96 protein-coding genes, 9 tRNA genes and 2 pseudogenes (2 of these 107 cut by a window edge) are annotated in these 115,343 nt (G+C 60.0%); 32 read left to right on the top strand and 75 right to left on the bottom strand.

What is annotated here, in order from left to right; all coding sequences use genetic code 11:
* A protein-coding gene (locus JQF37_RS14325) for a zinc-binding dehydrogenase (protein ID WP_130203695.1) crosses the window boundary here: on the bottom strand, window positions 1–374 show its 5' portion. Its footprint begins 589 nt before the window's first position; 374 of the gene's 963 nt are visible here — the first part of the coding sequence; its start codon is at window positions 372–374; its stop codon lies beyond the left edge, outside the window.
* A 138-nt stretch (window positions 375–512) separates the two neighbouring features.
* Between JQF37_RS14325 and JQF37_RS14320 the strand changes: the two genes are divergently transcribed.
* Window positions 513–2,594, top strand: a complete 2,082-nt coding sequence (locus JQF37_RS14320; RefSeq protein ID WP_189340166.1) for a carboxy terminal-processing peptidase — start codon at window positions 513–515, stop codon at window positions 2,592–2,594.
* 132 nt (window positions 2,595–2,726) lie between these two features.
* Window positions 2,727–4,517, top strand: coding sequence for a bifunctional diguanylate cyclase/phosphodiesterase (locus tag JQF37_RS14315; protein ID WP_130203697.1), 1,791 nt, complete (start codon window positions 2,727–2,729; stop codon window positions 4,515–4,517).
* A gap of 117 nt (window positions 4,518–4,634) precedes the next feature.
* Here the strand turns inward: JQF37_RS14315 and JQF37_RS14310 are convergent, their stop codons facing one another.
* The 5 genes from JQF37_RS14310 to JQF37_RS14290 form a co-directional block, all read right to left on the bottom strand.
* A complete protein-coding gene (locus tag JQF37_RS14310; protein ID WP_130203698.1) occupies window positions 4,635–5,042 on the bottom strand; it encodes a sel1 repeat family protein in 408 nt (135 codons plus the stop codon).
* A complete protein-coding gene (locus JQF37_RS14305; protein WP_003223109.1) occupies window positions 5,043–5,414 on the bottom strand; it encodes a hypothetical protein in 372 nt (123 codons plus the stop codon).
* Window positions 5,411–5,752 (bottom strand): helix-turn-helix transcriptional regulator, encoded by a 342-nt coding sequence (locus tag JQF37_RS14300; protein WP_047531735.1) that lies wholly within the window; start codon window positions 5,750–5,752, stop codon window positions 5,411–5,413. Before JQF37_RS14300 ends, JQF37_RS14305 begins: the two co-directional genes overlap by 4 nt.
* Before the next feature lie 114 nt (window positions 5,753–5,866).
* A complete protein-coding gene (locus JQF37_RS14295) occupies window positions 5,867–6,322 on the bottom strand; it encodes a YkvA family protein (protein WP_130203699.1) in 456 nt (151 codons plus the stop codon).
* A gap of 292 nt (window positions 6,323–6,614) precedes the next feature.
* Window positions 6,615–7,328, bottom strand: coding sequence for an FKBP-type peptidyl-prolyl cis-trans isomerase (locus JQF37_RS14290; RefSeq protein ID WP_047531749.1), 714 nt, complete (start codon window positions 7,326–7,328; stop codon window positions 6,615–6,617).
* A 268-nt stretch (window positions 7,329–7,596) separates the two neighbouring features.
* Here JQF37_RS14290 and JQF37_RS14285 point away from each other — a divergent pair, with 268 nt between their 5' ends.
* Window positions 7,597–9,399 carry a cytochrome c gene (locus tag JQF37_RS14285; RefSeq protein WP_130203700.1) on the top strand — a complete coding sequence of 601 codons (1,803 nt, stop codon included), beginning with the start codon at window positions 7,597–7,599 and terminating at the stop codon, window positions 9,397–9,399.
* Window positions 9,400–9,427: 28 nt separating this feature from the next.
* Window positions 9,428–10,564, top strand: coding sequence for a catalase family protein (locus JQF37_RS14280; protein WP_130203701.1), 1,137 nt, complete (start codon window positions 9,428–9,430; stop codon window positions 10,562–10,564).
* 227 nt (window positions 10,565–10,791) lie between these two features.
* On the opposite strand, the gene JQF37_RS14275 is transcribed toward JQF37_RS14280, so the two are convergent.
* From JQF37_RS14275 to leuC, 18 genes are all read right to left on the bottom strand, one after another.
* Window positions 10,792–10,864: transfer RNA gene (locus JQF37_RS14275), tRNA-Val, on the bottom strand.
* 204 nt (window positions 10,865–11,068) lie between these two features.
* Window positions 11,069–11,142 (bottom strand) — tRNA-Val (locus JQF37_RS14270).
* Window positions 11,143–11,327: 185 nt separating this feature from the next.
* Window positions 11,328–12,089, bottom strand: a complete 762-nt coding sequence (locus JQF37_RS14265) for an SDR family oxidoreductase (RefSeq protein ID WP_189340397.1) — start codon at window positions 12,087–12,089, stop codon at window positions 11,328–11,330.
* A gap of 5 nt (window positions 12,090–12,094) precedes the next feature.
* Entirely contained in the window at window positions 12,095–13,306 is a 1,212-nt protein-coding gene (locus tag JQF37_RS14260; protein WP_090463659.1) for an O-succinylhomoserine sulfhydrylase, read from the bottom strand.
* An 80-nt stretch (window positions 13,307–13,386) separates the two neighbouring features.
* Window positions 13,387–14,892: an amidophosphoribosyltransferase gene (gene purF, locus JQF37_RS14255; RefSeq protein WP_047531226.1), complete on the bottom strand. Its 1,506-nt coding sequence runs from the start codon at window positions 14,890–14,892 to the stop codon at window positions 13,387–13,389.
* Window positions 14,893–14,933: 41 nt separating this feature from the next.
* Window positions 14,934–15,494, bottom strand: coding sequence for a CvpA family protein (locus tag JQF37_RS14250; RefSeq protein ID WP_130206973.1), 561 nt, complete (start codon window positions 15,492–15,494; stop codon window positions 14,934–14,936).
* Window positions 15,495–15,592: 98 nt separating this feature from the next.
* On the bottom strand, window positions 15,593–16,252 hold the full coding sequence (locus tag JQF37_RS14245; protein ID WP_130206975.1) for an SPOR domain-containing protein: 660 nt from the start codon (window positions 16,250–16,252) through the stop codon (window positions 15,593–15,595).
* On the bottom strand, window positions 16,236–17,543 hold the full coding sequence (gene folC / locus JQF37_RS14240) for a bifunctional tetrahydrofolate synthase/dihydrofolate synthase (RefSeq protein ID WP_130206977.1): 1,308 nt from the start codon (window positions 17,541–17,543) through the stop codon (window positions 16,236–16,238). Before folC ends, JQF37_RS14245 begins: the two co-directional genes overlap by 17 nt.
* Window positions 17,540–18,460: an acetyl-CoA carboxylase, carboxyltransferase subunit beta gene (accD, locus tag JQF37_RS14235; RefSeq protein WP_047531234.1), complete on the bottom strand. Its 921-nt coding sequence runs from the start codon at window positions 18,458–18,460 to the stop codon at window positions 17,540–17,542. The genes folC and accD overlap by 4 nt, the downstream gene beginning before the upstream one ends.
* A 191-nt stretch (window positions 18,461–18,651) precedes the next feature.
* Window positions 18,652–19,266: a phosphoribosylanthranilate isomerase gene (locus JQF37_RS14230; protein WP_130206979.1), complete on the bottom strand. Its 615-nt coding sequence runs from the start codon at window positions 19,264–19,266 to the stop codon at window positions 18,652–18,654.
* A 63-nt stretch (window positions 19,267–19,329) separates the two neighbouring features.
* Window positions 19,330–20,154: a tRNA pseudouridine(38-40) synthase TruA gene (truA, locus tag JQF37_RS14225; protein WP_130207052.1), complete on the bottom strand. Its 825-nt coding sequence runs from the start codon at window positions 20,152–20,154 to the stop codon at window positions 19,330–19,332.
* A 172-nt stretch (window positions 20,155–20,326) separates the two neighbouring features.
* Window positions 20,327–22,960 carry a FimV/HubP family polar landmark protein gene (locus tag JQF37_RS14220; RefSeq protein WP_130206981.1) on the bottom strand — a complete coding sequence of 878 codons (2,634 nt, stop codon included), beginning with the start codon at window positions 22,958–22,960 and terminating at the stop codon, window positions 20,327–20,329.
* 205 nt (window positions 22,961–23,165) lie between these two features.
* Window positions 23,166–24,176, bottom strand: a complete 1,011-nt coding sequence (locus tag JQF37_RS14215) for an aspartate-semialdehyde dehydrogenase (RefSeq protein ID WP_130206983.1) — start codon at window positions 24,174–24,176, stop codon at window positions 23,166–23,168.
* Between the two features lie 244 nt (window positions 24,177–24,420).
* Window positions 24,421–25,533 carry an aspartate-semialdehyde dehydrogenase gene (gene asd, locus JQF37_RS14210; RefSeq protein WP_130206985.1) on the bottom strand — a complete coding sequence of 371 codons (1,113 nt, stop codon included), beginning with the start codon at window positions 25,531–25,533 and terminating at the stop codon, window positions 24,421–24,423.
* A gap of 68 nt (window positions 25,534–25,601) precedes the next feature.
* Entirely contained in the window at window positions 25,602–26,684 is a 1,083-nt protein-coding gene (leuB, locus tag JQF37_RS14205) for a 3-isopropylmalate dehydrogenase (protein WP_130206987.1), read from the bottom strand.
* A 65-nt stretch (window positions 26,685–26,749) separates the two neighbouring features.
* Window positions 26,750–27,517 carry a class I SAM-dependent methyltransferase gene (locus JQF37_RS14200; RefSeq protein ID WP_130206989.1) on the bottom strand — a complete coding sequence of 256 codons (768 nt, stop codon included), beginning with the start codon at window positions 27,515–27,517 and terminating at the stop codon, window positions 26,750–26,752.
* A gap of 146 nt (window positions 27,518–27,663) precedes the next feature.
* On the bottom strand, window positions 27,664–28,308 hold the full coding sequence (gene leuD, locus JQF37_RS14195) for a 3-isopropylmalate dehydratase small subunit (protein WP_047531250.1): 645 nt from the start codon (window positions 28,306–28,308) through the stop codon (window positions 27,664–27,666).
* 10 nt (window positions 28,309–28,318) lie between these two features.
* Window positions 28,319–29,737: a 3-isopropylmalate dehydratase large subunit gene (gene leuC / locus JQF37_RS14190; RefSeq protein WP_090318719.1), complete on the bottom strand. Its 1,419-nt coding sequence runs from the start codon at window positions 29,735–29,737 to the stop codon at window positions 28,319–28,321.
* Between the two features lie 147 nt (window positions 29,738–29,884).
* Between leuC and JQF37_RS14185 the strand changes: the two genes are divergently transcribed.
* Both JQF37_RS14185 and JQF37_RS14180 read left to right on the top strand, forming a co-directional pair.
* Entirely contained in the window at window positions 29,885–30,775 is an 891-nt protein-coding gene (locus JQF37_RS14185) for a LysR family transcriptional regulator (RefSeq protein ID WP_130206991.1), read from the top strand.
* A 66-nt stretch (window positions 30,776–30,841) separates the two neighbouring features.
* Complete coding sequence (locus tag JQF37_RS14180) at window positions 30,842–34,120, top strand: EAL domain-containing protein (protein WP_130206993.1); 3,279 nt, start codon at window positions 30,842–30,844, stop codon at window positions 34,118–34,120.
* A 66-nt stretch (window positions 34,121–34,186) separates the two neighbouring features.
* Here JQF37_RS14180 and JQF37_RS14175 read toward each other — a convergent pair whose 3' ends face one another.
* The 12 genes from JQF37_RS14175 to gltX all read right to left on the bottom strand — a co-directional run bounded on the left by JQF37_RS14175 (window position 34,187) and on the right by gltX (window position 40,380).
* Window positions 34,187–34,633, bottom strand: coding sequence for an Hsp20 family protein (locus JQF37_RS14175; protein ID WP_130206995.1), 447 nt, complete (start codon window positions 34,631–34,633; stop codon window positions 34,187–34,189).
* 129 nt (window positions 34,634–34,762) lie between these two features.
* Window positions 34,763–35,722 carry a tRNA-dihydrouridine synthase gene (locus JQF37_RS14170; protein ID WP_130206997.1) on the bottom strand — a complete coding sequence of 320 codons (960 nt, stop codon included), beginning with the start codon at window positions 35,720–35,722 and terminating at the stop codon, window positions 34,763–34,765.
* A 95-nt stretch (window positions 35,723–35,817) separates the two neighbouring features.
* Window positions 35,818–36,261, bottom strand: a complete 444-nt coding sequence (locus JQF37_RS14165) for a thioesterase family protein (RefSeq protein WP_130206999.1) — start codon at window positions 36,259–36,261, stop codon at window positions 35,818–35,820.
* Between the two features lie 48 nt (window positions 36,262–36,309).
* On the bottom strand, window positions 36,310–37,143 hold the full coding sequence (locus tag JQF37_RS14160) for an alpha/beta fold hydrolase (protein ID WP_130207001.1): 834 nt from the start codon (window positions 37,141–37,143) through the stop codon (window positions 36,310–36,312).
* 29 nt (window positions 37,144–37,172) lie between these two features.
* A complete protein-coding gene (locus tag JQF37_RS14155) occupies window positions 37,173–37,712 on the bottom strand; it encodes a TetR/AcrR family transcriptional regulator (protein WP_047531265.1) in 540 nt (179 codons plus the stop codon).
* Window positions 37,713–37,896: 184 nt separating this feature from the next.
* A tRNA-Glu gene (locus tag JQF37_RS14150) sits at window positions 37,897–37,972 on the bottom strand.
* Window positions 37,973–38,052: 80 nt separating this feature from the next.
* Window positions 38,053–38,128 (bottom strand) — tRNA-Ala (locus JQF37_RS14145).
* A gap of 53 nt (window positions 38,129–38,181) precedes the next feature.
* Window positions 38,182–38,257 (bottom strand) — tRNA-Glu (locus JQF37_RS14140).
* 79 nt (window positions 38,258–38,336) lie between these two features.
* A tRNA-Ala gene (locus JQF37_RS14135) sits at window positions 38,337–38,412 on the bottom strand.
* Between the two features lie 53 nt (window positions 38,413–38,465).
* Window positions 38,466–38,541 (bottom strand) — tRNA-Glu (locus JQF37_RS14130).
* A gap of 79 nt (window positions 38,542–38,620) precedes the next feature.
* Window positions 38,621–38,696, bottom strand: a tRNA-Ala gene (locus JQF37_RS14125).
* 202 nt (window positions 38,697–38,898) lie between these two features.
* On the bottom strand, window positions 38,899–40,380 hold the full coding sequence (gltX, locus tag JQF37_RS14120) for a glutamate--tRNA ligase (RefSeq protein WP_130207003.1): 1,482 nt from the start codon (window positions 40,378–40,380) through the stop codon (window positions 38,899–38,901).
* A gap of 233 nt (window positions 40,381–40,613) precedes the next feature.
* On the opposite strand from gltX, the gene JQF37_RS14115 reads away from it, so the two are divergent.
* Window positions 40,614–41,663 (top strand): HlyD family secretion protein, encoded by a 1,050-nt coding sequence (locus JQF37_RS14115; RefSeq protein ID WP_130207005.1) that lies wholly within the window; start codon window positions 40,614–40,616, stop codon window positions 41,661–41,663.
* Window positions 41,653–43,203, top strand: coding sequence for an MDR family MFS transporter (locus JQF37_RS14110; protein ID WP_130207007.1), 1,551 nt, complete (start codon window positions 41,653–41,655; stop codon window positions 43,201–43,203). The genes JQF37_RS14115 and JQF37_RS14110 overlap by 11 nt, the downstream gene beginning before the upstream one ends.
* A 54-nt stretch (window positions 43,204–43,257) precedes the next feature.
* Here the strand turns inward: JQF37_RS14110 and uvrB are convergent, their stop codons facing one another.
* Window positions 43,258–45,273: an excinuclease ABC subunit UvrB gene (uvrB, locus tag JQF37_RS14105; protein WP_130207009.1), complete on the bottom strand. Its 2,016-nt coding sequence runs from the start codon at window positions 45,271–45,273 to the stop codon at window positions 43,258–43,260.
* A gap of 352 nt (window positions 45,274–45,625) precedes the next feature.
* On the opposite strand from uvrB, the gene JQF37_RS14100 reads away from it, so the two are divergent.
* Both JQF37_RS14100 and JQF37_RS14095 read left to right on the top strand, forming a co-directional pair.
* Window positions 45,626–46,822, top strand: a complete 1,197-nt coding sequence (locus JQF37_RS14100) for an amino acid aminotransferase (RefSeq protein ID WP_130207011.1) — start codon at window positions 45,626–45,628, stop codon at window positions 46,820–46,822.
* 151 nt (window positions 46,823–46,973) lie between these two features.
* Entirely contained in the window at window positions 46,974–47,174 is a 201-nt protein-coding gene (locus JQF37_RS14095; RefSeq protein WP_130207013.1) for a hypothetical protein, read from the top strand.
* On the opposite strand, the gene JQF37_RS14090 is transcribed toward JQF37_RS14095, so the two are convergent.
* Window positions 47,171–47,401 (bottom strand): hypothetical protein, encoded by a 231-nt coding sequence (locus tag JQF37_RS14090; protein WP_130207015.1) that lies wholly within the window; start codon window positions 47,399–47,401, stop codon window positions 47,171–47,173. The genes JQF37_RS14095 and JQF37_RS14090 overlap by 4 nt on opposite strands.
* 227 nt (window positions 47,402–47,628) lie before the next feature.
* On the opposite strand from JQF37_RS14090, the gene JQF37_RS14085 reads away from it, so the two are divergent.
* Window positions 47,629–47,704 (top strand) — tRNA-Asn (locus JQF37_RS14085).
* A gap of 129 nt (window positions 47,705–47,833) precedes the next feature.
* Here the strand turns inward: JQF37_RS14085 and JQF37_RS14080 are convergent.
* From JQF37_RS14080 to JQF37_RS14065, 4 genes are all read right to left on the bottom strand, one after another.
* On the bottom strand, window positions 47,834–49,351 hold the full coding sequence (locus JQF37_RS14080; protein ID WP_130207017.1) for a nucleobase:cation symporter-2 family protein: 1,518 nt from the start codon (window positions 49,349–49,351) through the stop codon (window positions 47,834–47,836).
* 393 nt (window positions 49,352–49,744) lie between these two features.
* On the bottom strand, window positions 49,745–50,572 hold the full coding sequence (locus JQF37_RS14075) for an arylamine N-acetyltransferase (RefSeq protein WP_130207019.1): 828 nt from the start codon (window positions 50,570–50,572) through the stop codon (window positions 49,745–49,747).
* Between the two features lie 113 nt (window positions 50,573–50,685).
* Window positions 50,686–51,480, bottom strand: coding sequence for an exodeoxyribonuclease III (gene xth, locus JQF37_RS14070; protein ID WP_130207021.1), 795 nt, complete (start codon window positions 51,478–51,480; stop codon window positions 50,686–50,688).
* A gap of 413 nt (window positions 51,481–51,893) precedes the next feature.
* Window positions 51,894–53,474: a GGDEF domain-containing protein gene (locus JQF37_RS14065; protein ID WP_130207025.1), complete on the bottom strand. Its 1,581-nt coding sequence runs from the start codon at window positions 53,472–53,474 to the stop codon at window positions 51,894–51,896.
* A gap of 182 nt (window positions 53,475–53,656) precedes the next feature.
* On the opposite strand from JQF37_RS14065, the gene JQF37_RS14060 reads away from it, so the two are divergent.
* Entirely contained in the window at window positions 53,657–54,124 is a 468-nt protein-coding gene (locus tag JQF37_RS14060) for a hypothetical protein (RefSeq protein WP_130207027.1), read from the top strand.
* 97 nt (window positions 54,125–54,221) lie between these two features.
* Here the strand turns inward: JQF37_RS14060 and JQF37_RS14055 are convergent, their stop codons facing one another.
* Window positions 54,222–55,973, bottom strand: a complete 1,752-nt coding sequence (locus tag JQF37_RS14055) for a L,D-transpeptidase family protein (protein ID WP_204149689.1) — start codon at window positions 55,971–55,973, stop codon at window positions 54,222–54,224.
* Window positions 55,974–56,056: 83 nt separating this feature from the next.
* On the opposite strand from JQF37_RS14055, the gene JQF37_RS14050 reads away from it, so the two are divergent.
* The 3 genes from JQF37_RS14050 to JQF37_RS14040 all read left to right on the top strand — a co-directional run bounded on the left by JQF37_RS14050 (window position 56,057) and on the right by JQF37_RS14040 (window position 58,220).
* Window positions 56,057–56,761, top strand: a complete 705-nt coding sequence (locus tag JQF37_RS14050) for a murein L,D-transpeptidase catalytic domain family protein (protein WP_130207031.1) — start codon at window positions 56,057–56,059, stop codon at window positions 56,759–56,761.
* An 87-nt stretch (window positions 56,762–56,848) separates the two neighbouring features.
* Entirely contained in the window at window positions 56,849–57,253 is a 405-nt protein-coding gene (locus tag JQF37_RS14045; RefSeq protein ID WP_130207033.1) for a hypothetical protein, read from the top strand.
* Between the two features lie 178 nt (window positions 57,254–57,431).
* Window positions 57,432–58,220 (top strand): transporter substrate-binding domain-containing protein, encoded by a 789-nt coding sequence (locus tag JQF37_RS14040; protein ID WP_130207035.1) that lies wholly within the window; start codon window positions 57,432–57,434, stop codon window positions 58,218–58,220.
* Between the two features lie 83 nt (window positions 58,221–58,303).
* On the opposite strand, the gene JQF37_RS14035 is transcribed toward JQF37_RS14040, so the two are convergent.
* The 3 genes and pseudogenes from JQF37_RS14035 to JQF37_RS31385 form a co-directional block, all read right to left on the bottom strand.
* The gene (locus JQF37_RS14035) at window positions 58,304–58,525 is read right to left on the bottom strand and encodes a hypothetical protein (RefSeq protein ID WP_130207037.1); all 222 of its coding nucleotides are present in this window, start codon (window positions 58,523–58,525) and stop codon (window positions 58,304–58,306) included.
* Window positions 58,526–59,292: 767 nt separating this feature from the next.
* Entirely contained in the window at window positions 59,293–59,829 is a 537-nt protein-coding gene (locus JQF37_RS14030; protein WP_130207039.1) for a dihydrofolate reductase family protein, read from the bottom strand.
* Window positions 59,830–59,843: 14 nt separating this feature from the next.
* Window positions 59,844–60,070, bottom strand: a pseudogene (locus JQF37_RS31385) (hypothetical protein).
* A 339-nt stretch (window positions 60,071–60,409) separates the two neighbouring features.
* On the opposite strand from JQF37_RS31385, the gene JQF37_RS14025 reads away from it, so the two are divergent.
* On the top strand, window positions 60,410–60,679 hold the full coding sequence (locus JQF37_RS14025) for a short-chain dehydrogenase (protein ID WP_130207041.1): 270 nt from the start codon (window positions 60,410–60,412) through the stop codon (window positions 60,677–60,679).
* 126 nt (window positions 60,680–60,805) lie between these two features.
* Window positions 60,806–61,058: pseudogene (locus JQF37_RS14020) on the top strand (CopG family transcriptional regulator).
* Here the strand turns inward: JQF37_RS14020 and JQF37_RS14015 are convergent.
* The 6 genes from JQF37_RS14015 to JQF37_RS13990 all read right to left on the bottom strand — a co-directional run bounded on the left by JQF37_RS14015 (window position 61,012) and on the right by JQF37_RS13990 (window position 72,868).
* The gene (locus JQF37_RS14015; protein ID WP_204149688.1) at window positions 61,012–63,114 is read right to left on the bottom strand and encodes an HlyD family efflux transporter periplasmic adaptor subunit; all 2,103 of its coding nucleotides are present in this window, start codon (window positions 63,112–63,114) and stop codon (window positions 61,012–61,014) included. The pseudogene JQF37_RS14020 and the gene JQF37_RS14015 overlap by 47 nt on opposite strands.
* 12 nt (window positions 63,115–63,126) lie before the next feature.
* Window positions 63,127–64,503: an HlyD family efflux transporter periplasmic adaptor subunit gene (locus tag JQF37_RS14010; RefSeq protein ID WP_204149687.1), complete on the bottom strand. Its 1,377-nt coding sequence runs from the start codon at window positions 64,501–64,503 to the stop codon at window positions 63,127–63,129.
* Window positions 64,500–70,505: an Ig-like domain-containing protein gene (locus tag JQF37_RS14005; protein ID WP_130206050.1), complete on the bottom strand. Its 6,006-nt coding sequence runs from the start codon at window positions 70,503–70,505 to the stop codon at window positions 64,500–64,502. Before JQF37_RS14005 ends, JQF37_RS14010 begins: the two co-directional genes overlap by 4 nt.
* A 67-nt stretch (window positions 70,506–70,572) precedes the next feature.
* Complete coding sequence (locus JQF37_RS14000) at window positions 70,573–71,325, bottom strand: efflux RND transporter periplasmic adaptor subunit (protein WP_130206048.1); 753 nt, start codon at window positions 71,323–71,325, stop codon at window positions 70,573–70,575.
* A complete protein-coding gene (locus JQF37_RS13995; protein ID WP_204149686.1) occupies window positions 71,322–72,470 on the bottom strand; it encodes a TolC family protein in 1,149 nt (382 codons plus the stop codon). Before JQF37_RS13995 ends, JQF37_RS14000 begins: the two co-directional genes overlap by 4 nt.
* 38 nt (window positions 72,471–72,508) lie before the next feature.
* Entirely contained in the window at window positions 72,509–72,868 is a 360-nt protein-coding gene (locus JQF37_RS13990; RefSeq protein ID WP_204149685.1) for a hypothetical protein, read from the bottom strand.
* Between the two features lie 601 nt (window positions 72,869–73,469).
* On the opposite strand from JQF37_RS13990, the gene dusA reads away from it, so the two are divergent.
* Complete coding sequence (dusA, locus tag JQF37_RS13985; protein ID WP_204149684.1) at window positions 73,470–74,465, top strand: tRNA dihydrouridine(20/20a) synthase DusA; 996 nt, start codon at window positions 73,470–73,472, stop codon at window positions 74,463–74,465.
* Between the two features lie 178 nt (window positions 74,466–74,643).
* Complete coding sequence (tal, locus tag JQF37_RS13980; protein ID WP_198131993.1) at window positions 74,644–75,570, top strand: transaldolase; 927 nt, start codon at window positions 74,644–74,646, stop codon at window positions 75,568–75,570.
* Between the two features lie 97 nt (window positions 75,571–75,667).
* Here tal and rssC read toward each other — a convergent pair whose 3' ends face one another.
* Both rssC and rssB read right to left on the bottom strand, forming a co-directional pair.
* The gene (rssC, locus tag JQF37_RS13975) at window positions 75,668–76,150 is read right to left on the bottom strand and encodes an anti-sigma factor antagonist RssC (protein ID WP_047531307.1); all 483 of its coding nucleotides are present in this window, start codon (window positions 76,148–76,150) and stop codon (window positions 75,668–75,670) included.
* A complete protein-coding gene (rssB, locus tag JQF37_RS13970) occupies window positions 76,150–77,331 on the bottom strand; it encodes a two-component system response regulator RssB (protein ID WP_047531309.1) in 1,182 nt (393 codons plus the stop codon). The genes rssC and rssB overlap by 1 nt, the downstream gene beginning before the upstream one ends.
* A 275-nt stretch (window positions 77,332–77,606) precedes the next feature.
* Between rssB and JQF37_RS13965 the strand changes: the two genes are divergently transcribed.
* Complete coding sequence (locus tag JQF37_RS13965; RefSeq protein WP_130205952.1) at window positions 77,607–77,906, top strand: PilZ domain-containing protein; 300 nt, start codon at window positions 77,607–77,609, stop codon at window positions 77,904–77,906.
* A 64-nt stretch (window positions 77,907–77,970) separates the two neighbouring features.
* On the opposite strand, the gene JQF37_RS13960 is transcribed toward JQF37_RS13965, so the two are convergent.
* A complete protein-coding gene (locus tag JQF37_RS13960; RefSeq protein WP_130205950.1) occupies window positions 77,971–78,660 on the bottom strand; it encodes a VacJ family lipoprotein in 690 nt (229 codons plus the stop codon).
* Between the two features lie 200 nt (window positions 78,661–78,860).
* On the opposite strand from JQF37_RS13960, the gene JQF37_RS13955 reads away from it, so the two are divergent.
* Window positions 78,861–79,481, top strand: coding sequence for an HAD family phosphatase (locus JQF37_RS13955; protein WP_130205948.1), 621 nt, complete (start codon window positions 78,861–78,863; stop codon window positions 79,479–79,481).
* 109 nt (window positions 79,482–79,590) lie between these two features.
* A complete protein-coding gene (locus JQF37_RS13950) occupies window positions 79,591–79,854 on the top strand; it encodes a DUF4404 family protein (RefSeq protein ID WP_130205946.1) in 264 nt (87 codons plus the stop codon).
* Between the two features lie 45 nt (window positions 79,855–79,899).
* Here the strand turns inward: JQF37_RS13950 and queF are convergent, their stop codons facing one another.
* Together queF and JQF37_RS13940 are read right to left on the bottom strand one after the other, a co-directional pair.
* Window positions 79,900–80,730, bottom strand: coding sequence for an NADPH-dependent 7-cyano-7-deazaguanine reductase QueF (queF, locus tag JQF37_RS13945; protein WP_130205944.1), 831 nt, complete (start codon window positions 80,728–80,730; stop codon window positions 79,900–79,902).
* 61 nt (window positions 80,731–80,791) lie between these two features.
* Window positions 80,792–81,328, bottom strand: coding sequence for a cupredoxin family protein (locus tag JQF37_RS13940; protein WP_130205942.1), 537 nt, complete (start codon window positions 81,326–81,328; stop codon window positions 80,792–80,794).
* A gap of 155 nt (window positions 81,329–81,483) precedes the next feature.
* On the opposite strand from JQF37_RS13940, the gene JQF37_RS13935 reads away from it, so the two are divergent.
* Both JQF37_RS13935 and JQF37_RS13930 read left to right on the top strand, forming a co-directional pair.
* Window positions 81,484–82,164, top strand: a complete 681-nt coding sequence (locus tag JQF37_RS13935; protein WP_047531323.1) for a heavy metal response regulator transcription factor — start codon at window positions 81,484–81,486, stop codon at window positions 82,162–82,164.
* Entirely contained in the window at window positions 82,164–83,513 is a 1,350-nt protein-coding gene (locus JQF37_RS13930; protein WP_130205940.1) for a heavy metal sensor histidine kinase, read from the top strand. The genes JQF37_RS13935 and JQF37_RS13930 overlap by 1 nt, the downstream gene beginning before the upstream one ends.
* Window positions 83,514–83,617: 104 nt before the next feature.
* Here the strand turns inward: JQF37_RS13930 and JQF37_RS13925 are convergent, their stop codons facing one another.
* The 3 genes from JQF37_RS13925 to JQF37_RS13915 form a co-directional block, all read right to left on the bottom strand.
* The gene (locus JQF37_RS13925; protein WP_130205938.1) at window positions 83,618–84,862 is read right to left on the bottom strand and encodes a lipoprotein-releasing ABC transporter permease subunit; all 1,245 of its coding nucleotides are present in this window, start codon (window positions 84,860–84,862) and stop codon (window positions 83,618–83,620) included.
* Between the two features lie 66 nt (window positions 84,863–84,928).
* The gene (gene lolD / locus JQF37_RS13920; protein ID WP_167361784.1) at window positions 84,929–85,612 is read right to left on the bottom strand and encodes a lipoprotein-releasing ABC transporter ATP-binding protein LolD; all 684 of its coding nucleotides are present in this window, start codon (window positions 85,610–85,612) and stop codon (window positions 84,929–84,931) included.
* Window positions 85,613–85,619: 7 nt separating this feature from the next.
* Window positions 85,620–86,870 (bottom strand): lipoprotein-releasing ABC transporter permease subunit, encoded by a 1,251-nt coding sequence (locus tag JQF37_RS13915; protein ID WP_130205936.1) that lies wholly within the window; start codon window positions 86,868–86,870, stop codon window positions 85,620–85,622.
* A gap of 94 nt (window positions 86,871–86,964) precedes the next feature.
* On the opposite strand from JQF37_RS13915, the gene JQF37_RS13910 reads away from it, so the two are divergent.
* Window positions 86,965–87,546, top strand: a complete 582-nt coding sequence (locus JQF37_RS13910; protein ID WP_130205934.1) for a PilZ domain-containing protein — start codon at window positions 86,965–86,967, stop codon at window positions 87,544–87,546.
* A gap of 14 nt (window positions 87,547–87,560) precedes the next feature.
* A complete protein-coding gene (locus tag JQF37_RS13905; RefSeq protein ID WP_130205932.1) occupies window positions 87,561–88,283 on the top strand; it encodes a glycerophosphodiester phosphodiesterase family protein in 723 nt (240 codons plus the stop codon).
* A gap of 42 nt (window positions 88,284–88,325) precedes the next feature.
* Here JQF37_RS13905 and sthA read toward each other — a convergent pair whose 3' ends face one another.
* Together sthA and JQF37_RS13895 are read right to left on the bottom strand one after the other, a co-directional pair.
* Entirely contained in the window at window positions 88,326–89,720 is a 1,395-nt protein-coding gene (gene sthA / locus JQF37_RS13900; protein ID WP_047531336.1) for a Si-specific NAD(P)(+) transhydrogenase, read from the bottom strand.
* A gap of 207 nt (window positions 89,721–89,927) precedes the next feature.
* Entirely contained in the window at window positions 89,928–90,953 is a 1,026-nt protein-coding gene (locus tag JQF37_RS13895) for an FAD:protein FMN transferase (protein WP_189340351.1), read from the bottom strand.
* 276 nt (window positions 90,954–91,229) lie between these two features.
* On the opposite strand from JQF37_RS13895, the gene JQF37_RS13890 reads away from it, so the two are divergent.
* On the top strand, window positions 91,230–92,528 hold the full coding sequence (locus tag JQF37_RS13890) for an MFS transporter (RefSeq protein ID WP_130205930.1): 1,299 nt from the start codon (window positions 91,230–91,232) through the stop codon (window positions 92,526–92,528).
* 103 nt (window positions 92,529–92,631) lie between these two features.
* On the opposite strand, the gene JQF37_RS13885 is transcribed toward JQF37_RS13890, so the two are convergent.
* The 7 genes from JQF37_RS13885 to JQF37_RS13850 form a co-directional block, all read right to left on the bottom strand.
* On the bottom strand, window positions 92,632–94,071 hold the full coding sequence (locus JQF37_RS13885) for an efflux transporter outer membrane subunit (protein ID WP_130205928.1): 1,440 nt from the start codon (window positions 94,069–94,071) through the stop codon (window positions 92,632–92,634).
* Between the two features lie 9 nt (window positions 94,072–94,080).
* A complete protein-coding gene (locus tag JQF37_RS13880) occupies window positions 94,081–96,231 on the bottom strand; it encodes a glycosyltransferase family 2 protein (RefSeq protein ID WP_130205926.1) in 2,151 nt (716 codons plus the stop codon).
* Between the two features lies 1 nt (window position 96,232).
* Window positions 96,233–97,477, bottom strand: coding sequence for a hypothetical protein (locus JQF37_RS13875; RefSeq protein WP_130205924.1), 1,245 nt, complete (start codon window positions 97,475–97,477; stop codon window positions 96,233–96,235).
* Entirely contained in the window at window positions 97,474–98,679 is a 1,206-nt protein-coding gene (locus JQF37_RS13870) for an HlyD family efflux transporter periplasmic adaptor subunit (protein ID WP_130205922.1), read from the bottom strand. Before JQF37_RS13870 ends, JQF37_RS13875 begins: the two co-directional genes overlap by 4 nt.
* Before the next feature lie 1,015 nt (window positions 98,680–99,694).
* A complete protein-coding gene (locus JQF37_RS31380) occupies window positions 99,695–100,786 on the bottom strand; it encodes a polymorphic toxin type 44 domain-containing protein (protein WP_223272658.1) in 1,092 nt (363 codons plus the stop codon).
* Window positions 100,786–101,280, bottom strand: a complete 495-nt coding sequence (locus JQF37_RS13855; RefSeq protein WP_130205920.1) for a hypothetical protein — start codon at window positions 101,278–101,280, stop codon at window positions 100,786–100,788. Before JQF37_RS13855 ends, JQF37_RS31380 begins: the two co-directional genes overlap by 1 nt.
* 228 nt (window positions 101,281–101,508) lie before the next feature.
* A complete protein-coding gene (locus tag JQF37_RS13850) occupies window positions 101,509–102,972 on the bottom strand; it encodes a glyceraldehyde-3-phosphate dehydrogenase (RefSeq protein WP_130205918.1) in 1,464 nt (487 codons plus the stop codon).
* Window positions 102,973–103,336: 364 nt separating this feature from the next.
* On the opposite strand from JQF37_RS13850, the gene mfd reads away from it, so the two are divergent.
* Genes mfd through JQF37_RS13835 form a run of 3 tightly spaced genes read left to right on the top strand, consistent with a single transcriptional unit; the run spans window position 103,337 to window position 110,067 of the window.
* Window positions 103,337–106,786, top strand: a complete 3,450-nt coding sequence (gene mfd, locus JQF37_RS13845) for a transcription-repair coupling factor (RefSeq protein WP_130205916.1) — start codon at window positions 103,337–103,339, stop codon at window positions 106,784–106,786.
* A 10-nt stretch (window positions 106,787–106,796) separates the two neighbouring features.
* Window positions 106,797–107,363, top strand: coding sequence for a CsiV family protein (locus JQF37_RS13840; protein ID WP_130205914.1), 567 nt, complete (start codon window positions 106,797–106,799; stop codon window positions 107,361–107,363).
* Window positions 107,364–107,373: 10 nt separating this feature from the next.
* Window positions 107,374–110,067 carry a DEAD/DEAH box helicase gene (locus tag JQF37_RS13835; protein WP_130205912.1) on the top strand — a complete coding sequence of 898 codons (2,694 nt, stop codon included), beginning with the start codon at window positions 107,374–107,376 and terminating at the stop codon, window positions 110,065–110,067.
* Window positions 110,068–110,183: 116 nt separating this feature from the next.
* Here the strand turns inward: JQF37_RS13835 and JQF37_RS13830 are convergent, their stop codons facing one another.
* The 3 genes from JQF37_RS13830 to JQF37_RS13820 form a co-directional block, all read right to left on the bottom strand.
* Window positions 110,184–110,921 (bottom strand): S-methyl-5'-thioinosine phosphorylase, encoded by a 738-nt coding sequence (locus tag JQF37_RS13830; protein WP_130205910.1) that lies wholly within the window; start codon window positions 110,919–110,921, stop codon window positions 110,184–110,186.
* A 12-nt stretch (window positions 110,922–110,933) separates the two neighbouring features.
* Entirely contained in the window at window positions 110,934–111,944 is a 1,011-nt protein-coding gene (nagZ, locus tag JQF37_RS13825) for a beta-N-acetylhexosaminidase (protein WP_130205908.1), read from the bottom strand.
* Window positions 111,945–112,105: 161 nt separating this feature from the next.
* Window positions 112,106–112,813, bottom strand: a complete 708-nt coding sequence (locus JQF37_RS13820; RefSeq protein ID WP_090463765.1) for a TetR/AcrR family transcriptional regulator — start codon at window positions 112,811–112,813, stop codon at window positions 112,106–112,108.
* 229 nt (window positions 112,814–113,042) lie between these two features.
* On the opposite strand from JQF37_RS13820, the gene lexA reads away from it, so the two are divergent.
* Window positions 113,043–113,651, top strand: coding sequence for a transcriptional repressor LexA (gene lexA, locus JQF37_RS13815; protein WP_047531364.1), 609 nt, complete (start codon window positions 113,043–113,045; stop codon window positions 113,649–113,651).
* A 10-nt stretch (window positions 113,652–113,661) separates the two neighbouring features.
* A complete protein-coding gene (gene sulA, locus JQF37_RS13810) occupies window positions 113,662–114,135 on the top strand; it encodes an SOS-induced cell division inhibitor SulA (protein WP_204149683.1) in 474 nt (157 codons plus the stop codon).
* A gap of 93 nt (window positions 114,136–114,228) precedes the next feature.
* Here sulA and JQF37_RS13805 read toward each other — a convergent pair whose 3' ends face one another.
* The 3 genes from JQF37_RS13805 to topA all read right to left on the bottom strand — a co-directional run.
* Entirely contained in the window at window positions 114,229–114,462 is a 234-nt protein-coding gene (locus JQF37_RS13805) for a hypothetical protein (protein ID WP_047538925.1), read from the bottom strand.
* A 94-nt stretch (window positions 114,463–114,556) separates the two neighbouring features.
* Window positions 114,557–115,081 carry a DUF6586 family protein gene (locus JQF37_RS13800; protein ID WP_130205906.1) on the bottom strand — a complete coding sequence of 175 codons (525 nt, stop codon included), beginning with the start codon at window positions 115,079–115,081 and terminating at the stop codon, window positions 114,557–114,559.
* A gap of 151 nt (window positions 115,082–115,232) precedes the next feature.
* A protein-coding gene (gene topA / locus JQF37_RS13795) for a type I DNA topoisomerase (RefSeq protein ID WP_130205904.1) crosses the window boundary here: on the bottom strand, window positions 115,233–115,343 show its end. The gene runs 2,517 nt beyond the window's last position; the window shows 111 of its 2,628 coding nt (coding positions 2,518–2,628); its start codon lies off the right edge, out of view; its stop codon occupies window positions 115,233–115,235.

Genomic DNA, 115,343 nt, shown 5'->3' with positions numbered 1-115,343 from the left:
TTCAACCAAACGGTCGCATACACCTCCGGCAACGCGGCGGCTTCAGCCAACGACACTCCGTCGGGAACCGGCAACACATGCCGTCCGTCGACAACCACCTCTTCGGCCATGCCGCCCCCGGCCAGCAAGGCGCAGACCCTGTCCCCCAGTTGCCAGGACGAACCCGGCCCGACCTCGCTGATCACCCCCGAACACTCTAGACCGAGCACCTGACTGGCCCCCGGCGGCGGCGGATACAAGCCCGCTTTCTGCAACAAATCGGCGCGATTGAGACCTGCCGCAGCGACTCGAATGCGAACTTGTCCCACATCACATGCCGGACTCGGCTCTTCTACCCACTCCACTTGACCTTCAACGCCTTGCAATGCTTTCACAGTGCCTCCATAGTGAGTCTGGACTGAGCCCGTAGCTGTAGCACCGGGCTTTTTGCATTATGCGACCGGCCCTTGTGGAACCGGCGACTTCAAAGACGGCCTAATATGCGTTATCAATTGTCCCCGCGTCGAATCAACATGAAGCGTTTGTTCCCCAGCACCGCCCTCGCCCTATTCATCGGTATCGGCCTGTTGCCGATGTCGAGCAGTTCTTTCGCAGCCAACAGCTGGGACAAGCTTCAACCTGATCGTGACGAAGTCATCGCCAGTCTGAACGTCGTGGAGTTGCTCAAGCGTCACCACTACAGCAAACCGCCGCTCGACGACGCGCGCTCGGCGATCATCTACGACAGCTACCTCAAACTGCTGGATCCGTCGCGCAGCTACTTCATGGCCAGCGACATCGCCGAATTCGACAAGTGGAAGAACCAGTTCGACGACTTCCTCAAAAGCGGCGACCTCAACGCCGGGTTCACCATCTACAAGCGTTATCTGGACCGCGTCAAATCGCGTCTGGATTTTGCCCTGGCAGAGCTGGACAAGGGCGTCGACAAGATCGACTTCACCACCAAGGAAACCTTGCTGATCGATCGCAAGGACGCCCCTTGGCTCAAATCCACCGCAGAGCTCGACGACCTGTGGCGCAAGCGCGTCAAGGACGAAGTGCTGCGGCAGAAGATCGCCGGCAAGGATCCCAAACAGATCCAGGAAACCCTGACCAAGCGCTACAAGAACCAATTGGCGCGTCTGGACCAGACCCGTGCGGAAGATATCTTCCAGGCGTACATCAACACCTTTGCCATGTCCTACGACCCGCACACCAACTACCTGTCGCCGGATAACGCGGAAAACTTCGACATCAACATGAGCCTGTCCCTGGAGGGCATCGGCGCCGTGCTGCAGAGCGATAACGATCAAGTGAAGATCGTGCGCCTGGTGCCGGCGGGGCCGGCGGACAAGACCAAACAGGTTGCACCGGCAGACAAGATCATCGGCGTTGCACAGGGCAACAAAGAGATGGTCGACGTGGTCGGCTGGCGCCTGGACGAAGTGGTCAAGCTGATCCGCGGCCCGAAAGGCACCGTGGTGCGCCTTGAAGTGATTCCGGCCAACAATGCGCCGAACGACCAGACCAGCAAGATCGTGCCAATCACTCGCGAAGCGGTGAAGCTGGAAGATCAGGCGGTGAAAAAATCGGTCCTCAACCTGAAACAGGATGGCAAGGACTACAAGCTCGGCGTTATCGAGATCCCGGCGTTCTACCTGGACTTCAAGGCATTCCGCGCCGGTGATCCGGATTACAAGAGCACCACCCGGGACGTCAAGAAACTGCTGACCGAGTTGCAGAAAGACAAGGTCGACGGTGTGGTCATCGACCTGCGCAACAACGGCGGCGGCTCCCTGCAGGAAGCCACCGAACTGACCAGCCTGTTCATCGACAAAGGTCCGACCGTGCTGGTGCGCAACGCCGATGGCCGCGTCGACGTCCTGGAAGATGAAAACCCGGGTGCGTTCTACAAAGGCCCGATGGCGTTGCTGGTCAACCGTCTGTCCGCTTCGGCCTCGGAGATTTTCGCCGGAGCCATGCAGGACTACCACCGCGCCCTGATCATCGGCGGCCAGACCTTCGGCAAAGGCACCGTACAGACCATCCAGCCGCTGAACCATGGCGAACTGAAGCTGACCCTGGCCAAGTTCTACCGGGTTTCCGGCCAGAGCACCCAGCATCAGGGTGTACTGCCGGACATCGATTACCCGTCGATCATCGACACCAAGGAAATCGGCGAGAGCGCCCTGCCGGAAGCCATGCCGTGGGACACCATCAAAGCGGCGATCAGGCCTGCGGTCGACCCGTTCAAACCGTATATCAGCCAGCTCAAATCCGAGCATGACGTGCGCACGACCAAGGACGCGGAGTTCGTGTTCATTCGCGACAAGCTGGCCCTGGCGCAGAAACTGATGGCAGAAAAAACCGTCAGCCTCAATGAAGCCGACCGTCGTGCCCAGCACACCGATATCGAAGCCAAGCAACTGGCCATGGAGAATATCCGTCGCAAGGCCAAGGGCGAAGAGCCGCTCAAAGAGCTGAAGAAAGAAGACGAAGACGCCATCGCGGCCGAGCCGGACAAGACCAAGCCGGAAGACGACGCCTACCTGAGCGAGACCGGGCGCATTCTGCTGGACTACCTCAAGCTCAACACCGCGGTAGCCAAGCACTAAGATGATGGCGATTTAATGCTGACGCTCTGCGGAGCGTCATCAAACAGTCATCATTCTGTCGTGAAATAGAGGACTGGGCGTGCTCTCTTACCAAGAGCACGCCCGGTCCTTTTTTTATCGCCAGAGATCGCCATGACCACAACAGAACAGCTGAGTGCGTTGAGTTCAATCCTGACTCAAAGCGGTTTGCACAGTCTGTTCCAGCCGATCATTTGCCTTTCTGAACGACGGATTCTGGGTTACGAAGCCCTCAGTCGCGGCCCCTCCAACAGCCCGCTGCACTCCCCTATCGCGTTGTTTGCCGTCGCCCGCCAGGCCGGACGCTTGAGCGAACTGGAAATTGCTTGCCGTGAAAGCGCCTGTCGACGCTTCAATGAACAGCAACTGCCCGGCAAGCTGTTCCTCAACGTCTCCCCGGAATCCCTGCTCGAAGCCGCGCACCAACCCGGCCGCACCCTGCAACTGCTGGACGATTTCGGCATCCCGCCGAGCCAGGTGGTGATCGAACTCACCGAACAGACTCCCACCGACGATTTCGAGTTGCTGCAAACCGCCCTGCATCACTATCGGGCGATGGGTTTTTCCATTGCCCTGGATGACTTGGGTGCCGGCTATTCGAGTTTGCGCCTGTGGTCCGAGCTACGGCCGGACTATGTGAAGATCGACCGGCACTTCATCGATGGCATACACCAGGATGCCCTCAAGCGCGAATTCGTCGGCTCGATCCTGCAAATCGCCAAGGCCTCACGCGCACAGGTGATCGCCGAAGGCATCGAGTTGCCGGAAGAGCTCGCGGTACTGACGGAAATGGGGGTCGACCTGGTCCAGGGCTATTTGCTCTGTCGACCGCAAGAGCATCCGCCCCGGGATGCCCGCCCCATGATGCCGCGGCAGGACAACACCGCCGTGGTGTTGAGCGACGACGGCAGCGACCTCAGCGCCCTGCTCAACGACCAACCGGCGGTGACGCGCGACACGCCGACGGCCACGGTACTGGAAGCCTTCCGCCGCCAGGCCAATCTGAATTCGCTGGCGGTACTGGATGAGCACGGCCAACCGTGTGGCATCGTCCACCGCCATTCACTCTCCGACGCCCTGCTCAAGCCGTTTGCCACCGATCTGTTCGCCCGCAAACCCATCAGCCGCCTGATGAACGATGACTTCCTCGCCGTCGAGGTGAGCCAGTCACTGCAACAGGTCAGCCGCCTGATCACCAGCCGCGCCCGCCAACGCATCGAAGAAGATTTCATCATCACCCTCAACGGCGGCTACCTGGGCCTGGGCCGGGTGATCGACGTGCTAAAACTGATTACCGAACTGAAAATCCAGCAAGCGCGCTACGCCAATCCCCTGACCCTGCTGCCCGGCAATGTGCCAATCCAGCAATGCCTGACGCGGCTGCTGCAACAGCAACGGGAATCGGTGATCTGCTACGTCGACATCGACAGCTTCAAGCCCTTCAACGATATCTATGGTTACGGCCGTGGTGATGAAGTCCTGTTATGCCTGGCGCAATGCCTGAACGACCGCGTCGATCCGTCCCGCGACTTCGTTGGCCATATCGGCGGCGACGACTTCCTGCTGGTGCTCGGCCCGGAAGACTGGCGCAAGCGTTTGAACCAGTTACTGGAGGACTTCCAGGGCCAGTGCCGACGCTTCTATCGCAGCGAACACCTGGAAGCCGGATGCTTTATCGCGCCCAATCGCCAAGGCCTGCGCCAGGAGTTCCCCTTGCTGTCCCTGTCCATCGGCGTGGTGCATTTGCATCCACAGGCCTGCGATCAACTCGATGCCAGCCAATTGGCCGAGATGGCGTCACAGGCCAAACACCACGCGAAGAATGTGCAGGGATACAGCGTGCATGTGATCGATAGCCTGGCGGCGCCGGAGAAAGAGGATGTGCTGCTTGCCGGGCATCGATGAAGGGCCTGACGCCATCGCGAGCAGGCTCGCTCCCACATGAAAGGCGGGCCCTCAACAGATCCACTGCGGGACCGAGCTTGCTCGCGATGCCGCCCGCCGGAACAACACAATTCTGGGCTATAGCCCGTCACCTCGAGCCGCCAGCTCTTTGAGCTTGAGTTCGGCCAACGGATGCCCGGCCTTCGCTGCAATGCTCCAGAAACGCGCCGCCTCGGTCGGGTCCGGCGCCTTGCTCGGCGTTCCGGCGAGGCTGATCACCCCGACCTGATACGCCGCTTTGCCATCGCCAGCCAACGCCGCCAGGCGCAGCAAGCGAAGGCCCTCCTCGCGAGCGCCCAGACCGACGCCGCGAAAGGTCAGGATGTGGCCATAGAAGCTCTGAGCATCGACATCACCCAGGTTAGCCATACGGGCGAACTGGCCTTCCAGCCAGCTCCAGCCACGCGGCCGTCGCACGAACCATTGCCAGTGAAAAAGCCGGCGTGCCAGCCAGTAATTGACCTGCGCCTTGAGTCGGAAAAGCACTCAGGCCTCCGCCGACTCGGGGTACTCGTACTCAAACACGCGCACCACTTCCGAGGCATGCCAGGACGCTGCCGCGACGCCATCGGACGGCCCGGAAAATCGCCCGAGGCGCTCGACGCATTCAAAGAAACCGGTACGTGGCAGGCGGCTGGCGCCCTGGCTGATCACCAGCGAACTGCGCAGCGGTTGTTCGGCTTTGGCATCCAGTGCCGCCAGATGCTCGAGCGCGGCAGTCAGGGTTTGCATGGCAGGCGTTGGAAGCTGCAAACGCTCCAGCAATGCCCGATAGGTCAATAGATGACGCTGACGGCGCGCCTGATCCAGCTCGCCCAGCAATCCGTCCCAGTGTTGACGACTGATGCGTACGCTCACGATTCATCCCTCCACCCTGGCACCGTCAGTTCCCAGGCCAGGCTTCGGCGGATGGCCGCGTCGGGCAGACGCTCGCCACTTTCGATCATGGCCAGATAAGACGGGCTGATGCCTACCGTGCGGGCCAGCGCCTCGATGGCGATGCCCTTCCCTTCGCGCAAACTGCGTAGTTGATCAAGACCTGGAAGAATCGGGTCCTGGGTTGTCGCAAGCGGCGCTGCGGCCGGACGCGACGGTGCTTCGTTAATGCCTGCTGCTTTCAGTAGAGCCTGATACTGAGCCCACGGCAGAACCGCATATTCGGGCTCGCCTTCGCGTGTAATTATCTGAATATCCATGACTACCCCGTAGGACAACAACACTTAGCGAGTCGGCACTTTTCCCTAGAAGTGTAATCCTAACAGCGGCCAAGGTCGCGGGGGGTATCTATCTGTGGATGAGATTGAATCAGTTCAGTTCTTTTTCGGCCCCTGAAGCTGAAGTTGTTCAGGGGTATCGGGCAGGCGTTCGACCACGGCGAGCTTCTCTGGCATTTGACGTTTACGCCATTCGCGGAAAGCATTGAGTTCGTCATCGAGGACTTTCATCAACCAGGCCAGTACAGCGATGTCATCCAGCATGCCGAATACCGGAATGAAATCCGGAATCGCGTCCACCGGGCTGAGAAAATACATCAGGCCCGCCACGACCGACACCAGCGCTTTGGGGCTGATGGCCCGATATTCACCGCGCCAATAAGCCAGGCAGAGTGCCTGCAACAGGCGCAGATCATCCTTGAGTTTGCCCAGCCGATTGCCTTGACTGGCACCTTTGCTGGCCACCGCGAACAGCAAGGTCGGCAAGCGTCCACGAGCAAGCAGTCGTCCGGCCAATGGCAGGAAACGAGCAAAATTCCAGGGTGCTTTCATCACGCCTCCCATGTAAATGTTATCCACACAAATTGTGGATAACCTTGTGAACAGAGCAGCTTTTCGCGGCTGAAAGCCCCGTTGCATAAGGGCCGAACTCAGATCGGGCGTTTTTTACCCATCTAAAAAAACCCAAGATTTCATTGACTTGGCGATCTGACGAGGTTAACGCCGCTCCGACAATGTCTATGACTCCAGCCTGCTGCATCTGTTCGCTTTGTTTACCCGCGCCACACACCAGATGCAACAACGCCCCGCATTAGCGAGGCGTTGTTTTTAGAGCGGACGCTGATTACTTGGCAGCGTCTTCTTTTGCTGGATCCTTGATCCCCAGCAGTTCCAGGTCGAACACCAGCACCGAGTTGGCTGGAATCGCCGGGCTTGGGCTTTGCGCGCCGTAAGCCAGTTCGCTAGGAATGTACAGCTTGTACTTCTCGCCGACGTGCATCAGTTGCAGGCCTTCAACCCAACCCGGAATCACGCCGCTAACCGGCAGATCGATCGGGCTGCCGCGCTCGACGGAGCTGTCGAAAACGGTGCCATTGGTCAGCTTGCCGGTGTAGTGGACAGTCACTACATCAGTCGGCTTGGGCTGAGCGCCATCGGCTTTCTTGACCACTTCGTACTGCAAGCCCGAAGCGGTGGTGACGACGCCGGCTTTCTTGGCGTTTTCTTCAAGGAATTTCTTGCCGGCGGCTGCCGACTCTTCGCTCATCTTGGCCATACGCTCTTCGGCACGCTTTTGCAGCGCAGCGAAGGCTTCAACCAGCTCTTCATCTTTCAGTTTCTGTTCTTTCTTGCCAACGGCATCTTCGATGCCCTGGGCTACGGCCTTGGAGTCCAGGTCATCCATGCCTTCCTGAGCCAGGCTTTTGCCCATGTTCAGGCCAATGCCGTAGGAAGCCTTTTGCGCCGGGGTTTTCAGCTCTACGCTGGTCTGCGAGTCGCAACCCGCAAGTACCAGGCTAACCAGGGCCACCGCCGCCGCCAACCGATGCTGTTTCATGCTATTTCCTTGTTCATGCGCCTAAAGGGCAATCGAGTAAAGCCGCGAGCTTATCAGGCGGCCACGACCAATGGCTACCGGCATGAGAGCCGGAAATTTCGGATAAGTTCAGGTGTTTAAACGCTTTTCGGAGTGTAGATGATGAAACTTCCGTCATCAGACTCTCATAGACGTCGTTCTGGTACCCCACAATGTCTGGCGTAATGGCCACTTGCCGTTGATCTGGCACTGAGGCATAAAAGAAAAATAATCTACAAGGATGTTCATCTTGCGCCTCTTCTTCCGTTTGCTGATGCTGATCGTAATCCTGGTCGGGCTGTGTCTGGCCGTGGTCCTGTACTACGTCGCCAACCCGAAACTGCCGGCCTGGTCACCTGCGCAACAGGTGCATTATCTCGACCAATGGAGCGATACCGACCGTCAGACCTACTACTTCACACCTCAGGGCACGCAGGTCAAAGGCCTGCACTACGATTGGTTCACGGCGCTTGAGCTGCCTTTCTCGCAACAACGATTCGCCTCTCCTGAATACCTCGCACGCTTCGGCTTTTTAATCGATCCCAATCAGAAACCCACGCCGAACAACCCCGGAAATCTTCCGGTGGGCTTTGCCCGGCACCAAAATCCCGGGAGCGCAGATACGTTTCTGGATATTACCTGTGCCGCCTGCCATACCGGGGAACTGCGTTTCAAAGGCCAAGCCGTGCGCATCGATGGCGGTTCGGCGCAGCATGTCCTGCCCTCCAGCGTGCCTACGCTACGAGGCGGCAGTTTCGGACAAGCCTTGGTGGCGAGCCTGGCAGCGACTTACTACAACCCCTGGAAATTCGAACGTTTCGCACGTCAGGTGCTGGGGCAGGATTACGACGCCCGGCGCCAGAAACTGCGCAACGAATTCAAGGGTTCGCTCGATACTTTCCTGAAAGTGGCCTGGAACGACACCCATCGCGGGCTCTACCCGACTGAAGAAGGGCCGGGGCGTACGGATGCTTTCGGGCGCATCGCCAATGCCAGTTTCGGCGATGCCATTACCCCTGAAAATTACCGCGTAGCCGACGCCCCGGTGGACTATCCACAGCTATGGGATATGTGGACATTCGACTGGGTGCAATGGAACGGCTCGGCGCAGCAGCCCATGGCTCGCAACATCGGCGAAGCCTTGGGTGTAGGCGCCACGCTGAATTTCTTTGACCGTAATCGGCAACCGCTCAAGGGCGATGATCGTTACCCTTCCAGCGTCCGGGTGCGTGATTTGCATCTGATCGAAGAAACCCTGCAACGGCTCGCACCGCCCGCCTGGCCCGAAGAACTGTTGGGGCCCATCGACAAACCCTTGGCGGCAAAAGGTCGCGCACTGTTCAGCGAAAACTGCGCCGGCTGCCACGTACCGCGGGTGACTCAAGGCCAAGGGCGATACGTGCAACACTTGAAAATGCTCCCGGTGGAATACATCGGCACCGACCCTGGCGCTGCCAACAACATTGCCAATCATCGCTTCGACCTGACGGCGCTGCAGTGGAGTCAAACCGAGCTTGATCAACTGGATGTCGAACCCAAACCCGAAGCCCCCCTTGATCTGAGCCAGATGTCGGTGGCCAAAGGGCTGGCCTATGTCACAGCGTTTGTGGAAAACCGGGCCTATCGCGAGGCCGGCATCACACCCGCCGAGCGACCTGAAATGGATGGATTCGGCTTGCCGATCGGTGTTCGTGAGTTACGCGCCTACAAGGCCCGGCCATTGGCGGGCGTATGGGCGACAGCGCCGTTCCTGCACAACGGGTCGGTGCCAAGCCTTTATCAATTGCTCTCGCCTCAGGATGAACGCTCAACCACCTTTTACAAAGGCACGTTCGAGTACGACCCGAAGCACCTGGGCTATCGCACCGAAGCCTTTACCAATGGCTTTGTGTTCGACACGCGCATCACCGGCAACCACAACAGCGGTCACGAGTTCCGCGCCGGCAAGCCTGGCAATGGCGTGATCGGCCGCCTGTTGCAACCACAGGAGCGCTGGGCACTGCTGGAGTATCTGAAGGTGCTGGGCGGTCCTCTTGAGTCGCAATTGCCATGACCCTCGCCCTTTGCAAAAGGATTTCTGCATGCTCATGACCCTCTGGCTGCGCCTGGGCGCATTTCTCGGCAAGACGCTGCTCTGGCTGCTGGGTCTTGGGCTGCTTGGCTGGGCGCTGCTCACCGCGTGGTTTGCCTGGCAACACCGCGGCCCCGTATCGGCGCAAGAGCTGATTCCGGACGGTGAAGCGGCAATGACTCAGGACATCATCCAGACCGCCGTGCGCATCGTCGACCAGCACCGCGATAACACCCGCTATCTGCGTGACGCTCATGCCAAGGCCCACGGCTGCGTGCAAGCCGAGGTGCAGGTTCTGCCGGACCTGCCGAACGATTTACGTCAGGGTGTGTTCAGCGAACCGGGCAAAACCTGGCAAGCGACGATGCGCCTGTCCAACGGCAATGCCTATCCGCAGTTCGACAGCATCCGCGATGCGCGGGGCATGGCGATCAAGCTGCTCGATGTGCCAGGCAAACAACTGCTGAGCGATCAAACACATCGAAGCGAACAGGACTTCGTGATGTTCAACCACCCGAACTTTTTCGTCAGCGATGTCGCCGAGTATCGTCAAAACGTCGCCGCTCAGGCAGACGGCAAAAAAGTCATGGCCTTTTTTCCGGGTTGGGACCCGCGCACCTGGCAGGTCCGTCACCTGTTCATTGCGCTGAAGACCCTGTCACCCGCGCCGCCGAGCCCGACCCAGGCCACCTACTTTTCAGTTTCGCCCTACAAATTCGGTGAAGCCAACGCCAAGTTTCGTGTAATGCCCGACCCGCAAAGCTGCCCGCCCTATAGCTTGCCTGCGCAAAACCAGAAATTGCCGAACTTCCTGCGCAATGCGCTGAACCAACAGCTGTCGACAGATCGGGTACCTGCGTGCTTTGTCTTGCAGATCCAGCGCCAGGACGCAAACAAGTACATGCCGATCGAAGACACCAGCATTGAGTGGAGCGAGAACGATGCGCCCTTCCAGACCGTGGCACGAATCAACGTGCCTGCACAGGACTTCGACACGCCTGCGCTGAACCTGCAATGCGATAACCAGTCGTTCAACCCATGGTTTGGGCTCGAGGCTCATCGCCCTATCGGCGGCATCAATCGGTTGCGCAAAGCCGTTTACGAAGCCGTCAGCGATTACCGACACGCCCGCAACGCCGAACAGTAGGAGCGAGCCTGCTCGCGAGAAACCTGAGAACACAACGGGGCGGCAGATTCTCAGCGCTATCGTTGTCGACCATCGCCACAATGCCATCTGGAGCAAGCTCGCCCCCCACAATGGGAGAGGCGACTCTGCAGGAAAAGCCAAATTCCAGACAGCAAAAAGCCCGCATTGAGCGGGCTTTCTGTGGTGACCTGGCGTTCAGTGTTCCAGGTTACCGAATATGGCGCAGCGGACGGGACGGGATCGAACCGCCGACATTCTGCTTGTAAGGCAGACGCTCTCCCAGCTGAGCTAATCACCCTTTACCTTCGTTGCGGGACACATTATGCCACAGGTTTTTATAAAGTATTGATTTAATTGATGTTTTTTCAAAAAAATCTAAAAACCGGTGAAACGATGCAACCCACAGGAACAACATACAAACTTGGAGCAGAAAAAAGCCCGCATCAGCGGGCTTTTCCGTGGTGACCTGGCGTTCAGTGTTCCAGGTTACCGAATATGGCGCAGCGGACGGATGACGGGATCGAACCGCCGACATTCTGCTTGTAAGGCAGACGCTCTCCCAGCTGAGCTAATCACCCGTTTGCATCTCCGAGGCCGCGAAATTTACGCAGGTAGCGAACCTAAGTCAATAGCAGGATTGAAGTTTTTTTCAAAAACAGCTTTTAGCGACGAGCTTCAAGCTGCAAGAGAAGAGCGGAGCTGCGTAAGCAGGACTGACTCGGGCGGCCTTAACTGGCAGCTTGAAGCGTGAGACCTGCAGCGGCTACTCGTAAACCATCTTCTTGGTCATGCCGCCGTCGACCACGAACTCCTGGCCTGTCACGAAACCGGCGTTCTTCGACAACAGCCACGCGACCATCGCCGCCACGTCCTCGACCGTCCCTACCCGGCCTGCCGGATGCTGTGCATGATCGGCATCGGTCAGTGGCTCGGCGCGTCGCACCGAAGGGTCTCGCGCATCGATCCAGCCGGGGCTGACCGCATTGACGCGAATCTCCGGGCCAAGACTGATCGCCAATGCATGAGTCAAGGCCAGCAAACCGCCCTTGCTCGCTGCGTAAGCCTCAGTATCGGGTTCCGATTGCCCGGCGCGGGTCGAGGCCAGATTGACGATCGCCCCGCTGTGAGCACGCAAGTAAGGCGCGCAGTGCTTGGCCAACAACATCGGCCCACTGAGATTCACCGCCAGTACCCGATTCCAGTACGCCAGGTCGAGACTTTCCAAGGTGATGTTATGCGGATCGGCTACCGCCGCATTGCACACCAACGCATCCAGACGCCCAAACTGCCCCAACACCTCGGCGACACCCAGCGCCACCTGCCCTTCGTTCGACACGTCCATGGCGATGAACCAGGCGTTTTCGCCAAGGACCTTCGCCACTTTCGAACCGCGCACCCGATCCACGTCCGTCAGCACGACCTGCCAGCCTTCGCTGATCAGCCAGGCGGCAATACCCAGGCCGATGCCCCGCGCGGCACCGGTAACCAGTGCAACGCGGCCATTGGAGCCGGCTGGCGCGGACATTTCGATCACAAGGCAGCCAACCCGCGCGCCAAGTCGGCTTGCAGGTCAGCCACGTCTTCCAGCCCCACCGCGACGCGGATCAGGCTGTCACGAATGCCCGCGGCTTCACGCTCTTGCGGCGCCAGACGCCCGTGAGAGGTGGTGCTCGGGTGGGTGATGGTGGTTTTGCTGTCGCCCAGGTTGGCGGTGATCGAGATCAGGCGGGTCGCGTCGATAAAGCGCCAGGCGCCCTCTTTGCCACCCTTGACCTCGAAACTCACCACTGCACCGAAGCCCTTCTGCTGACGCTGGGCCAACTCGTGCTGCGGATGACTCTTGAGCCCGGCGTAATGGACTTTTTCGACGCCGTCCTGCTGCTCCAGCCACTCGGCCAGTTGCTGGGCGTTGGCGCAATGCGCCTTCATCCGCAGATTCAGGGTTTCCAGGCCCTTGAGGAAGATCCAGGCGTTGAACGGGCTGAGGGTCGGCCCGGCGGTACGCAGGAAACCGACCACTTCTTTCATCTGCTCGCTGCGACCGGCCACGACACCGCCCATGCAACGACCCTGGCCGTCGATGAACTTGGTTGCCGAGTGCACGACGACGTCCGCCCCCAATTTCAACGGCTGTTGCAATGCCGGGGTGCAGAAGCAGTTGTCGACCACCAGCATCGCGCCTTTGGCGTGAGCGATTTTCGCCAGCTCGGCAATATCCACCAGCTCGGCCAACGGGTTGGACGGCGACTCGACGAACAGCAATTTGGTATTGGCCTTGATCGCCGCATCCCAACCGGACAGATCCGCCAGGGGGACGTAATCGACTTCGACGCCGAAGCGCTTGAAGTATTTTTCGAACAGACTGATGGTCGAGCCAAACACGCTGCGCGATACCAGCACGTGATCGCCAGCACTGCACAGGCTCATCACCACCGCCATGATCGCGGCCATGCCGGTCGCGGTAGCCACGGCCTGCTCGGCACCTTCCAGCGCGGCAATGCGCTCTTCGAAAGCGCGAACGGTCGGGTTGGTGTAGCGCGAATAAACGTTGCCCGGCACCTCCCCGGCAAAACGTGCGGCCGCGTCGGCGGCAGTGCGGAATACGTAGCTGGAAGTGAAGAACATCGGATCACCGTGTTCGCCTTCCGGCGTACGGTGCTGACCGGCACGTACGGCCAGGGTATCGAACGCTACGCCTTCGAGGTCGCTGTCCAACCGACCGGCATCCCAATCCTGACTCATGCTGTCACTCCTTGCCCCGTTCTTGAAAAATAAGAATTCGTTGGTAGATACAAAACCGGCCCCTAGGGGCCGGTAATGACTCAGTTGTTATACAGATCGATGATCGCACTGACCGCCTGCGTCTTGACCTTGGAGGCATCGTTACGTGCCTGCTCGATCTTGTTCAGGTAGGCCTCGTCGACGTCGCCGGTCACGTACTGGCCGTCGAACACTGCACAATCGAACTTCTCGATCTTGATCTTGCCGCCACCAACCGCTTCGATCAAATCAGGCAGGTCCTGATAGATCAGCCAATCGGCACCGATCAGGTCAGCTACGTCCTGGGTCGAACGGTTGTGGGCGATCAGTTCGTGGGCGCTCGGCATGTCGATGCCGTAGACGTTCGGGAAACGCACGGCCGGCGCTGCGGAGCAGAAATAGACATTCTTGGCGCCCGCTTCACGCGCCATCTGGATGATCTGCTTGCAAGTGGTGCCGCGCACGATGGAGTCATCCACCAGCATCACGTTCTTGCCGCGGAATTCCAGCTCGATGGCGTTGAGCTTCTGGCGTACGGATTTTTTCCGCGCGGCCTGGCCCGGCATGATGAAGGTGCGGCCGATATAACGGTTCTTCACGAAGCCTTCGCGGAACTTCACGCCCAGGTGGTTCGCCAGCTCCAGAGCAGCCGTGCGACTGGTGTCCGGGATCGGGATGACCACGTCGATGTCGTGCTCGGGACGCTCACGAAGAATCTTCTCGGCGAGCTTCTCGCCCATGCGCAGACGGGCCTTGTAGACCGACACGCCGTCGATGATCGAGTCCGGACGGGCCAGGTAGACGTGTTCGAAGATGCACGGGGTCAGGGACGGGTTGGTCGCGCACTGACGGGTGTGCAGCTTGCCGTCTTCAGTGATGTAGACCGCTTCGCCCGGTGCCAGGTCGCGAATCAGGGTGAAACCGAGTACGTCCAGGGAAACGCTTTCGGAGGCGATCATGTATTCGACGCCCTCGTCAGTGTGACGCTGGCCGAACACGATCGGACGGATGCCGTGCGGGTCGCGGAAACCGACGATGCCGTAGCCGGTCACCATCGCCACGACGGCGTAACCACCGACGCAACGGTTGTGCACGTCAGTCACGGCGGCGAATACGTCTTCTTCGGTTGGCTGCAACTTGCCGCGCTGGGCCAGTTCGTGCGCGAACACGTTGAGCAGCACTTCCGAATCGGAACTGGTGTTGACGTGGCGCAGGTCAGATTCGTAAATCTCCTTGGCCAGTTGTTCAACGTTGGTCAGGTTGCCGTTGTGCGCCAAGGTGATGCCGTAAGGCGAGTTGACGTAAAACGGCTGAGCTTCGGCCGAGGTCGAGCTGCCCGCAGTCGGGTAGCGCACATGGCCAATGCCCATGTGACCGACCAGACGCTGCATGTGACGCTGATGAAACACGTCACGCACCAGACCGTTGTCCTTGCGCAGGAATAACCGGCCTTCATGGCTGGTCACGATACCGGCAGCGTCCTGGCCGCGGTGCTGGAGGACGGTTAGCGCGTCATACAGCGCCTGATTGACGTTCGACTTACCGACGATACCGACGATGCCACACATGCGACGCAACCCCTACTTAATGGATCTGAACTGAACACAACTCACTGAGGCGTTTTCGCCGTCGGCAAGAGGTGCTCCCTGAACGGTATTTCAGCGGGTACGCTGATACCGCTGGCAAGCCACTGACTGCTCCACCCGAGAATCAGGTTTTTGGACCAGTCTGCGACCAATAAAAACTTTGGCACGAGTTGGGACTCTTTCCACCACCCGTCCTGCTGTACCGGCCCCAGGCTCAACAGCCCGACCGCCACGACCACCAGCAACACGCCACGCGCGGCACCGAAGGCCATGCCGAGGAATCGATCGGTCCCGGAAAGCCCGGTGACGCGTACCAACTCGCCGATAAGATAATTGATCATTGCGCCTACGATTAACGTGGCGACAAACATGATGGCACAGCCCGTGATCACACGGGCCGACGGCGTTTCGATGTATCCGGCGAGGTACTCGGACAATGCGCCACCGAACATCCAGGCAACGACTCCTGCGATGATCCAGGTCACCAGCGATAGCGCTTCCTTGACGAAGCCGCGGCTCAGACTGATCAATGCGGAGATGGCGATGATTGCAACGATCGCCCAGTCAACCCAGGTAAATGGCACAGTGCAGCCTACAGACGGATGAGGCGGCGCATTTTAGCAGAGCCCATGCTTATCGGTAAGCTGCGATTGTCAGTGCATTTCAAATCGGGGCGATAGATTTAGCCGCGCTCAGGCTGAAAACGCACCACAAAACCCTTGAGGTTTTGCTGACGGTTCAACAAGTCGCGCAGGCGATCGGCCTCGGCACGCTCGATCAGCGGACCGACAAACACCCGATTTTTGCCATCGGCGGAACGGATATAGGCGTTGTAGCCTTGGCTGCGCAGGGTTTTCTGCAGCTTTTCCGCACTTTCGCGATTAGCCAGGCTGGCCAGTTGAACCGACCAACTGACCGACAGGCCATTGGCGTCGACACGGCTTTGCGTGGTGTCCGGCTTGCCCGGAGCAGCCGCGATTGGCTGGGCAGGTGCGGTCGCAGGCTTGGCGGCCAGCGCCGGAGCAGGAGCGACCGGCTTTACGGCCGGAACCGGCAACGCTGGTACTTTCGGCGCGACAGGTGGCGTCGGCTTGGCTTCCTGGGCAATCTCATCGTCGCTGGGCACCGGCTCCTGCGGCAACGCCTGAGGCTCAGGCACGACCACCGGTTCAACCTGCACTTGCGCCATCGCCGGTGCTTGCGGCGCAGTCGGCGCCTCGACAGTCACCTGGCGCTGCTCATCCTGACGGGAAAACAGCATCGGCAGGAAAATCACGGCCAGCGCGACCAGAACCAGGGCGCCGACCATGCGCTGTTTGTAAGCCTTATCCAGCAATGCCATTTGCCGCTTCCTCCGTGGAGCGCCGAGCCAACCACTCAAGGGCCTCGGCGACACAATAAAATGATCCGAACAACAGAATTTCATCGTCGCTCGTCGCCAGCGCACACTGCCCTTCCAGGGCGGCGGCCACGCTGTCATAGGACGTTACCGAAGCGCCGCGCTTATGCAGCGCTTCGCGCAAATCGGCCACTGGCCGCGCCCGAGGCGAATCCAGTGGCGCGACAGCCCAGTGCTCGACACTAGCACTCAACGCGGCAACTACACCATCCAGATCCTTGTCCGCCAGCAACCCGAACACCGCCAGACGCTTGCCGGCCAGTGGCCGACTGGCCAGACGCCGGGCCAAATACTCCGCTGCATGGGGGTTATGCCCCACATCCAGCAACAGGTTAAGACGCTTGCCCTGCCAATCGAACGACCGACGATCGAGACGACCGACCACCCGCGTCGCCTGCAGCGCCTGGATAATCTGCGCATCCGCCCACGGCAACCCGAGCAACAGATAGGCCTGTAGCGCCAGCGCGGCGTTTTCCATCGGCAGATCAAGCAACGGCAGATCATGCAGCTCGACCACGTGCCCCTGAGCGTCCAGACCGCGCCATTGCCAGTCGTGATCAGTGATACCGAGATCGAAATCGCGCCCGCGCAGGAAAAACGGGCATTTAAGCTCTCGCGCTTTATCCAGCAGGGGCTGTGGAGGATTCAGGTCGCCACAGAGCGCGGGCGCGCCCTGGCGAAAGATGCCGGCCTTCTCGAAGGCCACGGACTCACGAGTATCACCGAGGTGATCGGCGTGATCGACCCCGATACTGGTGACCAGTGCCATGTCGGCGTCCACCACGTTGACCGTGTCCAGACGCCCGCCCAGCCCCACCTCCAGCACCACGGCATCAAGCCCGGAACGCTGGAACAGCCAGAAAGCCGCCAGGGTGCCCATCTCGAAATAGGTCAGGGAAGTGTCGCCGCGCCCCGCCTCGACCGCCGCGAAGGCTTCGCACAGCTCGGCGTCAGTGGCTTCAACGCCATTGACCTGCACCCGCTCGTTGTAACGAAGCAGGTGCGGAGAGTTGTAGACACCGACTTTCAGGCCCTGGGCCCGCAGCAACGAAGCCACGAACGCACAGGTAGAACCCTTGCCATTGGTGCCGGTGACCGTGATCACCCGAGGCGCCGGCTTGCCCAGCCCCATGCGGGACGCTACCTGTTGCGAGCGCTCAAGGCCCATGTCGATGGCCGAGGGATGCAACTGCTCGAGGTAGGCGAGCCATTCGCCAAGGGTACGTTGGGTCATACGTTGGCTGGCACCGGTGGAACCACGATCGGCTCGATGGGGGTGGCGACGAACTTAGGCGTCGGCAGGCCCATCATCTGTGCCAACAGGTTGCCCAGGCGCGGACGCAGCTCCTGACGGTGAATGATCATGTCGATGGCGCCGTGCTCCAGCAGGAACTCGCTGCGCTGGAAGCCTTCCGGCAGTTTTTCGCGAACGGTCTGCTCGATCACGCGTGGCCCGGCAAAGCCGATCAGCGCTTTCGGCTCACCGACGATGACGTCGCCGAGCATCGCCAGACTGGCCGAAACACCACCGTAGACCGGGTCGGTCAGCACGGAGATGAACGGAATGCCTTCTTCGCGCAGACGCGCCAGCACCGCGGAGGTCTTGGCCATTTGCATCAAGGAGATCAGCGCTTCCTGCATCCGCGCACCACCGGAGGCGGAGAAGCAGATCATCGGGCAGCGGTTTTCCAGCGCGTAGTTGGCGGCGCGAACAAAGCGCTCGCCGACGATGGCGCCCATCGACCCACCCATGAAGGAGAATTCGAACGCCGAAACCACCACAGGCATACCCAGCAAGGTGCCGCTCATGGAGATCAGCGCATCTTTTTCGCCAGTCTGCTTTTGCGCAGCAGTCAGGCGATCCTTGTACTTCTTGCCATCACGGAACTTCAGGCGGTCAACCGGTTCCAGGTCCGCCCCCAGCTCGGCACGGCCTTCGGCGTCGAGGAAAATGTCGATACGGGCGCGTGCGCCAATACGCATGTGGTGATTGCACTTGGGGCAAACGTCCAGGGTCTTTTCCAGCTCCGGACGATACAACACAGCCTCGCAAGACGGGCATTTGTGCCAAAGACCTTCAGGCACCGAGCTCTTCTTGACCTCGGAACGCATGATCGAAGGGATCAGTTTGTCTACTAACCAGTTGCTCATGCTTTCTTTCTCCAGTACCGGTGGCCCGAACGCTCTGGTTCGCAGCCCCGTGTATGCCCTTGAGCTAAATTCATGTGTGCGGCGATGATCAGTCGATGGCCGGGTCAACGAGACGTGACCTGCGCACCACCCAACAACCCTCAGCCTTTTTGTACAGAGCAGTGGACGGCGGCAGTCTGCCAGCCGTCACATCAACGTAGCGCGTTGATGAATGCCCGAATCTTCGCATGATCCTTGATGCCTTTGCTCTCCTCTACCCCACCGCTGACATCCACCGCATACGGGCGGACCCGGTCAACTGCCTCGGCGACGTTATCCGGGGTCAGGCCTCCCGCCAGAATGATGGGCTTGCTCAAACCTTGCGGTATCAGTGACCAGTCGAACGCTTCGCCGGTTCCACCGGGAACACCTTCGACATAGGCATCGAGCAAAATGCCGCTGGCACCCGGATAGGCGTCGCAGGCTGCCGCAATGTCATCACCGGCCTTGACCCGCAGCGCCTTGATGTACGGGCGATGCCAGCTTTCACATTCTGCCGAGCCTTCGTCGCCATGGAACTGCAACAGATCCAGCGGCACGGTATCGAGGATTTCTGCCAACTCTTCGCGACCGGCGTTGACGAACAGGCCTACGGTGGTGACGAACGGCGGCAATGCCTTGATGATCGCGCGCGCCTGCTGGCGGCTCACCGCCCGCGGGCTCTTGGCGTAAAACACAAACCCGATGGCATCGGCCCCGGCCTCAACCGCCGCCAACGCATCTTCTATGCGGGTAATCCCACAAATCTTGCTGCGAACGGCTGACATGTCGATAAAACCCCACGGCAAATCCGAGAAAGTCCCGGATGGTAACAAAAGCGTTCGAGGGCGTCAGCCGTCAAGTTCGGTGAAACCGGTCAGGAAATGCGGGCCGATGTAACGCTCGGGCAATTGGAACTCGTCGCGGTACTCGACCTGCACCAGATACAGGCCAAACGGGTGAGCCGTCACCCCGCCTGAGCGGCGGATTCGGCTCTCCAGCACTTCCTTCATCCACTCCACCGGGCGTTCGCCGGCCCCAATGGTCATCAGCACACCAGCGATGTTGCGCACCATGTGATGCAGGAAAGCGTTGGCGCGGATATCCAATATGATCATTTTGCCATGACGGGTGACGCGCAGATGATGCAGCTCCTTGATCGGCGACTTGGCCTGGCACTGACCAGCGCGAAAGGCACTGAAGTCATGAATACCCACCAGGTATTGCGCCGCCTCGGCCATGCGCTCGACGTCCAGCGGACGGTGGTTCCAGGTGATTTCTTCGTTCAGGTGCGCCGGGCGGATCTGATCGTTATAGATCACGTAGCGATAGCGCCGGGCAATGGCCTTGAACCGTGCATGGAAATGCGCCGGCATGACTTTGGCCCAACTGACACTGACGTCGTGCGGCAAATTGATATTGGCGCCCATGACCCAGGCCTTCATCGAGCGCTCGACCGGCGTATCGAAATGCACCACCTGTCCGCAGGCATGTACACCGGCATCGGTGCGCCCTGCGCACAGCAGCGACACAGGCGAGTCGGCGACTTTCGACAAGGCGTTTTCGAGGGTTTCCTGCACCGTGAGCACGCCGGAGGCCTGGCGCTGCCAGCCGCGATAGCGCGAGCCTTTGTATTCAACGCCCAACGCGATCCGGAAAAAGCCGTCGGCCGCCATTTCGGCGGCCGGGTTATCTATATTTGCCAAGGAGTGACAGCCTGCTGATGTACGCGAAGGCGGGCATTATAAAGCCGTGGGACGTGGATACCAGTACAACAGCATCGCCCCGCGCTAAAACAAAAACGGCAGCCTCACCGGGCTGCCGCATTGTTTACAAAGAGCCGATCACTCAGGCCAGACGCGCCAGCATCTCCTTGGCTTCGCTCTTCTGGCCGTCATCACCCTCTACCACCACCTCATTGAGGATATCCCGGGCGCCGTCGTTGTCACCCATATCGATGTAGGCCTGGGCCAGATCAAGCTTGGTGGCGACTTCGTCGGTGCCGGAAAGGAAATCGAACTCCGGCTCGTCTTCGGCAGAAGCCAAAGCGTCGTGCTCCGTGAATGTCGGCTCACCGATGCTGCCAGACAAGCTTTCCAACTCGGCGTTGACGTCATCCAGCTCCGCGGCGAAAGCATCCGGCGCATCCATTTCTTCAGCCAGCGACAGATCGAAATCGGCAGGCAGCTCCAGATCATCCAATGCCAACTCAGGGGCTGCCGGTGTTTCGACGACCGGCAAATCCTTCACGCCCTCGTCCAGATCGAGCAGGAAGTCATCTTCGGCCAGCGTCGCTGCCGACGGCTCCGCACCAAGATCCATGTCCAGATCGAACTCCGACAGGTCGTCGAGGTTTTCCTTGATCTCAGCCTGCTGCTGCAACACCGACCCGAAACTCAGGTCATCGTCCAGAGGGAAATCTTCCAGATCGGTCAAAGTCGACGCTTCAGGCTCCGGCGCAGGCGTAATGACTGCTGGAGTAATGTCTTCCAGGTCATCCAGGCTCAGATCGAAAGCGCTGTCGAAATCGTCTTCGACCGGAGCCGGCATTGGTTCTGGTTCTGGTGCTGGCTCTGGTACTGGCGGCTCGTCCTGCAACAGGTCCTTGACGTACTGCGCATCCAGTTCGGCCGCGACTGCGGCGGCGGCGATGCCTCCGGCGGCAATCAACGCCATGGCCGGGAAGCGGCTCTTCAGTTTTTCGACCTGGGCGAAATTGTCGCCGTTGGCCACCAGTTGGCGTTCCTGGGCAACGAACGCATCGCGATCGCCTTGCTGGCCGTAGACTTCCATCAGTTTCAGGCGCAGATCACTGCGCTGAGGCTCTTGCTTGATGCCCTCTTCCAGCAGGGCTGCAGCCTGATTCAGACGGCCGGCGGCGATGTGAGACTGGGCTTTGTCCAGCACGTCGTCGGAGCGGTCGGCGGCTGGCGCCACCAGTGGCGCGGCGATGGGTGGCGTGACCACAACCGGGGCCGGAGCCGGAGCGGGCGCAGGTGCAGGTGCAGGAGTCGGCGCGGTGGCCAGTTTTACGCTCGGAGGGGGAACTTCCAGGCCTTCGAAACTGCTTTCCGGCAGGTCCAGATCGGCAGAAAACGGTTGCTCCTCGGCCAGGGCGCGGGCCATGCGCAAGTGTTTCTCGGCTTCTTGCTGGGCTTTGCGACGACGGGCCAGCAACAGCAACAACAGCATCACAACCACGGCCCCACCACCGGCCAGGCCCAACAACCAAGGATTAGTCAGCAGCTCGTTGAATTGCTTGTCGTCGGAAGCTGCCGGGGTCGGCTCGACAGGTGTCTCGGCCGGAACGGGCGCCGGAACCGCTGCCGGCGTCATTTCGGCTGGCGCTGGCGCCGCACCAGGCGTCAGTTCAGCCGTCATCGCCGGTGCCGGCGCAGCAGCAGGCGCCGGGGCTCCCGCCGCCCCTTCAGCCTGCAACTTGGCCAGTTGATTGTTCTTCAGTTCGATCAGACGTTGCAGCTTGTCCATCTGACTTTGCAGATCAGATATGCGGCTTTTCAGCTCTGCATTGTCACGGCGGGTGGTGTCGAGGCTTTCCTGAGTCACCGCCAGCTTGTTGTTCAAGGCTTTCGCATCGCCTGCGGCGCCTTTGCCACGGGCCTTGCCCGACTCGGCCGAGACCAGGCTCAGGTTGTCCCGAGCAGGCTGTGACGACGTCGCTTCACCACGACCACGCTTGGTGGCATCGAGTTGCTGCTGCCCCGCGGCCGGCTTAGCGACATAGCGACGCCCCTGACGCCACGCAGTGTTCTGCGCAGCGACTTCGGCAATCGCCTTGGATTGCCGCATGCTGGTGCTTTGCGCCTGATCCGGCATACGCAGCACCTGCCCGGTTTTCAGCCGGTTGATGTTGCCGTCGATAAAGGCATCCGGGTTCAGCGCCTGGATGGCCAGCATGGTTTGTTGAATCGAACCGCCGTTACGCGCCTTCGCCGCGATTTCCCAGAGGGTATCGCGCGGCGTAGTGGTGTATTGGGACGGTTTGGTCGCACCGGTGACGGGCGCGGTCACACCCTGAGTCGGCGTGGGCTGCGCGGCTGCTTCAGCGGTTTGCGGCGAGAATTTGGACGGGTCGAGCAAAACGCTGTAATCACGCAGCAGTCGACCGTTGGGCCACATCACCTGAACCAGGAATTTCACCATCGGTTCGGAAAGCGGCTTGCTGGAAGTGACACGCAGGATGCTTTTACCACCGGCATTCAGCACCGGGGTGAAGGTCAAGTCGTTGAGAAACGCCTGGCGGTCGACACCTGCCTTGGCGAAATCTTCAGGTGAAGCCAGGCTCGGCACCACTTCGGCAGCGGTGAGTTCCTTGACGTCGAGCAATTCGATTTCTGCCACCAACGGCTGGTTCAGCGTCGATTTCAGGGTCAGCTCCCCAAGCCCGAGGGCATGCGCCATACCGGAGGACAGCGCCGAGGCGGCCGCTATTGCTAACACCAGTTTGCGAACTTGAACCATAGCTCATCCTTAGTTTGAACATTCCTCGGCCAGCGAGAAGGTGTTGATAGCCGCTGCCGTAAGGCATTGCGCGGCGGCGAGAGGTCGCCGCGCGCGATCGTTTCATGCATGCCCCGGAAAGCCCCACAGGGTGGCTCGCCTTCAGCATTCCTGCCAAGCATAGCGCTGGGTCGGAACCATTCGAAAAATTGTTGCCAAGTATCTTTTACAGCAGGTCTTTTATCAACAACTCAGCCAGCTGCACAGCGTTGAGCGCGGCGCCTTTGCGTACGTTATCTGACGTCAGCCACAAATTAAGTTCCGACAGGTCGTCGATACCCTGGCGTACCCGACCAACGTAGATCACATCCTGCCCTACCGCGTCACCTACCGGCGTCGGGTAATCACCGGCTTCAACCAGCTCGATGCCGGGGGCGTCTTCCAAAGCGGCGTTGACTTTAGCCAGGTCGATCTCACTCGCCGATTGCAGCGTCACACTAAAGCTATCGCCAAAAAATACCGGGGCTTGAATGCAAGTCACGGAAATCTTCAATGAAGGCAGGGCCATGACCTGGCGCAACTCACGCACCAGGCGCTTTTCCAGCAGCGTATGACCCCGCTCGTCCGGCTTGCCGACCTGGGCCAACAAATTGAACGCCATCTGCCGATCGAAAAAGGTCGGCTCCAGTGGGCGCACGTTAAGCAACTCGGCGGTCTGCCGGGCCAGCTCGGTCACGGCCTCGCGGCCCTGGGCGGAAACCGCCAGGCACGCGGTCAGGTTGACGCGCTGCAAATCGATCAAACCCAGCAACGGCGCCAGCACCACCGCCAGCGCCGTAGCCGAAGGGCTCGGGCTGCTGATCCGGAATGGTTTTTTCAGGCCGGCCAACACCTGCGCGTTGGCTTCCGGCACCACCTGTGGCGCCTGGTCGGTCGGCAACGCGCCGGACAGGTCGATTACCGAGCAACCGGCAGCCGTGGCGCGCGCGGCAAAACTCAGGGTCACGGCCGGGCCGGCGGCGAAGAACACCAACTGGACTTTGCCGAAGTCGAACTCATCGACTTCCCGCACCCGCACATTCTTGCCCCGAAACGGCACCGAATGCCCGGCGGATTCGCTACTGGCCAGCAAGTGCAGGTTGCCGACCGGAAAGTCGCGCTCTTCAAGAATCTGCACGAGCGTCTCGCCGACAGTACCGGTGGCGCCGATCACGGCAATATCGAAGGACTGGCTCATGGTTCTACCTCAGGCGAAACGGGGGAGCGGCACTTTACCGGGTGGTGGGGATGCAGGCAATTATGTGGCGTCTGTTCTGGCCTCATCGCGGGCAAGCCCGCTCCCACGGGGATCAGCACAATCCTTGTGGGAGTGGGCTTGCCCGCGATGACGGAACATCAGGCAACCCATCAGCATCTGACGGCCTGGAATAAAAAAACCCGCGCCTCTTTCAAGGCACGGGTTCTTTCACAGCTTCAATCGATCAACGCTCAAGCAGGATCCGCAGCATGCGACGCAGCGGTTCGGCCGCGCCCCAGAGCAGTTGGTCGCCGACGGTAAACGCACCGACGAATTGCGACCCCATGTTCAGCTTGCGCAGACGGCCGACCGGCACGTTCAGGGTGCCGGTGACCTTGGTAGGGCTCAGCTCCTGCATGCTGATCTCGCGGTTGTTCGGTACCAGCTTGACCCAAGGGTTGTGCTGGCTGATCAGCCCTTCGATATCGGCGATCGGCACGTCTTTGTTCAATTTGATGGTCAGCGCCTGGCTATGGCAACGCATGGCACCAATGCGCACGCAGATGCCGTCGACCGGGATCGGGCTCTTGAAGCGACCGAGGATCTTGTTGGTCTCGGCCTGGGCCTTCCACTCTTCACGGCTCTGACCGTTCGGCAGCTCCTTGTCGATCCACGGGATCAGGCTGCCGGCCAGCGGTACGCCGAAGTTTTCGGTCGGGTACGCGTCGCTGCGCATGGCTTCGGCGACACGACGGTCGATGTCGAGGATCGCGCTGGCCGGGTCGGCCAGTTGATCGGCGACCGCTGCGTGGGTCGCACCCATTTGCTTGATCAGCTCACGCATGTTCTGCGCGCCGGCACCGGAGGCCGCCTGATAGGTCATGGCGCTCATCCACTCCACCAGACCGGCTTCGAACAGACCGCCCAGGCCCATCAGCATCAGGCTGACGGTGCAGTTGCCGCCGATGTAGTTCTTGGTGCCCGCGTCCAGCTGCTGGTCGATGACCTTGCGGTTGACCGGGTCCAGGACGATGACCGCGTCATCCTGCATGCGCAGGCTGGAAGCGGCGTCGATCCAGTAGCCCTGCCAGCCGGCTTCGCGCAGCTTCGGGAAGACTTCACTGGTGTAGTCGCCACCCTGGCAGGTCAGAATCACGTCGAGGGTTTTCAGCTCTTCAATGCTGTAAGCGTCCTTGAGCGGAGCAATCTCCTTGCCCACGGACGGGCCTTGGCCACCGACATTGGAAGTGGTGAAAAACACCGGCTCGATAAGATCGAAATCCTGCTCTTCCAGCATCCGCTGCATGAGCACGGAACCGACCATACCGCGCCAACCGATCAGACCTACACGTTTCATCGCAACTACACCTTCTTGAAAAGTGGGCCGCTGCTTTCGGGGATGAAAGTGGCAGCGGGCCCGAGAGATTACAGATTCCGCAGCGCGGCGACTACTGCGTCACCCATTTCCTGCGTACCGACTTTAGTGCAACCGGCCGACCAGATGTCGCCCGTACGCAAGCCCTGATCCAGCACCAGGCTGACGGCTTTTTCGATGGCATCGGCCGCTGCCTGCTGGTTGAAGCTATAACGCAGCATCATCGATACCGACAAAATGGTCGCCAACGGGTTGGCAATGCCTTTGCCCGCGATGTCCGGCGCCGAACCGTGGCACGGCTCGTACATGCCTTTGTTGTTGGTGTCCAGGGACGCCGACGGCAGCATGCCGATGGAGCCGGTGAGCATCGAGGCCTGGTCGGACAGGATGTCGCCAAACATGTTGTCGGTGACGATCACGTCGAACTGCTTCGGCGCACGCACCAGCTGCATCGCGGCGTTATCGACGTACATGTGGCTCAGTTCGACCTCAGGATAATCCTTGGCCACTTCCTCGACAATTTCACGCCACAGCTGGCTGGACGCCAGCACGTTGGCCTTGTCGACCGAGCACAGTTTCTTGCCGCGGACCATGGCCATGTCGAAACCGACACGGGCGATGCGGCGGATTTCGCTTTCGCTGTACGGCAGGGTGTCGTAGGACTGACGCTCGCCGTTCTCCAGGGTACGGGTGCCGCGCGGCGCGCCAAAATAAATACCGCCGGTCAGCTCGCGAACGATCAGGATGTCCAGACCGGAGACGATTTCCGGCTTCAAGCTCGAAGCTTCGGCCAGTTGCGGGTACAGGATCGCCGGACGCAGGTTGCCGAACAGGCCCAGTTGCGCACGGATTTTCAGCAGACCACGCTCAGGGCGGATGTCACGCTCGATGGTGTCCCATTTCGGGCCGCCAACGGCGCCCAGCAGCACGGCATCGGCTGCGCGGGCACGTTCCAGGGTTTCATCGGCCAACGGCACGCCGTGCTTGTCGATGGCGGCACCACCGATCACGTCGTGACTCAGCTCGAAGCCCAGGGCGTACTTGTCGTTGGCCAGTTCCAGCACCTTGACCGCTTCGGCCATGATTTCCGGGCCAATACCGTCACCTGGGAGAATCAGAATCTGCTTGCTCATGCTTTCCTCATGTCATCAGTCGGTGCACCCTGGGGCGCGCCCGGAAAAAATCTATCGATCGGTACCTATCTTTCTACAAACAGCACCAGCACATCCGTACTGAACGAACCATCGGCCTCAATTTCGAAATATTCGCGTACTTCGTTGCCCATCGACTGCTGCAGTTCGCGGATCGCCGCGCGCATCACCTGTGGCGTGCGCATGCGCTCGACCCAGGAGTTGTACTCCAGACGCAGCCGCTGCCGCGTGGTGCTACGGGTGTGCAACCCGGCTTCGCTGATCTGGCGCAACCATTCGCCGGCGGAATAATCACGCACATGGCTGGTGTCGCGCAGCACTTCGACGCTTTGCAGGTAAGTGTCGAACAACGGGCTGCCCGGTGACAACACATCGATGAACGCCGCTACGCCGCCCGGCTTCAACACCCGACGCACTTCCCGCAGGGCCACGCCGAGATCGCTCCAATGGTGCGCCGAATAGCGACTGAAGACGAAATCGAATTCACCGTCGGCAAACGGCAAGCGTTCGGCGACGCCATTGACCGTGGACACGTTGCTCAACCCACGATCAGCGGCGGCTGCGGCGACCACGTCGAGCATCTGCTGCGACAGGTCGTAAGCCACCACTTCCTTTACCAGCCCAGCCACGTGAAAACTCACATGACCGGCACCGCAACCCAGGTCCAGCACGCGAGCATCGCCCTGCCCCGCCAGTTCGGCCTGTAGCAGTGCGAATTCAGTGCCTTGAGCGTGTACGGCGCTGCTCAGGTAGGCCGAAGCCTGTTCACCGAATTGCTTTTGAACTACCTGGCTGTGCTGGGCGGAGCTGGTCATGGGGACTTCCTTTTAGTCTTGTGGCGCCTGTTCCGGCCTCATCGCGGGCAAGCCCGCTCCCACAGGTTTCTTGAACACCGTAAATCCCTGTGGGAGCGGGCTTGCCCGCGATGGGGCCAGCCCTGACTACAAAAATCTCGAATCAATCAAGCGTCGCGAAACAACCAAGGCTGGCTCGCACGGTGCTTGGTTTCAAACGCCGCAATCGCATCGCCGTCCTGCAAGGTCAGCCCGATGTCGTCCAGGCCATTGAGCAGGCAGTGTTTGCGGAATGCGTCGATTTCGAAGCTCAGGACCTTGCCGTCCGGGCGGGTCACGGTCTGGGCTTGCAGGTCGATTTGCAGCTGGTAGCCCGGATTGGCTTCTACCTGCTGGAACAGCTCATCGACTTCAGCGTCGCTCAAGATGATCGGCAACAAGCCGTTCTTGAAGCTGTTGTTGAAGAAGATGTCGGCATAGCTCGGCGCGATGATGCTGCGGAAACCGTATTCTTCCAGGGCCCACGGCGCGTGTTCACGGCTCGAACCGCAACCGAAGTTCTCACGGGCCAGCAACACGCTGGCGCCTTGATAACGCTCGGCGTTGAGGACGAAGTCCTTGTTCAGCGGGCGCTTGGAGTTGTCCTGATACGGCTGCCCCACATCCAGGTAGCGCCATTCATCGAACAGGTTCGGGCCGAAACCCGTGCGCTTGATCGATTTCAAAAATTGCTTCGGAATGATCTGGTCGGTGTCGACGTTGGCACGATCCAGAGGCGCGACAAGTCCAGTGTGCTGGGTAAAAGCTTTCATGCTGCGCTCCTTAGATCAATTCACGGACGTCGACGAAACGACCGTTCACGGCGGCGGCCGCGGCCATGGCCGGGCTCACGAGATGGGTTCGGCCACCCGCGCCCTGACGGCCTTCGAAGTTACGGTTGGACGTCGAGGCGCAGTGTTCGCCGGACTCCAAACGGTCCGGGTTCATCGCCAGGCACATCGAGCAACCCGGCTCACGCCATTCGAAACCGGCTTCGAGGAAAATCTTGTCCAGGCCTTCCGATTCGGCCTGCGCTTTCACCAGACCCGAGCCCGGCACCACGATGGCCTGCTTGATGGTCGAGGCCACTTTGCGGCCCTTGGCAATGACGGCAGCCGCGCGTAAATCTTCGATCCGCGAGTTGGTGCAGGAGCCGATGAACACGCGATCCAGTTGAATGTCGGTGATCGCCTGATTGGCGGTCAAACCCATGTATTTCAGGGCACGTTCGATGGAGCCGCGCTTGACCAGATCCATTTCCCTGGCTGGATCCGGCACGTTCTGATCAACGGCCAAGACCATTTCAGGCGAAGTGCCCCAACTGACTTGCGGCTTGATCTGGCTCGCGTCGAGCTCGACCACGGTATCGAACACGGCATCGGCATCGGACACCAGGTCTTTCCAGGCTTCGACCGCCAGGTCCCATTCCGCGCCTTTCGGGGCGAATGGACGACCCTTCACGTAGGCCACGGTTTTTTCATCAGCCGCCACCAGGCCTACGCGGGCGCCGGCCTCGATGGACATGTTGCAGATGGTCATGCGGCCTTCGACGGATAGGTCACGAATCGCGCTACCGGCGAATTCGATGGCATGGCCGTTACCGCCGGCGGTACCGATCTTGCCGATCACCGCGAGCACGATGTCCTTGGCGGTCACGCCGAACGGCAATTGGCCTTCGACGCGCACCAGCATATTTTTCATTTTCTTGGCGACCAGGCACTGGGTCGCGAGCACGTGCTCGACCTCGGAGGTGCCGATACCGTGAGCCAGGGCACCGAAGGCGCCGTGGGTCGAGGTATGGGAGTCGCCGCAGACCACGGTCATGCCCGGCAAGGTTGCACCCTGCTCCGGGCCGATGACGTGAACGATGCCTTGGCGCACGTCGTTCATCTTGAATTCGACGATGCCGTATTCATCGCAGTTATCGTCGAGGGTCTGGACCTGCAGGCGCGAGACCTGGTCCACGATGGCGTCGATGCCGCCCTTGCGCTCCGGCGTGGTCGGTACGTTGTGGTCCGGGGTCGCGATGTTGGCATCGATGCGCCAAGGCTTGCGCCCGGCCAGACGCAGGCCTTCGAAGGCTTGCGGCGAGGTCACTTCGTGAATGATGTGACGGTCGATGTAGATCAGCGCAGAACCATCGTCGCGCTGCTTGACCAAATGCGAATCCCAGAGCTTGTCGTAGAGCGTTTTGCCGGCCATCAGACGTTTTCCTCATCAGCTTGTTTCTATGCCCCGGGCTTTGATATCTCAATAACCCCTTGGCTTGTGAGGCTGATCCTATGGGGTTACATTAAATAACTCAAATTCATATTTTTTATGCTTTGGATAACCAACTGGAATGCAACCATGGACCTGGCCAACCTCAATGCCTTTATTGCCATCGCCGAGACAGGAAGCTTCTCCGGCGCCGGCGAGCGCCTGCACCTGACACAACCGGCAATCAGCAAACGCATCGCCGGGCTGGAGCAGCAATTGAAGGTGCGCCTGTTCGATCGACTGGGTCGTGAAGTCGGCCTGACCGAGGCAGGCCGCGCGCTGCTGCCGCGCGCCTATCAGATTCTGAACGTACTGGATGATACTCGCCGCGCCCTGACCAACCTCACCGGCGAAGTGACCGGCCGTCTGACCCTGGCCACCAGTCACCACATCGGCCTGCACCGTTTGCCTCCGTTACTCAGGGAGCTCACTCGACGCTACCCCGACGTCGCGCTGGATATTCAATTCCTCGATTCGGAAGTGGCCTACGAAGAAATCCTCCATGGCCGCGCCGAACTGGCCGTCATCACCCTGGCGCCGGAGCCCCATGCGCTGGTCAAGGCCATGCCGGTGTGGAACGACCCGCTGGATTTCGTGGTCGCCCCGGAGCATTCGCTGCTCAACAATGGACCGGTCAGCCTGGCGGACATTGCCCGGCATCCGGCCGTGTTCCCCGGCGGCAACACGTTCACCCACCACATCGTCCAGCGCCTGTTCGAAGCCCAGGGGCTGACGCCGAACATCGCCATGAGCACCAATTATCTGGAAACGATCAAGATGATGGTGTCGATCGGCCTGGCCTGGAGCGTGTTGCCGCGCACCATGCTCGACGATCAAGTTGCACGAATACCCCTGCCGGGCATACAACTGTCTCGCCAGCTAGGCTATATCCTGCACACAGAACGGACGCTATCGAATGCAGCACGGGCCTTCATGGCCTTGCTGGATGCTCAAATCGATCTGCCAGGGATTCAGGGTTAACTTGTGCTACTGCTATAGAGCCGCAAATTCCTGTGCAAAATGCCCAAATCAGCCTAAGGCTTGCCAATGCCGAAATCTGTTGACCGTATTCCGCCGATGCCGCGTATTCAGGCACTTGATCCACAACGCTCCGAGCAGAGCTGGGAAAGTGCCCCCCAATTATTGGCCGCGCTGAACGGCGCCCGGCTGGGTGCCTGGTATTGGGACATCGAACGCGGGCAGATCAGTTGGTCACGGGGTACTCAGGCGCTGTTCGGCTTTGATCCGCGGCAACCGTTGCCCGCCGATCTGGAATACCTCGATTTGCTGCCGCCGGAAGACCGGGCGAAAACCATTCGTGCCTTCCATGCCGTGATCGCCGGCGCACCGCTGGAGCAAGCGATGCACCACCGCATTCGCTGGCCCGACGGCAGCCTGCATTGGCTGGAGATCAACGGCAGCCTGCTGCCGGACAAAAACGGCCGACCACGCATGATCGGCGTGATCCGCGAGATCACTCACCAGCGCCAGCGCGAGCAGGCGCTCAGCAGCTCGGAAAAGCGGTTCGCCACCCTGTTTCATCTGTGCCCGAACATGGTGTTGCTGACACGCCAGGAAGACGGCCTGATCACCGAAGCCAATCAGTATTTCGAAAGCCTGTTCGGCTGGCCGGTGCAAGACGCGATCGGCCGCACCACCCTGGAGCTGGGCCTTTGGGTGAACCCCGAACAACGCACGACACTGGTCAAAGCCACCAAGGCCAAGGGCGAACTGATCAATATGGAGGTGCAGTTTCGCGCCAGCAATGGCCAGATCCACGACGGCATCCTCAGCGCACAAAAGGTCGAGCTCGAAGGCCAGCCGTACCTGTTGAGCACCTTCCTCGACACCACCGAACGCAAAGCCGCCGAGCACGCCTTGAAAGACAGCCAGGAGCGCCTCGACCTGGCACTGGATTCGGCACAACTGGGCACCTGGGACTGGCACATTCCCAGCGGCATGCTTTACGGTTCGGCCCGCGCCGCCCAATTGCACGGGATGGATGCGAAGCCTTTTCATGAATCTTTCGACGAATTTTTCGAAGGGGTTCCCGGCGAAGAACGCGACAACATGCGCGACGCTTACCGCAGCTTGCGCGAAGGTCCGGCGGGCAACTATCAACTGACTTACCGCGTACAACTGGAAGACGGCACTTCGCGCTACCTGGAAAGTCGCGCCCGGCTCTACCGCGATGAAAATGGCGCGCCGTTGCGCATGGCCGGGACCCTGCTGGACATCACCGATCAAGTCGAACGCGAACAACAGCTGGTGGCCTCCGAAGAAAAATTCGCCACCCTGTTCCAGGTCAGCCCGGACCCGATCTGCGTCACCCGCCAGGACACCGGGCAGTTCATCGAAATCAATTCCAGTTTCACCCAGACCTTTGGCTGGGGCACCGCCGATGTGATTGGCCGCAGCGCTGACGAAATCGGCCTGTGGGACGCCTCGGCCAAAAGCCTGCAGCGCATCGAACAGGTGATCCGCGAGCAAGGCCTGAATAACGTGGCCATCCTCGTCCAGCACAAGGAAGGACAGTCTCTGACCTGCGTGATTTCCAGCCGCCAGATCAACGTCGGCGACCAGCCATGCATCGTCACTACGTTACGCGACATCACCCAGCAGCAACGTTCGGAAGCAGCGCTCAAGGCCAGCGAAGAGAAGTTCGCCAAGGCGTTCCACTCAAGCCCCGACGCCATCACCATCACCGAACGCGACACCGGCCGCTACCTGGAGGTCAACGACGGGTTCTGCCGCCTGACCGGCTACCGTGCCGATGAAGTGATCGGACGCACGGTGTATCAGCTCGGGATCTGGGCCGAAGAGAAACAACGCTCGGCGTTGCTGGCCGAACTGCAGATCAAGGGCCGGGTTCACCATCAGGAAATGCTCGGGCGCAACAAGCGCGGCGAGTTGTTGACCGTGGAAGTGTCGGTGGAACCGATCACCCTCAACGAAACCGCGTGCCTGCTGCTGACCGCCCGAGACGTCAGCCTGCTGAAAAACGCCGAAGCGCAGATCCGCCACCTGGCGTACCACGACCCACTGACCAACCTTCCCAACCGTGCGCTGCTGATGGACCGCTTGAGCCAGCAGATCGCCCTGCTCAAACGCCACAACCTGCGCGGCGCATTGATGTTTCTCGACCTTGATCACTTCAAGCACATCAACGATTCCCTCGGCCATCCGGTGGGCGATACCGTGCTGAAGATCATCACCGCACGCCTGGAAGCCAGTGTGCGCATGGAAGATACCGTCGCGCGCCTGGGCGGCGACGAATTCGTCGTCCTGCTCAGCGGTCTCGAAGGCTCGCGCAGTGAAGTCAGTGAGCAGGTGCGCGATCTGGCTGACACCTTGCGCGAACTGCTGTCAGAACCGATGTTCCTCGATGGCCAGCGCCTGCAAGTGACGCCGAGCATTGGTATTGCACTGATTCCCGACCATGGCTCCACGCCGACGGATTTGCTCAAACGCGCTGACATTGCCCTCTATCGTGCCAAGGATTCGGGACGCAACATCGCGCAGATGTATCACAACACCATGCAGAAGGCCGCGAGCGAGCGCCTGCGCATGGAGACCGATCTGCGCCTGGCGCTGTCCCGGGGTGAGTTTCGCGTGCACTACCAACCCCAGCTCGACGCCCGGAATAACCGTATCGTCGGTGCCGAGGCCCTGGTGCGCTGGACCCACCCCGAACTCGGCGCGCAATCGCCAACCGAATTCATCAAGGTGCTGGAGGACAGCGGGCTGATCCTGGAGGTCGGCACCTGGATTCTCGACGAAGCCTGTCAGGCCTTCCGGCAATTGATCGCCAATCGCCTGATAGACCCGCTGAACTTCAGCCTGTGCGTCAACATCAGCCCAAGGCAGTTCCGCCAGAACGACTTTGTCGAACGCATCGAAAACAGCCTCGCCAGCCACGGCCTGCCCTGCTCGCTGCTGAAACTGGAAATCACCGAAGGCATCGTCATCCAGAACCTGGAAGACACCATCAATAAGATGCGTCGCCTGAAAAAGCTCGGCGTGAGCTTTGCCATGGATGATTTCGGGACCGGTTATTCCTCGCTGACCTACCTCAAGCGCCTGCCGGTCGACACCCTGAAAGTCGACCAGTCGTTCATCCGCGACGCCACCACCGACCCCAACGATGCCGAAATCATCCGCGCCATCGTCGCCATGGCTCGCAGCCTGGAATTGAAGGTGATCGCCGAAGGGGTGGAAACGCCGGAGCAACTGGCGTTCTTGCAGGGGCTGGACTGCCATTTCTACCAGGGTTACCTGCACAGCCGGCCGTTGCCGGTGGAGGAGTTTCAGAAACTACTGAGATAACCAGATCGTGGCGGGAATGGGATACAAAAAAGGGGCGCCCATGGCGCCCCTTCTTGTTGCTCTGACTCAGTGTTGCAGAGCCGGTTTTTCCGTCCCGTTGATCGGGATGTGTTTGGCTTTCGCCTCTTCCGGAATCACCCGCAGCAGCTCGATGCTCAACAGACCGTTGCTCAGGCCGGCAGCCTTGATTTCGATATGGTCCGCCAGTCGGAACGACAGCTTGAACGCGCGCTGGGCGATGCCCTGGTGCAGGAAGGTCACACCTTCGTTGCTGTCACGTTTGCCGCCGCTGATGGTCAGCACACCCTTCTCGACTTGCAGCTCCAGGTCTTCTTCCTGGAAACCGGCCGCCGCCACGACGATGCGGTATTGATCGTCACCGTGTTTTTCGACGTTGTACGGTGGGTAGGTGCTGCCTGGCTCGTTGCGCAGGGCGGTTTCGAACAGGTCGTTGAAACGATCGAAGCCTACCGAGGAACGGAACAGAGGCGCCAGGGAAAATGCAGTACTCATGGTTCAAATCTCCTGAAAACAATCAGCAAGTTGTTTGTCTCCGCGACCCGAATTCGGCATCGCGTACCCCTTAGATAGGGACCGCCAATTACTTTTCAAGAGATTTTTTTCAAATTTTTTTTGCTGTTTTCAGGCGGCTTCAGCGACCTGCAGCCCCAACAAACGCGAGACCTGATCCAGCTCGGTCTCACGACGCAGGACACTGAACAGCTCCACCGCTTCGGGATAATTGCGGGTCAGCATCGCCAGCCATTGCTTCAAACGGCCCGGTGATTGACGAGGCGTCATCTGCGCCTTGGCTTGCAGCCAGAAATCCTGGATCAGAGGCAGCAGCTCGGCCCAGGTCATCTCGACGACTTCTTCTGCGGCCCGTGCCGCAGCAATTTGCCGAGCCAAGTCGGGGCGTGAAACCAGGCCGCGACCGAGCATGATGTCTTCCACACCGCTGATTTCACGGCAACGGCGCCAGTCTTCGACACTCCAGATATCGCCATTGGCAAACACCGGTACCTTGACCACGTCCTGAACCCGAGGAATCCACTCCCAATGCGCCGGCGGCTTATAGCCGTCGGTTTTGGTTCGTGCATGGACCACGATGTGCGCAGCGCCACCTTCGGCCAGGGCCGTGGCGCACACCAGTGAGCCATCCGGGCTGTCGAAGCCCAGGCGCATCTTGGCGGTCACGGGAATGTGCGCCGGAACGGCGCGACGGACATGCTCGACGATCTGGTTGAGCAGCTCCGGCTCCTTGAGCAGCACCGCACCACCACGAGACTTGTTCACGGTTTTGGCCGGGCAGCCGAAGTTCAGATCAATCACTTCGGAACCCAGCTCACAGGCCAGCGCGGCGTTTTCTGCCAGGCAAACCGGATCGGAACCCAACAACTGCACACGCAGCGGCACCCCGGCAGCGGTGCGAGCACCGTTGAGCAATTCCGGGCCGAACTTGTGGAAATAGGCGGGCGTGAGTAACTGATCGTTGACACGAATGAACTCGGTTACGCACCAATCAATGCCACCTACGCGGGTCAGCACGTCGCGCAGGATGTCGTCGACCAACCCCTCCATGGGCGCCAAGGCAATTTGCATGAAAAACACACTCAACGAAAAACGTGCGGCAGTTTACTGGATTACGCAACAAATCTGCAGAACATCGCAGATCCTTTGCAGGAGCGAGCTCGCTCCTAGAAGGGTTGGAGCGACAGCAACGCCGGACCATAGCCCTCGATGAACTCCGCCGGCATGCGCTTGGGCCGACCGGTGGACAGTTCGATGCAAACAAAGGTGGTTTGCGCCCGCAGCAGCGTGGCGTTGTCGCTGGGACGCTTCAACTGGAAGTGTCGGGTCATTTTCAGGCGCTGATCCCAATCGACGATCCAGGTCGCCAATTGCAGCTCGTCGCCCTCATAAGCGGCCGCCAGGTAATCGATCTCATGCCGCACCACCGCCATCGCCCGGTCCAGCCGCCGGTATTCGACCAGATCCAGGCCCAGGCGCTGGGAGTGGCGCCACGCACAGCGCTCGAGCCAGGTGACGTACACCGCATTATTGGCGTGCCCCAGCCCGTCGATGTCCTCGGCGCCCACTTGCAGATCAATGATAAATGGCGTTGCCCGATCCCAGCCCATGCCCCACTCCCGGTCAGATGATGTCGACCGGGGCAGTGTAACGGATGCTCAGGCCGATTGGCGCGATTGCAGACTGCGTCCGGCCAGCAGTGACAGCACCCCGTCGATCACCTGGGGGTCGGCCAGCACCCGCTGATGACCGCCTTCCTGCAGGCGCAGCAGGCGGCTATCGAACCAGGCTTCGTGGATCGCCTGCGATTCCTTCACCGAAACAAGCTTGTCGTCTTCGGCATGCACGATCAGGCCGGGCATATCGAGTTGGTAGTGCGCCACATCCAGCGTGGCAGCGCGCATGCCGACGTCTTTCTCAACCTGACGGATGAATGCCGAGCGAGCTTTCGGCGGCAACCCCACATAGCGCGCAAAGCCACGTAGTACACCGAGGATTCGCGCCGGAGCTGCGATTGTCACCAGAGTTTCGGTACGCAAGCCCAGTTGCACTGCGAGCATGGCGCTGGCGCCGCCCATGGAGTGACCGATGACGGCTTGAAGCGGTGGCAGTTCGGCGGCGGCTTCGAGCATGGCGCGAGCGAACAGTGCGACATTCGCTTCGGTTCCCGGCGAGCGACCGTGCGCCGGGCCGTCGAGGGCGACCACCGTGTACCCGGCATCGACCAGAGCAGTGATGAGACTGGCAAACTGCGTCGGCCGGCCTTCCCAACCGTGCATCAGCAGCACTGCCGGGCCCTGCCCCCAGCGCAATGCCGAGAGACCGAAACGCAAAGTGATCCGTTCGGATTTGGCCAGCAGCGGCAATTCCCAATCACGCGGCGGCAAATCTCGCGGCGTCATGAACGCCAGTCGCATTTTTCTTGCAACCAGTTTTGGAGCAAACCAACCCAAGGTGCCATTGACGCCACGAACCCACTTTAACGCGCTCATCGCTCTCTCCTCAGGCTGCAGCCTTCAGGTCAACGCACAGCCGACTTGGCAGCGCGAAGCAATCGGTCGGATAAATCACCGGGGCCCAGCGCCCGTGCCAGCGCCAGACCGCCCACCATCAAGGCCATGTCGGCCAGGGCTTTATCGGTGTCTTCGGGACTGGCCGCCAACTGCGCGACCATCAGTTCCATGTGTTCATTCAGTGCGATCCGGAAGGCATCGGGCAGACGCCCGAGCTCACCGATCGAGGCCGGAATCGGGCACGCAGACTCGCTGGAATCACGGTGTTTGCGCGACAGATAGAACGCAGCGACCAGCGCACGACGCTCTTCACCGGTCAGTTCGGCATCCATGTCAGCAATCAGGTCACGGCGGCGACCCAGCAATTGCTTGAACGCCTCCAGCATCATTGCGTCCTTGCTTTCGAAGTGCGCATAAAAGCCGCCGACGGTCAGGCCGGCTGCGCCCATTACTTCGCCCACGCTAGGCTCGGCCGGGCCGCGCTGAATCAGCGCTGCGCTGGCAGCCTTGAGGATGCGTTCACGGGTTTGAGCTTTTTTATCGTTCATCGTTGCCTCCGAATATTACGACTAGAATATTATTCTCATAATAATTTTCTGCAAGTCGTGGATGTGACCGCTGGTCTGAAGAACAGTTTGAAAGAAATGAGGGAATTTGGCCAAACGCCAGACAAACAAAAGGGCCATTCAATAATTGAATGACCCTTATAAAATCCCGCAGAGCGGGTAATCGTGGCGTCCCCTAGGGGACTCGAACCCCTGTTACCGCCGTGAAAGGGCGGTGTCCTAGGCCACTAGACGAAGGGGACACAAACCCTTCTTTACAACTGACCAGTGCTGAGAGCTGATCGATTCAAGGCCGGTGTGGCCAGACCTTGAACTGTAAAATTGGTGGAGCTAGACGGGATCGAACCGTCGACCTCTTGCATGCCATGCAAGCGCTCTCCCAGCTGAGCTATAGCCCCGGATTTTTCGCCTCGCGGCGGAGCGACATTTTGCAACATCGCTTCTGTAAAACTGGCGTCCCCTAGGGGACTCGAACCCCTGTTACCGCCGTGAAAGGGCGGTGTCCTAGGCCACTAGACGAAGGGGACGCAAACCCTTCTATACAATTGATCAACGCTGAGTGTTGATCGCTTCAAGGTCGGTGTGGCCAGACCTTGAAGTGTAAATTGGTGGAGCTAGACGGGATCGAACCGTCGACCTCTTGCATGCCATGCAAGCGCTCTCCCAGCTGAGCTATAGCCCCGGATTTTTCGCCTCGCGGCGGAGCGACATTTTGCAACATCGCTTCTGTAAAACTGGCGTCCCCTAGGGGACTCGAACCCCTGTTACCGCCGTGAAAGGGCGGTGTCCTAGGCCACTAGACGAAGGGGACGCAAACCCTTCTATACAATTGATCAACGCTGAGTGTTGATCGCTTCAAGGTCGGTGTGGCCAGACCTTGAAGTGTAAATTGGTGGAGCTAGACGGGATCGAACCGTCGACCTCTTGCATGCCATGCAAGCGCTCTCCCAGCTGAGCTATAGCCCCTCATCGTTGATGTCATCGCTGAGGACGGGGCGAATCTTAAGGGTGTATCGAAAGCCTGTCAAACTTATTTTTGAAAAATTTCAAAATTTTTTGTCGGCATAACAACCACTTACCGCCCTTCCCCCGTAAATTCAGGAGAAAACGCCGGAGGACGGGAGCAAAAGATCCCGGCCTCCGACGGCTACCGCAGAGTCAGACGTGCTCAGGCGATAGCGCCCAGGAGCTTTTCCCACTCTTTGTTTTCTTTCTTCGACACGCCGCCCAGCAGGTCAATCGCCTGGCGCAGACGGAAACGCGTCAGGTCCGGACCGAGGATTTCCATCGCATCGAGCACGGACACCGAACTCGCCTGACCCGTGATCGCGGCAAACATCAGCGGCATGGCATCACGCAGCTTCAGCTCCAGGGACTCGACCACGGCCTGAATGGTCGCGGTGATGTTGTCCTTCTCCCACTGACGCAGGCTTTCCAGCTTCCACAGGATCAACTGCATCAACTGACGCACCTGATCGCCGGACAGCTTCTTCGACTCGAACAGCTTGGCGTCCGGATTCACGCCACCGGCAAAGAAGAACCCGGCCAGCGGTGCAACCTGGCTGAAGGTCTCGACGCGGCCCTGCACGTGCGGCGCGATCTTCATCATGTATTCGGAATTGAAGGCCCACTTCTGCACGCGCGCGGCAAACTCTTCCACTGGCAGGTCGCGTAGCCACTGACCGTTGAGCCACGACAATTTCTCGATGTCGAAAATCGGCCCGCCCAGGGACACACGCTTGAGGTCGAAATGTTCGACCATCTCCTGCAGGGAGAACTTCTCGCGCTCGTCCGGCATCGACCAGCCCATGCGCCCCAGGTAGTTGAGCATTGCTTCGGGCATGAAACCCATGCGCTCGTAGAACGTCACCGAGGTCGGGTTCTTGCGCTTGGACAGCTTGCTCTTGTCCGGGTTACGCAGCAGCGGCATGTAGCACAGCTCCGGCTGTTCCCAACCGAAGTATTCGTACAAGAGGATCAGTTTCGGCGCCGATGGCAACCACTCTTCACCGCGCAACACGTGGGTGATGCCCATCAGGTGGTCATCGACCACGTTGGCCAGAAAGTAAGTCGGCAGGCCGTCGGTCTTCATCAGGACTTGCATGTCCATGCGGTCCCACGGGATTTCGACATCGCCACGCAGCATGTCCGGAACCACGCAGACGCCTTCGCTCGGCACCTTCATGCGGATCACGTGCGGTTCGCCAGCGGCCAGGCGGCGTGCGACTTCTTCCTTGGACAGCAACAGCGCACGGCCGTCGTAACGCGGCGTCTCGCCGCGAGCCATCTGCTCGGCGCGCATCTGATCCAGCTCTTCGGCAGTGCAGAAGCACGGGAAGGCATGGCCCATATCGACCAGTTGCTGGCAATACTTCTGATAAATGTCGCCACGCTCGCTCTGACGGTAAGGACCGTGCGGGCCACCCACGTCCGGGCCCTCGCTCCAGTCGATGCCCAACCAGCGCAAGGCGTCGAAAATCTGCTGTTCGGACTCACGGGTCGAACGCAGCTGGTCGGTGTCTTCGATCCGCAGGATGAACTCGCCGCCATGCTGCTTGGCAAAGCAGTAGTTGAACAATGCGATGTAAGCGGTACCTACGTGGGGGTCCCCGGTAGGCGATGGCGCGATGCGCGTGCGGACGGTGGTCATGGCAAGTCTCAACAAAAGAATAGAAAGCGAGGATCAGACAAGGGGCGAATGGTAACAGGCGACACCCGCCCGGCTCCAGTCAGCAGGGCATTTAAGCCAAGGTTGCGTCTACAACGCCCGTTTGCCGCGGTGAATGACTGAATATCAGCCAATGGCATTTACCGTTTATCCGCTGTATGCAAGATTCGCCTGCTGATAACTTTCCTGACAATTTCTCGACTACAGTTTGCCCCATGCCTGCCCAACTCAAGCGTCGCCTGTCCATTTTCCTGGCAATTGTCCTGCTGATCGCCGGGGGCTTTTTTGCCCATTGGTTTTTCAAGGGGCGTTTTTACGAAAGCACTGACAACGCGTACGTGCAGGGCGAGATCACCCGCGTGTCGAGCCAGTTGGGGGCACGCATCGACAAGGTGCTGGTCCAGGACAACCAGCATGTCGAGAAAGGTCAGTTACTGATCAAGCTCGAAGGCGATGATTTCCACCTCGCCGTCGACCGCGCCAACGCGGCCCTCGCCACCCGTGAAGCCGAACGCTTGCAAGCCCAGAGCAAACTGACGCAGCAAAGCAGCCTGATTGCCGCCAGCGATGCGCAAGTCGCGTCCACGCAAGCGAGCCTGGGTCGCTCACAGATCGACCTGAACCGCGCCGAGACTCTGCGCAAGCCCGGTTATGTCTCGGAGGAACGGGTCACCACCCTCTCCGCCGACACCCACATTGCCCGCTCGCAACTGGCCAAGGCCCAGGCAGACGCCCAGGCCCAGCGCCAGCAAGTCAACGCACTGACCGCCGAGATCAAACGCCTCGACGCGCAAATTGCCAACGCCAAAACCGATCTGGCCCAGGCTGAACTGAACCTCACCCGCAGCGAAATCCACGCCCCCATCAGCGGCCTGATCGGTCAGCGCGCCGCCCGCGAAGGCCAGTACGTACAGGCCGGCGCGTATTTGCTGTCGATCGTGCCGGATGAAGACATCTGGATTCAGGCCAACTTCAAGGAAACCCAGATCGGCCACATGCAACCCGGCCAGAAAGCCGAGCTGATTTTCGACGCCTACAGCGATACCCCGATCGAAGCGCGGGTCGACAGCCTGTTCGCCGCGTCGGGCGCGCAGTTCAGCCTGTTGCCGCCGGACAATGCCACGGGCAACTTCACCAAAGTCGTACAACGGATTCCGGTAAAACTGACCTTCGCCGCGGACAATCCCCTGCGCGGCAAAATCCGTCCGGGCATGTCGGTCACGGTCAAAGTGAATATCAAAGACGCCCCTGACAATGGCCGGTGATCAACTGATCCGTCCGGCCGGGGAACCGACCCGGCGGGACTGGATCGCGGTCATGAGCGCGATGCTCGGCGCCTTCATGGCGGTGCTCGACATCCAGATCACCAACTCATCGCTCAAGGATATTCAGGGTGCGCTGTCGGCGACCCTGGAAGAAGGCTCATGGATTTCCACCTCGTACCTGGTGGCGGAAATCATCATGATCCCGCTGACCGCGTGGCTGGTGCAGTTATTGTCGGCGCGACGCCTGGCGGTGTGGGTGTCCCTTGGATTTCTCGCCGCCTCCCTCCTTTGCTCCATGGCCTGGAGCCTGGAGAGCATGATCGTCTTCCGCGCCTTGCAAGGCTTCACCGGTGGCGCGCTGATCCCGCTGGCGTTCACCCTCACCCTGATCAAACTTCCCGAACACCACCGCGCCAAGGGCATGGCCATGTTCGCCATGACCGCCACCTTCGCACCGTCGATCGGCCCGACACTGGGCGGCTGGCTGACGGAAAACTGGGGCTGGGAATACATCTTCTACATCAACATCCCCCCCGGCCTGCTCATGATCGCGGGCCTGATGTACGGCCTGGAGAAGAAGGAATCACACTGGGAACTGCTCAAAAGCACCGATTACGCCGGGATCGTCACCCTCGGCATGGGCCTTGGCTGTTTGCAGGTATTTCTGGAAGAAGGCCATCGCAAGGACTGGCTCGAGTCGAACCTGATCGTCAGCCTCGGCAGCATCGCGCTGCTCAGTCTGATTACGTTTGTGATCGTGCAGTTTTCCAGGCCCAATCCGCTGATCAACCTGCGCATCCTCGGCAATCGCAACTTCGGTCTATCGAGCATTTCCAGTGTCGGGATGGGGGTGGGGTTGTACGGTTCGATCTATCTGTTGCCGCTGTATCTGGCGCAGATCCAGAACTACAACGCCCTGCAGATCGGCGAAGTGATCATGTGGATGGGCGTGCCGCAGTTGTTTCTGATTCCGCTGGTGCCCAAGCTGATGAAGTACGTCTCGCCAAAATGGCTGTGCGCACTGGGTTTCGGCCTGTTCGGCTTCGCGAGCTTCTCATCGGGCGTGTTGAACCCGGACTTCGCCGGACCGCAGTTCAATCAGATTCAGATCGTGCGTGCGTTGGGCCAGCCGCTGATCATGGTCACCATCTCGCTGATCGCCACTGCCTACATCCTGCCCCAGGATGCGGGGTCGGCGTCGAGCCTGTTCAACATCCTGCGCAACCTCGGCGGCGCCATCGGCATCGCCCTGCTCGCCACCCTGCTGGATGCGCGAACCAAGACGTATTTTGATTACCTGCGTGAATCCATCGTGCCCGGCAATCCACAAGTGGCCGAACGCATGGCCTCGTTGACCGATCGCCTGGGCAGCGAAACGGCGGCGCTGGGCAAGCTCAGCGAGATTGCCCATCAGCAAGCCTCGATCATGGCGTACAACGATGCGTTTCATCTTGTGGGGATTGCGCTGGGAATCAGCATGCTGGCGGTGTTGTTGACCAGGAAGTTGCCAGCGGGGCTCAAGGCCGGCGAAGCACATTGATACCGATCATGCGCACAACACGATGGCGAGGGGCTACCCCCTCGCCACACGCCATCAGACCGTAATCAACCGCTCGCGCAACTTGGCAATCTCGTCACGCATCTGCGCCGCGGCTTCGAATTCCAGATCACGCGCCAGCTGGTACATCTTCTCTTCCAGCGCCTTGATACGCTTGGCAATCTCACCCGGCGACCGCAACTCGGCTTCGTACCGGGCATTTTCCTCGGCGGCCTTGGCCATGCCTTTGCGTTTCTTGCTGCGCGAGCCCGGCACGGTGGCGCCTTCCATGATGTCGGCCACATCCTTGAACACGCCCTTGGGCGTAATGCCGTTGGCCAGGTTGAAGGCAATCTGCTTGTCGCGACGGCGCTCGGTTTCGCCGATGGCACGTTCCATGGAACCAGTAATGCGATCCGCATAAAGGATCGCCCGGCCATTGAGGTTACGCGCCGCCCGGCCGATGGTCTGGATCAGCGAGCGCTCGGAACGCAGGAAACCTTCCTTGTCGGCATCGAGAATCGCCACCAACGACACTTCCGGCATGTCCAGGCCTTCGCGCAACAGGTTGATCCCCACTAGTACGTCAAAAGTGCCAAGGCGCAAATCGCGGATGATCTCGACCCGCTCCACGGTGTCGATGTCCGAGTGCAAATAGCGCACGCGCACGCCGTGGTCGGCCAGGTAGTCAGTCAAGTCTTCGGCCATGCGCTTGGTCAGCGTGGTGACCAGCACTCGCTCCTCGACGGCGACTCGCTTGCCGATTTCCGACAACAAGTCGTCGACCTGGGTCAGCGCCGGGCGGATTTCCACTTGCGGGTCGACCAGGCCGGTCGGTCGCACCACCTGCTCGACCACTCGCCCGGCGTGCTCCGCTTCGTAGTTGCCGGGGGTCGCCGAGACAAAAATCGTCTGCGGGCTGATGCTTTCCCATTCGTCGAAACGCATCGGCCGGTTATCCAGCGCCGATGGCAGGCGGAAGCCGTACTCGACCAGGGTTTCCTTGCGCGAGCGGTCACCTTTGTACATCGCGCCGACCTGCGGCACGCTGACGTGGGACTCGTCGATCACCAGCAAGGCGTCGGCCGGCAGGTAGTCGTAAAGGGTCGGCGGCGGCGCGCCGGCTTCACGGCCGGACAGGTAGCGCGAGTAGTTTTCGATGCCGTTGCAGTAACCCAGTTCGAGGATCATCTCCAGATCGAAACGGGTGCGCTGCTCCAGACGCTGGGCTTCCACCAATTTGTTGTTGGAACGCAGGTATTCCAGGCGCTCCTTCAATTCGACCTTGATCCCTTCCACGGCGCCCATCAGGGTTTCCCGTGGCGTCACGTAGTGGCTTTTGGGGTAGAAGGTGAAGCGCGGCAGCTTGCGGATGACTTCGCCCGTCAGCGGGTCGAAGGCCGACAGGCTTTCCACTTCATCATCGAACAGCTCGATGCGGATCGCTTCGAAGTCGGATTCGGCCGGGTGGATATCAATCACATCGCCCCGTACACGGAAGGTCGCACGGGCGAACTCCATGTCGTTGCGGGTGTATTGCAGGTCGGCCAGGCGCCGCAGCAATTCCCGTTGATCGAGCTTGTCGCCACGATCCACGTGCAACACCATCTTCAAATAGGTTTCCGGACTGCCCAAACCATAGATACACGACACCGTGGTGACGATGATCGCGTCCTTGCGCTCCAGCAACGCCTTGGTTGCCGACAGCCGCATCTGCTCGATGTGGTCGTTGATCGAGGCATCTTTCTCGATGAAGGTGTCGGACGACGGCACATAGGCTTCGGGCTGGTAGTAGTCGTAGTAGGAAACGAAATATTCCACGGCGTTGTTCGGGAAGAACGCCTTGAACTCTCCATACAACTGCGCGGCCAGGGTCTTGTTCGGCGCCAGCACCAGGGTCGGACGCTGCACCTGAGCAATCACGTTGGCGATACTGAAAGTCTTGCCCGAGCCGGTCACACCGAGCAACGTCTGGTGGGCCAACCCGGCTTCGATGCCCTCGACCATCAGGCGGATGGCTTCCGGCTGATCGCCGGCGGGCTGAAAACGGGTGACTAGCTGAAATTCAGACATGTAGTACCTCTCGGTTCTCGGTGCAGGAATTCGTGCCTGCCCAGTCAAACTGGCAGCAACGAAAAAGGCCGCAAACGACGCACGTCGCCCGAGGAAAAAACTGGATTGTGCTCAATGTGGAGCCGATTGCACTCGCTTTCAAGGCAAACGTCCTACATCCCTCGAAGTCTTTGACGATGCCAATCGACTAACGGTCGGAAAATAATCGGAAAAACTTACCGTAAAAGCTGAATCGTCTGTCGCCATCAATCGCAGATGGCCTCTATACTAGCTCCCCGTTTGTGCACCGCTCTAGTGCATTCGGCTGGAGCGCGACACGTCCCTCCACTCTCCATTCAGAGCCGCCGCAAAAATGAGCCTGTTCTCCGCTGTCGAAATGGCACCACGCGATCCAATCCTGGGCCTCAACGAAGCATTCAACGCCGATACCCGTACCAACAAGGTCAACCTGGGAGTCGGTGTTTACTGCAACGAGGAGGGGAAAATTCCACTCCTGCGCGCCGTTGTCGAAGCCGAAACCATTCGCGTCGCTCAACACGCTTCCCGTGGCTACCTGCCAATCGACGGCATCGCCGCCTACGACCAGGCCGTGCAAAAACTGCTGTTCGGTAACGATTCGCCACTGATCGCCGCTGGCCGCGTCATCACCACCCAGGCCGTTGGCGGCACTGGCGCACTGAAAATCGGTGCCGACTTCCTCAAGCAACTGCTGCCGAACGCCGTCGTGGCCATCAGCGACCCGAGCTGGGAAAACCACCGCGCGCTGTTCGAAACCGCCGGTTTCCCGGTGCAGAACTACCGCTACTACGACGCCGCGACCCATGACGTGAACCGCGTCGGCCTGCTGGAAGACCTGAACGCGCTGCCAAACGGCTCGATCATTGTGCTGCACGCCTGCTGCCACAACCCGACCGGCGTCGACCTGAGCCCGGCGGACTGGAAAAACGTGCTGGACGTGGTGAAAGCCAAGGGTCACGTGCCGTTCCTCGACATGGCTTACCAGGGCTTTGGCGATGGCATCGACGAAGATGCCGCCGCTGTACGCTTGTTCGCTGAATCGGGCCTGACCTTCTTCGTCTCCAGCTCGTTCTCCAAATCCTTCTCGCTGTACGGCGAGCGCGTTGGCGCCCTGTCGATCGTCAGCGAATCGAAAGAAGAAAGCGCGCGCGTACTGTCGCAAGTCAAACGCGTCATCCGCACCAACTACTCCAACCCGCCGACCCACGGTGCAAGCATCGTCGCTGCCGTGCTGAACAGCCCGGAACTGCGCGCCCAATGGGAAGCCGAACTGGCCGAAATGCGCCTGCGCATTCGCGGCATGCGCACTCAGATGGTCGAACTGCTGGCGAAAAACGCACCGCAGCGCGATTTCAGCTTCGTTGGTCGTCAGCGCGGCATGTTCTCGTACTCCGGCCTGAGCGTTGAGCAGGTTCATCGTCTGCGCAACGAGTTCGGTATCTATGCCCTGGACACCGGCCGCATCTGCGTGGCTGCGCTGAACCAGAGCAACATCAATGTCGTGACGGACGCCATTGTTCAGGTGATCTGAATCGCGCGCTGATACGAAAAACGGGAAGCCTTTTGGCTTCCCGTTTTTTATTTGTCGCAGATAATTCTCAAAGCAGAGGCCCAGCCCTCTAAACTTCACCCGGCTCGCCCCTACAGGTTCGATGCCCACCCGAGATTCGACGAGAGCCCACATGAAAAACGATGACCTACGCGCTGACCGCGATGACCTGGATGAATTCGTCCCCCGCGCCCCGGCCAAACGCGGCAACAACCTGGTGATACAAGTCGCCACCGGCGTGTTCCTCGGCGGCCTGGCACTGTGGCTGGTGCAACTCGGCGCCACAGCGCTTTACGCCAAACTGATGATGGGTACGATTACCTTCGGCGGTTAGGCCAGCTCGGTCGCCCGCTGGCTGGCGGCGTTATCGTAGGCGACGTACAGCGATTCAGCGACCTGACTCTTGATCGCCCTGGTGCTTTCCAGGCCGAGGACAAAACCTTCGGCCTTGCCGCCGGCGCGATTCAATTCGTCGGCACTGCTGGCCTGGGTGATCGCATCGAACAGTTTTTCGGCGTGCGGGCCGACGCCCTTGGGCAGGCTGATTTGAGCAATGCTCATGCAAGCACCCCGTTTTGGCGAGGTGAGGTGGCAGGGTGATTCATGGCGCGTACCTTTTCGGCGAATGGCCGGTAGCGCGTGAAACCACTTCCGGGCGGCCATGGTAGTCCTCTGCTGTGGTTCTGGTAACCGCCAATCACCGATAAACCACCGTCCGTCCTGACGAATCCATCAACTTGCTATCAGACGCTTGACTTCTCTTTTTGAATCAGTAACATAGGCGCCATTCCGCGATAGCTCAGTTGGTAGAGCAAGTGACTGTTAATCACTGGGTCCCTGGTTCGAGTCCAGGTCGTGGAGCCAGACAGCAACATCAAGAAGCCCCTGAATCGAAAGATCAGGGGCTTTTTTGTGGCTGCGATTTTTGACATCCGCAAAGAAAAAGCCGATCTGTCTATTCAACAGATCGGCTCTTTTCATTCGCGGAGCGTGTCAGACATGCTCGCTACTTTTCGCATGCATCGCCCGCGGCTCTCCATGCCCATGGTCGGGCTCCACCACCGGAATCTCCTTGCCATCGCAGTCATGCAGCTTGCCGTCGCTGAAGTAATCCCCTTCGCGCAACGCCGCCAGATCCTGATAGCGCAGCACCCGCTCGGTCCCCGCGGCAAACACCGACTGCTGGTCGGAGTTGCCGGCGGTCAGGTGATTGAACGTCAGGTTCAGCACGATGGCCATGATCGCCGAGGAGCTGATGCCGGAGTGGAAAATGGTGGCGAACCAGCTTGGGAAGTGATCGTAGAAGTTCGGCGCAGCGATGGGGATCATGCCGAAGCCGATGGAGGTGGCGACGATGATCAGGTTGACGTTGTTGCGGTAGTCGACCTTGGACAGCGTACGGATACCGCTGGCGGCCACTGTGCCGAACAACACGATACCGGCACCACCGAGAACGGAGGTTGGTACGGCGGCGATGACTCGCCCCATGAACGGCAGCAAGCCGAGGATGACCAGGAACAGCCCCCCCGTGGCCACGACAAAGCGGCTCTTGATCCCGGTCACTGCCACCAGCCCGACGTTCTGGGCAAAGGCGCTTTGGGTGAATGAGCCAAAAATCGGCGCGATCATGCTCGACAGCATGTCGGCACGCAGGCCGTTCCCCAGGCGCTTGGAATCAACCTTGGTACCGATGATTTCACCGACGGCCAGGATATCGGCCGAGGTTTCCACCAGGGTCACCATCACCACAATGCACATCGACAGGATCGCGGCGAAGTGAAAAGTCGGCATGCCGAAATGGAACGGCGCAGGAAAACCGAACATCGGACCCTGGGTCACGGACGAGAAATCCGCCATGCCGAGCACCACCGCGACGACCGTACCGATGACCATGGCCAGCAGGATCGACAAACGGGAGATGGTCGCGCTTCCGATCTTGCTCAGAAACAGCACCAGCACCAGCGTCACCGCAGCCAGGCCGATGTTGGCCATGCTGCCAAATTCGGGCGAATGACTGTTGCCGCCCATGGCCCAGCGCGCCGCCACAGGCATCAGCGTCAGGCCGATAGTGGTAATCACGATGCCCGTGACCAGCGGCGGGAAGAACTTGGTGATTCGAGAGAACACCGGGGTAATCAGCAAACCTATCAAGGACGCCGCAATCACCGCCCCCAGAATCGACTGGAACCCGCCCTCGCCGCCACTGCTGACAATCGCCACCATGGTCGCGACACCCGAGAACGAAACGCCCTGCACCAGCGGCAACTGACAGCCGAAAAACGGTAGACCCAGGGTTTGCAGCAACGTGGCCAGCCCCCCCGCAAACAATGAAGCAGCAATCAACAAACCAATGTCCGCCGGCGAAAGCCCGGCTGCCTGACCGATGATCAAAGGCACCGCGACGATGCCGCCATACATGGTCAGAACATGTTGCAGGCCGTAAGCCATATTCGCGCCGACCCCGAGATTCTCATCTTCAGGCCGTTGGTGTGAAACATGGGGCGTTTTCATGTTAGGGGGTTCCCTGGTTTTTGTTATGCGCACACTGTATTCAAGACTCAGGACAACTGTCTATAGAATTGTATACAACTGGCAAGTCAAATTATGAACGGTTACCCATGCAGCCTGTGTGCCACTGTGTGCAATATCCAAAAAAACCACGGAACATATCCGTCGCGGCCCATCCCTCCTGCGTCCGTTTTCATCGGCCCATCAGTGCTCCGGGCGCGCTGACCGGGCCTGAAAAAGCAGAGACCAACAGGGTCTGGAAAGCCTGAATACCGGATTTCGCAAGCCCTCAGTGAAATTCACGAGGTGATGGCGCCTGAAGCTCAATCCTGAAAAAGCGCGAAAAAGGGGCAGAATGATCCAGTTCGCCCATTTTTTGTGTGCACGATTACCCGCCTATTGCGTCACTATCAATCGCTCAAGTGTGCGCACCAATGTCGCATGAGGTGGCACCCGAATACCGAACTCGCTTTCCAGCAAGTCGATCAACGCCTGCACATCGGCCACTTGCCGGCGTTCGCTGTCACGCCCCATGCGATGAATCGCAAAACTGCCGTTGTTGAGCGTGCGTCGCCACCCCTCCCCGGTCCGCGCCACCATCAATTGCCTGGCGAACGGTGATTCGGGGTGAGTCGAGACATACCAGTTGCCGACGGCGTAATCGATGTCTTCCTGGCGCTGCAGGTCGAAGATGTACATCGCTCGCCATTCGTCCGCGACCCTGGCGCGCAAGGTGTAGCCATCGGCGTGCTGCTCAATGCGATACGACTCATGCGGCGTGGGTTGCTCATCGGCAGTATCGAGCAACAGCGGTGCGGTGGGCACCATGCCGCCGAAGCCGACGTCGCTGATGTAACGCACGCCGTCCAGGGTGACCAGGCTCAGGCGGTGGGTACGGGCTGTCCACGCGCCTTCGGGCTGGCCCATGACCACGCGGCCGCTGATCCCACGCGCCTCGAAACCGAGCGATTGCAGCAAGGCCAGGTACAGATTGTTGAGTTCGTAGCAGTACCCGCCTCGCCCCTCGTGCAGGACTTTCCTCTCTACCGAGGGCAAGTCGATCAGCACGGGTTCGCCGGATAACGTGGTCAGGTTTTCAAACGGGAACACGCCGGTGTGGCGCAATTGCAGTTGACGCAGGGTTTCCAGGGTCGGCGCCGGGGGCGCGTCGAAACCCAGGCGTCGCAGGTATAACGCGAGGTCGGTCAGGCGTGGCTCGCTCATTGTTCAGTCCTTATGCACGCAGGCTGCGGATCGTTCCGCCGATGGGCGCTATGTATAAGGGAAAAACCGCCGTGGCCGACAATTGAATTAACCAATCGCCCCCACTCCTGACGTCAACGGCGTTTGCGCGAATCCAGTTGAATCCAGGTCGGTGCGTGATCGCTGGCGTGGGGTTCGTTGCGCACCCAGGCGTCAACGCCAGCCGCCTGCAGGTAAGGACTCAAGGCCGGATTGAGTAGCAGGTGGTCGATGCGCAAACCCGAATTCTTCTGCCAGTGCTGGCGAAAATAATCCCAGAAGGTGTAGAGCCGATCCTGCGGATACAGGTATCGCAAGGCATCCGTCCAGCCCTGATCCAGAAGGCGCTGATAACACTCGCGGCTCTCGGGTTGCAGCAGCGCATCCTTGAGCCACGAGCGCGGGTTGTAGATGTCCAGGTCAGTGGGCACCACGTTGTAGTCACCGGCGAGCACCACCGGATGCTCGCTGCGCTGAAGGTCCCTGGCATAGGTGATCAGGCGCTCGAACCACGCCAGCTTGTAGTCGAACTTCGGCCCCGGCTGCGGGTTGCCATTGGGCAAGTACAGGCAGCCCACCAGCACGCCGTGAACGGCGGCTTCCAGGTACCGGCTCTGGCTATCGCCGTCATCGCCCGGCAAGCCTCGCCGGCTCTCCAGTGGCTGCGCATCCCGCGCCAGAATCGCCACGCCGTTCCACGCGGCCTGCCCCTGCCAGACGGCACCGTAACCGATGGCCTCCAGCTCAGCAGCAGGGAACGCGGTATCGACTGACTTGAGCTCCTGCAAACAGACGATGTCCGGTTGCTCACGTTCGAGCCAGGCCAGCAGGTTCGGCAGCCGGGCGCGCATGCCGTTGACGTTGAACGTCGCGATTCGCAACTTTTTCATGGCCATCAGTCCTGTTGCCAAGGGTGTCCAGATTGTGACCCCGATGGCTCGCGGTGGTTGCGTTGGCTGACGCGTATACGGCGTAACAGATGCGTAGCCCTATTCCGGGCTCGACCAAGACCAACCTAGGAGCGAGCCTGCTCGCGATGGACCCAAGGGCACCGCGTTTAACCTGCAAGCACGCGCCATCGTTGACGATCATCGTCGGAACGCCGCCCGGAGCAAGCTCGCACAGGGTTCCTGGTTGGCCTGCAGGTCGGCGATCGACCCTGTTAGCGATCGTCAGAGGCATAGGGAGGTCTGCCGGGCTCGGCAAAGCCAATCGAACTCTAGGCGATCAAATGAAGGGGATCTGATAGGCAGACAATCGGTTGCTCAATGTGTTGCAGGGTAGAAACAGCCACGGGCGGTCTTCAACGATCCGAACGCGCCAACACCTCGACACCACCCTCCATCGACAGCACCGCCGAGCGATTGCGCCCCGAATGCTTGGCCTGATAGAGCGCCGCATCGGCCCGCTGAATGAACACTTCCATGCTGTCGTGCCCCGTCGGCACAAACGAGTAACAACCGAGGCTGACCGTCACGTAACCGGTGGGCGACCCGCTGTGCTTGATGTTTTTGTCCATGACGCTGCGGCGAATGTGTTCGGCAATGGTCATGGCGCCGTGGATGTCCGTGTCGGGCAGTAGCACGGCAAACTCTTCACCACCATACCGCACCGCCAGATCGGCCTTGCGATGGCAGCAGTTTTTCACCGATCGCGCCACCTGGGCCAGGCAGTGATCACCGACCACATGGCCATAGGTGTCGTTGTAGCGCTTGAAAAAATCGATATCGAGCATGATCAGGCTCAGCGGACTCTGCTGCCTGGCGCCGCGCCCGAACTCGATGTCCAGCGCCCGCTCGAACAGGCGGCGATTGCCCAGACCGGTCAGGCTGTCATGGGTGGCAATCAGCTCCAGCGCTTCCTGGGCCTTGCGCAGATCCGACTCGACTCGCTCGCCGACGCGCACCTGGCGAATGAACACCCAACCGAATACCCCCACACCGAGCATGACCAGGGCAACGATGAGGCAGGATCGAAACGCGGTGTCATACCATCCCGCAAGAATCGTATCCTTCGACGAGGCCGCCGAGACCACCAGTGGATATGCCTCCAATTGTCGGTAGCCAAACAAGCGGACAACGCCGTCCACCAACGAAGTCGACATGGCGCTGCCGGAGGGCGCCCGGGGCAGGAATTTCTCGAAGACTTCGCTCCTGGCCAACGACGTGCCGATCTTCGACTCGATGAAGGGCCTGCGTGCCAACAACGTTCCATCGGTCAACCCGAGGAACATCGAGCCGTTGTCGTCGATGCTGAAGCTTTTGAAGAACTGGTCGAAGTACGACATTTTGATCCCGGCCATCAACACGCCCTGGAACTGACCGTTCTTGTCGTTCACCCGTCTGGAAATCGGAATGATCCACTCACCGCTTTCCCGGCTGCGAATCGCCGGGCCGATGTGCGCCACGGTCGACACATTTTGCTGATGGAACTTGAAGTACTCGCGATCCGTGACGCCGGAACCGCGAGGCATATTGTCGAACGAAGTCACCACCCACTGCCCTTTCTGATCGAACAGAAAAATGCCGTGCAATTGAGTCAGCGCATGCACGCGTCGGGCGAAGGTTTTCTGCAGGCGAGGTCGCTGGGGCGGGCCAAACCCGTCGATTTGAATCCAGTCCACCAGACTGGTGAGCACCAGATCGGCCTTCATGAACGTATCTTCGGCCTGCTGCGCCATGGCTCGCGTCAGGTTCGACGAAGCGATCTGGGCCTGGCGCAGGTCGTGGCTGCGGGACTGTTCCAGCTGCAGGTAAAGCAAACCACACAGGCACAGACACACGGCGGCGATGAAAAGCACCGCAGCCTTGCGCAACGGCAGGCGTTTCGATGCGACGCCGGGGACGTAATGCGGATCATGTGGGCGTGTGAGCAAAAAAATCATCCTGTAGGGGCAATACATGGGCACCGGCCCAAAATCCCCTCATTTTTGTGCGCGCAGTCTACGGGTTTATCGGGGATAAATGGCAACCACTTGCCCGGTGGTGACGCGGACATGACCCAAGGCAAAAGCTGCATCCCCCGGGAGGAGCTACGATTAGTCATACATCAAGACAGGGAATCGAAATGACCAAGGCAGACGAACTCGCCGCAAAGCTCAAACACACCCGGCATACCAGCGCTGATCAGGTAATCGACAGCTGGCCGGGCCAGGTCTACGAGCTGTATCACCGCATCGAGGCCTGGCTGCAGCCCCTGATGGAGGCCGGCCTGACCCTGCGGCGCAATCCCACGCACGTGTTCGAGCGCCACCCCGATGGCGAGACGTACGACTATGCCATCGACCAGTTGGTGATCACCGGCAACGACCACAGCATGACCTTCGACCCGGTCGCCCGCTTCACGGAAGATGGCGAAGGGCGTGTCGAGATCCACTGTAATAGCGACGAAATGGCACTGTTGCGCACCCTCGACGAACACGGTGAAACCCACTGGTGGCTTCAAGGCATCGAGCAAGCCGGACAACAAGCGGATGCGGTGGCCTTGACTGAAAACGGCCTGCTGTCGGTGGTGCAACAAGGTCTGGAACTGTAGCGGGTCATCGCTTTTCATAGGCGTCCGGCGTGCCGGCGAAAGCGTCATTGAGAGCGCCTTCGCCGGCACGCCTGCCCCTACCGGCCCAACATTCCCCTCACTGCTTGCTTTGCTCAGTCACCACCAACGCGGTTTCCGTTCGGGGCAACTCCAGGGCTGGCAGCTTCGTGGGCAGGTTCAACTCTCGCAGTACCGGGGAGTCATAACCGTAGACGTCAGGTTTGAAGGTCACCCGGCCATCCTTGCTCAGGTCGACGGTCCAGTAGGCCAGCAGCACCGGAACCTTGACCGGCAGCATGATGTTTTCGGTTCGTCCATTGGCCAGCTGCTTTTGAATGCCTTCGCTATTCCAGCGCACCGGGTCGTTGAACAGCAACTCGACCAGTTGCAGCGGGTTTTCCACCCGGATGCACCCGGAACTGGTGGCTCGCACGGACCTGGCGAACAACTCGCGGTGCGGCGTGTCGTGCAGGTAAATGGCGTAGTCGTTGGGGAAACGAATCACCACCTGCCCGAGCGAGTTCTCGGGGCCGGCATCCTGGCGCAAGGTAAGGCCCTTCGCGTTGGACCAGTCGACGGTTGACGGATCCAGCACGTTGCCCTGGCGATCGAGCACGCGGATCCGGTTGGCGGCCAGGTAGCCGGGATTTTGTTGAATCTTGGGCAACATATCCTGGACCAGAATCGTCGGCGGCACGGTCCAGGTCGGGTTGAACGTCACGTAGGTAATCTCGGACTGAAACACCGGCGTGCTGCGAAACGGCTTGCCGACCTGTACCCGTGAGCGCCAGATCGGCTGGCCATCACGGTACAGCGCGACCTTGTACCCGGCGATATCGACGACCACAAAGGTGCCCTGCAGCTTGTAGAGCAACCACCGCGCCCGTTCCATGTTCACCCGAACCTGATCGATCCGCGCTTCAACAGGCACATTCAATGCCTCCAGCGTCGTCTTCCCCGCCACGCCATCGGCGCCCAGGTATTGTTCGGTCTGATATTTCTTCACGGCGGCAATGACGCTGTCGTCGTAGTCGCTTCGCTTGCCCTTGGCCGGGGCCAGGTAGCCCGCGGCCACCAAACGGGCACGCAATTGTGCGACCGCCATACCGTCCATGCCGGGTTTGAGCGACTGCCCTTCGGCCACCTTCGGCCAACCGCCAGCGTCCCGAACCTTGCGCAGCTGCGCCAGGCTCTCGCGCATGTTGCGATAAACCGTTTCCTGCGGCGGTGCCTGGGCGAAGGCACGGGCGACATCGTGGGCATCGAGTGCGGCGAAGAAGCTGTTCATGTCCTCGCGAGGATCGACACCGACGGGGTCGAAGTTCCAGTGGAAGTCCAGCCGTGACGGATCGACTTTACCGCGCCGCAACTGCAGCAGCGCCGTGATGTAGGTGCGGGTTGCCGCCAGATCGAACGCCGCCGATTGCGCCGGGGTCGGTGCGGTCGCCTGCAACGCCAGTCGTGCCTGCTCCAGTTCGGCAATCCGGAAATCCTGCGGGACCAGACCGTCGATTTGCGTGTCGTTCAGGCTTTTCAGCAACTGGGCGACATCGCGCCCATCCGTCCACGCCGCGCGATAGTTGCGATGGGAATAGAAATCCAGAACGACTCGATTGATATCCAGCCGCTGATGCCTGCGCGCAGTGAGCAACGGAGGAAAGGACGATTGCAGGGGTTCGAGCACCGCTTGTATGGCTTGGCCAACGACATCATTGGGCCCGGCGCCCTGCTCCCCGATTGGCGGAGTTTCCGGCATGATCGCCGAAGCTTCACCGAGTGCCGTGCCGCTGATCAGAAAGACCATAAAAAATACGCGGCTTATGACGAATAACCTTGTTAATTGCCCCATGGATAATCCTTAATCTCCTGCAAATCAAAAGGCTAGCGTCCTATTCGCTGCTAGACTCGAACTATTCCTGATGAGACTGACTTATGGCGCTACATCGTTTTGGCCTCCCGCTCACAGCCCTGCTGTTGACGTCGGCTTTCCTGCCAGCAGCCTACGCTGATTCGCTTGAAATCGCTCTGGCCAAAGCCGCGCCAAATGCCAATGCCAAAGTCATCGCCCTGGCGGTACGCGCCACTCAATGCACCCGCGCCCAAGGCGCAGCCCCGGCGCAGAGACTGGCAGTGATCGATTACTCACTGCCTTCGACCGAACAACGCCTGTGGGTGTTCGATCTGAAAAAACGCAAACTGCTCTTTCACGAACTCGTCGCCCACGGCCGCAACAGCGGCGAAAACATGGCCACCCAATTCTCTAACCAGAATGAAAGTTACGCCACTAGCTTGGGCCTGTTCCGTACGCAAGAAAGCTACCTCGGCTCGAACGGCTACTCATTGCGCATGGAAGGCCTGGAGCCAGGCTTCAACGATAACGCGTTCGAGCGGGCAATCGTCATTCACGGCGCACCGTACGTCAGCCCGGTCCTGGCCCGCGCCAACGGCCGTATCGGCAGAAGCCTGGGTTGCCCGGCGGTCAGGCCGGCGATTGCCCATCGGCTGATCGACTCGATGAAAGATGGGCAACTGCTGTTTTCCTACTACCCGGATCAGCGTTGGCTGAAGTCTTCCTCCTACATTAATTGCGGGAGCGGCACCGTGGCGTCGTCAGAACAGACCACTAAACGCCAGTAATCAAAAAGGCATCGTTTGATATGAATCAATGGCAGCCACTCACTGGGGATTAGGCTCGAAACACATCCTCAGTTCGGGTACACGGCCATGCAAAAGCAACTCATATCACTCGTCGCCGCGCTGCTCATCAGCAGCCCATTGATCGCTTTGGCCGCGAATGAACCGCCTGCCAACACCTCGCCAACCGTACCGGCCACCACCACCGCACAAGACAAGGCGTGGAGCGAACAGCTGCAAAAAATGCAGGCCGCCCACGAAAAAATGGCCGCCGCCAAAACCCCTGCTGAACGTCGGATCGCCATGCAGGAAGGCATGGATGCGATGAGGGGTGGCATTGGCATGATGCAAGGCCAGTGCCCAGGCATGGGAATGGGAATGGGAATGGGAAAAGGAATGGCCGGTGGCAAGTACCACTCAGACCAGATGATGGACTTGATGCAAAAAATGATGGATCAGCAATCAAGCATGATGAAGCAGCCGCTGGGCCAATAGCCGTGCCATCGTGACGAGGAGAACAAGCGGGAGGCGGCGGCTCAAGTTATTGCTGTCACAATAAACTCGAAAAAAGGGCGTTCCACAGAGTTGGAACGCCCTTTTTTGTTGCCAACGGCAGCCGAGAAACTGATTCGCTACACTCAGACCTCTTCAAACCCTCACAAAAGCCCAAAAAATGAAAATCCCACAAAGCGCGATGATGCTCAGCGGCCTGCTCGCTCTCTCCCTTGGTGCGTCGGCGGAAGGCACCTCACATCTGGACAGCGTCCTCCAGCAAGGCCAACTGCGCGTCTGCACGACGGGCGACTACAAACCCTATACCTCCAAAGGCGAAGACGGCGAATACGCCGGGATCGATATCGCCATGGCCCGCTCCCTGGCCGACAGCCTCGGCGTCAAGGTCGAATGGGTGCCCACCACCTGGAAAACCCTGATGCCGGACATGCTCGCCGGTCAATGCGACATCGGTATGGGCGGCATCTCGGTCACTCTCGAGCGGCAGAAAAAGGCTTTCTTCAGCACCACGCTGGACGTCGACGGCAAAATCCCGCTGGTGCGCTGTGAAGACCAGGGCCTGTACCAGACCCTCGAGCAGATCAACCAACCCTCGGTGCGCCTGGTCGAACCTGCGGGCGGCACCAACGAAGCCTTCGTTCACGCCTTACTGCCCAAGGCGCAACTGAAACTGCACGACAACGTCACCATTTTCCAGGAGCTGCTGGACAAGAAGGCTGACGTAATGATCACCGACGCCTCGGAAGCGCTGTACCAGCAGAAACTCAAACCGGGGCTGTGCGCGGTCAACCCGACGCAATACATGCAATATGGCGAAAAAGCCTACCTGCTGCCCCGCGACGACATGACCTGGAAGCTATACGTCGATCAGTGGCTGCACCTGGCCAAGGTGACAGGCAATTACCAGAAGATTCTGCGGCAATGGCTGGCGGTGCCTGACGCGAAGTAACGCGTCACACCAGCCTACGGTGAAAGAACACAGCCCTGTAGGAGCCGGCTTGCCGGCACCTACAGAGGTCAAACGGAACACCCTCAGTCGTCGTGCAGCAACCCCGAACTGTACTCGCCGAAGCTGTTGCTCAGCGCATTGCCATGGAAATTCATCTTGTTGGGGTTGGAACCGGTAGGCCCCGGACCAAAGCCAGCGGACGGCACGGATTCAGCCGAATAGGTTTCATGAGACGTCACCCCCGAACAGGCGCTCAACAGCAAAGCACCGGCGATGAGCGAGACTTTGAAGAGGTTTGAGATCATTTTTCGGGTTCCTGTGGGGTGGGTAAGCGGTGGCTGGGTCTTGTCCGTTCATCCTAGGCCGGTGGTGTGTCGGGGATTATGAAACTTGGGTGGGTGACAGCGTTGGTTCAGGTAGTGCGGTTTCTGAATGAAAAAGGGAGTGATCTTCTTCATTAGTATCGTTCCGAGAATTGATAAAGGATCTGCCAGCATCACTTCCACATGATGGGTGGCAGCTGTGCGCAGGTGTGGAAGACCGGGGATCTAGGAACCCGGCGCACCCGAAAGTGCCCCTCGCACAGCCGCCATAATTTAACAGCAGACATGAAAAAAGCGCCTGCTTAAATTCAGGTGGCGCCTTGTGCGCCTAGATCTTGAGAAGGGCTTCCACACCCTTGCCGCTGATGTTGCAGCGACTGTAAAAGGGTATCGGGGTGGCTAGGGGAATAACAATATGGGCAATGTCGACGCGAGTTGAGGGAGATTTCCTACATTTGCTATATGGCATCAACAGCCTGGAAATTCAAAAGACGCAATTGCATCGCTCCAAACGGGAATCTCAGCGAATAGCCCAATCCTGTTAAACGCCACACCTCCCAGCCTCATCGATTCCAGATATCCAAGTTTGCTTAAGCGATCAACAGTAATGAAGAATTCATCAAGATGACGCTCGCAGTGATGATGACGCCTGAATGACCGTGATCCCCCATATACGGTCATTTACTCGACGGTACCGTGGACGAGATTCCATCTTGCCCTCGCCGTGGATCGCGCCTCCCTCCGGAAGGTCAAGGAGCCACCTGATAGGTCGACTGCACTAGACCCGAAGGAAAGCATCGGCTGCTTACCAGCTTCAATTCAATGTCCTGCGTAAGGGCCCCGAACAATGGTCTTCCCGACCCGATCAGCACGGGAACCGTAGTGATCACCATATCGGCGACTAACCCGTCACGCAGGAATGATTGCACCAACTGTCCGCCATCGACATAGACACGACGCACACCTTGCCTCGCCAGTTCCGCCAATAGGTCTGAAGGAGTGAGGCTGGAAAAACGCACCTTGCCCTCCAGCGCCTCGGGCACCTGCGAATCGGCCAACTGTTGAGACAACACCACTACCGGCCGGTCGTAGAACCAGGTGTCGAAGGTCAGCACTTTCTCATAGCTCCCCCGCCCCATCACGATCGCATCCTTGTCGGCGATGAAGTCCAGGTAGCCGTGATCCTCGCTCTGATCATCGCGCTGCAATAGCCATTCAATGCCCCCATCGGTACGGGCGATGAAGCCATCCAGACTGGTGGCGATGAAAACATGTGCAGTGGTCATAGGAGTCTCCTTATTCAAAAAATGGGGACGGATTTAGTTGTGCAGTCCCCATTTACGCAGCGCAGCAAACCTGAACTGTACTCGCCGACGCTATGCTCAGCGCATTGCCCTGGAAATTCATCTTGTTGGGGATGGAACCGGTCGGCCCCGGACCGAAGCCGGCAGATGGCACGGATTCGGCCGAATACGTTTCATGAGACGTCACACCCGAACAGGTGCTCAACAGCAAAACACCGGCGATGAGCGAGGCTGTCTCCCAAAAAAGGCACTGTCCTACACGAAGACAGGAATTGTCCGTACACTTCGCCATTGCTGCGTTTTTGTCACGAGGCCTATAGTCCGTCCAGCGCCAAAATGGCGTGTCGGGTTTGGCGACTCGATGGCAATTGAACTGAAGCTTCCGAGCATTTCGGAGCGCTTCGGAACGCACCTAGCTACCTGTTTTATGGTGGCTGTGCGCGGGAGACCCAAGGGTCTGCCGGTTTCTCCATTGCCCGGTTCGCCAACCCGCGTACGGCTACCACCCTCTCGTTTGGCGACGATTGAGTGATAGCTCATTCAAACTAATGGAGCTTCGCTTATGAATGAGTACATGGCTTTAACCAGCAATGCCGATGATCTTCCCTCGCTATTTGTGAACACCACACAACCCTTGCACTCACTGCTCACCACGGCCAGATATAGAATCGGAGCCGTGACTCAGGTTCTCGAAAACCTCGCCATGCGCGGCGAAATCAGTACCGACTCGGTCATCCTCAGCGACTTCGCGCTGCTGTGCAGCATTCCGTTGCGCGATGGTTGCGATGTGCTGGATGTCATTGCACGACGTTTGGACGCTGAACCGTCCTGATCTCACAAAAGGGGTGCCCTTCCTCGGCGCCCCTTTGGCCTGCCTCACTGCGATACGGGTCATTCAGGCTGAAACATCCACCATGAGGCCACCAAGACCGGTATCTCTATGAACTAGCCGGAAGACTTGTCGAATTTTCTCGCCGATCTGGCCAGGACCAACGGACAAACTACGAGCCATCTGGCGATGGCCGCTCTGCGCGACTACATCAAGCACGAAAAGACGCTGGCTGCCCAGATCAACTGACCAAGGCCAATTCGTCCCGGATGAACAGGTCGCCGCGATGCGTGCCCGGCGCTGGCGCCGGAACGTGCCGGACGTACCACGCCCCCCTAAAATCCCGCCTCCCGCCACGCCACCGCCCCAGCCGCCCGTATAAACCTCGCCGCCGGCGATTCCCAGCGCCCGGCGATAGCCACGCGGCCTCGCAGGAGCGGGCTGGTCGCGGGAAGGTTGGCCTCGATGTCGAGGATGACGCGGTACACCGCTTGTTCAGGGTACAGAATGCCGTTGTTTTCCCGCACCAGCACGTGGCCACCGGACAAGGTTGCCAAGGCCCCCTCGCCGAGGGTTCGACTGGCGTTGCGGTCAATGCTGCTGATCCGTGCGGTCAGGTCCGGGCCGCCCAGGCCGTCGGCGATGAACAGCGCGCGGTCGCCGATGGCCAGGCGGCGGATTTCGTCCTCGTCGACGTAGGTCACCACTTGCCAGGGGCCGTCTGCGATCAGTTCGCCCAAGGGTTCCTGGTTTTTCAGCCATTCGCCCGGACGCAGATCCGGATCGATATCCACCAGCCGACCCGGGTACGGCGCCATCGGTCGAAAGCGCAGCAGGTCAGCGCCTACCGTGGCCTGCTCGGCATTGGCATGAGCCAGTTGGCCGTGCAGTAACTGCCAGTCCTTACGGGTATTTTTGTCAAAGGCAGCGGCGCCAGATTGCCAGCTGAGGGCGGACTGCCTCGCAGTGGTTTGGGCTCCACGCAGTTGCAGATCAGCCGAGTCGAGGCTGAGCAACGGCTGGTTGGCGATCACCGCTTGGCCATTGGCCACGGGCAGCGCCGTCAGCCTGGCGTGCGCGGGCGCATAAAGCTCCATGCGTTGTTGCGGTTGCAGCAGGCCACTGGTCAACACGCGGTTTGGCCAGGGTAAAAAGAGCAGCACGACCAGCGCCAGCATCAGCAAGCCCGAAACGCGCACTCGCCCGCCCTGACGAATCGCCGGCCAACGAGTACGCCATTCAGTGAACTCACGCCAAAGCGGCAAGGCAATGAACCAGCTGATTTCTACCGCGAACAGAAAGATGCCCAGCGCCTTGATGAAGAAGTGATAGACCAGTGCCGCAATGCCCAGAAACAGGACCAGCCGATAGATCCACACCGCCCAGGCAAAGATCACCAGGCCCTTGTGCAGGCGCGGGCTGAAGTGTTCCGGGGCCGGCTCCTGAAGCTTGAACAAGCGCTCGCGCAGATCCCAGCGGGCCAAGGCAAACGCGCGGTTGTGCAAGTTAGGAAGACCGAGACAGTCGGACAGCAGAAAGTAGCCGTCAAAGCGCATGAACGGGCTCCCGTTGATGATCAAGGTCGACACCCAGGTGGTGGTCGACAACAGGAAGGCCACCTGTTTTGGGCCGCCGTCGGGCAACCAGGCCCAGGCCAGCGTGGCCCACGCGGCGATCGCCAGTTCAGTGAGAATGCCGGCGCCTGCCACCGCCAGGCGCTGACCACGCCGAGGCAGCTTCCAGACTTCGTTGGTATCGGTATAGGCCACCGGCCACAGCACCAGTAATGCGACCCCCATGGTGGGTACGCGGCAGCCGAAATGCTTGGCGGTCAAGGCGTGCCCAAGTTCATGGCAGACCTTGGCGAACAGGATGGCCGCCCCATACGCCAGCATGCCCTGCCAGGTCAGGGTATCCATCAAGGTCGCCACGAAGCGTGTACTTTCGCGATAGGCCGCCACGCCACCCAGCACCGCGGCCAGCAGCGTGAGCACCCAGAACCCGCGAGTAAACAGTAACGAAACGTAAGGCAAAACCCGGCGCAGCATGCGATCCGGTCTTACCAGGGGGATGCGCAAGAACAGGTAGTTATGCAGTAGCCATTGCATCCAGCTGCCGCTTTGCCTGGCCATCTGGGCCGCCATGGCCGGCGCCGCTCCGGCTGCCGGCTGCAGCAATTGCTGGTTACGCAGGAACGCCAGCAACTCGTCAAAGGCTTCAAGGTCGAGGGCCAGAGTGGTATCACGGTTGATCTGCGCGATGATTTCCTCGGGTTGGTGCAACGCCCAGCGACCGAGCATTTCAAAGCTGGGCCAGTCGATCTGAAAGAACAGGTTGCGCGCCGGGTCGTGCAGCGTCCAGCTGGGTTGTCCGTCACGCAGCCGAGGGCCCGGGACAATGGATAAGTCTTCGCGCAGGGCCGGCAGCAACGAGGGCATCTGCAACCCCGCCTAGAGGGCTAGAAACTGGCGTACGACGGCCAACAGCCGACGCAACACCCAATAAGCCAGCGACACCTGATCGCCATAGAGCTTGACGGTTCCCTTCAGGCCGATACGTTGGTCAGCCGCAGTGGCCAGCGTGGCACGCACCCGGTAGGCATAACTCCCGTCGGGACGCGCGGTTGCCCGATGGCTCATATAGCGCAAGGTGCCAGACAGCGACGTCAGTGGCGAAGCCGCCAGATACAACTGCACCTGCGCCTGCTCGGCCAGTGGAATGGCATCCCCGATAGGTACCCACGCCTCGATCTCGACATCATTGGCCGCCGCGACCTGCATGATTTTTTCGCCGATCTGAACTGGCCGACCAATCCACTCGCTGGGGTCGTCGAGCAAGACGATACCGGCGCCAGGTGCCAGCACCCGGGAGCGCTCGGACTGGCCCTGCAAAAACGTGGCCTCGGCTTCTTTTTCGGCGATCGTGCCCAGCAATGTGGAAATCTGCCCACGCGCCTGCGGGTCGTTGAGCATCATCTGCGTCGCTTGCCGATACTGCGCTCGGGCAGTTGATACCGCCTCGCGCGCCACGGCGAGGCGGCTGTCCAAAGGTGCCTGGTCGAAGGAGAACAACAATTGCCCAGGGCTGACGGACTCGTTGGGGCGCACACTGAAATCGGCGATCACGCCATCCAGTGGCGCACGAATGGTGTCCGGGTTGGCCGGCACCAGTTCACCCTGAGCCAACACCGTCAAGCGCACAGGGAAACACATCACCCCTGCCAGTATCAGTGCCACCACCAGGTAACGCCGCCAGCGTACCGTCGTCGAACCACCCCGCCACCAGGCACGCCAGCCCAGCGGTGACCAGCGCGCGGGGCGCTGCAATGCGCACCAGGCGTGCTGCCAGATGTCTCGCCATTCGCACAGTACAGGTTCCAGCTCCACCGCCAAGGGCCAGTCACTGGCCAGCAGCAGCCCGCCGCCGACGGCATTCAAGGGCACCCAGGTGGCAGCGCCAGGCAACCATTCGCCCCACTCTGTGCGAATGTCCGCTGGCAGCGAGGCGATGTCCACCGGCAACGGGCTATCCGCCGGGTGAATGGCCGAAAGGTGCTCACCCAAGAGCCGCAACCACTGCGCATAGGGGACGTTGCCGTCGACCGAAACCACGCCGGACAGCGCGCGTACACCGCCGTCGGTCATCCATAAAGCCGCTTGGCGATAGGCGAGCAACAAACGGGTGTCGTTGACCAATAAAAAGCCCAGCTCGGCAGTGCTGGTTGCGGCCCGGGCCCGCTGCCCGAGCTCTATCAGTGTCAGCAGCGGATTGACCGACGCATGCACCGCCGTGGAACCCGCGACGTCGATGGGTGCCCCGTCGCTCATAGCGGCCTGCCGGGCACACCCGCACTCTGCGCCAGGCCCGCCAGGCCCGCCAGGCCCGCCAGGCGCTGCCCGCTCGTCGTGCGCGCGTCATGCAGTTGCTGACTCAGGCTGCTGCGCCCGGTGGGCTCGGCCACGGCCGCCGCAGGGTTTCGGCCAACCGGCGCCTGGGCACGATGGTCACGCTGGATGACGATATCGAACGCTTGTACCGCTTCATGCCCGATGCTGTCCCGGGCCATGACCCGCACCGTCAACTTGCCGGCAAAACCTTCGGGCGCGATGCCCTCGAATCGCCCATTGCGCGGGTTGAACTTGAGCCAGGGCGGTAGCGGCCGGCCATCTTCGAGTTCAGCGCTCAACTGCAGACGCTCTCCCGCGATGCTATGGCTGAACGCATGGGTATCGAGTTGCACGCTGATGCGCTCACCGCTGCGCATCACCAGATTATCGATAGGCCGGCTCGCCACCAGCACCTCACGGCCCACCGACAGAGGCGCACTGACGCCGGGGCCAAGCAGTTCGGCAAGCCCGCCACGGATCGGCGCGTCCGCCTGCAACGTCTGGCCGAACAGGCCGGGCGACTGCCAAGGGCTTTGGCTGGCAACACTCAGAGCCGGCGGGGGCGGTGCACTCTGATCGCTAAGGCTCGGGGGCAGCAACGAGGCGGGATACACCACGGACGGCATAGGCACGGGGACCACGGGCGGTGTCTGGAACAGTGCGGGGGCGGTAACGGCATTGCTGACCACGAGCTCGCCGTTGCTGCTATCGGTGGCAACATTGCCGGCCAGATCGGTGACGGTGGCGACCACGTTGTACTGTTGGCCGGGAGCCAGGTTCAACCGGCCACTGGCCGGCACTGCGGTGGCCAGATCCAGTCGCCAGGCGCCCGCCACCGGCGTGACGTCATAAGTTGCCCCGCCGACGCTGACCGTCAGGTGTTCATCCGGTGCCAGCGTCACACTGCCGGTCAGTGTCGGCGTGGTGCTGGTGGTGGTCTGCGCATCGACGCTCGGGACGCTGGCCGTAGTGTCATACACATAGGCTTGCGACCTCACGGCGCCGTCGTTGCCGACAAGGTTGCTGACCTTGACCAGCAGCGTGTTGCTGGCGGTCAGCGTCTGGCCACTCAGCGACCAAGTGTCAGCACCTACGCTGGCACTGGCAGTCGTCCAGGTTGCGCCGTTGTCGAGCGATACCAACACTCTCTCGTTGTTACCCAAATTGGCCGACAAGGTGCCGCTGATGGTTTGCGTCGCCACGTTGGTGATGAAGTCCGAGGACGAAGCACCGCTGTCTTGAGAGAAATTGATGCTGCTGACCAAGGTCCCGGGTGTGAGCGTCCCCACGATCAGTTCGCCCGCAGTAGTGTCGCTGGCGGTATTGCCGGCCAGGTCGGTAACGCGGACCACCACGTCGTATTGCTGGTTCAGCGCTAGCGCCAGGGCGCCGCTCGCCGGCACTGCGGTGGCCAGATCAAGGCGCCAGGCACCGGCCACCGGCGTAACATCGTAAGTCGCCCCGCCGACGCTGACGGTCAGGGTTTCGCCGGCCGCCAGGGTGGCACTGCCGGTCAATACCGGGGTCAGGCTGGCGGTCGATTGCGGGTCGATGCCGGGGACAGTGGCGGCGGTGTCATACACATAGGCTTGCGACAGCGCCGCGCCGTCGTTGCCTGCGGCATCGCTGACCTTGACCAGCAGGGTGTTGCTGGCGGTCAGCGTCTGGCCGTTCAGTTGAAAGGCATTGCTGCCGACGGTTGTGCTGGCGGCGGTCCAGGTGGCGCCATTATCGAGCGAAACGTACACCACCTCTCCCGAGGCCAGGTTCGCCGACAGGGTACCGCTGATGCTCTGCGCGGCGACGTTGGTGATGAAGTCGCTGGTCGAGCTACCGCTGTCGTTCGACAGGCCCACGGTGGCGACAGTGGTGCTCGGGCCGGTGGTGTCGAACACATAGGCGCGGCTGGTGGCAACCCCATTGTTGCCGGCCAGGTCGGTGACGCGCAGCTTCAAGGTGTCACTGGCGGCCAGGGTCACGCCGTTCCAGGTCAGGGTCGTGCCGCTGACCTTGCTGGTGATGTCGGTCCAGGTGGCGCCGTTATCCAGCGACCCATAGACAACGTCGCCCGCGGCCAGTGCTGCGCTGAGGGTGGCGCTGATGGTCTGCGCAGCCGTATTCGTGATGAAATCGCTGTGGCTGATGCCCGTGTCCGCAGACAGCGACAGACCGCTGAAGGTGATGGTCGGCGCGGTGGTATCGAGCACGTAAGCCTGCGAATAGCTCGCGCCATTGTTGCCGGCGTCGTCGCTGATACGCACCTTGAGCGTCCCGCTGCCGGTCAGTGTCTGGCCGGCCAGCGTCCAGGTGCTGCTACCGACGCTGGCGGTGGCCAGGGACCAGGTCGCGCCGTTGTCGAGTGACACGTAGACGTGCTCGCCAGACGCCAGATTGGCCGCCAGCGTGCCACTGATGGTCTGGGCTGCGGTGCGCGTAACGAGGTCGACGGCCGAGGTGCCGGTATCGGCGGAAAAGACCGCGCTGGCCGCGGTGTTGGTCGGCGCCGCGGTATCGATGACGATGTCCTTGTTGGCGCCCAACGACCCGGCCGTGCCGGGGGTGGCCAGGGTTAGCACGGCGGGCTGGTGGGCACCGCTGGCATCGATGATGGTGGCGCCGTTGAGCGCCAGGGCGCTGGTCGAGCTGTAGTCGAGATCGGCGCTGTTCTGGCCGGCGCCGACGGTGTAGCTGAAGGTCAAGGCATTGGTGCCCGACCCACCGGTGTAAGTGGCAGTGCCGCCACCGTCCAGGGCCAGCGTCGGGGTGCCGCCGGTGGTATCGACGGTTACCGCTGTAGAAAAGTCGACCGTGAGGGTGATGGTCTGGCCGCTGCCATAGGCACCGTCGGCGGTACTGGCGCTGATGCTGGAGATGCTCGGGCTGCTGCCGTCTACGCCAACACCGGCGGTGCTGCCGACGCTGTTAAGGGTGGTGCTCGCGTCGTTGCCGGCCTGGTCTCGCAGGCTACCGCCGTTGAGGGCCAGCGCGCCGACGGTGATGCCATTGCTATCGATATCTCCATTGGCCACGGTATAGCTGAACACCAGCGCGCTGCCACCGGAGCCGGAAACATAGCTGGCATATCGAGTCGTGGCGCCGACCACGATAGCGATACGGGGCGTACCGCCCGTGGTGTCGACGTACACCGCTTCGTTGAAGTTGACCGTGAAATTCAACGCGCTGGCGCTGTAATACGTGCCGTTGGCCGGCACGGCGACTGAACCCACCGCTGGCCCAATGGTGTCGACCGTGACCTGCGCCGCGGACGACGCCGCCGAGACATTGCCTGCCGAATCGGTGGCCGTGGCCGTGAAGACATGCCCACCGTCGCTGCGCACGCCAGTGGTGTAGCTCCAGGCGCCACCCGTGGCGACGACGCTGCCCAGCAGTGTGGCGCCATCGTAGATGCTGACAGTGCTGCCGCTTTCGGCTGTACCGGTCAGCATGGGCGTAGCGTCATTGGTGACCCCATCGGAATTGGCCATCCCGCTGTCACTTGCAGTGGCGAGCGTGATGGTCGGTGCAGCCGGTGCGCTGCTGTCCAGTACGTAAGCCTGGCTGCGAACGGCGCCCTGGTTGCCGGCCGCATCCACCAACTTGAGCTGCAGGGTGTTGCTGGCGGTAAGCGTTATGCCGTTCCAGTTCAAGGTAGTGCCGCTGACCTTGCTGGTGATGTCGGTAAAAGTGCTGCCGTTGTCCAGTGAACCATAGAGGATGTCACCCGCGGCCAGCGCGCCGCTGAGCGTGGCCTGGAGGGTCTGTGACGCACTGTTGGTGATGAAGTCGCCCGCGGTACCCGTGTCGTTGGAAAAACTCAAGCCGCTGAACGTGGTGGTCGGCGCGCTGGTGTCATACACGTAGGCCTGCGACAAGACCGCGCCGTCGTTGCCCGCAGCATCGCTGACCTTGACGCGCAGGTTGCTGCTGGAGGTCAGGGTCACACCGGCCAGCGACCAGACGTTGCTGCCCACGCTGGCACTGGCGGCCGTCCAGGTCGCTCCGTTGTTGAGCGAGACATACACCGTATCCCCCGCCGCCAGGTTGGCCGACAAGGTGCCGCTGACCGTTTGGGCGGCGGTATTGGTGATGAAATCAGTGCTGGACGTACCGCTGTCGTTGGAGAAGCTGGCGCTGGCAATGCTGTTGGCAGGCGCAGTGGTGTCCAGGGTGTACGCCCTGCTGGTGACCACGCCGTTATTGCCGGCGCTGTCGGTCACTCGCAGCATCAGGGTGTTGCTGCTCGAAAGCGTGGCACCGTTCCAGGTCAGGGTAGTGCCGCTGACTTTACTGGTGATGTCGGTAAAGGTGGCGCCGTTGTCCAGCGAGCCATAGAGGACATCGCCTGCTGCCAAGGTATTGCTGAGGGTAGCGCTGATGGTCTGACTGGCGGTCTTGGTGATGAAGTCGGTACTGCTGGTGCCTGTGTCCACTGATAACGCCAGGTTACTGAGTGTGGTGGTCGGTGCCGTGGTGTCCAGCGTGTAAGTGTGGCTGTAGGCGGTGCTGCTGGTGGCGTTGGTATTGATGACGCGGGCCATGAAGGTGTTGCTGCCGGCCAGCGTGGTGGTGGTGCTCCAGCTGGTGGAGCCTACGGCATAGCTACTGGCGTTGTTCCAGGTACTGCCGTTGTCGTAGGAGACTTGCACCCGCTCACCCGTGCCCAGGGCAGCCGACAGCGAACCGCTGATGGTCTGGCTGGCGGTACTGGTGACGAAATCGCTGGCGCTGGTGCCGGTGTCGGCGGACAACGAGGCGGAACTGACGGTGGCAACGGGTGAGGCCAGCTTGACGTCGGTGATGATGAAATTCTGGAAGATCGAGTAGTCATTCGAGTCGATGGTGACGCGGACGACGTCGTTGATGCTCTGGCTGAAGGACGATATCGGGACCATCATGTTCGGGTCTACGCCGCCCTGGTCGAAGTTGCTGGTGCTACCGTTGGCGTACGTCAGCGTGAAATGCAGGGTGCCGGTCCAGGCTTGCGCGGTCAGGCCGGTGAGGTCGAAGGTATAACCATTCTCGGCGGTGATGACCAGGCGGGTGCCGTTGCCGCCCCCAATGGAGAAGTTGAAGGGATTCAAGCCGGCATCGAAGCCCATATTGTCGGCCTGGAAATAGATGTGGACCGTGCCGTTGCCACTACCACTGGTATTGCTGACCAGCCTGTCGATCGTGATATTGGTGTAGTCATAGTTCGATTCGGCGCCGTTGAAGTAGACGGTATCGAGCACGCCGTCGTACTGGACCAGCGCCAGCTCCCGAGTGTCGATGACGCCGCTGTGCGCCTCCAGCGTCCAGTTGCCGCCCAGGCGGGCGGCGCCGGTGAGGTCGGTCGATGCGGCCACGTCAGCGCCGGTCGCCTGTGCCAGGCCGCTGAGCAATGCTGCGCCGTCACCTGCGCCCACATCGCAACCGTATAGCAACAGGTCGCCGTCGGCGGTGAGCGCCTGACCCAATTGCGCCAGTTCGGCTTGAGTGGTGCTGTCGGACAGCGAACTCTGCGTCAGTTGCGACGAGCCCAGGTTGAGCACACCTTCGGAGCCATGGGACAGAATATGAATCGCATCCAGCCCACTCTGGGTGCTGGCCCAGGCAGCAATTTGCGCCAGGCCATCCTTGCTGCCGTCGAACTCGACGATGCCAACGCCATCGCGCACGCCGGCTTCGAGGGCCTTGTAGTTGGCCACCGAGGTATCGACCAGAGCCACTTCCTTCTTGCCGCTATCCTTGGCCGGCTCGGCCTCGCGCACCGTGACCGCCGGCGGTACCGCCGCCACCACTGCTGCGTCCGGCGCCTGTGCCGCGTGGGCCGCATCGGCCACTGCCGCGCCGTCGAACATGAAGCGCTGCTCCAACGACAGCAACTGCGAGGTGCGAAGCAAGCGCGGGCCACTGGCGGCCTTCAATGAAGAACGCAGCAGAGACTCGAGGGACTGGGTCATGGCTAACTCCTGGGCGCTACCGTGCACGCAGTGGAATGAAGTTTTGATCAAGCAGGCCAGGTATCACCTAAGGCGGCGTCATTGCCACCCGACCACTCATGCCCGCCATCAACTCGGGGAAACGACCGTCGATGACCGCGCCGAGCTTGATCGATTGGGTCACCGCATCCACCCGGGCGCCGATACGCTGGACCTTGGCGGGATAGGTCTTGCCCGTTTCGTCGATATTGACCTGAAAACCGCTACCGGGATGCAGCCACGCCAACCAGCGCGAGGGCACGATGAATTCGAGCTCCAGGGTGCTGTCATCGAGGATTTCCAGCAGCGGCTGGCCGGGCTGCACGAATTGCTGCTCGCGCACTTTCTGCTCGGCGATGCGCCCGGCGAACGGCGCGGTAATCTGGCACTTGCTCAGCACCGTGCGGCTGCCCGACACCTCGGCCTGGGCCTTGAGCGCTTGCGCTTTGGATACATTCAGCTCCACCTCACCGACCGAGTTGAGCTGCGCCAGTTTCTGATTGCCCTTCAAGCTGGCATCGGCGGCCATCAGAGAGGCTTGAGCCTGAGCCAGTTGCGCTTGCTGCAGCAGGCAATCGAACTGCACCAGCACCTGCCCCTGCTTGAAGGACCCGCCTTCGGCCAGTGGCAGACGGGTAATTTTCGCGCCGATCTCGGCGGACAAGGTGGTATAGCGCAACGGCGTCAGCTGCGCGCGAATTTCACGGTTATCGAGCCCTGAATCGGCATCCGGCACAGCCGCGTGCGCCACGCCCCAGCAGAGCAACGCGGCGACTGCGAGCGGGAGGCGCACCGCTTTCATGGCGCCGCCTTGATGGCAGGCAACTGGCCCTGATTCCAGGTTTGCAGCGCGCTGCCCACGGCGCTGGTCAACTGCGCCAATGGCATGCTCGAGGCTCCTTCTATGCTCGGCTCCAGCCCCAGCGTCGCCTGTAGCCGCGAAGCCGCCGCCTGGCTGCTGGACAACGCTTGATAACGGCGCAATTGCGACAGCACCGAGGCGCTTTGTTGCGAAACCCGATCCAGTGGCGTGACCTGCGCCGCCTCGGCCTGGTTGGCCACTTGCTGTGCCAGGCGCTCATCCACCGAGGCAATGGCATCAGCACGCGCCAACTGGTGAGTAGCGTTGGCATATTGCAGGCGTGCAATGTGCAACTGGGTCAGCACCACCATCTGCGTGGCCATGCGCCGCTGATCCGCCAAGGCCACCCCGGCATTGGCCAGGCGCATTTGCGCGGGCGCCGACAACAGCCCGAGCAAGTTGTAGGAGATCTGCACGCCTGCGTCGGTCCAATTGCGGTTGATCAGGTATTGATCGTTACTGGTCTTGTAACCGTAGTTGAACGATATCCCTGGAAACAGCTTCAGCAGCGTGCGCCGGGTTTCCTCTTGGGCGATACGTGCGTTGTAGATACCTTCGCGCAGGTCCGGGTTGCGCACCAGGGCATATTCTTCAAGTTGCTCCACCGGCTGATTCAGCCAACTACCGTTATTGTCGGTGGCAGGCTCGACGACGACGAAATCAGCACCCAGCGGCAAGTTGGTCAATGCCGCCAACTCGACCCGCGCGGTGGACAATTCCTGCTCGACCAACTCCATCAGCCGCAGGTTTTCCAGCAACTGTCGCTGATAGCGCAGCGGCTCCAGGGGCGAGCGGACTTTTACTTCTTCGGCACTTTGCGCATCCTGCAAGGCCGCTTCGGAGTCGGTGATGGTGGTGCGCACCAGCGGCATCAGTTTTTGCGCGGCCACCACGCGCCAATAGGCGCTGCGTACATCCTGCATCAGATTGTGCAGGGCCTTTCGGCGGCGCTCGGAGGCTATCATTACGCGATCGGCATTCTGCCGCGCCGCGTAATAACTTTGACCGAAGTCGAGCAAACTCCAGGAGATACCGATCTCGCTGGTGACGGCTTCGCGACTGGAGGAAATGTATGGGTTGGCCAACGATTGCGCACCGGTGACCGAGTCCTTGCTGTTGGTAATCAGCTCGTTGTTACGCCCGCGATAGCCCCGGCGGACGCAATGAGCTTGGGCAGCATGTCGAACTGCCCGACCTCGAAGGTCCCGGCGGCGACTGCCTCTTCCATCGCCCGGTAGCGCTGCTCGGCGTTGTACTTGATGGCACGGGCCACGGCGCCTTCGAGCGTCAGCGGGCCGTTCAGGGGTTCGACATCACGTACCAGCGCGGCCTTGTCCGCCGCCACGATGGGGCGCACATCGGACTCCTTCAGCGCCGCTTCGTCGTACTTCAACGTGGAGCAACCGCTCAGCATCAACAAGCCACTGAAAGCGAGAACATTACTGGCGAACGGCAACTTTCGAGCTGAACGAGACAGGCGCATTGAAAAATCCCTGAAATTGAATATCCCTGAAAACTCACAACCGCGACCTGACTGAGAACACTCTTACTGGCGCACTGCGGCTCCCGAGTATAAACACTGCTTATTGGCACGCCAATGGCGTGCGATTTTCAAGTTGTCGACAACCTGCCGGAAAACTTTAGCCGTCGTGATTACGCGGGAATGGCTTCGACCGGCCCACCGCCTGCTCCAGTGTCCCGCCTTTGTGTGCACTGCCCCGCCTTTATTGTGCCAGTCCACAACCGCGCAACTTCCTATCGTCGAGTCCTACCCCGCTCGACGACTACGATCACCTGATCAACCACGTGTAGCGCTGGGAGCCGCAGATCCGCGCAACGTGCAGCCCCGGGCCAGCACCGCCATCGCACTCAAGCCCGGTTGAAGCCATTGAGGACGACTCTGCGGCGCTCAAGACGCCGCTGATCGAGCGAGCCCTGAGTGCTGGGCTCGGCCATTTGCTATAGGGCATCAACAACCTGAAAGTTCACGAGGCGCGGTTGCATCACCCCAAACGTGAATCTCAGCGAATAGCCCAATCCTGTTAAACTCCCCACCTCCCAGCCTCACCGATTCCAGATCCCCAATGTCCGTAACCAACACCACACCTGCCCCGCTCTCCCGCCGTTTTGCCGTCGCACCTATGATGGATTGGACGGATAGACACTGCCGTTTCTTCCTGCGCCTACTCTCAAAAAACGCCCTCCTCTACACCGAAATGGTCACCACCGGTGCTCTGCTCAACGGCGATCACGAGCGTTTCCTGCGCCATAACGACGCCGAGCATCCTCTCGCGCTTCAACTCGGTGGCAGCGTTCCGCTGGATCTGGCCGCCTGCGCTCGCATGGCCCAGGACCACGGGTACGACGAGGTGAACCTGAATGTCGGCTGCCCGAGTGATCGGGTGCAGAACAACATGATCGGTGCTTGCCTGATGGGGCATCCGCAGTTGGTGGCTGATTGTGTGAAGGCGATGCGGGATGCGGTGTCGATTCCGGTGACGGTGAAGCATCGCATCGGCATTAATGGGCGGGACAGTTACGAAGAGTTGTGTGATTTCGTGGGGACGGTTCGGGATGCCGGGTGCACCAGTTTTACCGTGCATGCGCGGATTGCGATTCTGGAGGGGTTGTCGCCGAAGGAGAACCGCGACATTCCGCCCCTGCGTTATGACGTGGCGGCGCGGTTGAAGGCGGATTTTCCGGAGCTGGAGATCATTCTCAACGGCGGGATCAAGACGCTGGAAGCCTGTCACGAGCATTTGCAGACGTTCGACGGTGTGATGCTGGGTCGTGAGGCGTATCACAACCCTTATGTGATGGCCGAGGTGGACCAGCAGTTGTTTGGCAGTACGGCACCGGTGATCACTCGCGCCGAGGCGTTGGCGCAATTGCGGCCGTATATCGCTGCGCACATCGATGCCGGCGGTTCGATGCACCACATTACCCGCCATGTGCTTGGCCTGGGCACCGGGTTTCCGGGGGCGCGCAAGTTTCGGCAGTTGTTGTCGGTGGATATCCACAAGGCCAAAGAGCCGTTGGCGTTGCTGGATCAGGCGGCGGCGTTGCTTGAGGGGCGCTGACGGTCGGTTGCTTTGAACCTGTGGTCTGTTTTGGCATCGTATTTACCGAGACCTCGCCCCGCCTTTCAAACAGCCGTTTTCAGGTTGTTGCCGCAGGGGCCATCGATACACGTAAGCGCCCTTGAGTGGCTGTCAGCGCTCGGGTAATGTCATCAGACCCATAGGACAGAGCACGCCCATGACTTCCAAGCTGGAACAACTCAAACAAATGACCACCGTCGTTGCCGACACCGGCGACTTCGAAGCAATCGCTCGGGTTAAACCGGTAGACGCCACCACCAACCCTTCCCTGCTGCTCAAAGCGGCGGCGATTCCTGCTTACGCCGAATTGCTGAACGCTTGCGTCAACGACTGCAAGGGCGATGTGGGCTTGGCCAGCGACCGGTTTGGCGTTGCAGTGGGTCAAGAAATCCTGAAAGTGATCCCGGGGCGCATTTCCACCGAAGTGGATGCGCGCCTGTCATTCGACACTGACGCCGTATTGAAGCGCGCGCATCGTCTGATCGAGCTGTACGAAAAGGCCGGCATCGGCCGCGACCGCGTGCTGATCAAGATCGCCTCCACCTGGGAAGGCATCCGCGCGGCGGAGATCCTGGAAAAGGAAGGCATCCAGACCAACCTGACCCTGCTGTTTTCCTTCGCTCAGGCGGCTGCTTGCGCTGACGCCGGGGTGTTCCTGATTTCGCCGTTCGTGGGCCGTATCTATGACTGGTACAAGAAAGCCAACGGCAACGACTACACCGGCGCGGACGATCCGGGCGTGCAGTCGGTAACCCGCATCTACAACTACTACAAGGCCAACGACTACAAAACCGTCGTGATGGGCGCGAGCTTTCGTAACCTGGGCCAGATCGAACAACTGGCCGGTTGCGACCGCCTGACCATCAGCCCGGACCTGATCGACAAGCTGGCGGCAGATACTGGCAAGCTGGAGCGAAAACTGGCGCCAGGGCATGCCGGTGAAGCACGCTTGAGCCTGAATGAAGCGCAGTTCCGCTGGTTGTCCAACGAGGATGCGATGGCGACCGAGAAACTGGCTGAAGGTATTCGTCAGTTCGCGCGCGATCAGGAGAAACTCGAGGCATTGCTGCAAGCCAAGCTGTGATCTAGTTCGACATACGCGCAAAAAAGGGCGAACCATCGGGTTCGCCCTTTTTTGTGCGCATCAGGCAATACGCTGGCTTCGCAACGGCCTCAGGGGATCAATGCCGCTCCAGCGCATTCACCAGATCATGGAACGCTTCGCGATTATGGTCGTTCAGCCCCATGAGGATCTTGTGCGCTTCCAGCACCTTGATTCGCACCACTTCTTCGGACTGGTCCTGATCAGGCAGGTCGTCCAGGCATTCCGGGCACGGCACGGGCTTGTCAACGATGTTGAACACTTGCTCGAAGCCCATGGACTGCAGCAGCCGGGTGATGTCTTCGTGGGTGGTGACGACGGTCGGCAGCAGGCCGACCTTTTGCCGCGAGAGAATCGACAGCTTGGCCAGAAGGCCAAGGGTGGTGCTGTCGATGCTGCGGGTTTCAGTCAGGTCGATCACGATGGTGTTGAAATTCAACGCCGTGAAGATCCGATCAATAGTCGCATCCAACGCCGAACACAGGGTCAGGCGAACTTCACCGACGAACTTGAGGACGAAGGTGCCGTCCTGCTCGGCGAACTGGATTCTACCGGTACTCATTAAAGATTCCTGCTCAACACCAACAGGGCGATATCATCCGGCATCTCCCCTAGCGTGGCCAATCCAAAAACCTGCCGCAGACCATCCAGGCTGCCGCCCGCCGCCTTGACCCGTTGGGGCAATGCCGCTTCTTTTTCTTTGAGTGTGGGTTCTGGCAAAAGGTCCAGAATGCCATCAGACATCAGCGTCAAGCTGAAGGTCGGCGGCAGTTCCAGCACGTGGTCTTCGTAGGTGGCTTCGTTGAAGAGGCCCACCGGCAGGCCACGCCCTTCCAGGTAACGAACACTGTCGGGTGTGTACAGCACTGGCAACGGCAAATGACCACCGATGCTATAGGTCAACAAACCTGTCTCCTCGTCGATGACTCCACCGACCATTGTGACGTGTTTACCCAGCTTACAACTGATCAGGCCCCGGTTGATATGACCAAGAACCTCTGAAGGCTTGAATTCCGGCAATGTACCGCTGCGCTTGGACTCGAACAGCAGGCGCGTGGTCATGAACTTCAACAGCACGGTGACGAAGGCTGAAGAGGCGCCATGTCCGGAAACGTCCGCCAGGTAGAACGCCACCCGGCGCTCGTCGACGCGGAAATAGTCGACGAAATCACCCGACAGGTACAGTGACGGGATGATCTGGTGAGCAAACTTGAACTCGTCGATGGTCCAGGGGCTGACCGGCAGCATGTTCATCTGCACCTGGCGACCGGCATTCTGGTCTTCCTGGAGCAGGTTCAGGCTGGCGGCGAGCTCACGGTTGGCCTTCTCCAGCTTCTCGCGGTAGCGCTGGTTTTCCAGGAGCAGGCGCGCACGATCCAGGGCCCGACGCACAGAGTGCTCGAGCACGGCCAGATCTTCGAGAGGCTTGATCAGGTAATCCGCTGCGCCCAGGCGCAACGCTTCGACCGCGTCGTTCATCACACCGGCGCCCGACACCACGATCACCGGCGTTTGCGGCGACAGCTCGGTCACCTGGCGGATGAGTTCGAGCCCGCCCATCTGCGGCATGCGCAGATCGCAGATCACCAAGTCGGGCTTGTCTTGCTCGAATACCTGAAGACCCTGCTGGCCATTGCTGGCCTGCAAGACGCTGAAACCACTGTCTTCCAAATAGGCGGCGAGGCTCGCGCGCACTACCTCGTCATCATCGATTATCAGCAGCGTGGCACTGGTTTTTGGCATGTGGGCAAACGGCGCCAGAATTAGGTTGGCGTAGCGGCTCGGGTTTTTGGCCCGGCTCAACTACTGGATTCGCTTTCTAGCCTCTCTGGCGCACTGTTTTCGAGCATTGGCCCGACACACGTGTACACCAGAGGTGCCCTTCTAAGGCGCAGACGGTACTCCCATCCGCGAGGCGTTTCAAGCTCACGCCGATGGTCGCTTGACGTCTACACTTGTCAAATCACCGAGAGTTATAAGAACCGTCAAAACCGTAACCCAATGGAAGGATCAAACCCATGAGCCAAACCCGCCGAGACTATAGCGAAAAGCGCGATTACATCCGCATGCGGGTCGATGCCGATGTGTCGCTGATTCATGAGGGGGATGAGGTGCCAGCCGTCTGTATCGACCTTTCCAGCAGTGGCATGCAGCTTCAGGCGCGACGCTCGTTCGGGGTCGGTGACCGGCTACTTGTACGCATTGAATCCGAGCATGCCGCGTTGAAAGGGCTCGAAGCCGACACCGAGGTGGTGTGGGTGAAAGAATTGGAAGACGGCAATCAGAAACTCGGCCTTACAATATTGAGAATGAAATAACGTCGCTCCAGACGAAAAAAAAGCGGCCCGATGACGGCCGCTTTTTTGTTTTATCGGTCAGGATTTAAAAATCGTCTTCGACCTGACCGTCCTTGACCTTGAATTCGCGGTTCTGCAAGTACGCGTTACGGATGAAGGTGTACTTGTCGCCAGTGATCAGCTTCTCGCTCGACAGCAGGTTGGCGCGGGTGTCAGTGACATCCAGGGCGTAGAACGAGTTACGCACCGGCACGTCATTCACATAGCGGTAAGCGCCGGTATAGGTGTCGGCGAATTTCGATGGCGCGTCGCGCAAAGTGCTTGGGCCCAAGAAGGGCAGCATTACGTAAGGACCACTGCCCACGCCCCAATAACCAAGCGTCTGGCCGAAGTCTTCATCATTGCGATGCAAGCCCATCTTGGTGCCGACATCGATGAAACCCAACAGGCCGAAGGTGGTGTTGAAAATCAGGCGTGCCGTATCGACACCGGCGGCGGCCGGCTTGGCTTGCAACAGGTCGTTGGCCAGGTTGCGCACATCACCGATGTTCTGGAAGAAGTTATGAATGCCGTCTTCGACAAACTGCGGCGTCACGTACTGATAGCCCTGGGCCAAAGGCTTCAGCGCATAGGTGTCGAGTACGTCGTTGAACTTGTAGATCGGGCGGTTGATGCTTTCCCAAGGGTCGTCTTCCGAAGCTGCCTGAGCAACGAACGGAACCAGCAACGCGCTGGCGTACACACAAAGCTGAGCTAGATGATGACTCCAGCGCATAGAAAAACTCCTTGGATTTTACAGTCGTCGGCGTATTGGCCAAGCCTAAAGGACGCCAGTATATGACGGAAACACCGCTTTAGGCAGCATTGCGCCAGTACATCGGCAGATGATTCGTCTCGATTGTGAGCAATTAACAGCTGTGTCACTCAACTGTCACCGTCGTCGCTTAGCCTTCAGGCTATTTCAGGGACGCTCACATGCCACACGCCGAAACCTCGCCTCAAACAGCGCCGCGCCTGACCGCCGTGCTGTTCGGCCTCAGTGGCTGCCTGGTGGATTTCGGTGCCCGTACGCGCCTCAACGGCAGCCACGCGGCCGAGCACGCCGAGGCCACGCCCGGCGCCCTGAAGAGCCTGCGCAGCTTGCAGCATCAACAGATTCCCTGCGCCTGGCTCGACGAACTGCCGCCCTCCCTCAGCCTTCCGTTGGCCGCTGCCCTGCCGGAATGGATCAAACCTTCGCAACACCTCGCGACAATCAATCCTTGGCCGGCGCCGCATGCCTGCTGGCAAGCGTTGATGGCGCTGAATGTCGAGAAGCTGGATGGCTGCGTACTGGTCAGCGGCGAACCGCGCTTGCTGCAAGCCGGGCTCAATGCCGGCCTGTGGACGATCGGTCTGGCGTCCTGCGGCTCGCTTTGCGGGATGTCGCCCATTGAATGGCAGGCGCTGTCGCCTCAAGAGCGCGATCTGAAACGCGGCAAGGCAACGATGCAACTTTTCGCCCTGGGCGTGCATTCGGTGATCGATCACCTGGGTGAGCTCGACACCTGCCTGGCCGATATCAGCCTGCGCCGGCTCAAAGGCGAAAAGCCCTGATCGAGATCATGCAGGTTAGGCGGGAGTGGATTAATCTAAAGGTTAGCCATAGACCTTTGGCGCGCCATCGCGGTCTATGCCAATGCCAATCGATAAAAGGAAGAACGCAATGCCTGCCCGCGAACTGCAAGAACAGCTCAATACCCTGCGCGAGCAATTGGAACAGAATCCTCCGCTGACAGAAGCCGAGCGCGCAGACCTGCACGCGCTGATGCAACAGATCCAGCTTGAACTTGAACTCGAAACCAAGACCAAGGATGTCAACCTCGCCGATGGCGTCAATCTGGCGGTGGAACGCTTCGAACTCGAACACCCTACCCTGGCCGGCACCCTGCGCAACATCGCGCAAGCCCTGGGCAACATGGGGATCTGAACAAAACCTTGCAGGAGCGAGCTTGCTCGCTCCTGCATTAGATCTTCATTGACGGACCAGACGATGGTTCGACAGCTGCACCTCTTCAGTACTGCGATACGGGTTGATATCCAGTCCGCCACGACGAACGTAACGCGCATAAACCGTCAACTTCTCCGGCTTCAGCAAGCGCTGCAGGTCAAGGAAGATGCGCTCCACGCATTGTTCGTGGAAATCCGAGTGCTGACGGAAGCTGACGATGTATTCCAGCAAGCTCGCATGATCCAGCGCCGCGCCACGGTACTCCACCGCCACGCTGCCCCAGTCCGGCTGACGGGTGACCGGACAGTTGGACTTGAGCAGATGACTGTGCACGCTCTCTTCGACAATACGGGTCTCATCGCAACGCAGCAGTTCCGGACGCGGGTGCTCGTAGTTGCTGACGCTGATATCCAGCTCATCGATGCACACACCGGGCAACGCCACGACACCTTCGGCCTCGACCTCTTTCAGGCTGCGAATACGCACGCCGACCGGTTTGCCGGCAGCGGCGGACAGGTCCTTGACCAGCGTCGCCTCCAGGCTCGCGGTGTCGGCGAACGGTGTCTGGTTCAGGGAGTTGAGGTACAGCTTGAACGACTTAGACTCAATGATGTTCGGCGAATCCGCCGGAATGCTGAACTCACCGATGGCCACCACCGGCTTGCCCGACGGCAACAGCCACGACAGTTCAAAGCAGTTCCAGAAGTCCACACCCTTGTACGGCAGGGTTTCAGCCGTCAGGCCCAGCTCGGCCCACTTCGCGGTACGCGGAATCGGGAACAGCAAGGACGGCGTGTAAGTGGCAATGTATTCGCTGGATTTGCCCAGCGGCGAGTGTTCGGCTGCGGGATGCATGGCGGAAACCTGACTGAAGAATCAGCGGATTCTACCAGCCTTTGTTCCCGCCTTTGAGTGCTTACTGACTGACTGTCAATTTGCCTACCATGCCGGCCTGGTAATGGCCGGGGACGTTGCAGGCAAATTCCAGGTTGGTGGCTTTGCCGAAGGTCCAGGTCAGTTCGGCGGTTTTACCCGGCGCTACCAGTACACTGTTGGGATCGTCGTGCTTCATGGCATGCCCTTGAGATGCGTGATCCATCCCGGCCATCGAGCCGTGATCCATGTTCATCATGCCTGTAGGCGTCATCATGCCGCTTTGCTGCATCTGCAACATTTCCTGCTGGTGTTTGGCATGCATCGCCGCGTCACCGAGGTTGAACTCGTGCAGCAATTGACCTTTATTCACCAGTACAAAGCGAATGGTCTCCCCGGCCTTGATATCGATGGCCTTGGGGGTGAACGACATGTCGCCCATCACCACCTCGACGCTGCGGGTCGCCTTGGACGCGGGTGCCGGTTGGCCGAAGTCGTAGGAACTCGCGGGTGCGGCCCAGACCGGTGAGCTCAGTGCCAACACACAAGCGGCCAATGCCAGGGATTTGCGCAAAAACATGGTCGTACTCCAACAAGATAAGGTTCAGCCTGTGGAAAACTCTAGACTGTTACCGCTGCCCGCAACCTGACAGCCAGATTACAACTTTGTCAGCTAGGCCTGCCGCGCTGCCGCCCACGGTATAAAGCTGTCGTTCCATTTAACCCGAGTTGCCCATGAAACTGCTGATCGTCGAAGACCAACCAAAAACCGGCCAGTACTTGCGCCAGGGCCTGAGCGAGGCCGGCTTCAACACCGAACTGGTGGCCGATGGCAGCACCGGCCAGCAATTGGCGTTGAGCGGCGACTACGCGTTGCTGATTCTCGATGTGATGCTGCCTGGTCGCGATGGCTGGCAGATTCTGCAGGCCGTGCGCAGCGCCGGCCTGGACACGCCGGTTCTGTTTCTGACGGCGCGGGATGCCGTGGAAGACCGGGTTCACGGCCTCGAGCTCGGCGCCGACGACTACCTGGTCAAGCCTTTCGCCTTTTCCGAATTGCTCGCCCGGGTTCGCAGCCTGTTGCGTCGTGGCAGCGCGACGCCCCAGGAAACCAGCCTGCAACTGGCCGACCTGCGCCTGGACCTGATCCGCCGCCGGGTCGAACGCGGCGGCCAGCGCATCGACCTGACCGCCAAGGAGTTCGCCTTGCTGGAAATGCTCCTGCGCCGCCAGGGCGAAGTGCTGCCCAAATCGCTGATCGCCTCCCAGGTCTGGGACATGAATTTCGACAGCGACACCAACGTCATCGAAGTCGCGATCCGCCGCCTGCGCCTTAAAATCGACGATGAATTCCCCAACAAACTGATCCACACCGTACGCGGCATGGGTTACGTACTCGAAGAGCGTCCAGCCTGATGCCACGACTTTCACTGAGCAGTCGCCTGGCACTGCTTTTCGCGGCGTGCACCGCAGTGGTGTCGTTGTTCGCCGGGGTGCTGTTCAGCCGCGCCAGCGAGGCTCACTTCGTTGAGCTTGATCAGCAGTTGCTCGACGGCAAGCTGATCGGCGTACGGCGAGCGCTGCATGACATTCAGTCGCGGGACAGTGAAGTCAAACTGGCCGATGAATTAAGCCGCCAGGCCGATCTCTCATTGCGCATCACCGGCAGCGACGGCCGGCGCTGGTATGACAGTTCCGCAAGCCTGCCGGACATGCTCCCGCAAAAACCGGGGTTATCGACCATCAACGACCATGGAACCGACTACCGCGTCCTGAATGCACCACTGTTTGACGACAAACCCGACTCACCGCAATTGACCCTGCTGCTGGACATCACCCATCACCAACACTTCCTGCAACGCATGCAGCGTTTGATCTGGATGACCGTCGGCCTGTCGGCCCTGGCCACCGCCCTGCTCGGCGCCTGGGCGGCACGCAGCGGGTTGCGGCCACTACGACGCATGAGCGCGATAGCCAGCGGTGTTTCAGCGCATTCGCTCAACGCACGCCTGCCGGAAGACAGCATGCCGTCGGAGCTGGCGGAGATGGCCCACAGCTTCAACGAAATGCTCGGAAGACTCGACGACGCCTTCCAACGGCTTTCGGCGTTCTCCGCCGACATCGCCCATGAACTGCGCACTCCGCTGTCGAACCTGCTGACCCACACCCAAGTCACCCTCACCCGCCCTCGCCCTATCGAGGACTACCGCGAAGCGCTGCACAGCAACCTCGAAGAACTGCAATGGATGGCGCAGTTGGTCAACGACATGTTGTACCTGGCGAAAGCCGACCATGGATTGTTGATGCCCAAACGCGAAGCGCTGGATCTGGCGGCAGAGGCGGATGTGTTACTGGAATTTTTCGCACCGCTGGCCGAGGACGTTCGGGTGACGCTGAACCGCGAAGGCCACGGGCACATCATGGGTGATCGGAACATGTTGCGACGGGCGCTTTCCAATTTACTGGACAACGCGTTGCGGTTTACGCCCGCTGATGGCGAGGTATGGGTGAAGATAATCGATCAACCCAAAGGCCTGAGCCTGACAGTTGAAAACAGCGGCGACGGGATTTCAAAGGATTTGCTGCCGCGCCTGTTTGACCGCTTCTACCGCGTGGATCCTGCACGCCACGAAGGCAGCAGCGAGCATGCGGGACTGGGATTGGCGATCACCCAGTCGATTGTCAACGCCCACGGCGGGAAGATTCATTGCGAATCGGAAAACGGCTGGACTCGGTTTGTGATTGAGTTGCCGAAGGAGGCATGAGGCTAGCAGGACCGGCCTCTTCGCTGGCAAGCCAGCTCCCACAGGTTTTTGCGTTGTCCACAACACTGTAGGAGCCGGCTTGCCGGCGAATGCGATTTCAGCGCTTACGAATAGCGAAGAGCGTGAGCCGGCTCGATCTTCGCCGCACGCCACGCCGGGTAAACCGTTGCCAGGAAGCTCAACACGAACCCCGCCGAGCAGATCAACAACACATCCCCGCCCTGCAGTTCGGATGGCAGGTTGCTGACGAAATACACGTCGGAACTGAAGATGTGCTGTCCGCTGACCCGCTCGATCCAGCCCACCATTTCACTGACGTTAAGCGCCGCGATCACGCCGAGTACGCCGCCGATCAAGGTGCCGACAATCCCGATCACCGTGCCCTGCACCATGAAGATCGCCATGATCTGACGCGGCGTGGCGCCGATGGTGCGCAGGATCGCGATGTCCGCGCCCTTGTCGTTCACGACCATGATCAGGGTCGCGATGATGTTGAACGCCGCCACTGCGACGATCATCAGCAACAGCAGGCCGATCATGGTTTTTTCCATCTTCATCGCACTGAACAGGCTGCCCTGGGTGTGGGTCCAGTCGTCAGCCTTGTAGGCCGCCCCCAGACCGCTGGCGATATCGCTGGCAACCTGCGGCGCGGCGTACAGATCCTTCACCGCCAGACGCACGCTCTGCACCTGATTCGGCGCCCAATGCTGCATTTGCGCGGCGTCGGCCATGTGGATCAGTGCCATCGTGCCGTCAAGTTCGGCACCCACCTTGAACACGCCGACCACGTTCAGACGCTGCATGCGCGGGGTGATGCCGCCCGGTGCATTGCTGACCTCCGGCACGATCAGGGTGATCTTGTCGCCCACGTTCAAACGGAAGCGCCGTGCGGTGATTTCGCCGATCACCACGCCGAACTCACCTGGCTTCAACGCATCGAGACGTCCCTGGACGATGTGTTTGGCGACGATCGACACCTGGCCTTCCAGCGCCGGATCAACGCCGCTGACCTGGATTGGCTGCATCGTGCCTTTATAGGACAGCATGCCTTCCATCTCGGTGAACGGCACGGCCGCCGTCACTTCGGGATTTTTCATCGCAGCGGCGGCCACCGGCTGCCAATCATCGATAGGGTTTACACCGACGATAGTGGCGTGCGGCACCATGCCGAGGATGCGCGAGCTCATTTCGCGCTGGAAGCCGTTCATCACCGACAACACCACGATCATCGCCAGCACGCCCAGGGCGAGGCCGATCATCGAGGTCATCGAGATGAAGGAAACAAAGCGATTGCGGCGCTTGGCGCGGGTATAGCGCGTGCCGATAAAGATCGATAACGGTCTGAACATTCGCTGGGGCACCGTATAAAAATAAAAGACCCGACGTGATTTTCATCCCCGCCGGGTTTCAGCCAATCAGATAGGCGTCAAGCAGCCTTCCTGCAAATGCAGGACGCGATCCATCTGGCGGGCCAGGTTCATGTCGTGGGTCACCACCAGGAACGCGGTGCGCATCGAAGTGCTGAGTTCCAGCATCAAGTCCTGAATGCCCTGGGCGGTGTGGGAGTCGAGGTTGCCGGTCGGCTCGTCGAGCATGACCAGGCCTGGTTTGTTCACCAGCGCGCGGGCGATGGCGACACGCTGACGCTCACCACCGGACAGCTCGGCCGGCTTGTGCTCCAGGCGATGGCCCAGCCCCACGCGCTCCAGCAACGCCGTTGCACGCTGGCGCGCTTCCGGGATGGCGGTCTTGCCGATCAGCAGCGGCATGCAGACGTTTTCCAGCGCGGTGAATTCCGGCAGCAAGTGGTGGAACTGATAAACGAAACCCAATGACCGGTTGCGCAGCAGGCCGCGATTCTTCTCGCTGAGGGCCGACAGTTCTTCACCGTCGAGCCAGACGCTGCCCTTGGTCGGCGTGTCGAGGCCACCCAACAGATTGAGCAAGGTACTTTTACCCGAACCCGAGGTGCCGACAATTGCCACGCGCTCACCCGGGTGCAACTCCAGTTGCAGGCCGGCCAACACTTGCACCGACTCCGGGCCTTCCTCGTAGGACTTGCCCAGGTTGCGGCAGCTCAAGATTGCTTTATCACTCATGCCCGACTCACTCATAACGTAGCGCCTCCGCAGGCTGGGTGCGCGCGGCACGCCAGGCTGGATACAGGGTGGCGAGGAAACTCAGGACCAACGCGGCGGCGCAGACCATCAACACATCCTGGCTCTGCACCTGCGACGGCAGGTAATCGATGAAATACACATCGGCGTTGAGGAATTTGTGCCCGATCAGGCCTTCCAGCGCCGAGATCGCGGCGCTGACATTCAGCGCGGCGAAGATCCCGACCACGGCACCGATGGCCGTTCCGACCACGCCAATGACCGTGCCTTGCACCATGAACGTGCGCATGATCGTGCCTGGCGTGGCACCGAGGGTACGCAGAATCGCGATGTCGCCCTTCTTGTCGTTCACCACCATCACCAGCGTGGAAATGATGTTGAACGCAGCCACGGCGACGATCAGCAGCAATAACAGGCCGATCATGGCTTTTTCCATGCGGATCGCCTGATACAGGTTGCCGTGGGTACGGGTCCAGTCGCGGGCATAGTAACGATCTTCGCCGAGTTCGCGGGCGATGCTCCACGCAGTGCGCGGCGCCTGGAACAGGTCGTCGAACTTCAGGCGCAGGCCCTGGACCTGGTCCGGCTTCCAGCGATGCAAACGCGCCAGATCCTGCAGGTTGGTGACGCCCAGGTAACCGTCGAGCTCACCGGCGCCGACATGGAAGATGCCGACCACGGTGAATCGCTTCATGCGCGGGAACATCCCGGCGGGGGTCACGGTGACTTCCGGCGCCACAAAGGTCAGCTTGTCGCCGATCGCCGCGCCAAGCTTGGCCGCCGCCTTGTCGCCGATGACGATGCCGAACTCGCCGGGCACCAGGTCGTCGAGTTTGCCCTGCTGCATGAAGTTATCAATGATCGACACCTGGCGTTCTTGCGCCGGGTCGATGGCATTGAGCAGGACTTTCGAGACCTTGCCGTTGTTGGTCAGCAACCCCTGCATCTGGGTGAACGGCGCAACGGCCGTCACCTGCGGATTCTGCTTGACCTTGGTCGCAAGGCTTTGCCAATCGCTGATCGGCTCGCCGGACTCGATGGTCGCGTGGGGCACCATGCCCAGCACACGGGTGCGCATCTCATGATCAAAGCCGTTCATCACCGACAGCACCACGATCATCACGACCACGCCAAGGGCGAGTCCGATCATCGAGGTCAGGGAAATGAATGACACAAAATGATTGCGACGCTTTGCACGGGTATAACGCGTGCCGATAAATACGAAGAGAGGTCTGAACATGTCGGGGCTTGTTCGGAGGGAAAAGGAACGTCCTTGTGGCGGGGGTCGATAACCAGCTTTACACTCAGACCACCGCCGCTACCATGGGTTCGCCATGTCGACATTAGATGAAGAAGATCGCCGCGAATACTACCGTATCGAGGACACGATCGCACTGGAAATTCGGCCCCTGTCCGCTCCCGAAGCCGCAGGCCAGGAAGTGTTGCAGGATGCTTCCCCACTCTTCAACGTGCTCAGTGAACTGCACCTGAGCGAATTCGAGTCGCAGCACCTGTTGCGCCAGATCAGCGAGCGTGACCGCAACCTCGCGGCGTTCCTCAAATCCCAGAATAAACGCATCGATTTGCTGAGCCAGGTGGTCGCCATCACCGTACTGGGGCAGATCGGTGAACCGCAGCCGGTGATCCTCTCCGAAGGCGGTATCGACTTCCAGCACCCCACGCCCATTGCCACCGGAGCACACCTGTCGGTCAAACTGGTGCTGATGCCGCAAGCCCTTGGCCTGTTGTTGCGCGCTCGCGTCACCCATTGCGACCGCAAGGGCGACGGCTACGACATCGGCACCGAGTTCGAACACCCGACCGACGCGCAGCGGCAACTGCTGGCCCGCTACATCTTGCAAAAGCAGGCCCAGGAACGACGCCTGGCCCGCGAACAACTCGAATCAGGCAATTAATTTAAGGAAGAACCGTGACCCTCATCTACGGCCATCGCGGCGCCAAGGGCGAAGCACCGGAAAACACCCTGACCAGCTTTCAGGAATGCCTCAAGCACGGCGTACGCCGTTGCGAACTGGACCTGCACCTGTCCATGGACGGTGAACTGATGGTCATCCACGACCCGACCCTCAAGCGCACCACTGACCGTCGCGGCAAGGTGGTCGAGCACACGGCGGCGGAGCTGGTGACCTACGACGCGCGCAAGGGCGGCCCGGGCTGGATCAAGCCATGCCCGATCCCGACCCTGGAATCGCTGTTCGAGCAATGCGATTTCGATCACTGGCAACTGGAAGTCAAAAGCGCTTCACGCACCCGCGCTGCAACCACCGTGCTGGCGATTCGTGAAATGGCGCAACGGCATGGCCTGCTGGACAAGGTGACGATCACCTCCAGCTCACGGGAAGTGCTGAAAGCGGCGCTGGACCTGGTGCCGGACGTATCCCGCGGACTGGTCGCCGAGTACGCCTGGCTCGACCCGCTGAAGGTCGCGGCAAGCTATGGCTGCGGGATTCTGGCGCTGAACTGGACCCTGTGCACGCCGGAACGCCTGGAGAAGGCGCAGCGTCAGGGGTTGCATGTGTCGGTGTGGACCGTCAACGAGCCCGCGCTGATGCGCAGACTCGCTGACTTCGGCGTTGACAGCCTGATTACAGACTTTCCCGGTTTGGCCATTGCCACGCTCGAGAATTGCTGAAATCGGTCTCCCCGGCCGGCTCAGGCCACCGGCCGGAGCCACTCAAAAAAGCCGGTTGAGGCCGTCGTACGCCGCTACCCGATAGGCTTCGGCCATGGTCGGGTAGTTGAACGTGGTGTTGACGAAATACTTCAGGGTATTTTGCTCGCCCGGCTGGCTCATGATCGCCTGACCGATGTGCACGATCTCCGACGCCTGATAACCGAAGCAATGCACGCCCAGCACTTCCAGGGTTTCGCGGTGGAACAGGATCTTCAGCATGCCTTGCGGCTCGCCGGCGATCTGCGCCCGCGCCATGCTCTTGAAGAACGCCTTGCCCACTTCGTACGGCACCTTGGCCTGGGTCAGCTCTTGCTCGTTCTTGCCGATCGAACTGATCTCCGGAATGGTGTAGATCCCGGTCGGTACGTCGTTGACGAAGCGCCAGCTGCCGTTGTCGACGATGCTGCCAGCGGCCGAACGGCCCTGGTCGTGGGCGGCACTGGCCAGGCTCGGCCAGCCGATCACGTCACCGGCGCCGTAAATGTTCGGCACGCAGGTGCGATAAGCCTCATCGACTTCGATCTGGCCGCGGCTGTTGACCTTGACGCCGATGTTTTCCATACCGAGTTGATCGGTGTTGCCGGTACGGCCGTTGCACCAGAGCAAGGCGTCGGCCTTGATCTTCTTGCCGGACTTCAGATGCAGGATCACGCCGTTGTCCACGCCTTCGACGCGGTCGTAGTCTTCGTTGTGGCGAACCGTGATGTTGTTGTTGCTGAAGTGGTAGCTCAACGCCTGGGAAATTTCCGAGTCGAGGAAGCTCAGCAACTGACCACGGTTGTCCACCAGCTCAACCAGTACACCCAGACCACTGAAAATCGATGCGTATTCGCAACCGATCACGCCGGCGCCGTAAACGATCAGTTTGCGCGGGGTGTGGCCGAGGCTGAGGATGGTGTCGCTATCGTAGATACGCGGGTGGTTGAAATCGATGTCGGCCGGGCGATACGGACGCGAGCCAGTGGCGATGATGATGTGCTTGGCCACCAGTTTTTCGACCACGCCGTTGGCGCACACCACTTCGATGGTTTGCTCGTCGGCGAAGCTGCCGGTGCCGAAGAACACGTCGACACGGTTACGGGCGTAGTAGCCGGTGCGCGAGGCGACTTGTTTGGCGATGACTTTTTCGGCGCTTTTCAGCACGTCCGGGAACGAGAACCAGCGCGGTTCACCAATGGCCCGGAACATCGGGTTGGTGTTGAACTGCATGATCTGCCGGACCGAGTGACGCAGTGCCTTGGACGGGATGGTGCCCAAGTGAGTGCAGTTGCCGCCGACCTGGCGACGGCTATCGACCATCGCTACCTTACGTCCCGCTTTGGCGGCGTTCATTGCCGCGCCTTCCCCCGCCGGGCCGGAACCCAACACCACCACGTCGTAGTTGTAGACAGCCATGCGTACTCCTCAGAACAGGCCGTGGCGCCATCGGCACCTGCGGCTAAATCACGCCAATCTGTGGCATGAAGGAACAATTTGGGGCCAGTGCAGAACCCGGACACAGTCTATAGAAGCGTCAACGCCGCGCACATTAACCCTTGGTCGCGTCATAGGCTAGTTTTGCCTGCGCTACAACGTCAGTCTTCAGTGCTTGAAACGCCGTGATCATTCGGTTTTCCCACCCGTGACCCGCTCAAAAGCGTGACTGGTACGTGTGACGAAACCTGTATCGGCACGAATCACAAAAAATGCGCCGATATCGTGTTTTTCCGCGTAGTCCCAACCGCGCTCCGGGCCGAGAATCAGCAACAGCGTCGATAAGCCATCGGCCATCAACGCTGAAGGATGAATCACCGTGACGGATGCCAGTGAATGTGAGACCGGCGCACCGCTGCGGGCATCGAAGGTGTGGGAGTAACGCCGCCCATCCTGCTCGAAATAATTTCGGTAGTCGCCGGAGGTGGACAAGCCGAATCCGTCGACGGCGACGATTCGCTCGGCCACCTGCTGATCATCGCGCGGTTCTTCCAGGGCGATGCGCCACGGCGAACCGCCAAGCTTCTTGCCTGCGGCCTTGAGTTCGCCAGTGGCTTCGGCCAGGTAGTCGTGGATGCCCAGCGCTTCGAGTCGAGCGGCAATCGTATCGACCGCGTAACCGGCGGCAATGCTGTTGAAGTCGACCTCGACGGCTGCATCCTTGCACAGCTGATCGCCCTCGATACGCAGGTGTTGATAACCGACTCGCTGCCGCGCCTGCGCCAACGCCTGTTCAGCCGGGACTTTTTCCTCGCGCCCTTGCGGGCCAAACCCCCAGAGATTGAGCAGCGGTTCCACCGTCAGGTCGTAGGAGCCTTCGCTTTGTTCCGACAGTTGTTCACCCACGCGGATCAACTTGAGGATGGACGCGGGCATTTTCTGACAACGATTGGCGGGCAGGTCATTGAAGCGCTCGATATCCGAATCGCTGCGGTAGGTCGACAGTTGCCGGTCGATGTCAGCGAGGATTTTTTCCACCTCGACACGAACATCTGCCGCCGCCGGGAGACCGGCATGGCGCACGTACTTGATCGAATACGTGCTGCCCATGGTCGGGCCGCCAACGCTTTCCATGGAGTCGCCGTTGCCGCAGGCGGACAACATGACGATCAGAGTCACAAGACCAAACAGCCGCCCATTCAACAAACCCTGCATCCCCGACAGTCCATGGCACAACGCCAAGGCCAGCGATTATGCGACAGGCCCCGACATTTTTGCGCTGCGTGAACCACTTAATTCGCTCTCGTGCGCCATTCAAACCGTGTAATGGCAAAAACGTTTAAGCAGCAAGCTAATTAATTGTTGCCTATCCATATCGCCACACATATTGTTACAAAATTCTCGCCAAAGGTGCCTTGCCTTTCAGCGACAGGAAGGGACGCGTCTGAATCAGGGACCTCCAATAAAACAGCCAACAGCGAGTACGTCCTAATGTCCTCTAATACGGGCAAAGGCAAGGCGATTTTTCGCGTTGTCAGCGGCAACTTCCTCGAAATGTTCGACTTTATGGTCTACGGCTTCTACGCCACGGCCATCGCCAAAACCTTCTTCCCTGCCGATAGCGCTTTCGCTTCCCTGATGCTCTCGCTGGCCACTTTCGGAGCCGGTTTCCTGATGCGCCCGTTAGGGGCGATTTTTCTCGGTGCCTATATCGACCGTCATGGCCGTCGCAAAGGGCTGATCATCACCCTGGTCTTGATGGCCGCCGGTACGATATTGATCGCTTGCGTGCCGGGCTACGCGACCCTCGGTGTCGCCGCTCCACTGATCGTGCTGTTCGGTCGATTGCTGCAAGGTTTCTCGGCGGGGGTGGAGCTGGGTGGCGTGTCGGTGTACCTGGCGGAAATCTCCACGCCGGGCCGCAAAGGGTTCTTCGTCAGTTGGCAGTCCGCCAGCCAGCAAGCCGCAGTGGTATTCGCCGGCCTGCTGGGTGTTGGCTTGAACCATTGGCTCAGCCCGGAACAAATGGGTGATTGGGGCTGGCGCGTACCGTTCCTGATCGGTTGCATGATCGTGCCGGTGATCTTCGTGATTCGTCGTTCACTGGAAGAAACACCCGAGTTTCAGGCCCGCAAGCATCGCCCTTCCCTGCGCGATATTGTCCGTTCGATCAGTCAGAATTTCGGCATCGTCATCGCCGGCATGGCGCTGGTGGTGATGACCACAGTGTCGTTCTACCTGATCACCGCCTACACCCCGACCTTCGGCAAAGCCGAACTGCACCTGTCGGACATGGATGCCTTGCTGGTCACCGTGTGCATCGGCCTCTCGAATTTCTTCTGGCTGCCGGTGATGGGTGCGGTGTCTGACAAGATCGGGCGCAAACCCCTGCTGCTGGCGGCGACGATTCTGGCGATTCTCACCGCCTACCCGGCGTTGTCGTGGCTGGTGACGAACCCGAGCTTCAGCCATCTGCTGATCGTCGAACTCTGGTTGTCGTTCCTCTATGGCTCGTACAACGGCGCCATGGTGGTGGCCCTGACCGAGATCATGCCGGTGGAAGTTCGTACAACCGGCTTCTCCCTGGCCTACAGCCTGGCGACCGCGACCTTCGGCGGTTTTACCCCGGCGGCCTGTACTTACCTGATCCATGTGCTGGACAACAAAGCGGCACCGGGGATCTGGCTCAGCGCTGCGGCGGCGCTGGGGTTGATCGCAACGCTGGTACTGTTCCGCGGCAACAAGCATGAACTGCGCACGGCGCGCGCCTCAGTGGCTGGCGGCGCCTGACAGATCGCTATCGCGGGCAAGCCCTCCCCCACAGGATTTGTGAACACCACAAATCCTGTGGGAGCGGGATTGCCCGCGATGAGGCCCTCGAGATCACCACACCTCACCGATCCGCCATCTTCAACGACTGACTCCACCCGCCTCCCAGCGCCTTGTACAACGTCACCTGATTGATCTCCCGCGCCAGCTCCAGCTGCGCCCACTTCTGCTGCGCATCAAACAACGAACGCTGGGCATCCATGGTGGAGAAATAGCTGTCCATGCCGGCCTCGAAACGCAGGCGCGATTGCCGATAGGCTTCCTGGTAATCCCCCACCAGTTTTTTCTGGAACTCCACTTGCGTGAGCATTTCCTGCCGGGCATTCAAGGCATCGGCGGCTTCACGAAACGCGTTCTGCACCGTGGCCTCATAGGCCGCTGCCTGCCCGTCGAAGCGCGCATGGCTGGCATCCACCTGTGCCCGTCGCCCACCGCCGTCGATCAACGGCAACGAACCCGCCAGGGCCAACGACCAGAACTCGGCCGGCCCGCTGAGCAAACGGGAAAAGTCCCCGCTCAGACTGCCCAGTGCCGACGTCAGGGAAAAAGTCGGGAAGTACGCCGTGCGTGCCGCGCCGATATCCGCATTGGCAGCACGCAACTGCGCCTCGGCCGACATGATGTCCGGCCGGCGCTCAACCAGCGCCGAGGGCAAGCCCGCCGGCACATCCAGTGTCGCCATCCGCTCACCGAGCGGCCCGGTGGGCAACAGCCCCACCGGTATCGGCTGCCCCACCAGCACCCGTAGCGCATTGGTGTTCTGCGCCACTTGCATGCGGTAAGTGTTGACCTGCACCGCCGCCGTATTGGTTTGCGCGTCGGCCTGGTGCACATCGATCCGGGCACTGGATCCGAGGTTATAGCTCTTGCGCAACAGCTGGCCGTAGCGGTCCTGGGATTGGTAGGTGTTTTGCGCCAGATCCAGCAAATGCTGATTGGCCTTGAGGCTCAACCAGGTGCTGGCGACTTCGCCGATCAGCGCCAGCCGTGCCGTTTGATAGTCCGCCTCGGACGCCTCGAAGCGCGCCCCCGCCGCATTGCGTTGGCTGCGCAGGCGGCCGAAAAAGTCCAACTCGTAGGACGTAAAGCCCGCCGTGGCCTGAAACGTATTGGCAATACTGCCGGCCGTGGCACCACCACCAGGCGTGCGCACCAGGGGCGGCAGCTTGCTGCGCCCGGCGTAAGTGTCGATGCCAATGGTAGGAAAAAGCCCCGACTCGGCACTGTCATAACCGGCCCGCGCTTCTTCGACACTGGCCGCGAACTGACGCAGGCTGCGGTTGTTGGCCAGGGCCATTTCAATCAACTGGCGCAGTCGTTCATCGACCACAAACCCGCGCCAGTCTTTATCGAACGCCTGCTTGCCTGCGCAACACTCACCGGCGGTGTTCGCCGGCCATTGCTGGTCGATGGGTGCATCGGGCTTCTCGTAGGTCGGTTCCAGCGAACAACCACCGAGCAGCAGCAAAGACATGAAGCAAGACGTGGATAAGCAACTGTTCATGGCGCGCACCTACAAGCGTTGGCCGAGCAAAGCTCGCAAGGGAGAAAGAAGCAGTGTCCACAGGCTTGAGCGACTGACATTGAGGGACGGCAGAGACGGTTGACGCGAACGGACCCGGACCGGCCGCCAGCGTGCAGGCGAGACGTAAGACGGCGCCTTGACCGGTTTCGGCGCACGCGGCGCCAGACGCTTCTCACCCAACAGGGAACGCTGCAGCAAGGTGCCAAAGGCCTGCGCCGGCTCCGCCTTGCTGACGACGTTGATGCTCGCGTCACTGAACAACCTTGCAATCAGCTGGCGCCGCAGCGCTTCGTCCAGGTCGGCAAACCTCAGGCCCAATCGGTCGTCGCCGTGATTGCGCATGACTTCCACGTCCAGCCAGCCCAGCTTGTCGACCCACACCTGACCACACAGCCCCGGTTTGATCGAGGAGGCAAAGGCGCAGGTCAAGGACGCGCCACTGAGGGAGATGTCCACCAGGCGACCGGACAGGACTTTACCGCCGAAGCGAAACCCGGTGGCCTTATCGAATGGAAAACGTTCCTCGCCATGCAACCGTGGCCGGTCGACACAAGCCACCAGCGTGGCCAGGTTGTAGATCAGCGCGACCACCGTCCAGCAAAGATTGAACATCATGTTGCCGTCAAACGAAGCAGCGGTACTGATGGCGATGTAGGCACCGATCTGCGAAAACAGCGTCAAGGCAAAAAAGAATCCGAACAACTTCCAGTGCACCATCGTGCGTGAGCGATCAATCCCCTTGGCGGTGACTTTGAACGGCCGCCCGAACGGTCGGATCATGGCGCTGGCAATGGTCGCGGTGACGGCCAGCGAGGCAACGATCTGCGTGACCTCGGTGAAAATCGGCAAGGTGCGCCGGTCGGTGACCCAGGTGCCATACCCCCAGAAGGCAATCAGCGCCGGCATGCCGAAGGCCAGGAAGTCCACTGGGTTGGCGTAGAACCCGGCGATGCCGAAGTACCAGTAGAGCACCGGCGAAACCAGCATCATCAAAATGAACGGCTTGGAAAACCAGTGCATCAGGCCATGCACATAGTGCAATCGGTCGTTGAGCGTGTAGCCGCTGCCGCGCAGCGGGCCTTCCTTGAGCAGTGCCACCTGGATCGTGCCCAGGCACCAGCGCCCGCGCTGGTTGATGTACTCGGTCAGGCCTTCGGCGGACAAACCGATCGACAGACGCTCATTCAACCAACGGGTGACGTAGCCTTTTTGCAACAAGCGATAGGTCGTGTAGATGTCTTCGCACACAGAACCGGTAGGAAAACCGCCGACTTCGGTAATCAAATCGCGTCGCACCACGAAGGACGTGCCAACACAAAACGCCGCATCCCAGCCATCCTTCGCCGGCTGGAACACATCGAAGAACACCCGCTGCTCATCCACCCAGCAGGCCGACGTGCCGAGGTTGTGCTGGATCGGATCGGGGTTGTAGTAAAACTGCGGCGTTTGCACCAGGCCGACCCTGGGATCGTCGAACAGACCCAGCGTGCGCATCAGGATCGGTTGCTGCGGCGCGAAGTCGGCATCGAGCACCAGAATGTACGGCGCATTGCTGGCGGCCGCCGACTGGCGCAAGCCGTTGTTCAAGTTGCCAGCCTTGGCGTGGGAATTGTCAGGGCGCCGCGCGTATTGCACGCCCACCTCGGCACAGTAATCGCGCAACCAGTCGCGCCGGGTGTCGTCGAGCACCCAGAGGGTGAAGTTCGGGTAGTCGATGGCCTGGGCGGCGATGATGGTTTTTTCGAGAATGTCGAGGCCTTCGTTGTAGGTGGCGATGAAGATATCCACCGCAGGCACTGCACTGCCTTGCGCACGCAGACGTCGCTCACCGGCATCGGCCTCTTGGCGGTGATCCGTGCGACAGAGCATCACCACGATGGAGAACAGCGTGTAGCCAATCGCCAACATCTCGAAAAACAGGAAGGCATAGGCCCAGACCGTGGCAAATCCGGAATGACCGTCGGGCAATGTGTCGCGAATTCGCCAGGCCGCGTAGTTGACCAGCAACAAGGCGGTGACGGCGCCGAAGCCGGCCCGCGCGGCCCATTGATCACGGTGGGTCAGGCAGGTGAACAGCACCACCGCCGCCAGCGTCCAGAAATTGATTTGCAGCAGTTGCAGCGAATCCAGTGCCTGCATGTCAGTCAGCCTCTTGAAAGCCGGTAAAAGGATTGACGCCGGTGGCCGCAATCGCCGCCCACGCTGTGGCGCCCAAGTGAGGCAGGTGGTAGTAGAAAAAATCATTGGTGACCGAGTCCGGACCGATGGCCAGTCCGGTACTGATGCGCGGTGCCGGCGTTGCGAACAGCCATCCATTGCCAGCCTCTTGCGCCAGCAGCACGCTCCACAGCGGCTGCGCCTTGTCGCTCAAGCCACTCAAGCGCGCCACGGCAGCGGCTTGCGCGGTGCCTTCGGTCCACAGGCCATCGGGGTCGCGATTGAATCCATACCCCTCGCCAGCACGGTGAGCGTGATCGATGAAAGCGAAGACGCGCCGCCAGTCCCTGGGGGGATCTTGCAGCGCTATCAAAGGCCAAATCTGCGCATCGAGCCCTGAACGCACGCGGTCCGACGTCCGGCCATCGGCACCGGTGCCGATCAGGAAGCGCCCTTCCCCGGCGTCCCACTGGCTCGAGACAAACTGTCGGGCAATCTGCGCCTGCGCTGCCGAATCGCTGTTCGGTGCCACCGCGTCGAGTGCCGACCACGCCGCGGCGAGGTCAACGTTGTGTTCGGTGGATTTCCAGTTCTGCTGGATCTGTTTGGAAAAGTACCCGTAGTAGCCGCCACCGAAACCGGCGGGCGATTGTCCGTCGTAGGTGTTTTTCTGCGACCAGTGCAGGACTTTTCGCGCGGCCTCCAGGTAAGACGCTTCGCCGCTCTGCCGGTAGGCCTCCAGCAGCGCCAGGGCTGCCCACGCCTGATTGCCGGTGGCGCTGCTGACTTGGTACGCATCCTGATTCCAGGCATTGCGCTCGACGCTCCAGTAACCCGGCAATTTCATCGACGGGGAACCCACTGCACCGGCGGCGTAGGCATTGCGCAGGCGTCCGTCCTGATACTCCGGATCGTGCCGTGTCGCGAAGGCCAGCGCATCGGCAATCCGCCGCGCCGACTCCGCCTTGCCGCACGCAAACAAGGCAATGCTGGCCAGCGCGTTATCGTAAGTGAACGCCACGCCGCGCAACGCCAGGATCGGCGCAGGATGCCCATCCAGCGGCGGGTAACTGGCCACCAGCACCGGCCCCGCCGGCAGGGATGTCACGGCTTGATCGAGCGCCGCACAAGTCATTGCCGCCAGTTGCGGCCTCGGCTGAACCGCCATGGCAGACACCCCGCTGACGAGCAGCACCAAGCCCAATCCCCCGCGCAGAACCATGTTCATGGCCGCGACACCTCGGCACTGGCCCACAACCCCGGGTTGCAGGTCATGGCTCGCTGGGCGTCCGTCAGGTCTGAGGCAAATGTGCCGACGACGTACACCGAATTCTGTTCGGCATAGGGGAACGGCACGCTGTAGGTGTTGGCGCGAATGTCCGACGTGCTGGACAGTAACTGCACCACGCTGGCCTTGAGGGGTTCATTCAACCCACGGATTTTCACCGTGAGCACGCTGTCGCGGTCGATCTTGCTGGCCATGCGCTCGGGGAACACCGCAATCACGTAGCTTTGTCCGCAATCGGTGGCGCGCAACAAGGTCGAGCCGGCCTGCACCAGCGTGCCTTGAGGTGCCAGCAACTCCTGGACCGTACCGGGCGAGTAGGCAACGACGTCGTAGCCGGCCATCAACTTGACCCGGTTCTGCTCGGTTTCGATCAACTGATTGAGGTTGTCGAGCTCCTGTTGATACGCCCGGCGGTTGCGTGCCTGGTTCTCCAGACTGAGCTTGAGCGTGGTCATCTGTGCGCTGAGATCGAACATGCGCAGTTGATCGGGATCGAGGTAAACCTGCTTGCTAGCCGCACTGACGTCGCCATCGGTGATCCGCAATTGCGAGCGCACTGATTCCGCCGCACCTTGCAACGAAGCCAACTGGGCTTTCGACTGCGCAACCACCGCACCGCTCACGGCTCCCTGGACGAACAACTCGAGATTGCGCTCGACGGTTTCCTGAGCGTCTATCAACCGTGCACTGGCCGCACTGTTCTCGGCTTTCAGGGCTTTTTGAGTGAAGAGCTGGCGAGTGTGAAACGCGGCCTGATACTGCTCGCTGGTTTTCTCCAGTTCCTCGTAGTACCGCTGATCGTGCTCGGCCTGACTGGTTGACGAGGATAACTGTTGCTCCAGGGTCAGGCGCCGGGTTTGCAGGGTCAGCAGGGTTTCCTGGTTGGCGCGCGGGTTTTCCACCACCGCGATTTTCTGGCCCTGGCTGAAAGTCATGCCGGGCTTGACCTCCAACGAACTCACCATGCCGTCAATCGGGGTGGTCAACAGAATCACCGGCGCATTCAAAATCGCCCGTGTCGCCGAGGCGGACACCAGCGGCATCAGCAAGGTCGACAACAGTAACCAGACGATAAACCCAAGGACACCCAACCCCACCAGGCGTGGCAACAGTGACAATAGCTTTGAGCGTTCTTCTGCCATGTCTGACTCTCCCGATAGACCAACCGCATATCAGCCAGGCAATAACGAACCGTGACTGCGAAACACTTTTGGCAGGGTGAGCAAAACGAAACCGATCGGTCGGTCAGCAACTAAGCCGACGCAGATTTACTTGATTTTATGGTGATGTGAGCAGGAATGAGATTCCTGTCTTTTTGGAGAGTTGTTGTACTGCAAGCGTAGCGAGACTCAACAGGCCCGTGGCAGAGCGGGCGTTTACATTGGCGACACTAGATTCAGTCACGAAGGGTGTCAAGCATTTGGGTCGGACAATTAAATGGCGTCAAATATGTAGCATCCTGCCGACTTTATCCACATGATGCTTTTGAGTCGAACTAGCCGCCAACCTACTATTTTTACTGATGGTTTTTATTCTCAATAACAGAATTAACTTTTTACAGACTTCCATATTATTCTTAAGTTTCGAGCAGCAAGATCAAAACGATATAAGCCGTGTGCAATCAGACTAGAGATGGCTAACTCATGATCAACCTGCCATTGGGCGAGTTTGTGGTGATACTGACTGAACTCTATTGCCTCATCATCCACGATCGCAACTCCCTCTAACGGCTGGTCATGAAAAATGGATGAAGCGTTTTCTTTTTTGACATTCCACTCCTCACAATGGGCACTCCTTTAATCGATCTGAATCGGTCCCACTATTGGGACTGCTATTGAGAGCCCCATCTGCTCCTATATATAGTCTGGTCGTAGGCCACACAGGACTTATTATTACACAATGACTTTTTTGTGAGACAGTCCAGTCAAACTGCATGAAGAAATTATCGTCTGGAAAAAGATGACCAGGCCCTCCTGTAGATTGCCCGGGGGATATTTCCCCTCTAAATATATCGTGCTGAGTATTTAGAACGAACTCCAGCTTCCCGGCTGCTTCATCTGAATAATAGACTTTCACTCTCGGCACGGAGACATACCAGGCAAAATATATTAAAAGCAATATTACTAGCAGTCTACGCGTAAGCAAAAGCAGCACCTTTTATTTGCACATGTGGATACTTATACCCTTCCCCCAATCAGCAGGATCTCCGGCAAGCACTTCATCCATTATTATCTTGGCGTTGACTCCTCGGTTCGAATAGGCTCTGAAGAGGCTCACACCAATAGTTATAGATTTCCTATCCGGTATGTCATCCCAGGCTCTTAACCCCTTTATATCTTCTGAACGTTGAGGGCCGGGCCTATTTTCCCAATCTTGAAGCTTACGGACCGCGTCGGAAATGATTTGCTCAGCACCTGCACCATCCAGTAACACCGCCTCCGAAAAGCCTGCTGCCATTCCTACGTAGCCATAATGAATATTCGACCAAATGTCGTAAAAGTAATCGTACTTTCCCTGTTTGTGGCGTACATCACCTCCAAAGTTGGCCTTTATCTTCGGCTTGTGATCCCAAGGCCGATTTTGCCCGACTCGCTCTGTCCACAGCGCAAATGCCTCGGCTTTTTTGACAAGGGCGATGCTGTGGAAGTTGGGCTGACGGCCGAGCCGGAGATAAAATGGAATTTCCAAATATTTACTCGTTTCAGTCCCAGGATCATAGCTGTTCAACTCCTTCATTTTCAGCACCGAAGGGTGGGTGATGTTGCGGTTCATCTCCTCGGCGATATAGCTGGCAAGCTCTTCCATTTGGTCTGAATGTTTACAGGCTTCGGTTACACCAAGGTCGCCGAGTGGGGCAGGCATTTTTTCTGCGCGCGGCAGATCGATTGCCTGGGGTTTTGTTGTGAACCCGCTGTCAGTCTGGGTCGGTTGCGAGCCAGCGACCCTCGCGGCCTGCGGCGCAGGGCTTGGAGCTTTCCGATAGCTGGCCGTGGTCACCGAGGGGATCAGTTCAGCTTTACAGGGACAGTTGCTGTAGCTATCGAGTGTGCCCGCCATGGCTCTGCCATGACTGATCATGTTGGAGATGCCACCGATGATCTGATAGGTCTTGCCGTCCTTGCCACAGGTGACTCGATCACCATCGCGAGCATGGGCAATGCCATACATCATGATTCGAGTATCGCCATCCAGAACCTTGCCGCCACAGCTGGTCTTGTCGTCCAGGCCAATGAAATATCCCTTGCTCATCAGATTTCTTCCTCTTTGATAGAGGGCAGAAAATCCTCGGCCATCGGCAACCCTTCGCGCAGTACAAATACACATGAGCTTTGCGGCGTATTGATGATCTCGTCGCCATTGCTGATCAGGCTGCCGACCAGCGCAACATCACTGCTGGCACGCCCGGCGCCCGTGACGATCTGTGCCACACAGCCATCGGCATACAGAACGTCATCGCCTTTGTACGCGATGCGCACTGACCGACCATTTTCCAGCGCGATCTCATACGGCACCGTCCCTCGCTGGATCACCCCGCCCATTCGGGTTTGGCTCCCCTCCGTTGCACATCGGTAGATGGCAGTAGCGGGATGAGCGTCAATGAATGCTCGTTGCTCACGAACAACAGTCCGCGCCTGCTCACTGAATTGCGCGATTTGCTGCTCAGTAAAGTTAGAGACATCGAGGCTGCGGAGATATTCAGGGGAAACATCATTGGTATACAACGGTTGAAAGGGTGCATTCATCTCGGAAACCTTATCGTTGGAATGGTGTTCAGAAATAATGCGGCGGACTCTAACGGCGTTGCGACCCTCACGGCTGGGTCAAAAGAGCGAACAAGAAGTTTCATCAAAAGAAACAACCCTTTTCCTACAAGGGTATTTCTAAGTTGGTTTATTCGGGAAGAAAGCCCAAAGAGCCCACAAACAAAAACGCCCCGACAATGTCGAGGCGTTTTCATGTGCCGCTAAGGCTTAGCGCGGGAACGCAGGCGGGTTTACACCGGCCATGTCTTCCATCACGCGAACCACCTGGCAGCTGTAGCCGAACTCGTTGTCGTACCAAACGTACAGTACAACGCGGTTGTCCTGGGTGATGGTCGCTTCAGCGTCCACAACGCCTGCGTGGCGCGAGCCAACGAAGTCGGTGGAAACCACTTCCTGCGAGCTGACGTAGTCGATTTGCTTGTGCAGATCGGAGTGCATGGCCATCTGGCGCAGGTACTCGTTGATCTCGTCACGGGTGGTGGCTTTCTCAAGGTTCAGGTTGAGAATGGCCATCGACACGTTTGGCGTCGGAACGCGGATCGCGTTACCGGTCAGCTTGCCGGCCAGCTCAGGCAGGGCCTTGGCAGCGGCAGTGGCAGCACCGGTCTCGGTGATGACCATGTTCAGCGCGGCGCTACGGCCACGGCGATCGCCCTTGTGGAAGTTGTCGATCAGGTTCTGGTCGTTGGTGTACGAGTGAACCGTTTCAACGTGACCGTTGACGATGCCGAACTTGTCATTCACGGCCTTCAGCACCGGCACAATGGCGTTGGTGGTGCAGGAAGCGGCCGAAATGATCTTGTCGTCAGCGGTGATCTCGGCATGGTTGATGCCGTGAACGATGTTCTTCAGCTTGCCTTTGCCAGGCGCGGTCAGAACAACGCGGCCGATACCCGGGCAGGCCAGGTGCTGGCCCAGGCCATCGGCGTCACGCCATACGCCAGTGTTATCCACCAGCAGCGCGTCTTTGATGCCGTACTGGGTGTAATCCACTTCAGTCGGGTTTTTCGCGTAGATAACCTGGATCAGGTTGCCGTTGGCGGTGATGGTGTTGTTGGCTTCATCAATGGTGATGGTGCCATCGAACGGACCATGAACCGAATCACGACGCAGCAGGCTCGCACGCTTGACCAGATCGTTCTCGGCGCCCTTGCGGACAACGATGGCGCGCAGACGCAGGCCGTCGCCACCACCGGTTTTCTCGATCAGGATGCGCGCCAGCAGACGGCCGATACGACCGAAGCCGTACAGGACCACGTCGGTGCCTTTGCGAGCGGAAGCGTTCTGCTGGCCAACCACGTCAGCCAGTTCTTCACGGACGAACTGCTCGACAGTGCGACCATTGCCCTGGGTCTTGAATTTAACCGCGAGCTTGCCCAGGTCTACCGAAGCGGCGCCGAGCTTGAGCTCGCTCATCGCCTTGAGCAGCGGGAATGTTTCGTGGACGGACAGCTCGCTGTCGTCGGACTGACGATGACGAGCAAAGCGGTGAGCTTTGAGAATCGCAATGACTGAACGATTGATCAGGCTGCGGCCATAGATCGAGCTCACCACGTTGTTATTGCGGTAGAGCTGACCGATAAGCGGAATCATCGCTTCTGCGAGTGCTTCACGGTCGATCCATTCACCAAGACACTGGTCGGGCTTCTGAGTCACGGGAACCTTCCACATGTAGGGGCAGAAAAAAGGGGCTACATTATGCCGCCGAGTGACTCGCGTAGCAATGCGCGCCTGTCGTGCGATCCGTAACAATTCTCCGTTCAAAAAAATCACGCCTCGCGCAAACCCAATAAAACCGGGGCTTGCAGCACACTCACTTTTTCAGTGGGCTACGTCGTGTTGTGCGTAACCCTCCGTAACACTCGTTCGTTTTACCACTACATATTCAATAATTTTTGATAAAAAACAGGCATTTTTTGTCTTTACCACTACATTTCGCCAAACCGGCGTAATAGACACAGTCTGCAACTGACAGGCGGCACCCGAGGCCGCTACAATTACCGACTTTGTCGCAACGCTTGGAGCTCAACCTTCCGTGCCCGTTCTGCGTCTACCGCATCTCCCTGCCGCGGCAGGTAAACAGCATTGGGGCAACCTGCCCGGTGCCGCCCTGAGCCTGGCCATCGCCGAGGCCGCCAGCGCGGCCAAGCGCTTTACCCTGCTACTGACCGCCGACAGCCAAAGCGCCGAACGGCTGGAACAGGAGCTGAGTTTCTTCGCCCCGGATTTGCCTGTGCTGCATTTCCCCGACTGGGAAACCCTGCCCTACGATCTGTTCTCGCCGCACCAGGACATCATTTCCCAGCGCATCGCCAGCCTGTATCGACTGCCCGAACTGGCGCACGGTGTGCTGGTGGTGCCGATCACCACCGCCCTGCACCGCCTGGCACCGACCAGATTTCTGCTCGGCAGCAGCCTAGTGCTGGAGGTCGGCCAGAAGCTCGACGTCGAGCAAATGCGCACTCGCCTTGAAGCCACCGGCTACCGCTACGTCGATACCGTGTACGAGCATGGCGAATTCACGGTGCGCGGCTCGCTGATCGACCTGTTCCCGATGGGCAGCAAGCTGCCTTACCGGATCGACTTGTTCGACGACGAAATCGAAACCCTGCGCACCTTCGATCCGGAGAACCAGCGTTCCATCGACAAGGTCGATTCGGTCAAGCTGTTGCCGGCCAAGGAATTCCCGCTGCAGAAAGAAGCCGTGACCCGTTTCAAGGCACGCTTCCGCGAGCGCTTCGACGTCGACTTCCGCCGCTGCCCGATCTTTCAGGACTTGAGCAGCGGGATTACCCCGGCCGGCATCGAGTACTACCTGCCGTTGTTCTTCGAGGAAACCTCAACGCTGTTCGATTACCTGCCCCAGGACACTCAAGTGTTCTCATTGCCAGGCATCGAACAGGCGGCGGAAAACTTCTGGAATGACGTGCGCAATCGCTATGAAGAGCGACGCGTCGACCCATCCCGTCCTTTATTACCACCCGCCGAGTTGTTCCTGCCGGTGGAAGACTGCTTTGCGCGCCTGAAAAACTGGCCACGGGTGGTCGCCAGTCAACAGGACGTGGAAACCGGCATCGGTCGCGAACGCTTCCCTGCCCGGGAACTGCCGAACCTGGCCATCGAAGCCAAAGCCACCCAACCGCTGGCGGCGCTGGCGGGTTTTCTCGACAAGTTTCCCGGACGCGTACTGTTTACCGCCGAATCCGCAGGTCGCCGCGAAGTGCTGCTGGAACTGCTGGAACGCTTGAAACTGCGACCGAAAACCGTCGACAGCTGGCCGGACTTCGTCGCCGGCAAGGAACGCCTGGCGATCACTATCGCGCCGCTCGATGAAGGCTTGCTGCTGGACGATCCAGCCCTGGCCCTGGTTGCCGAAAGCCCGCTGTTCGGTCAGCGCGTGATGCAGCGCCGTCGCCGCGAAAAACGCGCCGACGCCAACAACGATGCAGTGATCAAGAACCTCACCGAACTGCGCGAAGGCGCACCGGTGGTGCATATCGATCACGGGGTCGGTCGCTACCTCGGCCTCGCCACCCTGGAAATCGACAGCCAGACCGCCGAATTCCTCGCCCTGGAATATGCCGAGGGCGCCAAGCTCTACGTGCCGGTAGCCAACCTGCATCTGATCGCCCGCTACACCGGCAGCGACGATGCCTTGGCCCCGCTGCACCGCCTTGGCTCCGAGACCTGGCAGAAAGCCAAGCGCAAAGCCGCTGAACAAGTACGCGACGTAGCGGCCGAATTGCTCGACATCTATGCACGCCGCGCCGCCCGCGAAGGCTATGCGTTCGCCGACCCGAAAGCCGATTACGCCACCTTCAGCGCCGGTTTCCCGTTCGAAGAAACGCCCGATCAGCAAACCACCATCGAAGCGGTGCGCGAAGACATGCTCGCGCCAAAACCGATGGACCGCCTGGTGTGTGGCGACGTCGGTTTCGGCAAGACCGAAGTGGCCATGCGCGCCGCGTTCATCGCCGTGCACGGCGGCAAGCAAGTGGCGATTCTGGTGCCGACCACCCTGCTCGCCCAACAGCACTACAACAGCTTCCGCGACCGTTTCGCCGATTGGCCGGTGACCGTGGAAGTGATGAGCCGCTTCAAGTCGACCAAGGAAGTGAATGCGGCGGTGGCGGACCTGGCCGAAGGCAAGATCGACATCGTCATCGGCACGCACAAGTTGTTGCAGGACGACGTCAAAATCAAAAACCTCGGGTTGGTGATCATCGACGAAGAACACCGTTTCGGTGTGCGCCAGAAAGAACAGCTCAAGGCACTGCGCAGCGAAGTCGACATTCTCACCCTGACCGCCACACCGATTCCGCGCACGCTGAACATGGCGGTGTCGGGTATGCGCGACCTGTCGATCATCGCCACGCCGCCGGCGCGTCGCCTGTCGGTGCGGACCTTCGTCATGGAGCAGAACAGGAGCACGGTCAAGGAAGCCCTGCTCCGCGAGCTGCTGCGTGGCGGCCAGGTCTACTACCTGCACAACGACGTGAAGACCATCGAGAAATGCGCCGCCGATCTCGCCGAACTGGTGCCGGAGGCACGGATCGGCATCGGTCACGGGCAGATGCGCGAACGCGAGCTCGAACAGGTCATGAGCGACTTCTACCACAAGCGCTTCAACGTGCTGATCGCCTCGACCATCATCGAGACCGGCATCGACGTGCCCAGCGCCAACACCATCATCATCGAGCGCGCCGACAAGTTTGGCCTGGCACAGTTGCACCAGTTGCGCGGCCGGGTCGGACGCAGTCACCACCAGGCATATGCCTACCTGCTGACACCGCCGCGCCAGCAAATCACTCCGGACGCGGAAAAGCGCCTGGAAGCGATCGCCAACACCCAGGACCTCGGCGCGGGCTTCGTACTCGCCACCAATGACCTGGAAATCCGTGGCGCCGGCGAATTGCTCGGCGATGGCCAGAGCGGACAGATCCAGGCAGTCGGTTTCACGCTGTACATGGAAATGCTCGAGCGCGCGGTGAAGTCGATCCGCAAGGGCGAACAGCCGAACCTCGATCAACCGCTGGGCGGTGGCCCGGAGGTCAACTTGCGGGTGCCGGCACTGATTCCCGAGGATTATCTGCCGGACGTCCACGCACGACTGATTCTCTACAAGCGCATCGCCTCGGCCACCGACGAAGAAGGCCTCAAGGACCTGCAAGTGGAAATGATCGACCGTTTCGGCCTGTTGCCGGAGCCGACCAAAAACCTGATGCGCATCACCGCCCTGAAATTGCAGGCCGAGTTGCTGGGCATCAAGAAAGTCGACGGCGGTCCGCAAGGTGGCCGCATCGAGTTCGCGGCGCAAACCCCGGTCGACCCGCTGACCCTGATCAAACTGATCCAGAGCCAGCCCAAACGCTACAAATTCGAAGGGGCCACGGTGTTTAAATTCATGGTCCCGATGGAACGCGCAGAAGAGCGCTTTAATACTGTAGAGGCGCTGTTTGAGCGCCTCATCCCGAAAACTGCTTGAAGGACGCCGCATGCGCCTGTTTCGCTTACTGACCTTGATGATTTCCCTGGTCACCCCCACGGCGTTTGCCGCCGATCTGTATCAAGTCGAAATGATTCTGGTCCGTCAAAACGCTGTGCCGGCCATCGTCAGTCGCGCCGCGCCGGAAGACTGGGCCGCCGGCGCACAGTCCATCAGCCCCGACAGCCTGCGCACGCCGAGCCTCAATGGCGAAGTGACAAAACTCAGCGCCAGCACTGACTACACGGTGTTGCTGCACAAGGCCTGGCAACAAACCCTTGGCGAGCAAGCCACCAAAGTCGCGATCAGCGAGGGCAAGGATCAATTCGGCCAATTCCCGATCGAGGGCACACTGAGCCTGACACTGGGCCGTTTCACCGACGTCGACGCAGACTTCTGGATCAACCAGATCAACGCCGATGGCCTGGTCACCGCCAGTGAACGCCTGAAAACCCAGAGCCATACCAAAAATGGACAGCTGAACTTTCTCGACGCCGGCCACCTTGGCCTGCTGATCAAGATCACCTCGCTGACCACCCCAGCACCTCGGCCAGCCCCCGATGAAATTCCGGACTGATTGAGTCCTTATGTCCGCGACCCTGAGCAAACCCCTGGCACCCTCCTGGGTCAGCCGCTTCAAGGAACAGAGCCTCGAACGCGGCCGCCGCTACGCCCTGGAGAACCGCGTCAGGATAGTCGAGGCCGGCGACGCGACCATCATCGCTGCGTGCGAAGGCTCTGGCGGTAACGTTTATCGTCAGACCATTCGCCTGCGTGAGTCAGCCAAAGGCACCTTGCTGATGGTCGATGCCACCTGCTCTTGTCCGGTCCACAACAATTGCAAACATTGCGCGGCGGTCTTGCTTCAGGTGCAGGAAACCCTCGATTACCCCGCCGCCGCCAAAGACGCCGAGCTTCTGGAGAAGCTACAAGGCGTACTGGAAAACCGCAGCCCGAAAGCACCGCCCCAAGTACTGGTGGATAACGTGCAACCCGTGCCGCGCCTGTGGCTGGCGAGTATCGAGTTCAGTGCCTTCGAGCCACGCAATGGCAAGATGCAGCGCTATATCCAGCATCGCGCGGCGCTGTCCTTCAGCTATCTGGACGAGTACGTCTCCGGGCAGAAAAATACCGACATCCTGATTCGCCAGGAAACACAGACCCTACGGATAAAACGCCATCCGGACGTGGAACAGTCCTACCGGGAACAGCTGCGGATCCTCGGCTTCAAAGTCGCTACCCGCCAGAGCAAAGCCCTGCCGGAAAGTGCCGGCGAATTGTTCGAGATGGTCAATGACAGCGCCTGGCTGACCTTCACCCTCAATGAGCTGCCGAAGCTGCGCACCCAGGGCTGGGAACTGCAGATCAACGAAGACTTCGGTTTCGACCTGACTGCCGTGGACGATTGGTACGCCACGGTCGAACAGGCGCCGGAACGCGACTGGTTTGACCTGGAACTGGGCATCATCGTCAATGGCGAGCGGCTGAGCCTGTTGCCGATCCTGTTGAACCTGATGCGCTCCCACACCGAAATCCTCAACCCGGAACGCCTCGCCCGACGGCGCGACGATGAGTTGATCCTGGTGAACATTCCCAACCGGCCGAACTCCGAACACGGCCCCTTGCAAGTCGCCCTGCCCTTCGGGCGCTTGAAACCGGTGCTGGCAACCCTCGGCGAGTTCTACCTGCAAGAGCCTGGCGACACCACATTACGCCTGAGCAAGGCCGACGCCACGCGCCTGAATCCACTGGAAGACCTGCCGTTGTTGTGGGAAGGCGGCGAGCAGATTCGTACCTTTGCCCAGCGCCTGCGGGACATCAAGGACTACACCGCCATGGCGCCGGAAGGCCTGAACGCGACACTGCGGCCGTATCAGCTGGAAGGCTTGAGCTGGATGCAGTCGCTGCGGCAACTGGAAGTCGGCGGAATCCTAGCGGACGACATGGGCCTGGGTAAAACCCTGCAAACCCTGGCGCATGTGCTGACCGAAAAAAACGCCGGACGCCTCGACCGGCCGTGCATGGTGGTGATGCCTACCAGCCTGATCCCCAACTGGCTCGACGAAGCGGCGCATTTCACACCGCAACTCAAGGTGCTGGCGCTGTATGGCGCCAGCCGCAAAAAGCATTTCGACAACCTGGCCGATTACGACCTGATCCTGACCACCTACGCCTTGCTGCCCAAGGATGTCGAACGCCTGGCGGCTCAGCCATTACACGTACTGGTGCTGGACGAAGCGCAATACATCAAGAATCCGAACAGCAAGGCCGCCCAGGCAGCGCGCGAACTGAATGCGCGCCAGCGCCTGTGCCTGAGCGGCACACCACTGGAAAACCACCTGGGTGAATTGTGGTCGCTGTTTCACTTCCTGCTGCCGGGCTGGCTGGGCGACGTCAAAAGCTTCAACAGCGATTACCGCGTGCCGATTGAAAAGCGCGCCAGCGAAGTCAGACTTCAACACCTCAACGGTCGGATCAAACCCTTCCTGCTACGTCGCACCAAGGAACAGGTGGCGACCGAGTTACCGCCGAAAACCGAGATCATCCACTGGGTCGAGCTCAACGAAGCCCAACGCGACGTTTATGAAACGATGCGCCTGGCCATGGACAAGAAAGTTCGTGACGAGATCACCCGCAAAGGCGTGGCGCGCAGCCAGATCATCATCCTCGAGGCGCTGCTGAAACTGCGCCAGGTGTGCTGCGATTTACGCCTGGTCAACGACGCCACCCTGCCGGCACGTGGCAGTACGTCGGGCAAACTCGACAGCCTGATGGAAATGCTCGAAGAGCTGTTTGAGGAGGGACGGCGGATTCTGCTGTTCTCGCAATTCACTTCGATGCTGTCGCTGATCGAAGATGAACTGAACAAACGCGGTGTGGCCTACGCCCTATTGACCGGACAGACCCGCGATCGACGCACGCCTGTGAAGGAATTTCAGAGCGGCAAACGTCAGATCTTTCTGATCAGCCTGAAGGCCGGTGGCGTGGGCCTCAACCTGACAGAAGCAGACACGGTGATTCATTACGATCCGTGGTGGAACCCGGCGACAGAAAACCAGGCCACCGACCGCGCCTATCGCATCGGCCAGGAGAAACCGGTGTTCGTCTACAAGCTGATTGCGCGCGGCACGGTGGAAGAGAAGATTCAGCATCTGCAGAAGGAAAAATCCGACCTCGCGGCGGGCGTACTGGATGGGCGTCAGGCCGGGGACTGGAAACTGCAGAGCGATGATATCGAGGCGTTGTTCGCGCCGTTACCGGATAAACTCGAAAAGCGCTGAGATCTGCGGCGCCTGACAGATCGCTATCGCGAGCAGGCTCGCTCCCACAGGCGCTGTGATAACCATGTGGGAGCGGGCTTGCCCGCGATGGAAGCGACTCGGTGCCAAGCCTGACCTCAGCCCTTGAGCACCCGCGCCAACGTCGACTTCACCTTGCCCATCCCGTCATGCAACGCCTGCTCGATCTCCGCCATGGTGATCACCGCCGTCGACTTGCCCGCCGCCGGATTCACCACCAGCGCCAGACAGGCGTAATCCAGTTCCAGCTCACGAGCCAGGGCCGCTTCCGGCATACCCGTCATGCCGACGATGTCACACCCGTCACGCTCCAGACGCGCGATCTCGGCCACGGTTTCCAGTCGCGGACCCTGGGTACAGGCATACACGCCATGACTGCTGTAACCGACGCCTTCTGCCGCCAGCGCCGCGACCAACTGCTGACGTAGCGATTCGCTGTAGGGATAGCTGAAGTCGATATGCGTAACGTGCTCCAGGTCATCGGCAAAGTAGGTGTGCTCGCGACCGCTGGTGTAATCGATCAACTGATGCGGCACGCAAAAATGCCCGGTGCCCATCGCCGCATGAATGCCACCGACGGCATTGACCGCGAGAATGGCCTCGGCTCCGGCCTGCTTCAGCGCCCAAAGGTTGGCACGGTAGTTCACCTGATGCGGCGGAAAACGGTGCGGGTGACCATGACGGGCAAGGAACAGCACTTCCTTGCCTGCGTACTCGCCGATCTGCACCTCGGCAGAGGGCGCGCCGTAAGGGGTGTCCACCGCCAATGACTGACGAATGCTCAGGCCTTCGAGTTGAGTCAGGCCAGTACCACCGATAATCGCGTAAACCGTCATAACGAACCGTCCTTAATCAATCAATTGAGCGTCTTTGAGCGCGCCGACGGCGATCAGCCAACGCGGATCCTGACGGTATTCGATGTTCGCGAACGACTGACCGCGCATCCGCGCAATGCGCGCCGACGGCTTGACCTTCAGGCGTTGCGCGGCGCTCAGAGCCAGCTCGGCGGCTGCACGATCGTTGCACACCAGGCCCATGTCGCACCCGGCGGTCAAGGCCGCTTCAATGCGACTGGCGGCATCACCCACTACGTGGGCGCCGGCCATGGAGAGGTCATCACTGAAGATCACACCCTCGAATTGCAGTTCACCGCGCAGAATGTCCTGCAACCAGCGCCGGGAGAAGCCGGCAGGCTGGGAATCGACTTGCGGATAGATGACGTGTGCCGGCATGACCGCTGCCAGTTGCTTGCTCAGCCTGGCGAACGGCACCAGGTCGTTGGCGCGGATTTCGTCGAGACTGCGCTCGTCGTTTGGAATCGCGACATGGGAATCGGCCTCGGCCCAACCGTGACCGGGAAAATGCTTGCCGGTGGCAGCCATGCCTGCACTGTTCATGCCGCGAATGAATGCCCCAGCCAGCAGCGCCGCACGTTGCGGGTCGCCCTCAAACGAACGGGTGCCGACCACGGCGCTGCGCTGATAGTCGAGGTCAAGCACCGGCGCGAAGCTCAGATCCAGGCCAACGGCCAACACCTCGGTCGCCATGATCCAGCCGCACTGCTCGGCCAGGTATTCAGCATTCGGATTATCGGCAATGGCACGCATCGCCGGCAGTCGCACGAAGCCCTGGCGCAAACGTTGCACGCGCCCGCCTTCCTGATCCACCGCCAGCAACAGATCAGGGCGGATGGCACGGATGGCAGCACTCAACTCGCGGACCTGACGCGGATGCTCGATGTTGCGAGCGAAAATAATCAGGCCACCCACCTCGGGTTGGCGCAGCAATTGGCGATCTTCAGGCGTCAGCCAGGTACCGGCGACGTCCACCATCAACGAGCCTTGCAGGCCAGCAGTCATAGAGATTCCTTGATAACGAAAAACCCGGCTCGCACACATTCGCCGCCGCCATGGGCACTGCCCGGCAGGTCGACGATATCAAGAGGGAGCGGATTCAGAACGAGAGTCGGCATGGGCGGCTAGCTTAGCGGATGTCAGCTGCCGCGCCCACCCGTGCAGGGTTAAACCTTGGCGGCAACCGGTGTCGACTTGCTACGCGGACGCAGCTGCGCACTGGCCATGGCCGTATCGGTGACACCGGATTCGGCACGCATACCGGCCGCCAGGAACGGCACCATCAGTCGCATGACCTGCTCGATGGAGGTGTTCACCCCGAAGTCGGTTTCGGCGATGGCGCGCAAGGCCTTGATGCCGGACATGCTGAACGCAGCGGCACCCAGCATGAAGTGCACGCGCCAGAACAGTTCGATCGGCGGGATACGTGGCGCGGCTTCGTTGACCAGCATCATGTAGCGGCGAAACACCTTGCCGTACATGTCTTCCAGATAACGACGCAAATGCCCCTGGCTCTGACTGAAGGCCAGCCCCAGCAAACGCATGAAGATAGAGAGATCGTTGCCACTGCGTGGCTGCACGACAAGGGCCTGCTCGACGAGGATTTCAAGCAACTCCTCAAGCGTCGCCTTATTCTCTGGCTTGGCCTGGCGCCGCTCCAGCTCTTTATCGAGACTGATGCAGAACGGCCCCAGAAAACGAGAAAAGACCGCCTGGATCAGCGCCTTTTTTGACCCGAAGTGATAATTCACCGCAGCCAGATTGACACCGGCCTTGCTGGTAATCAGACGCAATGAGGTTTCGGCGAAACCTTTTTCCGCGAACAACTGCTCGGCAGCATCAAGAATGCGTTCAACGGTTTCCGACTGGGCCATGACTACTCCGCCTGACAAACACTTGTTTGAAACATACGTTTCAGTCTACGTATTGTCAAGTCTGGCGGTTCGTTTTGGGAATGGTCAGTCAGACATTTAACCATACAACCGGACAGCTTTAATCAGCTGGCTGATCGACCGTCTGGCGGCCTGCCAGAAAAGGGGCATTGCCAAGACCGTTTCACTGTATATAATCCCAGTCACTGTATAAAAAGACAGAGCGATCATTATGCTAAAGCTGACGCCACGCCAAGCAGAGATTCTGGCCTTCATCAAACGCTGCCTAGAAGACAACGGCTACCCGCCAACCCGTGCGGAAATCGCTCAGGAACTGGGTTTCAAATCGCCAAACGCGGCAGAAGAACACCTCAAGGCGCTTGCCCGCAAAGGCGCGATCGAAATGACGCCCGGTGCTTCCCGCGGGATTCGCATTCCCGGTTTCGAGGCCAAGGCCGACGACTCCAGCCTGCCGATCATTGGCCGTGTCGCCGCTGGCGCACCGATCCTCGCTCAGCAACACGTCGAGGAATCCTGCAACATCAATCCTTCGTTCTTCCATCCCCGCGCCGACTATCTGTTGCGAGTTCATGGCATGAGCATGAAGGACGTGGGTATTTTCGACGGCGACCTGCTGGCCGTGCATACCACCCGTGAAGCCCGTAACGGCCAGATCGTGGTCGCACGGATCGGCGACGAAGTGACCGTCAAGCGTTTCAAGCGCGATGGCAGCAAAGTCTGGCTGATCGCCGAAAACCCTGAATTCGCCCCAATCGAAGTGAACCTTAAAGATCAGGAACTGGTGATCGAAGGCTTGAGTGTCGGCGTCATTCGCCGCTAAAGGAGGCTTTATGCAGTTCCCACATACATCACAGCAAGCCCAACTGCCGTTGTTCGAAGCGTTCATGGCGCAGCCATTGGCGCCGATTCTGAAGGAAGTGGTCGAGTCGCCATGGAGCGCCGAACCCGAGGTCTTCAGTGAGTTGTCTCTGCGTGGTGCAGCCGGGAATTGCCTGAACCTTCTGGCGCCAATCCTCAGGGAGTTGAGCCAGGATCAGGATGCGCGCTGGCTGACGCTGATCGCCTCGCCTGCCAGCCTGACCCAGGCTTGGCTGCGGGACGCCGGTCTTAATCGCGAACGTATTCTGCTGCTGCAACCGCGCGGCACCCAGAGCGCTCAACAACTGGCCTGCGAAGCCCTGCGCCTGGGTCGCAGCCATACAGTTGTCAGCTGGCTCAATACGCTGACCGCCAACTCGCGACAACAGTTGATCAGCGCTGCCCGGACCGGGGACGCTCAAAGCCTGAACATTCGACTGGGTTAACTGATAAACATGACGCGCCCTGAATGGCGCGAGGCTTCTCCAGGGACAGAGAAGCCGATCTGCAAGTACATCCTGAAAAACCGACGGGCGGGGTCAATGAAGGACCCGCGGCCCCTCTTCCTTGTCGAGTTCGCCTTCAACCAGCCGCCCGGCCATCTGAACACCGACGCTCAACATCGCCTTGGCGACTTCCACGTGCTGGCCTTGCAGGAACGCTTTTGCGTCCTCGGAGAAATCCAAAGTAACCAGAGAACCCTCGTCCTCAGCCCTGCGAAGCTCGATACGGCCGTCTGGTAACTCGACAATTTCTAGAAAGGACGTTGGCATAAAGGTCTGTTCTCCACGAAAGGCGGGGATTATATAGGCATCGGTCAGGCTTCGCTCGGGATCTTGACCAGATGCCATCGCAAAAGCGTTTCTGTCAGCACTCATTCAAACCGTCACGAAACCGAATTGCCAACCCTTTCAGGTTCTGACGCCAGCTTTCCAGTTCTTCGCGGTCCAACTCGTCCGGCGCCTCTTCCTCGTCCAGGTTCACCGCGAGAATCAGCGGCTGCGTCACATCCCCTTTCGGCTTGTGCGGCGCCCGCGGAGGCTGAAACAGTGCTTGATGGGCCGCCAGCAACTTGGCCAGCCAGGTTTCCGGGTTGTTCGCCAGCTCGATCATCTCGGCCAGCTCAGGAATAGCAATGGTGTCCAGGACTTCGCGAGTCAGCAACGATTCGGCCCGGGACGCATTGGCCTGAGGCAAACGGTAGAAACCGGCGATCTCGTGACATAAACCCAGCAGCGCACCGTACAGGTGAAACAGAGCCGACTCACGACCGGCCTGAATCAGCGCGAGGGAGTTCATCGCCCGCCCCTCTTCGGCCTTGGCGAGCGCCTCCAGAGACAGTCCGGCGAAATAAATCTTTTGATTGGTACGGGTATAGAGCTCATTGGCCATGACAGCAGTCTCCACAACGAAATAATTGCTTCAGGCAGGTCATGCAGGAGCGAGCTCGCGATGGACGCCAACGATGACGCGGGCCTTCAGAATGCCCGCGCTGCTCTCTCGCTCATCCCGAGCGAGCTCGTTCCTGCAATGTCTTGCGATTTTACGCCTTCGCAGCCGGTCGCTTGTCCTCGACCTTCCACTTGCCACCGTCGTAGAACGCTTTCCAGCCAGTCGGCTTGCCGTCGACCTCTGTCTGCACATATTGCTCTTT

It is taken from the genome of Pseudomonas sp. MIL9 (assembly GCF_016887925.1).
GTDB lineage: Bacteria > Pseudomonadota > Gammaproteobacteria > Pseudomonadales > Pseudomonadaceae > Aquipseudomonas > Aquipseudomonas mohnii.
This window is presented reverse-complemented; position numbering and strand designations above follow the sequence as displayed.

Coding starts and splice junctions, on each gene's coding strand:
- JQF37_RS14300 (WP_047531735.1), bottom strand. CDS start 5,752: ATGGATATTCAGATAATTACACGCGAAGGCGAGCCCGAATATGCGGTT.
- JQF37_RS13850 (WP_130205918.1), bottom strand. CDS start 102,972: ATGTGGAAGGTTCCCGTGACTCAGAAGCCCGACCAGTGTCTTGGTGAA.
- JQF37_RS13800 (WP_130205906.1), bottom strand. CDS start 115,081: ATGGCCAATGAGCTCTATACCCGTACCAATCAAAAGATTTATTTCGCC.
- JQF37_RS13875 (WP_130205924.1), bottom strand. CDS start 97,477: ATGAACATGGTTCTGCGCGGGGGATTGGGCTTGGTGCTGCTCGTCAGC.
- folC (WP_130206977.1), bottom strand. CDS start 17,543: ATGACCCAACGTACCCTTGGCGAATGGCTCGCCTACCTCGAGCAGTTG.
- JQF37_RS14090 (WP_130207015.1), bottom strand. CDS start 47,401: ATGAGCATTGCTCAAATCAGCCTGCCCAAGGGCGTCGGCCCGCACGCC.
- JQF37_RS14290 (WP_047531749.1), bottom strand. CDS start 7,328: ATGAAACAGCATCGGTTGGCGGCGGCGGTGGCCCTGGTTAGCCTGGTA.
- JQF37_RS14060 (WP_130207027.1), top strand. CDS start 53,657: ATGACCAAGGCAGACGAACTCGCCGCAAAGCTCAAACACACCCGGCAT.
- JQF37_RS13830 (WP_130205910.1), bottom strand. CDS start 110,921: ATGACGGTTTACGCGATTATCGGTGGTACTGGCCTGACTCAACTCGAA.
- JQF37_RS14185 (WP_130206991.1), top strand. CDS start 29,885: ATGGACCTGGCCAACCTCAATGCCTTTATTGCCATCGCCGAGACAGGA.
- JQF37_RS14005 (WP_130206050.1), bottom strand. CDS start 70,505: ATGACCCAGTCCCTCGAGTCTCTGCTGCGTTCTTCATTGAAGGCCGCC.
- JQF37_RS14045 (WP_130207033.1), top strand. CDS start 56,849: ATGCAAAAGCAACTCATATCACTCGTCGCCGCGCTGCTCATCAGCAGC.
- JQF37_RS14015 (WP_204149688.1), bottom strand. CDS start 63,114: ATGCCCTCGTTGCTGCCGGCCCTGCGCGAAGACTTATCCATTGTCCCG.
- xth (WP_130207021.1), bottom strand. CDS start 51,480: ATGAAAAAGTTGCGAATCGCGACGTTCAACGTCAACGGCATGCGCGCC.
- asd (WP_130206985.1), bottom strand. CDS start 25,533: ATGAAACGTGTAGGTCTGATCGGTTGGCGCGGTATGGTCGGTTCCGTG.
- JQF37_RS14115 (WP_130207005.1), top strand. CDS start 40,614: ATGCCTGCCCAACTCAAGCGTCGCCTGTCCATTTTCCTGGCAATTGTC.
- JQF37_RS13960 (WP_130205950.1), bottom strand. CDS start 78,660: ATGCGCTGGAGTCATCATCTAGCTCAGCTTTGTGTGTACGCCAGCGCG.
- JQF37_RS14030 (WP_130207039.1), bottom strand. CDS start 59,829: ATGACCACTGCACATGTTTTCATCGCCACCAGTCTGGATGGCTTCATC.
- accD (WP_047531234.1), bottom strand. CDS start 18,460: ATGAGCAACTGGTTAGTAGACAAACTGATCCCTTCGATCATGCGTTCC.
- purF (WP_047531226.1), bottom strand. CDS start 14,892: ATGTGTGGCATCGTCGGTATCGTCGGTAAGTCGAACGTCAATCAGGCG.
- JQF37_RS13915 (WP_130205936.1), bottom strand. CDS start 86,870: ATGTTCAGACCTCTCTTCGTATTTATCGGCACGCGTTATACCCGTGCA.
- rssC (WP_047531307.1), bottom strand. CDS start 76,150: ATGAGTACCGGTAGAATCCAGTTCGCCGAGCAGGACGGCACCTTCGTC.
- JQF37_RS13940 (WP_130205942.1), bottom strand. CDS start 81,328: ATGTTTTTGCGCAAATCCCTGGCATTGGCCGCTTGTGTGTTGGCACTG.
- JQF37_RS14230 (WP_130206979.1), bottom strand. CDS start 19,266: ATGTCAGCCGTTCGCAGCAAGATTTGTGGGATTACCCGCATAGAAGAT.
- JQF37_RS14265 (WP_189340397.1), bottom strand. CDS start 12,089: ATGTCCGCGCCAGCCGGCTCCAATGGCCGCGTTGCACTGGTTACCGGT.
- JQF37_RS13950 (WP_130205946.1), top strand. CDS start 79,591: ATGCCTGCCCGCGAACTGCAAGAACAGCTCAATACCCTGCGCGAGCAA.
- JQF37_RS14080 (WP_130207017.1), bottom strand. CDS start 49,351: ATGAAAACGCCCCATGTTTCACACCAACGGCCTGAAGATGAGAATCTC.
- JQF37_RS14280 (WP_130203701.1), top strand. CDS start 9,428: ATGCTCATGACCCTCTGGCTGCGCCTGGGCGCATTTCTCGGCAAGACG.
- JQF37_RS14110 (WP_130207007.1), top strand. CDS start 41,653: ATGGCCGGTGATCAACTGATCCGTCCGGCCGGGGAACCGACCCGGCGG.
- JQF37_RS14160 (WP_130207001.1), bottom strand. CDS start 37,143: ATGAGCGCGTTAAAGTGGGTTCGTGGCGTCAATGGCACCTTGGGTTGG.
- leuB (WP_130206987.1), bottom strand. CDS start 26,684: ATGAGCAAGCAGATTCTGATTCTCCCAGGTGACGGTATTGGCCCGGAA.
- JQF37_RS13880 (WP_130205926.1), bottom strand. CDS start 96,231: ATGCAGGCACTGGATTCGCTGCAACTGCTGCAAATCAATTTCTGGACG.
- JQF37_RS14220 (WP_130206981.1), bottom strand. CDS start 22,960: ATGGTTCAAGTTCGCAAACTGGTGTTAGCAATAGCGGCCGCCTCGGCG.
- leuC (WP_090318719.1), bottom strand. CDS start 29,737: ATGGCCGGCAAAACGCTCTACGACAAGCTCTGGGATTCGCATTTGGTC.
- lexA (WP_047531364.1), top strand. CDS start 113,043: ATGCTAAAGCTGACGCCACGCCAAGCAGAGATTCTGGCCTTCATCAAA.
- JQF37_RS14165 (WP_130206999.1), bottom strand. CDS start 36,261: ATGGGCTGGGATCGGGCAACGCCATTTATCATTGATCTGCAAGTGGGC.
- tal (WP_198131993.1), top strand. CDS start 74,644: ATGACTTCCAAGCTGGAACAACTCAAACAAATGACCACCGTCGTTGCC.
- JQF37_RS13895 (WP_189340351.1), bottom strand. CDS start 90,953: ATGCAGGGTTTGTTGAATGGGCGGCTGTTTGGTCTTGTGACTCTGATC.
- JQF37_RS14200 (WP_130206989.1), bottom strand. CDS start 27,517: ATGACCAGCTCCGCCCAGCACAGCCAGGTAGTTCAAAAGCAATTCGGT.
- JQF37_RS13820 (WP_090463765.1), bottom strand. CDS start 112,813: ATGGCCCAGTCGGAAACCGTTGAACGCATTCTTGATGCTGCCGAGCAG.
- gltX (WP_130207003.1), bottom strand. CDS start 40,380: ATGACCACCGTCCGCACGCGCATCGCGCCATCGCCTACCGGGGACCCC.
- JQF37_RS13835 (WP_130205912.1), top strand. CDS start 107,374: ATGTCCGCGACCCTGAGCAAACCCCTGGCACCCTCCTGGGTCAGCCGC.
- JQF37_RS14095 (WP_130207013.1), top strand. CDS start 46,974: ATGAAAAACGATGACCTACGCGCTGACCGCGATGACCTGGATGAATTC.
- JQF37_RS14050 (WP_130207031.1), top strand. CDS start 56,057: ATGGCGCTACATCGTTTTGGCCTCCCGCTCACAGCCCTGCTGTTGACG.
- JQF37_RS13840 (WP_130205914.1), top strand. CDS start 106,797: ATGCGCCTGTTTCGCTTACTGACCTTGATGATTTCCCTGGTCACCCCC.
- lolD (WP_167361784.1), bottom strand. CDS start 85,612: ATGAGTGATAAAGCAATCTTGAGCTGCCGCAACCTGGGCAAGTCCTAC.
- sthA (WP_047531336.1), bottom strand. CDS start 89,720: ATGGCTGTCTACAACTACGACGTGGTGGTGTTGGGTTCCGGCCCGGCG.
- sulA (WP_204149683.1), top strand. CDS start 113,662: ATGCAGTTCCCACATACATCACAGCAAGCCCAACTGCCGTTGTTCGAA.
- JQF37_RS13910 (WP_130205934.1), top strand. CDS start 86,965: ATGTCGACATTAGATGAAGAAGATCGCCGCGAATACTACCGTATCGAG.
- JQF37_RS14055 (WP_204149689.1), bottom strand. CDS start 55,973: ATGGGGCAATTAACAAGGTTATTCGTCATAAGCCGCGTATTTTTTATG.
- JQF37_RS14315 (WP_130203697.1), top strand. CDS start 2,727: ATGACCACAACAGAACAGCTGAGTGCGTTGAGTTCAATCCTGACTCAA.
- JQF37_RS13855 (WP_130205920.1), bottom strand. CDS start 101,280: ATGAATGCACCCTTTCAACCGTTGTATACCAATGATGTTTCCCCTGAA.
- queF (WP_130205944.1), bottom strand. CDS start 80,730: ATGCATCCCGCAGCCGAACACTCGCCGCTGGGCAAATCCAGCGAATAC.
- JQF37_RS13805 (WP_047538925.1), bottom strand. CDS start 114,462: ATGCCAACGTCCTTTCTAGAAATTGTCGAGTTACCAGACGGCCGTATC.
- JQF37_RS14260 (WP_090463659.1), bottom strand. CDS start 13,306: ATGAGTCAGGATTGGGATGCCGGTCGGTTGGACAGCGACCTCGAAGGC.
- JQF37_RS14000 (WP_130206048.1), bottom strand. CDS start 71,325: ATGAAAGCGGTGCGCCTCCCGCTCGCAGTCGCCGCGTTGCTCTGCTGG.
- JQF37_RS13930 (WP_130205940.1), top strand. CDS start 82,164: ATGCCACGACTTTCACTGAGCAGTCGCCTGGCACTGCTTTTCGCGGCG.
- JQF37_RS13870 (WP_130205922.1), bottom strand. CDS start 98,679: ATGGCAGAAGAACGCTCAAAGCTATTGTCACTGTTGCCACGCCTGGTG.
- JQF37_RS14065 (WP_130207025.1), bottom strand. CDS start 53,474: ATGATTTTTTTGCTCACACGCCCACATGATCCGCATTACGTCCCCGGC.
- truA (WP_130207052.1), bottom strand. CDS start 20,154: ATGGCGGCCGACGGCTTTTTCCGGATCGCGTTGGGCGTTGAATACAAA.
- JQF37_RS14155 (WP_047531265.1), bottom strand. CDS start 37,712: ATGAACGATAAAAAAGCTCAAACCCGTGAACGCATCCTCAAGGCTGCC.
- leuD (WP_047531250.1), bottom strand. CDS start 28,308: ATGAAAGCTTTTACCCAGCACACTGGACTTGTCGCGCCTCTGGATCGT.
- JQF37_RS13990 (WP_204149685.1), bottom strand. CDS start 72,868: ATGCGCCTGTCTCGTTCAGCTCGAAAGTTGCCGTTCGCCAGTAATGTT.
- nagZ (WP_130205908.1), bottom strand. CDS start 111,944: ATGACTGCTGGCCTGCAAGGCTCGTTGATGGTGGACGTCGCCGGTACC.
- JQF37_RS13885 (WP_130205928.1), bottom strand. CDS start 94,071: ATGAACAGTTGCTTATCCACGTCTTGCTTCATGTCTTTGCTGCTGCTC.
- JQF37_RS14100 (WP_130207011.1), top strand. CDS start 45,626: ATGAGCCTGTTCTCCGCTGTCGAAATGGCACCACGCGATCCAATCCTG.
- JQF37_RS14010 (WP_204149687.1), bottom strand. CDS start 64,503: ATGAGCGACGGGGCACCCATCGACGTCGCGGGTTCCACGGCGGTGCAT.
- JQF37_RS13935 (WP_047531323.1), top strand. CDS start 81,484: ATGAAACTGCTGATCGTCGAAGACCAACCAAAAACCGGCCAGTACTTG.
- JQF37_RS13965 (WP_130205952.1), top strand. CDS start 77,607: ATGAGCCAAACCCGCCGAGACTATAGCGAAAAGCGCGATTACATCCGC.
- JQF37_RS31380 (WP_223272658.1), bottom strand. CDS start 100,786: ATGAGCAAGGGATATTTCATTGGCCTGGACGACAAGACCAGCTGTGGC.
- JQF37_RS14175 (WP_130206995.1), bottom strand. CDS start 34,633: ATGAGTACTGCATTTTCCCTGGCGCCTCTGTTCCGTTCCTCGGTAGGC.
- dusA (WP_204149684.1), top strand. CDS start 73,470: ATGTCCGTAACCAACACCACACCTGCCCCGCTCTCCCGCCGTTTTGCC.
- JQF37_RS14035 (WP_130207037.1), bottom strand. CDS start 58,525: ATGATCTCAAACCTCTTCAAAGTCTCGCTCATCGCCGGTGCTTTGCTG.
- JQF37_RS13925 (WP_130205938.1), bottom strand. CDS start 84,862: ATGTTCAGACCGTTATCGATCTTTATCGGCACGCGCTATACCCGCGCC.
- JQF37_RS13890 (WP_130205930.1), top strand. CDS start 91,230: ATGTCCTCTAATACGGGCAAAGGCAAGGCGATTTTTCGCGTTGTCAGC.
- JQF37_RS14040 (WP_130207035.1), top strand. CDS start 57,432: ATGAAAATCCCACAAAGCGCGATGATGCTCAGCGGCCTGCTCGCTCTC.
- JQF37_RS14320 (WP_189340166.1), top strand. CDS start 513: ATGAAGCGTTTGTTCCCCAGCACCGCCCTCGCCCTATTCATCGGTATC.
- JQF37_RS14215 (WP_130206983.1), bottom strand. CDS start 24,176: ATGAGCCAGTCCTTCGATATTGCCGTGATCGGCGCCACCGGTACTGTC.
- JQF37_RS14180 (WP_130206993.1), top strand. CDS start 30,842: ATGCCGAAATCTGTTGACCGTATTCCGCCGATGCCGCGTATTCAGGCA.
- JQF37_RS14075 (WP_130207019.1), bottom strand. CDS start 50,572: ATGAGCGAGCCACGCCTGACCGACCTCGCGTTATACCTGCGACGCCTG.
- JQF37_RS13955 (WP_130205948.1), top strand. CDS start 78,861: ATGCCACACGCCGAAACCTCGCCTCAAACAGCGCCGCGCCTGACCGCC.
- uvrB (WP_130207009.1), bottom strand. CDS start 45,273: ATGTCTGAATTTCAGCTAGTCACCCGTTTTCAGCCCGCCGGCGATCAG.
- rssB (WP_047531309.1), bottom strand. CDS start 77,331: ATGCCAAAAACCAGTGCCACGCTGCTGATAATCGATGATGACGAGGTA.
- JQF37_RS14245 (WP_130206975.1), bottom strand. CDS start 16,252: ATGGCATTGCTGGATAAGGCTTACAAACAGCGCATGGTCGGCGCCCTG.
- JQF37_RS14170 (WP_130206997.1), bottom strand. CDS start 35,722: ATGCAAATTGCCTTGGCGCCCATGGAGGGGTTGGTCGACGACATCCTG.
- JQF37_RS14295 (WP_130203699.1), bottom strand. CDS start 6,322: ATGAAAGCACCCTGGAATTTTGCTCGTTTCCTGCCATTGGCCGGACGA.
- JQF37_RS14025 (WP_130207041.1), top strand. CDS start 60,410: ATGAATGAGTACATGGCTTTAACCAGCAATGCCGATGATCTTCCCTCG.